At 51.5% G+C, this 115343-nt stretch carries 108 protein-coding genes, 1 rRNA gene, 1 other RNA gene, 2 pseudogenes and 1 other annotated feature (1 of these 113 running past the window's edge); of the genes and pseudogenes, 74 read left to right on the top strand and 38 right to left on the bottom strand.

The annotated features are described in order from the left end of the window. Positions 1-1181 carry the 5' portion of a Na+/H+ antiporter NhaC gene (nhaC, locus tag BZK41_RS19695; protein WP_079939260.1) on the bottom strand. It extends 280 nt beyond the left edge of the window, so only the first 1181 of its 1461 coding nucleotides appear in the window; its start codon is at positions 1179-1181; the stop codon falls past the left edge of the window. A 193-nt stretch (positions 1182-1374) separates the two neighbouring features. After that, a complete protein-coding gene (gene melR / locus BZK41_RS19690; RefSeq protein ID WP_003826064.1) occupies positions 1375-2313 on the bottom strand; it encodes a transcriptional regulator MelR in 939 nt (312 codons plus the stop codon). Between the two features lie 553 nt (positions 2314-2866). Here melR and BZK41_RS19685 point away from each other — a divergent pair. The 4 genes from BZK41_RS19685 (at position 2867) to BZK41_RS19670 (ending at position 7442) form a co-directional block, all read left to right on the top strand. Further along, positions 2867-4204, top strand: a complete 1338-nt coding sequence (locus tag BZK41_RS19685) for an MFS transporter (protein WP_079939259.1) — start codon at positions 2867-2869, stop codon at positions 4202-4204. A 43-nt stretch (positions 4205-4247) separates the two neighbouring features. Next, entirely contained in the window at positions 4248-4988 is a 741-nt protein-coding gene (locus tag BZK41_RS19680) for a glucosamine-6-phosphate deaminase (RefSeq protein ID WP_079939258.1), read from the top strand. Positions 4989-4998: 10 nt separating this feature from the next. Then, positions 4999-6027, top strand: coding sequence for an N-acetylglucosamine-6-phosphate deacetylase (locus tag BZK41_RS19675; RefSeq protein ID WP_079939257.1), 1029 nt, complete (start codon positions 4999-5001; stop codon positions 6025-6027). Between the two features lie 239 nt (positions 6028-6266). Next, complete coding sequence (locus tag BZK41_RS19670; protein ID WP_172313241.1) at positions 6267-7442, top strand: ROK family transcriptional regulator; 1176 nt, start codon at positions 6267-6269, stop codon at positions 7440-7442. 288 nt (positions 7443-7730) lie between these two features. On the opposite strand, the gene BZK41_RS19665 is transcribed toward BZK41_RS19670, so the two are convergent. Then, complete coding sequence (locus BZK41_RS19665) at positions 7731-8870, bottom strand: hypothetical protein (RefSeq protein WP_139762631.1); 1140 nt, start codon at positions 8868-8870, stop codon at positions 7731-7733. Positions 8871-9627: 757 nt separating this feature from the next. Between BZK41_RS19665 and evgA the strand changes: the two genes are divergently transcribed. Together evgA and BZK41_RS19655 are read left to right on the top strand one after the other, a co-directional pair. After that, positions 9628-10242, top strand: coding sequence for an acid-sensing system DNA-binding response regulator EvgA (gene evgA / locus BZK41_RS19660; protein ID WP_079939254.1), 615 nt, complete (start codon positions 9628-9630; stop codon positions 10240-10242). A gap of 4 nt (positions 10243-10246) precedes the next feature. Continuing rightward, positions 10247-13489 (top strand): transporter substrate-binding domain-containing protein, encoded by a 3243-nt coding sequence (locus BZK41_RS19655; protein WP_079939253.1) that lies wholly within the window; start codon positions 10247-10249, stop codon positions 13487-13489. A 75-nt stretch (positions 13490-13564) separates the two neighbouring features. On the opposite strand, the gene BZK41_RS19650 is transcribed toward BZK41_RS19655, so the two are convergent. After that, a complete protein-coding gene (locus tag BZK41_RS19650) occupies positions 13565-14197 on the bottom strand; it encodes a YfdX family protein (protein ID WP_079939252.1) in 633 nt (210 codons plus the stop codon). A gap of 281 nt (positions 14198-14478) precedes the next feature. Between BZK41_RS19650 and BZK41_RS19645 the strand changes: the two genes are divergently transcribed. After that, positions 14479-15075, top strand: coding sequence for a DUF308 domain-containing protein (locus BZK41_RS19645; RefSeq protein ID WP_079939251.1), 597 nt, complete (start codon positions 14479-14481; stop codon positions 15073-15075). Then, positions 15075-15422, top strand: coding sequence for an HdeA/HdeB family chaperone (locus BZK41_RS19640; protein WP_079939250.1), 348 nt, complete (start codon positions 15075-15077; stop codon positions 15420-15422). The genes BZK41_RS19645 and BZK41_RS19640 overlap by 1 nt, the downstream gene beginning before the upstream one ends. 206 nt (positions 15423-15628) lie before the next feature. Here the strand turns inward: BZK41_RS19640 and BZK41_RS19635 are convergent, their stop codons facing one another. From BZK41_RS19635 to BZK41_RS19620, 4 genes are all read right to left on the bottom strand, one after another. Continuing rightward, positions 15629-18745 (bottom strand): efflux RND transporter permease subunit, encoded by a 3117-nt coding sequence (locus BZK41_RS19635; RefSeq protein ID WP_079939249.1) that lies wholly within the window; start codon positions 18743-18745, stop codon positions 15629-15631. Positions 18746-18773: 28 nt separating this feature from the next. Beyond that, a complete protein-coding gene (locus BZK41_RS19630) occupies positions 18774-19928 on the bottom strand; it encodes an efflux RND transporter periplasmic adaptor subunit (protein ID WP_079939248.1) in 1155 nt (384 codons plus the stop codon). Positions 19929-20208: 280 nt separating this feature from the next. Then, positions 20209-20775 (bottom strand): Slp family lipoprotein, encoded by a 567-nt coding sequence (locus BZK41_RS19625; RefSeq protein ID WP_079939247.1) that lies wholly within the window; start codon positions 20773-20775, stop codon positions 20209-20211. Positions 20776-21020: 245 nt separating this feature from the next. Continuing rightward, positions 21021-21875: a MurR/RpiR family transcriptional regulator gene (locus tag BZK41_RS19620; RefSeq protein ID WP_070804362.1), complete on the bottom strand. Its 855-nt coding sequence runs from the start codon at positions 21873-21875 to the stop codon at positions 21021-21023. A 293-nt stretch (positions 21876-22168) separates the two neighbouring features. On the opposite strand from BZK41_RS19620, the gene BZK41_RS19615 reads away from it, so the two are divergent. The 10 genes from BZK41_RS19615 to iolB all read left to right on the top strand — a co-directional run bounded on the left by BZK41_RS19615 (position 22169) and on the right by iolB (position 35342). After that, on the top strand, positions 22169-23674 hold the full coding sequence (locus tag BZK41_RS19615; RefSeq protein ID WP_079939246.1) for a CoA-acylating methylmalonate-semialdehyde dehydrogenase: 1506 nt from the start codon (positions 22169-22171) through the stop codon (positions 23672-23674). Between the two features lie 11 nt (positions 23675-23685). Further along, positions 23686-25611: a 3D-(3,5/4)-trihydroxycyclohexane-1,2-dione acylhydrolase (decyclizing) gene (gene iolD, locus BZK41_RS19610; RefSeq protein WP_079939245.1), complete on the top strand. Its 1926-nt coding sequence runs from the start codon at positions 23686-23688 to the stop codon at positions 25609-25611. A 343-nt stretch (positions 25612-25954) separates the two neighbouring features. Beyond that, a complete protein-coding gene (gene iolG / locus BZK41_RS19605; RefSeq protein ID WP_079939244.1) occupies positions 25955-26941 on the top strand; it encodes an inositol 2-dehydrogenase in 987 nt (328 codons plus the stop codon). 38 nt (positions 26942-26979) lie between these two features. Next, positions 26980-27909 carry a sugar ABC transporter substrate-binding protein gene (locus BZK41_RS19600; RefSeq protein ID WP_079939243.1) on the top strand — a complete coding sequence of 310 codons (930 nt, stop codon included), beginning with the start codon at positions 26980-26982 and terminating at the stop codon, positions 27907-27909. Positions 27910-27962: 53 nt separating this feature from the next. Next, complete coding sequence (locus BZK41_RS19595) at positions 27963-29510, top strand: sugar ABC transporter ATP-binding protein (protein WP_079939242.1); 1548 nt, start codon at positions 27963-27965, stop codon at positions 29508-29510. Positions 29511-29521: 11 nt separating this feature from the next. Further along, the gene (locus BZK41_RS19590; protein WP_003826102.1) at positions 29522-30550 is read left to right on the top strand and encodes an ABC transporter permease; all 1029 of its coding nucleotides are present in this window, start codon (positions 29522-29524) and stop codon (positions 30548-30550) included. 8 nt (positions 30551-30558) lie between these two features. Then, positions 30559-31692 carry a Gfo/Idh/MocA family oxidoreductase gene (locus BZK41_RS19585; protein WP_079939241.1) on the top strand — a complete coding sequence of 378 codons (1134 nt, stop codon included), beginning with the start codon at positions 30559-30561 and terminating at the stop codon, positions 31690-31692. Positions 31693-31704: 12 nt separating this feature from the next. After that, positions 31705-33609, top strand: a complete 1905-nt coding sequence (gene iolC, locus BZK41_RS19580) for a 5-dehydro-2-deoxygluconokinase (protein WP_079939240.1) — start codon at positions 31705-31707, stop codon at positions 33607-33609. A 14-nt stretch (positions 33610-33623) separates the two neighbouring features. Beyond that, positions 33624-34514, top strand: coding sequence for a myo-inosose-2 dehydratase (iolE, locus tag BZK41_RS19575; protein WP_079939239.1), 891 nt, complete (start codon positions 33624-33626; stop codon positions 34512-34514). Between the two features lie 9 nt (positions 34515-34523). After that, positions 34524-35342, top strand: a complete 819-nt coding sequence (gene iolB, locus BZK41_RS19570; protein WP_079939238.1) for a 5-deoxy-glucuronate isomerase — start codon at positions 34524-34526, stop codon at positions 35340-35342. A gap of 194 nt (positions 35343-35536) precedes the next feature. Here iolB and BZK41_RS19565 read toward each other — a convergent pair whose 3' ends face one another. Then, entirely contained in the window at positions 35537-35893 is a 357-nt protein-coding gene (locus BZK41_RS19565) for a hypothetical protein (protein WP_079939237.1), read from the bottom strand. A gap of 647 nt (positions 35894-36540) precedes the next feature. Between BZK41_RS19565 and BZK41_RS27785 the strand changes: the two genes are divergently transcribed. Next, on the top strand, positions 36541-36696 hold the full coding sequence (locus tag BZK41_RS27785; RefSeq protein WP_139762630.1) for a DUF1272 domain-containing protein: 156 nt from the start codon (positions 36541-36543) through the stop codon (positions 36694-36696). Here BZK41_RS27785 and BZK41_RS19560 read toward each other — a convergent pair. The 6 genes and pseudogenes from BZK41_RS19560 to BZK41_RS19530 all read right to left on the bottom strand — a co-directional run bounded on the left by BZK41_RS19560 (position 36691) and on the right by BZK41_RS19530 (position 41049). Next, positions 36691-36891 carry a DUF4926 domain-containing protein gene (locus BZK41_RS19560; RefSeq protein ID WP_079939236.1) on the bottom strand — a complete coding sequence of 67 codons (201 nt, stop codon included), beginning with the start codon at positions 36889-36891 and terminating at the stop codon, positions 36691-36693. The two genes, BZK41_RS27785 and BZK41_RS19560, sit on opposite strands and share 6 nt — an antisense overlap. Before the next feature lie 10 nt (positions 36892-36901). Further along, a pseudogene (locus tag BZK41_RS27045) lies at positions 36902-37615 on the bottom strand (DUF6883 domain-containing protein); the annotation flags it as partial. A 13-nt stretch (positions 37616-37628) separates the two neighbouring features. Continuing rightward, a pseudogene (locus BZK41_RS19545) lies at positions 37629-37832 on the bottom strand (integrase arm-type DNA-binding domain-containing protein); the annotation flags it as partial. A gap of 371 nt (positions 37833-38203) precedes the next feature. Further along, a complete protein-coding gene (locus tag BZK41_RS19540) occupies positions 38204-39391 on the bottom strand; it encodes a hypothetical protein (RefSeq protein WP_079939235.1) in 1188 nt (395 codons plus the stop codon). 7 nt (positions 39392-39398) lie between these two features. Further along, a complete protein-coding gene (locus tag BZK41_RS19535; protein ID WP_079939234.1) occupies positions 39399-40415 on the bottom strand; it encodes a site-specific integrase in 1017 nt (338 codons plus the stop codon). Between the two features lies 1 nt (position 40416). Beyond that, entirely contained in the window at positions 40417-41049 is a 633-nt protein-coding gene (locus BZK41_RS19530) for a phage repressor protein CI (protein WP_061382282.1), read from the bottom strand. A gap of 116 nt (positions 41050-41165) precedes the next feature. Between BZK41_RS19530 and BZK41_RS19525 the strand changes: the two genes are divergently transcribed. The 16 genes from BZK41_RS19525 to BZK41_RS19455 all read left to right on the top strand — a co-directional run bounded on the left by BZK41_RS19525 (position 41166) and on the right by BZK41_RS19455 (position 51067). Continuing rightward, positions 41166-41420: a Rha family transcriptional regulator gene (locus tag BZK41_RS19525; protein ID WP_079939233.1), complete on the top strand. Its 255-nt coding sequence runs from the start codon at positions 41166-41168 to the stop codon at positions 41418-41420. 20 nt (positions 41421-41440) lie between these two features. Beyond that, positions 41441-41950, top strand: a complete 510-nt coding sequence (locus BZK41_RS19520) for a phage regulatory CII family protein (RefSeq protein WP_079939232.1) — start codon at positions 41441-41443, stop codon at positions 41948-41950. A 7-nt stretch (positions 41951-41957) separates the two neighbouring features. After that, the gene (locus BZK41_RS19515) at positions 41958-42158 is read left to right on the top strand and encodes a phage filamentation protein Fil family protein (RefSeq protein WP_079939231.1); all 201 of its coding nucleotides are present in this window, start codon (positions 41958-41960) and stop codon (positions 42156-42158) included. Then, complete coding sequence (locus BZK41_RS19510) at positions 42122-42463, top strand: DUF5347 family protein (protein WP_079939230.1); 342 nt, start codon at positions 42122-42124, stop codon at positions 42461-42463. The genes BZK41_RS19515 and BZK41_RS19510 overlap by 37 nt, the downstream gene beginning before the upstream one ends. 67 nt (positions 42464-42530) lie before the next feature. Beyond that, the gene (locus BZK41_RS19505) at positions 42531-42764 is read left to right on the top strand and encodes a DUF2732 family protein (protein ID WP_079939229.1); all 234 of its coding nucleotides are present in this window, start codon (positions 42531-42533) and stop codon (positions 42762-42764) included. Continuing rightward, positions 42764-42991: a TraR/DksA family transcriptional regulator gene (locus BZK41_RS19500; RefSeq protein WP_079939228.1), complete on the top strand. Its 228-nt coding sequence runs from the start codon at positions 42764-42766 to the stop codon at positions 42989-42991. Before BZK41_RS19505 ends, BZK41_RS19500 begins: the two co-directional genes overlap by 1 nt. After that, positions 42988-43836 carry a DNA adenine methylase gene (locus tag BZK41_RS19495; RefSeq protein WP_079939227.1) on the top strand — a complete coding sequence of 283 codons (849 nt, stop codon included), beginning with the start codon at positions 42988-42990 and terminating at the stop codon, positions 43834-43836. The genes BZK41_RS19500 and BZK41_RS19495 overlap by 4 nt, the downstream gene beginning before the upstream one ends. Next, the gene (locus BZK41_RS19490; protein ID WP_079939226.1) at positions 43833-45152 is read left to right on the top strand and encodes a phosphoadenosine phosphosulfate reductase family protein; all 1320 of its coding nucleotides are present in this window, start codon (positions 43833-43835) and stop codon (positions 45150-45152) included. The genes BZK41_RS19495 and BZK41_RS19490 overlap by 4 nt, the downstream gene beginning before the upstream one ends. Continuing rightward, entirely contained in the window at positions 45149-47497 is a 2349-nt protein-coding gene (locus BZK41_RS19485; RefSeq protein WP_079939225.1) for a replication endonuclease, read from the top strand. Before BZK41_RS19490 ends, BZK41_RS19485 begins: the two co-directional genes overlap by 4 nt. Positions 47498-47655: 158 nt before the next feature. After that, on the top strand, positions 47656-47844 hold the full coding sequence (locus BZK41_RS19480; protein WP_001154444.1) for a hypothetical protein: 189 nt from the start codon (positions 47656-47658) through the stop codon (positions 47842-47844). An 11-nt stretch (positions 47845-47855) separates the two neighbouring features. Further along, entirely contained in the window at positions 47856-48089 is a 234-nt protein-coding gene (locus tag BZK41_RS19475) for a DinI family protein (protein ID WP_019077494.1), read from the top strand. A 73-nt stretch (positions 48090-48162) separates the two neighbouring features. Then, positions 48163-48423, top strand: coding sequence for a hypothetical protein (locus BZK41_RS19470; RefSeq protein ID WP_019077493.1), 261 nt, complete (start codon positions 48163-48165; stop codon positions 48421-48423). Positions 48424-48450: 27 nt separating this feature from the next. Next, entirely contained in the window at positions 48451-48600 is a 150-nt protein-coding gene (locus tag BZK41_RS27300) for a hypothetical protein (RefSeq protein ID WP_172313238.1), read from the top strand. A gap of 117 nt (positions 48601-48717) precedes the next feature. Continuing rightward, the gene (locus tag BZK41_RS19465) at positions 48718-49527 is read left to right on the top strand and encodes a TIGR04255 family protein (RefSeq protein WP_079939224.1); all 810 of its coding nucleotides are present in this window, start codon (positions 48718-48720) and stop codon (positions 49525-49527) included. Between the two features lie 19 nt (positions 49528-49546). Then, the gene (locus tag BZK41_RS27040) at positions 49547-50209 is read left to right on the top strand and encodes an XRE family transcriptional regulator (protein ID WP_139762629.1); all 663 of its coding nucleotides are present in this window, start codon (positions 49547-49549) and stop codon (positions 50207-50209) included. Between the two features lie 9 nt (positions 50210-50218). Beyond that, entirely contained in the window at positions 50219-51067 is an 849-nt protein-coding gene (locus tag BZK41_RS19455; protein WP_079939222.1) for a hypothetical protein, read from the top strand. Between the two features lie 37 nt (positions 51068-51104). Here the strand turns inward: BZK41_RS19455 and BZK41_RS19450 are convergent, their stop codons facing one another. Beyond that, entirely contained in the window at positions 51105-52145 is a 1041-nt protein-coding gene (locus BZK41_RS19450; RefSeq protein WP_079939221.1) for a phage portal protein, read from the bottom strand. After that, the gene (locus tag BZK41_RS19445) at positions 52145-53911 is read right to left on the bottom strand and encodes a terminase ATPase subunit family protein (RefSeq protein WP_079939220.1); all 1767 of its coding nucleotides are present in this window, start codon (positions 53909-53911) and stop codon (positions 52145-52147) included. Before BZK41_RS19445 ends, BZK41_RS19450 begins: the two co-directional genes overlap by 1 nt. Positions 53912-54053: 142 nt before the next feature. Between BZK41_RS19445 and BZK41_RS19440 the strand changes: the two genes are divergently transcribed. The 11 genes from BZK41_RS19440 to BZK41_RS19390 all read left to right on the top strand — a co-directional run bounded on the left by BZK41_RS19440 (position 54054) and on the right by BZK41_RS19390 (position 59522). Continuing rightward, on the top strand, positions 54054-54887 hold the full coding sequence (locus BZK41_RS19440) for a GPO family capsid scaffolding protein (RefSeq protein WP_079939219.1): 834 nt from the start codon (positions 54054-54056) through the stop codon (positions 54885-54887). A gap of 16 nt (positions 54888-54903) precedes the next feature. Continuing rightward, the gene (locus tag BZK41_RS19435; protein ID WP_079939218.1) at positions 54904-56001 is read left to right on the top strand and encodes a phage major capsid protein, P2 family; all 1098 of its coding nucleotides are present in this window, start codon (positions 54904-54906) and stop codon (positions 55999-56001) included. A gap of 3 nt (positions 56002-56004) precedes the next feature. Next, the gene (gene gpM / locus BZK41_RS19430; protein WP_079939217.1) at positions 56005-56655 is read left to right on the top strand and encodes a phage terminase small subunit; all 651 of its coding nucleotides are present in this window, start codon (positions 56005-56007) and stop codon (positions 56653-56655) included. Positions 56656-56748: 93 nt separating this feature from the next. After that, positions 56749-57213 carry a head completion/stabilization protein gene (locus BZK41_RS19425; RefSeq protein WP_079939216.1) on the top strand — a complete coding sequence of 155 codons (465 nt, stop codon included), beginning with the start codon at positions 56749-56751 and terminating at the stop codon, positions 57211-57213. Next, a complete protein-coding gene (locus BZK41_RS19420) occupies positions 57213-57416 on the top strand; it encodes a tail protein X (RefSeq protein ID WP_079939215.1) in 204 nt (67 codons plus the stop codon). The genes BZK41_RS19425 and BZK41_RS19420 overlap by 1 nt, the downstream gene beginning before the upstream one ends. Positions 57417-57419: 3 nt before the next feature. Then, on the top strand, positions 57420-57635 hold the full coding sequence (locus BZK41_RS19415) for an HP1 family phage holin (protein WP_079939214.1): 216 nt from the start codon (positions 57420-57422) through the stop codon (positions 57633-57635). Beyond that, complete coding sequence (locus tag BZK41_RS19410; protein WP_079939213.1) at positions 57616-58131, top strand: lysozyme; 516 nt, start codon at positions 57616-57618, stop codon at positions 58129-58131. Before BZK41_RS19415 ends, BZK41_RS19410 begins: the two co-directional genes overlap by 20 nt. Continuing rightward, positions 58128-58556, top strand: coding sequence for an Rz-like lysis system protein LysB (lysB, locus tag BZK41_RS27580; RefSeq protein ID WP_079939212.1), 429 nt, complete (start codon positions 58128-58130; stop codon positions 58554-58556). Before BZK41_RS19410 ends, lysB begins: the two co-directional genes overlap by 4 nt. Beyond that, positions 58441-58689, top strand: coding sequence for an Rz1-like lysis system protein LysC (gene lysC / locus BZK41_RS27415; protein WP_253193778.1), 249 nt, complete (start codon positions 58441-58443; stop codon positions 58687-58689). The genes lysB and lysC overlap by 116 nt, the downstream gene beginning before the upstream one ends. Further along, a complete protein-coding gene (locus tag BZK41_RS19395) occupies positions 58652-59083 on the top strand; it encodes a phage tail protein (protein WP_079939210.1) in 432 nt (143 codons plus the stop codon). The genes lysC and BZK41_RS19395 overlap by 38 nt, the downstream gene beginning before the upstream one ends. Further along, positions 59076-59522: a phage virion morphogenesis protein gene (locus tag BZK41_RS19390; protein WP_079939209.1), complete on the top strand. Its 447-nt coding sequence runs from the start codon at positions 59076-59078 to the stop codon at positions 59520-59522. Before BZK41_RS19395 ends, BZK41_RS19390 begins: the two co-directional genes overlap by 8 nt. Before the next feature lie 73 nt (positions 59523-59595). Here the strand turns inward: BZK41_RS19390 and BZK41_RS19385 are convergent, their stop codons facing one another. Further along, a complete protein-coding gene (locus tag BZK41_RS19385; protein WP_139762628.1) occupies positions 59596-61257 on the bottom strand; it encodes a hypothetical protein in 1662 nt (553 codons plus the stop codon). A gap of 120 nt (positions 61258-61377) precedes the next feature. On the opposite strand from BZK41_RS19385, the gene BZK41_RS19380 reads away from it, so the two are divergent. From BZK41_RS19380 to BZK41_RS19315, 14 genes are all read left to right on the top strand, one after another. Continuing rightward, positions 61378-61956, top strand: a complete 579-nt coding sequence (locus BZK41_RS19380; protein WP_079939207.1) for a phage baseplate assembly protein V — start codon at positions 61378-61380, stop codon at positions 61954-61956. Beyond that, entirely contained in the window at positions 61953-62312 is a 360-nt protein-coding gene (locus tag BZK41_RS19375; protein WP_079939206.1) for a GPW/gp25 family protein, read from the top strand. Before BZK41_RS19380 ends, BZK41_RS19375 begins: the two co-directional genes overlap by 4 nt. Then, positions 62299-63207 carry a baseplate assembly protein gene (locus BZK41_RS19370; RefSeq protein WP_079939205.1) on the top strand — a complete coding sequence of 303 codons (909 nt, stop codon included), beginning with the start codon at positions 62299-62301 and terminating at the stop codon, positions 63205-63207. Before BZK41_RS19375 ends, BZK41_RS19370 begins: the two co-directional genes overlap by 14 nt. Further along, a complete protein-coding gene (locus BZK41_RS19365) occupies positions 63200-63805 on the top strand; it encodes a phage tail protein I (protein WP_001397640.1) in 606 nt (201 codons plus the stop codon). Before BZK41_RS19370 ends, BZK41_RS19365 begins: the two co-directional genes overlap by 8 nt. Then, positions 63802-65412, top strand: coding sequence for a phage tail protein (locus BZK41_RS19360; protein WP_079939204.1), 1611 nt, complete (start codon positions 63802-63804; stop codon positions 65410-65412). The genes BZK41_RS19365 and BZK41_RS19360 overlap by 4 nt, the downstream gene beginning before the upstream one ends. Before the next feature lie 2 nt (positions 65413-65414). Next, entirely contained in the window at positions 65415-65783 is a 369-nt protein-coding gene (locus tag BZK41_RS19355) for a tail fiber assembly protein (RefSeq protein WP_079939203.1), read from the top strand. 251 nt (positions 65784-66034) lie between these two features. After that, on the top strand, positions 66035-67207 hold the full coding sequence (locus BZK41_RS19350; protein WP_079939202.1) for a phage tail sheath protein: 1173 nt from the start codon (positions 66035-66037) through the stop codon (positions 67205-67207). 9 nt (positions 67208-67216) lie between these two features. Further along, a complete protein-coding gene (locus BZK41_RS19345) occupies positions 67217-67732 on the top strand; it encodes a phage major tail tube protein (RefSeq protein ID WP_079939201.1) in 516 nt (171 codons plus the stop codon). 54 nt (positions 67733-67786) lie between these two features. After that, a complete protein-coding gene (locus BZK41_RS19340) occupies positions 67787-68089 on the top strand; it encodes a phage tail assembly protein (protein ID WP_079939200.1) in 303 nt (100 codons plus the stop codon). A gap of 14 nt (positions 68090-68103) precedes the next feature. Beyond that, complete coding sequence (locus tag BZK41_RS19335) at positions 68104-68223, top strand: GpE family phage tail protein (protein ID WP_001397628.1); 120 nt, start codon at positions 68104-68106, stop codon at positions 68221-68223. Next, complete coding sequence (locus BZK41_RS19330) at positions 68216-71281, top strand: phage tail tape measure protein (protein ID WP_079939199.1); 3066 nt, start codon at positions 68216-68218, stop codon at positions 71279-71281. Before BZK41_RS19335 ends, BZK41_RS19330 begins: the two co-directional genes overlap by 8 nt. Continuing rightward, positions 71278-71763 (top strand): phage tail protein, encoded by a 486-nt coding sequence (locus BZK41_RS19325; RefSeq protein ID WP_000980407.1) that lies wholly within the window; start codon positions 71278-71280, stop codon positions 71761-71763. Before BZK41_RS19330 ends, BZK41_RS19325 begins: the two co-directional genes overlap by 4 nt. Next, positions 71760-72860, top strand: coding sequence for a phage late control D family protein (locus BZK41_RS19320; protein WP_079939198.1), 1101 nt, complete (start codon positions 71760-71762; stop codon positions 72858-72860). Before BZK41_RS19325 ends, BZK41_RS19320 begins: the two co-directional genes overlap by 4 nt. A 67-nt stretch (positions 72861-72927) precedes the next feature. After that, on the top strand, positions 72928-73146 hold the full coding sequence (locus BZK41_RS19315) for an ogr/Delta-like zinc finger family protein (RefSeq protein ID WP_075208030.1): 219 nt from the start codon (positions 72928-72930) through the stop codon (positions 73144-73146). 26 nt (positions 73147-73172) lie between these two features. On the opposite strand, the gene BZK41_RS19310 is transcribed toward BZK41_RS19315, so the two are convergent. The 7 genes from BZK41_RS19310 to smpB all read right to left on the bottom strand — a co-directional run bounded on the left by BZK41_RS19310 (position 73173) and on the right by smpB (position 91414). Beyond that, the gene (locus BZK41_RS19310; protein ID WP_079939278.1) at positions 73173-73655 is read right to left on the bottom strand and encodes a hypothetical protein; all 483 of its coding nucleotides are present in this window, start codon (positions 73653-73655) and stop codon (positions 73173-73175) included. Between the two features lie 124 nt (positions 73656-73779). Next, positions 73780-74143: a transfer-messenger RNA gene (gene ssrA / locus BZK41_RS19305) on the bottom strand. 72 nt (positions 74144-74215) lie between these two features. Continuing rightward, entirely contained in the window at positions 74216-75379 is a 1164-nt protein-coding gene (locus tag BZK41_RS19300) for an HlyD family efflux transporter periplasmic adaptor subunit (protein ID WP_139762632.1), read from the bottom strand. A 7-nt stretch (positions 75380-75386) separates the two neighbouring features. After that, positions 75387-77573: a type I secretion system permease/ATPase gene (locus BZK41_RS19295; protein WP_079939196.1), complete on the bottom strand. Its 2187-nt coding sequence runs from the start codon at positions 77571-77573 to the stop codon at positions 75387-75389. After that, complete coding sequence (locus BZK41_RS19290) at positions 77570-78979, bottom strand: TolC family outer membrane protein (RefSeq protein WP_079939195.1); 1410 nt, start codon at positions 78977-78979, stop codon at positions 77570-77572. Before BZK41_RS19290 ends, BZK41_RS19295 begins: the two co-directional genes overlap by 4 nt. Positions 78980-79079: 100 nt before the next feature. Continuing rightward, a complete protein-coding gene (locus BZK41_RS19285) occupies positions 79080-90350 on the bottom strand; it encodes a BapA/Bap/LapF family large adhesin (RefSeq protein WP_079939194.1) in 11271 nt (3756 codons plus the stop codon). Positions 90351-90931: 581 nt separating this feature from the next. Next, positions 90932-91414 carry an SsrA-binding protein SmpB gene (gene smpB / locus BZK41_RS19280; protein WP_003031211.1) on the bottom strand — a complete coding sequence of 161 codons (483 nt, stop codon included), beginning with the start codon at positions 91412-91414 and terminating at the stop codon, positions 90932-90934. A 154-nt stretch (positions 91415-91568) separates the two neighbouring features. On the opposite strand from smpB, the gene ratA reads away from it, so the two are divergent. Together ratA and BZK41_RS19270 are read left to right on the top strand one after the other, a co-directional pair. Next, entirely contained in the window at positions 91569-92012 is a 444-nt protein-coding gene (ratA, locus tag BZK41_RS19275) for a type II toxin-antitoxin system toxin RatA (RefSeq protein WP_003826396.1), read from the top strand. Further along, a complete protein-coding gene (locus tag BZK41_RS19270) occupies positions 91996-92292 on the top strand; it encodes an RnfH family protein (protein ID WP_008785525.1) in 297 nt (98 codons plus the stop codon). The genes ratA and BZK41_RS19270 overlap by 17 nt, the downstream gene beginning before the upstream one ends. Positions 92293-92341: 49 nt before the next feature. Here the strand turns inward: BZK41_RS19270 and bamE are convergent, their stop codons facing one another. The 3 genes from bamE to nadK all read right to left on the bottom strand — a co-directional run bounded on the left by bamE (position 92342) and on the right by nadK (position 95461). After that, positions 92342-92686: an outer membrane protein assembly factor BamE gene (gene bamE / locus BZK41_RS19265; protein ID WP_003826401.1), complete on the bottom strand. Its 345-nt coding sequence runs from the start codon at positions 92684-92686 to the stop codon at positions 92342-92344. 149 nt (positions 92687-92835) lie between these two features. Next, positions 92836-94497 (bottom strand): DNA repair protein RecN, encoded by a 1662-nt coding sequence (gene recN, locus BZK41_RS19260; protein ID WP_079939193.1) that lies wholly within the window; start codon positions 94495-94497, stop codon positions 92836-92838. An 85-nt stretch (positions 94498-94582) separates the two neighbouring features. Next, positions 94583-95461: an NAD(+) kinase gene (nadK, locus tag BZK41_RS19255; RefSeq protein ID WP_079939192.1), complete on the bottom strand. Its 879-nt coding sequence runs from the start codon at positions 95459-95461 to the stop codon at positions 94583-94585. A gap of 122 nt (positions 95462-95583) precedes the next feature. On the opposite strand from nadK, the gene grpE reads away from it, so the two are divergent. After that, positions 95584-96177: a nucleotide exchange factor GrpE gene (grpE, locus tag BZK41_RS19245; RefSeq protein ID WP_003826408.1), complete on the top strand. Its 594-nt coding sequence runs from the start codon at positions 95584-95586 to the stop codon at positions 96175-96177. A gap of 49 nt (positions 96178-96226) precedes the next feature. Here the strand turns inward: grpE and BZK41_RS19240 are convergent, their stop codons facing one another. After that, complete coding sequence (locus BZK41_RS19240; protein ID WP_003826409.1) at positions 96227-97516, bottom strand: HlyC/CorC family transporter; 1290 nt, start codon at positions 97514-97516, stop codon at positions 96227-96229. A gap of 18 nt (positions 97517-97534) precedes the next feature. Further along, the gene (locus tag BZK41_RS19235) at positions 97535-98326 is read right to left on the bottom strand and encodes an inner membrane protein YpjD (protein WP_003031224.1); all 792 of its coding nucleotides are present in this window, start codon (positions 98324-98326) and stop codon (positions 97535-97537) included. Between the two features lie 165 nt (positions 98327-98491). Here BZK41_RS19235 and ffh point away from each other — a divergent pair, with 165 nt between their 5' ends. From ffh to rplS, 5 genes are all read left to right on the top strand, one after another. After that, on the top strand, positions 98492-99853 hold the full coding sequence (gene ffh, locus BZK41_RS19230; RefSeq protein ID WP_003031226.1) for a signal recognition particle protein: 1362 nt from the start codon (positions 98492-98494) through the stop codon (positions 99851-99853). A 249-nt stretch (positions 99854-100102) separates the two neighbouring features. Next, positions 100103-100351: a 30S ribosomal protein S16 gene (rpsP, locus tag BZK41_RS19225; protein WP_003031228.1), complete on the top strand. Its 249-nt coding sequence runs from the start codon at positions 100103-100105 to the stop codon at positions 100349-100351. 18 nt (positions 100352-100369) lie between these two features. Beyond that, positions 100370-100918 carry a ribosome maturation factor RimM gene (gene rimM, locus BZK41_RS19220; RefSeq protein ID WP_003031230.1) on the top strand — a complete coding sequence of 183 codons (549 nt, stop codon included), beginning with the start codon at positions 100370-100372 and terminating at the stop codon, positions 100916-100918. A gap of 44 nt (positions 100919-100962) precedes the next feature. After that, entirely contained in the window at positions 100963-101730 is a 768-nt protein-coding gene (gene trmD / locus BZK41_RS19215; RefSeq protein ID WP_003826417.1) for a tRNA (guanosine(37)-N1)-methyltransferase TrmD, read from the top strand. A 39-nt stretch (positions 101731-101769) separates the two neighbouring features. Next, on the top strand, positions 101770-102117 hold the full coding sequence (gene rplS, locus BZK41_RS19210) for a 50S ribosomal protein L19 (RefSeq protein ID WP_002914145.1): 348 nt from the start codon (positions 101770-101772) through the stop codon (positions 102115-102117). A 131-nt stretch (positions 102118-102248) separates the two neighbouring features. Here rplS and BZK41_RS19205 read toward each other — a convergent pair whose 3' ends face one another. From BZK41_RS19205 to BZK41_RS19190, 4 genes are all read right to left on the bottom strand, one after another. Then, the gene (locus BZK41_RS19205; protein ID WP_079939191.1) at positions 102249-102731 is read right to left on the bottom strand and encodes an OmpA family protein; all 483 of its coding nucleotides are present in this window, start codon (positions 102729-102731) and stop codon (positions 102249-102251) included. Positions 102732-102743: 12 nt separating this feature from the next. Then, complete coding sequence (dgcN, locus tag BZK41_RS19200; protein WP_079939190.1) at positions 102744-103970, bottom strand: diguanylate cyclase DgcN; 1227 nt, start codon at positions 103968-103970, stop codon at positions 102744-102746. Then, positions 103963-104481, bottom strand: a complete 519-nt coding sequence (locus tag BZK41_RS19195) for a YfiR family protein (protein ID WP_079939189.1) — start codon at positions 104479-104481, stop codon at positions 103963-103965. Before BZK41_RS19195 ends, dgcN begins: the two co-directional genes overlap by 8 nt. Positions 104482-104639: 158 nt before the next feature. Further along, entirely contained in the window at positions 104640-105014 is a 375-nt protein-coding gene (locus tag BZK41_RS19190; protein ID WP_079939188.1) for a DUF2799 domain-containing protein, read from the bottom strand. Positions 105015-105229: 215 nt separating this feature from the next. Between BZK41_RS19190 and aroF the strand changes: the two genes are divergently transcribed. Beyond that, the gene (gene aroF, locus BZK41_RS19185; protein WP_003031241.1) at positions 105230-106300 is read left to right on the top strand and encodes a 3-deoxy-7-phosphoheptulonate synthase AroF; all 1071 of its coding nucleotides are present in this window, start codon (positions 105230-105232) and stop codon (positions 106298-106300) included. A 10-nt stretch (positions 106301-106310) separates the two neighbouring features. Next, complete coding sequence (gene tyrA / locus BZK41_RS19180) at positions 106311-107432, top strand: bifunctional chorismate mutase/prephenate dehydrogenase (RefSeq protein WP_079939187.1); 1122 nt, start codon at positions 106311-106313, stop codon at positions 107430-107432. A gap of 96 nt (positions 107433-107528) precedes the next feature. On the opposite strand, the gene pheA is transcribed toward tyrA, so the two are convergent. From pheA to bamD, 4 genes are all read right to left on the bottom strand, one after another. Further along, positions 107529-108689 carry a bifunctional chorismate mutase/prephenate dehydratase gene (gene pheA, locus BZK41_RS19175; RefSeq protein ID WP_003826458.1) on the bottom strand — a complete coding sequence of 387 codons (1161 nt, stop codon included), beginning with the start codon at positions 108687-108689 and terminating at the stop codon, positions 107529-107531. Between the two features lie 22 nt (positions 108690-108711). Next, positions 108712-108837 (bottom strand) — a sequence feature (Phe leader region). After that, on the bottom strand, positions 108789-108836 hold the full coding sequence (pheL, locus tag BZK41_RS27030) for a pheA operon leader peptide PheL (RefSeq protein ID WP_100250063.1): 48 nt from the start codon (positions 108834-108836) through the stop codon (positions 108789-108791). It overlaps the preceding feature by 48 nt. Positions 108838-108939: 102 nt before the next feature. Further along, the gene (gene raiA / locus BZK41_RS19170) at positions 108940-109278 is read right to left on the bottom strand and encodes a ribosome-associated translation inhibitor RaiA (RefSeq protein ID WP_003031244.1); all 339 of its coding nucleotides are present in this window, start codon (positions 109276-109278) and stop codon (positions 108940-108942) included. 269 nt (positions 109279-109547) lie between these two features. Beyond that, a complete protein-coding gene (bamD, locus tag BZK41_RS19165) occupies positions 109548-110285 on the bottom strand; it encodes an outer membrane protein assembly factor BamD (RefSeq protein WP_003826460.1) in 738 nt (245 codons plus the stop codon). A 131-nt stretch (positions 110286-110416) separates the two neighbouring features. On the opposite strand from bamD, the gene rluD reads away from it, so the two are divergent. The 4 genes from rluD to BZK41_RS19145 all read left to right on the top strand — a co-directional run. Further along, positions 110417-111397 carry a 23S rRNA pseudouridine(1911/1915/1917) synthase RluD gene (gene rluD, locus BZK41_RS19160; RefSeq protein ID WP_079939186.1) on the top strand — a complete coding sequence of 327 codons (981 nt, stop codon included), beginning with the start codon at positions 110417-110419 and terminating at the stop codon, positions 111395-111397. Further along, positions 111394-112125 carry a purine nucleoside phosphorylase YfiH gene (yfiH, locus tag BZK41_RS19155; RefSeq protein WP_079939185.1) on the top strand — a complete coding sequence of 244 codons (732 nt, stop codon included), beginning with the start codon at positions 111394-111396 and terminating at the stop codon, positions 112123-112125. The genes rluD and yfiH overlap by 4 nt, the downstream gene beginning before the upstream one ends. A 129-nt stretch (positions 112126-112254) precedes the next feature. Further along, positions 112255-114828, top strand: a complete 2574-nt coding sequence (gene clpB, locus BZK41_RS19150; RefSeq protein WP_079939184.1) for an ATP-dependent chaperone ClpB — start codon at positions 112255-112257, stop codon at positions 114826-114828. A gap of 440 nt (positions 114829-115268) precedes the next feature. Then, positions 115269-115343, top strand: a 16S ribosomal RNA gene (locus tag BZK41_RS19145); the annotation flags it as partial.

Genomic DNA, 115343 nt, shown 5'->3' with positions numbered 1-115343 from the left:
TCACCGCACAGCAGCAGCGGCAAGGTCCCATTTGCCGTGCAGGCACAGATGGTAAATGTTGTCACAATCGTGGTAGCCACCAGGCGGAATGTGGATTTAACGCCTTTTGTTAGCGCGTTTATCACGGTGTGCAGAGAGCCTGTCGCACTCATTGCCCCGGCAAAGCTGAAGGCGCTGAAGACGGTAACGAAGCTGCTAAACATTGAAATAGCGCCGCCTCGCTCCAGTAAACGGGAAACATCGGAAGACAGTGTCGGCAGATTATCTCCGGTAAGCATTGCGAGCTTAAAGCCGCTGACCACGGATTCGCCGACAGAGGATGCCGTGAATTGCTGAAAGACTAACGCCAAAATCATTGAGACTATCGTAGATAAAAAGAGCATCGGAATGGGCGGTCTTTTTGACAGTGAGCCATATAAAACGATGATCGGCGGGAGCAGTAGTAGAATATTAAAGTGATAAATCTGACCAATAGAATTCATCAAGTTGGTAATATTGTCTGGCGCGCTGGAGGAAGCATCAATGCCCATGCCCATATAGCTGTAAACGACGCAGCAAATAATAAAACCCGGGCCAGTAGTCCACAGCAGATGGCCGATATGCGAGTACAGGTTTACCCCGGCAGCCAGTGCAGCCATGTTGGTTGAATCAGAAACCGGTGAGAGCTTATCACCAAACCAGCAGCCTGAAACAATGGCACCAGCGGCAATGGGCAGCGAGACATTCAGACCAATCGCTACGCCAATCATAGCAATACCAACGGTCCCGATAGAACCCCAGGAGGTACCGGTGCATACTGAGATCAGTGCTCCCAGCATAAATGCCGAAATATAGAAATACTGCGGGTTAATCCACTTCAGACCATAATAAATCATCATTGGAATAGTGCCTGACACCATCCATGCGCCAATTAAGAAACCGATACTGGCGACGATTAATATGACCGGCAGCGCTTCAGATATTTTATTGCAAATAGATTGTAGAATGTCATCCCACGTGTAGCCGTGAGCGATGGCGATAAACGAGGCGGTTGCCGTTCCCATCAGGATCATGGGCTCAGCACGAATATTGAAGATAAAATATCCGACACTAATCCCGCCCAGCATGACTACCATGGGTAAAACTGACCAAAAGAAAGACAATGGCTTTCTGTTGTTGGCGGTGCAGTTATTTAATTCCATAATTCCATCCCAATCGTTAATGGTTGAACACGTCAAATAAATACCTGCTACAGGTTACTCATATCTGAGTAACATAGTTGCCAGAGCTCATGGCTGAACCCTATTTTATTAACTGCGGCAGATTGTTTTTTTTGACCTGCTATTTTGGTGCTTATATTTTATTAGTAAGGTAAGAGAACGTTTGGCGAATAAATTACCCCTCGGCATAAGGTGAATGATGTCGGCGTTGTTGACTCAATTTGCGATACTGCTGCGGCGGCATACCGACGTATTTATGGAACGAGCTGTAAAATCGACTGCTGGAGCGAAATCCTGCAATTGTAGCGATATCCAGAATTGTTTTATCCGTATCGCTGAGTAAAGCCCGCACATGGTTGATGCGCATCGCGGTAATATACTGTTTCATCGTCAGTTGCATCACCCGATGAAAAATACCCATCGCATAATTAGGATTGAGCTTAACGTGTTCGGCAATAGCATCAACCGTAAGCTGTTTGTCACAGTTGGCGGCAATAAACTCCAGCATCTGGCTGACGTAAAACTGTGAATGCCGTGAAATACTGTTTTTCTGGGTGCGCGACGTTTTATTACCCAGTACCGGCCGCCAGCCAGCGAGGCTAAAGCGCTTGAGCATTAGCGCGATTTCATCAATGGCTAACTGACGAATTTGTTCGTTATCGCTATTGAGTTCATTCTGCCAACGCTGCACTTCAAACGCGCTCAGCTGCTGTGAAGCCAACGAAGTAATCACCATCCCGTGGGTCACGTGATTAATCAGCTCCCTGTCCAGTGGCCAGGACAAAAACAGATGCATCGGTAAGTTGAAGATGGCCATCTGTTTACAGTGCCCGGCATCCGTGAGTTGATGGGGAGTACAGGCCCAGAACAAGGTGATAAAACCCTGTTTGCTCTTCACCACTTCGTCATTAAAAAGATATTCCACATCACCATCAAATGGCACGTTCACTTCAACCTGACCATGCCAGTGGCTGTAGGTCATAGCCAGCGGCGCCCGCAGTTCGACATCCATACGCTGATACTCTGAATAGAGCGCCAGCGGACTTCGCGACTTTTTCTCATAGCTGCGACACATATGTGGGTCGAGCGGCAGCTGCGGGGTACTTTTTGCCATTATGGTTGGGTTCCTGGATAGTGATTCCGGCCATGGGGTAACGCCAAAGCATGAACATAGCTTAACCGAAAAAAAACGTCGTTTTCTCTCCATTTTCGCGAAGTTATTCCCAAAAACTCAGATCCTGTGCCTGTCGCTTGCCGATCTGAGATATCGGGAATGGTGAGCTTTAATCTTAAAAGCGCTCAATCATAAGGGACTTTGTTGTACCTGACGGATGGCGGCGCGGGAAGCTTATCCGGCCTACTAAAGCCTTTAAGCCGTAGGCCTGATAAGCGAAGCGCCATCAGGCAGTGCTGATCCAATTCTGTTACGGCCTGTTTTTTGCTCTCATCCAGCCCCCGAATCAGACGTTTTCGTATCCGATTTTACCTCTTAAACCCTAATGTCATGACTGCTGTCACATTTACAATCTAATTTTGAACGATCATGTTCAAAATTAGATTTTAGAGTGATAACGTCAGGTTGTGCGAGGTTGATGTCCGCTTGTTACCCAGTCTATGAGATTTTTTATTGTATTAAAACAATTACTTAAAGAGAACTAGGGGGAGCAATGAGTGAAGCCAATTTAGACAGAGTAAGCCAACTGGATGTCCCGGAAGAACAGGGTGCCAGTAAGAAAACGATCCGCAAAGTTATGTTCGCCAGCATTTCGGGAACCGTTATTGAATGGTATGACTATTCGTTATATGGAGCTGCTGCTGGACTGGTTATTAATAAACTCTATTTTCCGAATCTTTCGCCAACCATTGCCACGCTGGCCGCTTTTTTAACCTTTGCGGTCGGCTTTGTCTCTCGTCCTTTAGGCGGGGTAATTATTGCCCATATTGGCGATCGTTATGGACGTAAACCGGCCTTGATTTTTGCTGTGGTATTAATGGGTATCGCCACATTGGCGTTGGGACTGTTACCCACGTATCATCATATTGGTATTTGGGCGACAATTGCTCTGGTGCTTATCCGCCTGATGCAGGGATTTGGTTCGGGTGCGGAGCTTGCGGGGGCGCAAACCTTTGTTGCTGAATACGTACCGGTTAAACAGCGTGGTTTTTATACTTCGTTGATTAATGCCTCTACCGGGGTCGCTATTCTTCTTTCATCGCTGGCATTTTTTCTTGTAACTCAATTGCCGGATGAGGCTTTTATGAGCTGGGGGTGGCGTGTTCCATTCTTGTTCTCCATTGTATTGTTTATTGTGGCTATTTATATCCGTAAACATCTGGACGAAACCCCTGAATATGTAAGGTCAATGGAAAAAGCTGAAAGTAATAAGAAAACCCAGTCTGTCCCTATTAAAGCATTGATCGTTAACAGCCCGAAAAACCTCATTTGCGGCTTCTTAAGCCTGGCAGGGCATCAGGCGAATGGGTATTTACTCAGTGTTTTTAGTATCAGTTATCTGACTAATACCCTGGGGATGGCGAAATCTGAAGGTTTGATGGCGCTGATGATTGCCGTGACGGTCAATACCATTATGACGCCGATAATGGGAAAAATGGCCGATAAATATGGTACTACTGTGGTCTTCTCTTTTGGCGCGATTTTCCTCGGCGCTTTCGCTTTCCCATTATTTTGGTTTCTTAATAGTGGCAATATCGTGCTGGCAACCATCGGAATGTGTATTGCTTACGGTATTGGGCATGGTGCGACGTCTGGGGCACAAGGCGCATTCCTTGCGAATCTCTTTCCGACCCAGTACCGCTACTCTGGTATTGCTTTATCACGGGAGCTTAACAGCGTTATTTTTGCCGGTTCGACCCCCGTTATTGCCGCAGCGCTTATTACCTTTGGCGATGGTGAGCCAACTCTTCTAATTTGCTATCTCATGTTTTGCAGCTTGTTGACTTTAGTGGCCGTGCAAATGGCGAGGGGATTAAAAGAACATCATTAATGGACGTTCAGGGAATAGCGTAAAATTCACTAATGAGGTAAAGATGAAAATTATTATTGCAGAGAATAAAGATATTTTAGGTCAGAAAGCCGCTGAATCAGGTATCCTTGCCATGCGACAAGCATTGGCTCAGAAAGAACACATTGCCATTATTCTTGCGACTGGTGCCAGCCAATTTCAAATGCTGGAAAATCTCATCCAGGCGGATATTGACTGGTCCCGAGTGACGATTTTCCATCTGGATGAATACATTGGTTTAAGTGACGATCATCCGGCAAGCTTTCGTCGCTATCTTCGTGAACGCGTAGTTGAAAAATTTCCGACACTGAAGCAGTTTGTCGGCGTTAATGGTTCTGCTGAAGATATCGATCTTGAGATTGACCGTCTGAACAGGTTGATCGGCACGCAGGCTATTGATGTTTGCTTCGCAGGTATTGGTGAAAATGGGCATCTGGCATTTAACGATCCGCCTGCTGATTTTACTACTACTGTTCCCTATTTACAGGTTGCACTGGATGATGCGTGCCGCCAGCAACAGTTAGGTGAAAAATGGTTTAGTTGTATAGAAGAGGTTCCGTCCAGGGCTATTTCAATGAGCATAAAGCAGATTATGCGCTCCCAAGTGCTGATCCTAAGTATCCCTGACAGCCGTAAAGCGCAGGCAGTAAAACAGGCCCTGCAAGGCCCCGTGGTAAACACTGTTCCTGCCTCTATTGTTCAGCGTCATCCTGCATGCCAGATATTTCTGGATAATGAATCCGCATCGCTAATGACTGAACGGTAAGGGATGAAAGATGAAAGTCACTCCAGGTTTGTTTGATATACAGGTAAATGGGTTTGCCGGCATTGATTTCAATGATGAAAATATTGATGCCGAGATGCTGGACTCTGCGCTAGAGGCTATGCTAAAAACCGGCGTGACCTGCTGTCTGCCAACGCTGATCACAGCATCTAAAGCGGTATTGATGAAACGCTTTCAGGCGCTCGATAAAGCGGTTGCTAACAGTGAGCTCGGTGCGTTAATGGTTCCGGGATATCATCTGGAAGGACCTTTTCTGAACCCGGCAGACGGATATGCCGGGTGTCACCCTGCGGAAGATATGACGCCACCTGACCTCCAGTTCATTGCTGACCTCGAACACGGCCTTTCAAGACCGATTCTACTGGTCACCTGTGCCCCTGAATTTGATGAAGGAGGGGAATTTGTGCGAGGGCTAACGGCAAGGGGAAAACGCGTTGCAGTCGGACACTCCAGTATTGGTCATGCTCAGCTTCAGATAGCGGTCAGTGCAGGTGTCAGTTTGTGCACGCATCTGGGAAACGGTATACCTCAGGTACTGGCAAAGCTGGATAACACATTACAGGCGCAATTGAGTTGCGATGCGTTACATGCCAGTTTTATTGCTGATGGATTACATATTCCAACATTTGCGCTCAAAAACCTGCTACGGGCAAAAACGGTGTCCCGTTCAATTCTGGTAACGGATGCGATGAGCGCTGCAGCTTGTGAACGCCCGGGGATGTACCCTTTTGCCGGGACAATGGTCGAACGCGCTGAAGACGGCACGGTTCGCCAGCCAGGGGCAAGCAATTTAGCGGGTTCTAGCCTGACGCTGGACAGGGCGGTGCGTAATCTTGTGATCTGGCAACTTGTCGGCTTTGATGAGGCCATCGCGATGGCGAGCGTTCACCCCATGCAATTTATGCAAAAAGCCATGGTGCACCACCAGTGTGCAAACCTGGAGAGCAGAGTCATTTGGGATGAAAACAATACCGTTATTGAATGCCGCATTGGCGCTACCTTAAGCAGATGCTTTCATTAAAAAATGGGGCAGCAATGCCCCTGTAACATTCTTACAGTCTTTCCCTTCTCTAATAATATTTCTCAACGTTATAACTCTTTGTTCCTGCTCATATGAAAAGTTAAATCAGGGTTGATCGATGCGTTGCCTTTCTGGATACTTCGTCAGGTAGCTCTGATGACAACATGCGCCTCTGCAGAGTTACTGTGGGGGAATGCGGCAAACTTCCCGGTCTGAACCCGAAACGTGTTAACAAGAGCATGAATAATAAACGTACAATAGACTTTCTTACCCATTTACCGATTACCCGTGGCTTGCTCAATGATAAGGAACGCGTGTTTCTTGCGGTTCTGAAGGGCGACGTTAAAACCCGAAGTGAAGCCACGAAACGGATGAAGATTCGTTCAACGACGATCTCTGAGCATGTAGCTGAACTTCTTGAGGCTCGCTTGCTAACGGAAGAACCCAGCGAGCATGTTGGGCGAGGGAGACCGTCGCTGACGCTTGGCGTCAATGCCAACAGAGTTGTGACGATTGTTTTTCAGGTGATTAGTCAGTCGGTGCATACGTTTATGGTTAACCTGGCCGCACAGATTATTGCGCATGAACATACTGAAGCGGCACCTGATAGCGACAATAAGGCTCTGGAAGCTATTTTTCGTAATCTTTATAACGACATCATTGCCAGGCGACCTGAAGACGCAGAAATAGCAGGCATTGTTTTTTCGCTGGGTGGGGTTTTTGATCGGACCACGAATAGCTGGATCCATACCTCTCGCTGGCCCAAGATGCACAATCTGGATATTAGCACCGTTTTTCCAAAAGAAAGCCACTCGATAACGCTCTCACGTACGTTGGATAATGAGCTGTTGATCCATCTGCTACAGCAGAATGAAAGTACATTGTTATTACACTGGGGATACGGTGTGGGTTTTGCATTTGGTCAGTCCGCAGACAACATTGTGGAAGGGGGTTACGCTTTTGGCGAAATCGGTCACTGGCATATCTCAGAACAAAATGCACTTTGCCACTGTGGACAAAAAGGTTGCCTGGAAACGGTTGCAGCGCTGTGGTCAATCGGACACGAAGTGCTGGGAGAAGAGTTTCAGGCGGGTGATGATGAAGAGAACATTGCTACTCTCCTTGCATCAAAGGATCTGGCAGATAACCCAGCAGTCCGGCAAGCGATTGATCATATAACAACAGCAGCTTCAAACGTTTGTCGCGTATTCTTTCCTAAAAAGCTGATTGTTTCTGGCCCTTTCGTTAAAAATGCCTGTATTTGGCAAGCGTTTTGCGCGGGATTTGAGCAGCAAAACAGCTTCTTTGGGCAGACGATCCAGCAATTGTCCGTTAGTCAGGTCAGCCGCGATCTCGGTGTCTACGGTGCGGCGATACCCATACTCGAACAGGGGCTCGCAAAGCTGTTACAGTGATGACGCGTCTCATTATGACGAGTCTGAATTTGGTCAAGAATCGCGCGGAGTAGCTGAATAGCGCGCCAGATGTCATCCTCTGTGTCACCATCCCACTCAGGAACGGTGACCAGTTCGGATTTATACTGTTTCATCAGGATGTGTGCATCAGCGATCTCATCCCGACCGCAGCCCGTTGCAATGTGCGATATTGATTCTGCAGGCAGGCAGGAGTATGGGTTGAACTCCTCACGTTCTGCGCTGATAAGTTTTTGTAGTTTTCGCATGATTCGTACGAGCTCAGAGTCTCTAAATCAATCGCTTAATTGAATTTTCCAGAGAAAATAACACAGGGTGTTTTAAACCGCAAAAATATGAAGGCTTATTGTTTTTCTTTTCTGGAACAGGAAAGGGGTAAAAAACCTTATTTTTAGGGAAGCATTCTGTATAAATGCTCATGTGGTTTAATACTTCGCTGTTCAATGGTTTGGCCTTGTTACATATCTCGTTGGCGAATGCGCTGCATTTGCTGCAATTACAACGGCACGCAGAATAGTCAGTCGAGATGAGGGAATCATTATTGCCAATGTTAAATCCTAGCTTTCCTCGCCGGATATAAGCATCCATTATTCCTCTGGCTTCATATTTTAGCAGTAATCCCTCCCGTTCACTCTGCGTTAAAGAGGGCGATAATATATAACTCAGCAACAAGATGGTTCTTTCATTTATGGATGGGTATAGATTTAAATCGTTGATCTGTTTTGTCTTGATGATGAAATAGGATGCGATGACAAAGCCAAGGCATCGAGCGGTACTCATCTGCAGATCCCAGTTGTCTTTTTGTACGGTATATTCGTAAGTTACAGGCATGAGTGAATGTTCGTACGCTAAAAAGTCGGCAATAAACTCCATGGTCCTGATATACGGAAGTTGGTTGCCATTCATCTTGATGTATTGATGTTGGCAACACATCAAATGAACCAATTCATGAAAGAAGACAAAGTTCATAAAAGAGCGAGCGGTGTTGAGGGATACCTCTACTGAATGTATGTCAACGCGATTGGCTATAATACATAGCGCTGTATCGGCTAAGGCTGTGTGTTTAAATATGGAGGCAAGATCGAGACTGATGTTTAAGTTGTATGCTCCCGCAACAATTATTACCCATGAATAGAATCTGTGATTAATTGCAATATATGCAATATCTTCGCGGATAGCTATCTGGATTAATGGTTCATTTTCGTTCACAAAACCCCATACGGTTTTGCTCACCGGGATGAGTGAGTCTTTACCCAGCCAGGCTTCAATCATCAAATCCAGCTCAGTAAATGAGTACCATGTAATATCGGTATCAATATCTTCAGGTGAACACCAGGATTGATAAGGCCATGCGTCAGGCATTGTGTCGGGGAATACAACATTGTTTAATGATTCTCGTATTTGATTCATTTTGCTATACGCCATCAATCAATTGCTTTGCTTACTACCAGAAGGGAATCGTAAGTTGCTGTTCTGGTAACCTATTTTCTCCTTAGAATGTGAAAGTGATGCTTTTAACGTTGGCCGGTTTTTCTTCCCGCCAGGTTATGCCAGTGTACGATCCCGCTGTGTTTACAGTTTCTCCAAAATTCAGGTTAGTAAAGTTGTTATCACCCGAAAGTATGAAAAACACATTTTTTTAATTAACACAGTCATTCACAGAGTAATTCATAAATACGCTACATCGGCTATATATGTACAAGGACAAGTGTAGAATAATTTTATGCAGAAACAAAATCCACCAAAAGCAAATGTGTGCAACTTATTGAAAAATAATATTTATTTGTTTTGCGAGTCTTATAACATATAAGAATATACGGCTGTGTAGCCATTATTGTAGGCGTGTTTACGCCTACTGCGGCGATCATATTAAATATCTCATTAAGAATAAACCATGATAAATGAAAGTGTTGTCCTACATGTGTAGGAATATTCCCTGGATATTGTGTTAATGATTTGATGTTTATAAAGGTTTAAAGTTTAATTTTTGTAAATCAAAATGTTATTTTTATGATTTATTCATTCGAATTATGAAAAAATAATAAAATATACGCGTAGCTATGCTAGAATTTTCCTCTTAAAGTCTTGCGTTTATAAAACATAATATTGAAGACTCACCTGCTCTATAGCCATCGCCTCTCTTTATTTATCGGGATTCTTATACGCAATGAACGCGATAATCGTTGACGATCACCCATTGGCACGCATTGCCATCCGCAACTTACTCGATACTAATGGTATCGCAGTGACCACCGAACTCGATAGCGGGGATCAAGTGGTTCAAACCGTTGAAAAAACTAAGCCCGAGCTGTTGATTATCGATGTAGATATTCCCGGTATCAGTGGCATCGAAGTGTTGGAGCAGCTGAGAAAGCGGCACTATGCTGGTGTAATCATTATCATTTCAGCCAAAAATGAATTTTTTTACGGCAAACGTAGCGCCGAATACGGTGCCAACGGATTTGTGAGTAAAAAAGAAGGCATGAATAATATTCTTGCCGCAATCGAAGCAGCAAAAAATGGCTATAGCTATTTTCCCTTTTCCCTTGAGCATTTTACTGGTACATCCGTCAGCGAGCAGGATAAGCTTGATACGTTGTCGAATCAGGAAATGAGAGTATTGCGTTATATCCTTAATGGCATGGATTACAGCACAATTGCCAGCAAAATGAATATCAGTAATAAAACGGTGAGTACTTATAAAAGCCGGTTGATGGAAAAATTAGATTGTTCATCATTAATGGAAATTTATGATTATGCGCAGAGAAATAAAATAGGATAGAGTAATGCTGGAACGCTTTTTTATTTTTTTGATGGTCATCTTGACCATCGGATTGTCTACGGGTGTAAGCTCAGCTCGGCAAGTTGAGCTAAAAAGTAACTATAATACCTCAGTACAAAATATCAGCTTGAACAGGGAAGAAACAAACTGGTTAGCGCATAAAAAAACCTTGGTTGTTGGTACCTGGTTACCTGAAGTCTCCCCCATTGTTTATCAAAATAGCGGCGAATATTATCGGGGAGTCAACGCAGATTACCTTGCGTTAATGCAAAAGAACCTCAATCTAAAAATCATTATAAAGCAGTATGATAATGAACAAGAGGCGCTGGCCGCGCTCGCCAATAACGATGTTGATACGCTGATAACCCAACTGTCCCGACGCCAGGATGTTGGCAGAAATTTGCTGCGCACTTCGGCATTGCTGACGACGTGGCCGACGCTTGTAACATCGCTAAAAAACACCATGCTGCCGCTGACCACCAACCATCAGGTTAGCGTCGCGTGTGTGCGGGATTGCCCTTTTCTCGATGTTATCCAGGGGGCTTTTCCTGAGGCTAAAGTCTCATTTTATGACGACGAGTATCAGGCCATGGCGTCGGTAGCGGATGGTGATAACCAATATTATATTGGTAACAATATCACCAGCAGCCATTGTATATCTCGATATTTCTCACAATCACTGGTTATTACGCACTACTTTGATAAGCAGGAACAATATAATTATTTTGTCGTTAACGAAGAACAGCCTGTATTAAGAAATATTCTTGATGGTTTCATTACGTCAATCAGTAATGAAATTCACATGCAGGTCATGCAGAACTGGCTGAACCGCGGCAATCTTGCCTATCTGAATGCGCCTATACCTTTCACCGTTCAGGAAAAAGCGTGGTTGAAGAAAAAGCATGTCATCCGCATTTTGATCAACCCAGATTACCCGCCCTATACGCTGGTCGATCGCAGCGGTGAATTACGCGGTATTCTTGGCGATTTGCTGAATATTATTCATCTACAAACAGGGCTTGATTTTGAACCCGTTTTAGCTAGCTCCAAAAGTGAGCAGACAAAACAATTAAGCGGCGAACGATGGGATATGTATCCCACGATCACCCTGACTAGTCAAAATCAGCACAATTCGGCCTTTAGCGATCCGCTGATGAATGTGGAATTTGTGATGATCACTTCGCGCCAGGAAACCGTCGATTCACTACTGGAGAAGCCGATACGTATTGCTCTGCCTGCCGGGCATGTGCTGGAAAGTGAGCTGAAACAACGTTATCCGCAAGCCACCTGGGTGAATGCTGATACTGGCAGCGTTGCGATGGCCATGGTCAAGGAGGGCAGCGTTGATGCGGCAATCGCTACCGAATTGTCGGCAAGATTTATGGTCGATCATTACTACCAGAAAAATATGCACTTTTTTAGACTCCCGGATATGCCTGGCGCCTCGGTAAGTTTTGCAATCTCTCCCCGCGAGCCGATGTTGAAGTCTGTTATGGATAAAGCGCTACAGGCCATACCGCCACGTGAAATTTTGCAGATGACGGAGAGGTGGTCGAAAATTTCCAATACGCAGGTCGATTTCTGGAGTCGATATAGCAAACAGTTCTATCAACTGGGGGTATTCGCCCTGCTGCTGATAGCGATCAGCCTGATCTGGGGGATCTCACTCTCCCGTGAAGTAAATAAAAGGAAACAATCGCAGCGGCTACTGGAAGAGCAGCTTCATCTCAAAGAAGCATTATCTCAAGAACTGGAAAACGAAAAGAATAAAGCGATTGAAGCAACCAAGGCCAAAAGTCGCTTTCTGGCGAGTATGAGCCATGAATTACGTACCCCGGTAAGTTCGATTGTTGGCTTTGTGGAATTACTGTCGAGTTCAGAACTCAGCCCGGCACAGCGAAAAGAGGCGATTGCCCTTACCGGGGCGACGGCCCAGTCATTGCTTGGGCTGATCGGTAAGATTCTGGATGTGGATAAGATAGAGTCTGGTAAATACCAGGTTGTTCCTCAATGGACGGATCTCTCGCAGCTCATTGAATTGCAGTGCCACTCTTTCGATGCTTTAGCCAGACAGAAAGGTATTACGCTGGCTTGCGTCAGCCAGTTGCTGGCAAACGAACGGGTATTTGTCGATCAGCAGGCTTTGCGGCAAATTCTCACCAACCTGGTGGGTAATGCGTTGAAGTTTACCGAGCAGGGCAGTATTCATGTGACGGCCCGCTTGACGCCTGACGGGGAGAATCACGGTACCCTGACTATTGCCATTAGCGACACCGGTTGCGGTATTAGTGAAGAGGAGCAGGCGGGGCTGTTTCATCGTTACGCGCAGGGGCGCTGCGGGCGTCAACAAACCGGTTCTGGTCTGGGGTTATTTATCTGTAAAGAACTGGTGATGCTGATGGGTGGGACGCTGGAGTTGATGAGCGTCCCGTTGCAAGGAACCACGTTTACCATAACACTGCCGGTTGAAACTGCTCGACAGTCGATTGTATCGGATGGCGATGCGCCGGGTACTCTGTTACCGCTGCCGTGTCTGTCTATTTTGATAGCAGACGATAATCCAACCAATCGCCTGCTGCTCAAGCGACAGTTGAATGCCATTGGCTACAGTGTGGATGAAGCGTGTGATGGGGAAGAAGCAGAAGCCAAACTGGCGAAGAAATCGTACGATCTGCTGATAACCGATGTAAACATGCCGAAAAAAGACGGGTTTGATCTCGCGGCTTCGCTACGTCGTCAACAGCCGAATTTACAAATATGGGGACTGACGGCCAGCGCACTTCCACAGTCACGCGATCGATGCCTGCAAAATGGTATGAATTTGTGCCTGTTCAAACCTGTGTCGATTCAGACACTGACCCATGAATTGAGTAAAATCGAAACCGGTTATTTGTCTCCTTGTACAATCCGGCATTTGAAATTCAATGTGTTGACGGAAAATACCGGCGGCGATCGCGCACTAATGAACGAGATCCTCGAGACATTTCGTGAGGCAACGCTGAATGATATACAAGCGGCTGAGAAAGCCGTTCTGCAAGATGAACCTCAGCTGTTTTTGCGAGCCCTTCACCGGTTGCATGGCTCGGCGCAAATTCTGGGTATCACTGCGCTACAAAACCTGTGCGAACCTTTCGAATCCAGACGACATGACGATCTTCCTCTGGCAGTCCGCGAGGAGGCATTGCAGAAGATTATTGCTGTTATGCGGGAAATTGAGATTGAGATAGACAGTCTGATTAGCCATTAATCCCCCTGATCGGGTAGCCGTAGCTGCCCGATCAGGAGAGAAAGTCCTGGTTTCAACACTCCGTAGTGCTGAGTACTACTGGCCTGCGCCGATCATCTCGCTATCGATCACAATGCCTTCTTCTGCACCTTTTAACACAAGGTTTGCTTCATAGTATTTACCGGTAGACAGCAGTTTTTGCGCGCTGGTAACGGCTTTACGAGTCTGATTCAGGGGCATCAGGTATTGGGTCTGAAGCACGCTGATACCAGCCAGTTGCAGGGTATCCACTGCACCTTTCCAGTCGCCTTTTGCCATTTTTCCATTCGCTGTTTTGATAGCGGATTCTTTGGCCGGAGTAGCAATATAGTCTTCTGACAGCGCGATCGTAGCGTTAATAACCACGTACTGATCGTCAATCATCTTGGCTTTAGGCGCAGCTTTTACAAATTTCGCCCAATCTTTGCTGTCGCCTGCCAGCAGGGAAGCAGCGTCATCGGTTAATTTTTTAGCGCTGTCAGGCTGTCCATGAAACAGGGCCAGACGAGCAAGCTGAATATCACGCATCGCATTTGCGCCTTGCACTGCGACCTGCATAACATCGGCAGCTTCTTTTTGTACATTTGCGGTAGCAGCTTGCGCCGGAGTGGTTGTGGTAGCAGTAGCAGCCATCACTGGTGCTGAACCCATCATGGTTGCAAGCACACCCGCAAGAATAATCTTTTTCATTACTTTCTCCTGAATAAATTTGGTATATGTCACCAAACGCAATAAGCATATTAAATAATGTTAAAGAGCGAAATCAGAGCCAGGACAGAATAATGACCGTTTAATCCTACACGTGTCAGATGTCTGACATGTGTAGGAATATACGCATAGCGACATTCTCTTGTTCTTATATACGCTTCCTTAGCGGAAGTCTTATCATTCCACTGTAAGTAACATATGTTGAGTGAGTAATAATTCTTGTGTCAACAGGTTACATTGCGTTTATGTATAACGGAGGATGTATGTTTGTTTTTAATCAGCGTAGCCTGAGAGCGTTTAATGAAAAAACACTCGTTCATTATAAAAAGCACGCGACGATTATGGCGGTATTGATGTTGATTTGTGGCATCTGCTGCTTGATTTATCCGATTGCTGCAGGTGTTTATTTAAGCTATGCAACCGGCTTTATGTTCCTGGTATGTGGTTTCTATTCTATTTATAGCCTGTTTAGCTCAGGTAAAAAGCAATTGAAAGCCAAATTTACCTATGCCTTTTTTGCTATCGCGTGGTTACTGCTGGGTTACTGTTTCCTCGTGAATCCTGTGATAGGCATGAATTCATTGGCAATGGTATTTTGCTGCCTGTTTATTCTGGGTGGTATTTTTCGTATCGCATCTGGGGTCAAACTGTTCCGTAGTCCGGGTTATGGATGGAACATTTTTATTGGTATTTTTGACCTGCTTATTGCCGGTGTGTGGCTGAATATGGATCCCGACAGATCGTATGTATTCACCTCAATCTTTATTGGTGTCGAGATGATCTTTAGTTCTTTAGCTTTTATCAGTCTACGTAGAAATGCGACGCTGGTAAAAACTGATAAGTTCGCCGATAAAAATTAATGCTACCTCTGGAGCACATAGTGAATATTAAGATGATGGTTTCTGCAGCTATTCTTGTGACCTCTGTTATGGTGCCAATGACCCGTGTTTTTGCTACTCAGGCAACGGAAGCTGCGCCGCAAGATATGACCTGTAAAGAATTCGTTGATATGAGTCAGCAATACAAGACGGCAATTGCCTTTGTGATTGTTAATAAAAATTCGGACTTTAAAGGCGATGATTATGTTCCCCTGCATGAGGTGGAAACGGAAGCTGTACCGAAAATGGTTAAAATGTGTCATCAGCATCCGAATACAAAACTGGGTGAACTGGCTGTAAATCTGAAAGGTTTCGGTCTGCACTATTGATTAACCGTTTTGATAGCCTGGCATTCGTTAGAACTGACAACCTCTGTACCTACCCCAGCCGTTCCCTACAAAAAATCCGCATAATGTTGACCCTGCTATCCACGAGAAATTCTCTGGATAGCCGTGCCCGCTAATAACCGTAGACCTGACAAACGAAGCCCCATCCCTGGGATTTAATAATCTAAACCCAGGGATAGGGCAGGGGATCAGCGTCGAGCTTTAAATCGCGCTAACATATTTTCAACGAGTACAAAGAACACTGGAACAAAATAGATTGCCAGTACCGTCGCAGCCAGCATCCCACCGATAACCCCCGTACCGACGGCATTTTGCGCACCTGAACCTGCACCGTTGCTTATTGCCAGCGGAATAACCCCCAGGATGAAGGCCAGTGAGGTCATCAGAATAGGGCGTAAGCGCATTTGCGCGGCTTCCACTGCGGCTTCAAGCGGTGTTTTCCCCTCTTTCTGCATAATCTCGACGGCAAACTCGACGATCAAAATAGCGTTTTTAGCCGACAGCCCCATCGTGGTGAGCAGGCCGACCTGGAAATAAACATCATTGCTCAGGCCGCGCAGATCGGTGGCCAGCAGAGCGCCGACCACCCCGATTGGCACAACCAGCATCACCGAGAATGGTATTGACCAGCTTTCATACAGTGCCGCCAGTGCCAGAAACACGACGATCAGCGAAATGCCGTACAGCATTGGCGCCTGGTTTGTGGACAATGCTTCCTGATAAGACAGACCGGTCCAGGCATAACCGACGCCCGCGGGCAGTTTGTTAATCAGCGATGCCATAAATTTCATCGCATCGCCGCTGCTTTTCCCTTCGACCGGCTGGCCCAGAATTTCCATTGCTGGTTGACCGTTGTAGCGTTCAAGGCGAGGAGAACCGTAAGTCCACTCGGTGGATGAGTAGGCGGAAAGCGGCGTCATTGCGCCGGAGGCATTACGTACGTACCAGTGATTGATATTGTCCGGCAACATACGAAACGGCGTATCGGCCTGGACATACACTTTTTTTACGCGCCCCTGGTTCAGGAAATCATTGACATAGCGACTACCAAACGCGGTGGAGATGGTCTGATTAATATCCGATAATGCGACGCCCATAGCTTCAGCCTTCCTGGCGTTGACGTGAATGCGGAACATCGGTGTATCTTCCAGGCCGTTCGGACGCACCCCGTCAACCTCACCGGATGACTGGTTGGCTAGCGCCAGAAGCTGGTTTCTGGCCTGCATCATTTTTTCATGCCCAAGATTGCCGTTATCCAGCAGCTCCATATCAAACCCTGATGCGGTACCCAATTCCGCGACCGCGGGTAAATTGAACGGATAAACGACGGCATTATTGATGGTGCTTAAGGCCATCATTGCCCGTCGAATAATGGCGGTAACCGAGTTTTCTTCGCCAACGCGTTCTGACCAGGGCTTCAGGCTGATAAACGCCAGACCGTTGTTTTGTCCCTGACCGCTGAAACCAAATCCGCCGACGGTGAAAACAGAAGCAACGTTTTTCTGTTCTTTCGTCAGGTAGTAGTCCGTTATTTCCCCGAGCACTTTGCTGGTGTTCACCATCGTTGAACCCGAAGGCAATTGTGCCGTGGTCATGAATACCCCCTGATCTTCTTCAGGCAGAAAGGAGGTCGGAGTGCGTGAAAACAGCACGATCATGCCTGCACCAATGACTAAATAGACGACCATATAACGGCCTGTGCGACGTAGCAGTGTACGGGTGCTGTCCGTGTAGTGCTGAGTGCATTTCTCCATGAAGTGATTGAAACGGGTAAACAGAAAATGTGTGTTTGCCTTTTCTCCCTCGTGAGATTTTAACAGCATGGCGCAAAGTGCAGGCGTCAGGCTCATTGCCACAAATACCGACAGCAGCATGGAGGAGATTAAGGTGATGGAAAACTGACGGAAAATTTCACCCGTTGCCCCGCTCATAAACGCCATCGGCATAAATACGGCGGATAACACGACGGCAATACCAACCAGCGCCCTCTGGAGCTGGCCCATTGCTTTATGCGTTGCCGCTTTTGGAGACAGGTGCTCTTCAGCAATAATACGTTCTACGTTCTCAACCACCACGATGGCATCATCGACTAACAACCCTATCGCCAGCACCATGCCAAACATCGTGAGCGTATTAATCGAAAAACCGGCGACGTCGAGTATTGCAAAGGTGCCGAGGATAACCACCGGAACGGCGATAGTGGGAATAAGCGTCGCACGAAAACTTTGCAAAAACAGGTACATGACGAGGAATACCAGAATGATTGCCTCGATCAAAGTATGAAAAACACCCTGAATCGAAATCTCGATAAACGGCGTGGTGTCATAGGGATAAACGGTTTTCATACTGGCCGGAAACCAGGCCGATAATCTGTTCAGCTCTTGTTTGACCGCCTGGGATGTTGCCAGGGCATTGGCACCAGCGGCAAGTTTAATCGCAATCCCGGCGGCGGGTTTGCCGTTGTAACGTGCAACCGTTGCATAATTTTCCGCCCCCAGCTCAATGCGTGCGACATCGCGCAGCAGAACCTGAGAACCATCTTGCTGAACTTTAAGGAAGATCTTGCCAAATTCATCGGTCGTTTGCAGACGCGTCTGGACGATTATCGACGCATTTAACTGCTGATCGGCTGACTGAGGCATGCCCCCCAACTGCCCGCCGGATATCTGATTATTCTGTACTTTAAGCTGGGTGATAACGTCCTCGGGAGTGAGGTTATACTTGTCGAGCTTTTGCGGATCCAACCAGATGCGCATGGCGTATTGCGAACCGAATAACTGCACGCTCCCCACCCCGGCAGTGCGGCTTAGCGGATCTTTAATGTTCGAGGCCACATAGTCGGCAATATCATATTGGCTCAGACTGTTATTATCAGAGATAAAACCGGCGACCATTAAGATATTGCTGCTGGATTTATCAACGCTGATCCCTTGCTGTTGTACTTCCTGTGGCAAGGAAGGCATCGCCAGCTGCAGTTTATTCTGTACCTGAACCTGCGCAATATCGGGTGACGTACCCGTTTTGAAGGTAAGGATAATCGAGGCATTACCTGCCGCATCGCTGGTGGATGACATATACATCAGGCCATCAAGACCATTCATATTCTGTTCAATCACCTGGGTGACGGAGTCTTCAACGGTCTTCGCGTCAGCCCCTGGGTAGGCAGCGCTGATGGTAATGGTTGGGGGTGCAATTTGTGGATATTGGGCGACAGGCAGGTTCATTATCGCGATACCGCCCGTAAACATCATGATAATGGCGAGCACCCAGGCGAAAACCGGGCGCTCAATAAAAAAGTTGGCCATGAAGAAAGAGTCCTTAATGCCTGAAATATTACTGTTCAGCTACCGTGTCAGGTGCGTTCAGTTTTGAAGGGAGGACCCGGGCTTTGATTCCCGGACGAATTCTTTGTAATCCGGACACAATGACCCGATCGCCAGGATGTAATCCCGCGGTCACTAACCATTGATTACCAACGGCTTTCACTGCGTTTATTTCACGCAGTTGCACTACGTTTTCCTGGTCAAGGATCAGCGCGGTGGCTTTTCCTTGCTCGTTATGCGTAATTCCTTGCTGGGGAACCATCAAAACGTTCTGCTGGCTACCTTCGTCCAGCAACGCCGTGACATACATGCCGGGTAAAATTTCACCTTCAGGATTGGGAAATACAGCGCGCAGGGTTACTGAACCGGTGGTTTCATCAACAGCGGGATCGGAAAACTCAAGCGTACCGGTATGGCGATAGGGTTTGCCGTTTTCCAGCATCAGCTCAACCGGAATTTTGCCTTGTTGCTGGGCAATTTTGCCGTTGGCCTTCTCTTCTTTCAGGCGTAAGAAGTCCTGTACTGACTGCGTTAAATCAACATAGATCGGATCTAACCGCTGAACGGTGACCAGCGCGTTTTCCTGATTGGCAGTAACCAGGGCACCCACGGTCACGGAAGATTTACCGCTGATGCCGTCAATGGGCGAGGTCACATTGGCGTATCGAAGATTGATGGTGGCTTGTTCAAGATCCGCTTTAGCGACGGCAACATTGGCTTGCGCTTCATTAAGCTGTGAACGCGTCGTGTCATAGTCCTGGCGGCTGACGTAATTAGATTTTATTAATGCTGCCTGCCGATTGAGTGTCAGACGAACATTATTGGCGGTAGCCTGTGCCTTTGCCAACGCACCTTTGGCTGAGTCCAGTCGTGCCTGAAGCGGGGCTGGATCAATTTGATACAGTGACTCTCCTTTGCTGACTTTATCACCTTCAATAAAGTTGCGTTTTATGATGATCCCACCAACCTGAGGGCGTATTTCGGCGATCTCGAACGCAAGCGCGCGACCCGGAAGTTCACTTTTAATATTTACTGAGGAGGGCGCTAAGGTAACAACGCCAACCTCGGGCTCCATGGCGGTTTTTACTGCAGGTTTATTATCGCAGGCGGTGATGATGACGCTACTAAAGAATAATGGTATCAACAGTAAGCATTTTCTGTTCATAGTAATCCCTGAATAATGTGTAAACACAAATGTTCTTTTATTGCATGCAGGGTGGGGGAGTTGTCGGTAAATAACAAAAGATGGTCAGGCATGAGAAGGGTAAAGCCCATTTCTTCGCTAAAGCATTAGCGGTTAAAAATTATATGTAACAGGAAGAATGCATGTTAAGCGAAGGATCTCATGAAGCAGGATGGCGCAATAAGATAAACGCGGGTTGATGAGAAGGGGTGTTTGCCAACACCTGACTCCGGAATATAGTCGCGCCATCTTACCTCTGGGATTATTTCACTAGCTCCGGAGTTACCTGAGTGACTGTATTAGCGTAGTAAGGTGCTCCCCACATCGGCTCAGGCCAGAACGCGCCATAGCCATAATCCCACATGTTATAGGTGGTGTTGACAGATTCAGTTAAATGCCAAACCTGGATACCTTGTAAATCAACTTTAACAAAGTTGTACGGGACTTTGTTGATGAATCCCGGCTCATCCCCCTGAATTGTCCCTAAAATAGTAACGAAGTGATTTCTGTAGTTTACCGGGTCGAGGAAACCTTTCTGCTGGGCAAGAATACGCCCCTGATAGCTCGCGTCTATTTGTGGTTTAGCATAGCTGTTCAGTGGCAGAACGGCGATTTCCAGTAACGTATCTTTTTTGGTGTTAATCACATTGATGACTTTACCGCCAAAGCGGGCCTGCTGACCGGTATATAAACCGGGCTGGTTATGCACGGAGATAAAGTTTTTTTGGATATCAGGTTGATTATTACCTTTGATATTCTCAGGAATGGAGGCACATGACGCCAGGGTGAAAGCAAGGGCAATAATCATCAACCCTTTTGTATTTTTCATTTTACTTTCCTGCTTAAAAAAAGACAGGCCTATAGTAAACCTTTGCGTATTATTGTCAGCACCCGCATTGTTGATTATCTAATATTAATATAATTGTAGCTTATGGTAATAACGGATTGTATTTTAGCTGGTCGCTGAATGAGGGCGATATTTTCAACGACCATAAAAGTAACAACAGAGATCACGCTTTCATGTCACGCTGGCGGGAATGTAATAAAGCGGATCATCAATTTTCGCGGCGCTCATCACCCGACAGAATGACCGCGTTCATTACTCCCGTCCCCCAGACGGTAGGCCAGCGCCACCACTAACGACTGCACCAGGCATAGCGTCGCAGACTGGGAGCGAAACGCGTCGACCTGCGCCTCTTTCACCACAAAGCAGAGATCGCTGAACGTGGCCAGCGGGCTTATCTGGCTGTCGGTAATTACGATCTGGCGTGCGCCTGCATTAGCCGCAGTTTCGCTGACCATCACCGTTTCTTCCGCGTAAGGTGAGAAGCTTATCGACACCACGATATCGCGCGCTTTGATGCGATTGATCTGCTCGCGCAGCATTCCGCCCATTCCGTCGAGCAAAATAGGGCGACATTCAAGATGGCTCAGGGCGTAGGTGAGATAGGTGGCTACGCTAAAAGAACGACGCAGCCCGGCGATGTAGATAGTGTCGGCTTCTGCCAGTAATTGTACGGCGCGTTCCAGCATTTCAGGTTCGGCACGGGCTGCCAGCTGCTGGAGCGCCTGAGTATTCGAACGGGCGAACTCCTGCAGGATATCGAGCGGGGTTTCCGGTACGGCTTCGCTTTCCATCTCACGGAACATGCGCGCGCGGTCGCTGTAGCTGGCGGTTTCCTCCACCAGGTTCATACGAAACAGCTGTTTCATTTCGTTGAAGCCGGTGAAGTCAAAGGCATTAGCGAAGCGGATCAGCGTTGAAGGTGGCACTCCGGCACGTTCAGCAATGACGGCAACCGTATCAAAAGCCACGCTATTGGTATTATCCAGCACATAGCGGGACACCTGCTGCAGCCTCTTACTCAGGCTATCGTAGCGATCGCGGATTTGCTGCTGCAGCTCGTTCAGGCTGGTTGCTGTTGTCATTTTACCTCCTGGTACATAGTTTTATGATTCTAAACGCAAAACCGCGTCTTTGAAATGTCACTCATTCATCTGGCTGTAAAAACGAAACAAAAACTTCAGGCTTGTCGTTCGCTGAAACGTTCTGCCAGTGCACGCTAATCATGCGATTCCGCTTGTTAACATAAAAACCCATCCTTGATCACATTAATCATTATTTATTTTATTTCAACTTAAAATGGAATGTTTGTTTCATATATAGTACACAGATAACAGTGTTCAGGTAACAGTCACGTATCAACAGCGAGAGGTTAAGGATGGAGACAGTAGCGAATTTTATCCACGGCGAATGTGTCACCGGTTCAGGCCAGCGCGTTCAGGCAATCTTCAACCCGGCCACCGGCGAGCAGATCCGCCAGGTGGTGATGAGTACGACACAGGAAACCGAGCAGGCCATTGCGGCAGCACACGACGCATTCCCCGGGTGGGCGCGCCAATCTCCGTTAAAACGAGCGCGAGTGATGTTCCGCTTTAAGGCGCTGTTGGAAGAAAACATGGAGAGGCTGGCTCGCATCATCAGCGAGGAGCATGGCAAGGTGTTCTCTGACGCAGTTGGTGAGCTGACCCGCGGCCTGGAAGTGGTGGAGTTTGCCTGCGGCATCCCACATCTACAAAAGGGCGAACACTCAGCCAACGTAGGTACCGGCGTCGATAGCCATTCGCTGATGCAACCGCTCGGGGTTTGCGTCGGGATCACGCCGTTTAACTTTCCGGCAATGGTACCGATGTGGATGTTCCCCATTGCGCTAGCAACCGGGAATACCTTCGTGCTGAAACCCTCAGAAAAAGACCCTTCTCTCGCCCTTGCACTGGCCAAACTGCTGCAAGAAGCCGGATTGCCGGACGGTGTGTTCAACGTCGTGCAGGGGGACAAAGAGTCCGTTGACGTGCTGTTAACTGACCCGCGCGTGCAGGCCGTGAGCTTTGTCGGTTCTACGCCGATTGCGGAATACATTTATCAGACAGCGTCAGCCCACGGTAAGCGTTGCCAGGCGTTAGGTGGCGCTAAAAATCACTGCATTTTAATGCCGGATGCCGACATGGATATGGCAACCAACGCCATTATGGGGGCCGCTTACGGCGCGGCGGGTGAACGCTGCATGGCGCTTTCGGTGGTGTTGGCGGTAGGGGACAAAACGGCAGATGAGCTGTGCTCGCGACTGGAAAAACAGATTGCGGCGCTGCGTGTCGGGCCGGGGCTTGATCAGACACCGGAAAACGAAATGGGACCGCTTATCTCCTCGGTACACCGTAATAAAGTGCTCGGTTATATCGACAGTGGGGAATCGCAGGGGGCCAGCCTGCGCGTGGATGGTCGGCGTTTTAGCGTTAAAGGCCATGAGCAGGGGTATTTTGTCGGGCCGACCCTGTTTGATAACGTCACGCCGGAAATGACCATTTATAAAGAGGAGATTTTTGGGCCGGTGCTTTCTGTGGTGCGCGTAGCAGATTACAGCAGCGCGGTGGAACTGATTAACCGTCATGAATATGGTAATGGCACGGCAATTTTCACGCGTGACGGCGGCTGTGCGCGTCGCTTCTGTGAAGAAGTGCAGGCGGGCATGGTGGGCGTAAACGTGCCTATTCCGGTGCCGATGGCGTTCCACAGTTTTGGCGGCTGGAAGCGGTCCATTTTTGGTGCGCTTAACGTTCATGGCAACGATGGCGTGCGCTTCTACACCCGGATGAAAACCGTCACCGCACGCTGGCCGGAGATGCTGCAGGACACAGGGGCCGCGTTCTCCATGCCAACGCTGGGCTGACAGGAGGGTTTATGCAAACCGAACGTATGACCATGGCTCAGGCGCTGGTCAAATTCCTTAATCAACAATATGTCTGTGTCGATGGCGAGGAAACGCCCTTTGTCGAGGGCGTCGCCACCATCTTTGGTCACGGTAACGTGCTTGGCATTGGCCAGGCGCTGGAGCAGGCACCCGGTCATTTGCAGGTGATGCAGGGATGTAATGAGCAGGGAATTGCGCACATGGCGACCGGATTCGCCAAACAGCATCGGCGCCAGCGTATTTTTGCCGTGACGTCATCGGTTGGGCCGGGAGCGGCAAACATGGTGACCGCCGCGGCAACCGCGACGGCGAACCGTATTCCGCTGTTGCTGTTGCCTGGCGATGTCTACGCCAGCCGTCAGCCGGACCCGGTATTGCAGCAAATTGAGCAATACCATGACCTTGGCATCAGCACCAACGACTGCTTCCGCCCGGTCTCGCGTTACTGGGATCGGATTAACCGCCCGGAGCAGTTAATGAGCGCGATGCTAAACGCGATGCGAACGCTTACTGACCCCGCAGACACTGGCGCAGTAACCATCTGCCTGCCCCAGGATGTGCAGGGAGAAGCCTGGGACTATCCGCAGAGTTTCTTTGCGCGCCGCGTTCATCTGATTGAACGTCGACCGCCCGACCCGCAGCGTCTGGCGATGGCGCGGGCACTGATTGCCCGCAAACGCCGCCCGCTGGTGGTATGCGGCGGCGGGGTACGCTACTCCGGCGCGCATGAGGCATTTCGTACGTTTGTTGAAACGCTGCAACTGCCGTTTGCCGAAACTCAGGCTGGAAAGGGGGCACTGGTTAGTGACCACCCACTTAACCTCGGAGGCATTGGGGTAACTGGCGGGATGGCCGCCAATCAGCTCGCGCCGCAAGCCGATCTGGTGATCGGCATCGGTACGCGCCTCACCGACTTTACCACCGGTTCGAAAACGCTGTTTTCTCATCCGGAGGTTGAGTTCCTGCTGCTGAACGTGGCGGAGTTTGACGCACTGAAGCTTGATGCCACCGCGCTTATCGCCGACGCCCGTAGCGGGCTTACGGCATTAACTGAAACGCTGAAAGACTACCGCAGCGATTGGGGGAAGGAGGTCACGCAGGCGCAAGAGGCCTGGCGCGATGAGTGCCAACGTTTATGGGATCGCGACTGGCGTCCCGACGACGAACCTGAAGTGGCTGGGCATCTTGACGCTCAGTTGGTGGAATATGGCGACGCGCTAAACACCCGGCTGACCCAGACGAAGGTGCTGGGACTTATCAATCAGCACATTGAAGATAACGCTATCGTCGTGGGGGCCGCCGGATCGCTGCCTGGCGATTTACAGCGTATCTGGCAGGTCAAAACCCCGGACAGCTATCACCTGGAATACGGTTACTCCTGTATGGGCTATGAGATTGCGGCTGCTATTGGGGCCAGGCTGGCGAAGCCGCAGCAGCCGGTATATGCCATGGTGGGGGATGGCTCGTACATGATGCTGCATTCCGAACTACAAACCGCCGTTCAGGAGGGGATAAAAGTCACTATCCTGCTGTTTGATAACGCCAGCTTCGGATGTATTAACAACCTGCAGATGGGGCATGGGATGGGGAGTTTCGGTACGGAAAACCGTCACCGTAACCCGCAAACCGGACGGTTGGATGGGCCGCTGGTGAAGGTTGATTTTGCCAAAAACGCGGAAAGCTACGGCTGCCGGGCATGGCGTGTACATGACGAGCAAAGCCTGCTGACGGCGCTGGAAGCCTCCCGTGCGCATTCGGGGCCTGTGCTGCTGGATATCAAAGTCCTGCCGAAAACCATGACCCACGACTATGCCGCCTGGTGGCGCACTGGCGATGCGCAGGTGGCAGAATCTCCGTCGGTGCGAAAAGCGGCTGAGCAGACGTTTGAGCAGGTGAAAAACGCACGTCAGTACTAAAAGCGATTAATGCCGGATGGCGCTGCGCTTATCTGGCCTACAGCGGATTCTACCCCCAGGCCGGATAAGGCGTTAGCGCCGTCATCCGGCAACCTGCGACAACGAAATTTTCATTTCATTTTTCCTTTTTCTTCATCCATCGCCTCCTTCCTGAACGGAAGGGGGCTAATTCCTTCATCTTTCCCGTCTTTATGTTGTGATATTGATAACAAATTTTATCTCGATCATCTCAAAAGTGTTAACTTGCACTCAAAAACATAATTTTCACTATTTATAAAAATGAAATAAATGTTTTATTTAAAGGGTCGTTAGTTCATCGCATTCACCAACACCGGGAGCCGTTATGTTTAACATTGCTTTACTGGGCGCTGGCCGAATTGGCCAGGTACATGCAGCTAACATTGCCAGTCACAGTGCTACTACCCTCTGGTCCGTTGTCGACCCGAATCAGGAATTTGCCACCCGTCTTGCCACACAGTACCAGGCTCGTTTGCAAAGCCTGGATGAGGCGATGACGGACCCTAACGTTCACGCCGTGCTGATTGCCTCCGTGACTGATACCCACGCGGATCTGATTGAAATGGCCGCACGCCACGGCAAAGCCATCTTCTGCGAAAAGCCGGTCCACCTGGATCTGGCCCGTGTACGCGACTGCCTGAAAGTGGTCAAAGAGTACGACGTACCGTTGTTTATCGGTTTCAACCGCCGCTTCGATCCACAGTTTCGCCGTGTGAAAACTGACGCACTGGCCGGACGTATCGGTAAGCCGGAATCGCTGCTGATAATCTCCCGTGACCCGTCGCCGCCGCCTGCGGAATATGTGCGTGTGTCCGGCGGTATGTTCCGCGATATGACCATCCACGATTTTGATATGGCGCGCTTTATCATGGGCGAAGAGCCGGTTTCGGTGTATGCCCAGGGCAGTAACCTGGTTGATCCAGCGATTGGCGAGGCGGGCGATATCGACACCGCGTTCATCGTACTGAAATATGCCTCCGGCGCGATGGCGACCATCGTCAACAGCCGCCGTTCTTCTTACGGATACGATCAGCGTCTTGAACTGCACGGCTCTGAAGGGCTGCTGTGCGCGGGCAACATTCTCGAAAACCAGGTGCAGCACTACGCGAAGACTGGCTGCACCAGCGCATTACCTGAACATTTCTTCTTGCAGCGTTATAAATCGGCCTATGCCGCGGAATGGGAACACTTTGTTGCGGTACTGCGCGGCGAAGCGGTCCCTGATTGCAGCGGGGACGATGGCGAGCGTGCACTGTATCTGGCGGATAAAGCGCTGGAGTCACTGCATAGCCAACGTGAAGTTCTCCTCTGATTGTCACCACAACCTACCCTACACAGAGAGACATAATAATGAAAAAACTGATCTTAGCTGTCCTCATCGCCATGACATCCGGGGCAGCCATTGCTGAAAATGAGCAAATTGTTTTCAGTACGCCAAACCTGGCGATGCCATTTGAAGTTCACATGCAGCGCACGGCGGTGAAAGCCGCAAAAGAGATGGGCGTGAGTTTACAGGTCCTGGACGGGCAGGGTAGCTCGCCAAAGCAGGTCGCTGACCTGGAAAACGCCATCACCCGTGGCGCACAGGGTTTTATTGTTTCGCCGAACGATGTCAACGCGGTGTCCAGCGCGGTAGATGAAATTCAGGATGCGAAACTGCCCGTAGTCACTCTTGACCGCTCCGTAGACAGCCAGAAAAAAGTGCCGCACTTCGGCGCGAACAACTACAAAGGCGGTCAGGCGATTGGCGACTTTGTCAAAACCAAATTCCCTGACGGGGCAGACATTATTCTGCTGACCGGCCAGCCAGGCTCCTCCTCCAACATTGAACGTACTAAAGGCATTCGTGACAGCCTGAAGGCGGGCGGTGAAAAGTACAAGATCGTTGCCGATCAGACCGGTAACTGGATGCGTTCTGAAGGGATGCGCATTGTCGAAAGCGTTCTGCCTTCGTTGCCGAAGCGTCCGCAGGTGATCCTCTCCGCTAACGACGATATGGCGCTGGGCGCGATTGAAGCGTTACAGGGACAAGGACTGAAACCGGGTGAAGTTCTGGTCACGGGCTTCGATGCTGTGCCAGAAGCACTGGCGCGTGTGCGCGACGGCTGGCTGGCTGTGACGGCGGATCAGCGTCCTGGCTTTGCGGTGAAAACGGCGATGAGCCAGTTGGTGAATAACGTCCGTGAGAAGACTGCGATCACCGGGGCTGACTACCCGCCAACGCTTATCACCAAAGAGAACCTGCAGCAGGCCGAGCGTATTAGTGAGGCCGGTAACTGATATGTCCGCAGCCGCCGCACAAGTGGCGGCTCTCTATGAGGAGGAGCAGACCGATGTCGCAACCCTTACTGAAAGTGACTGACCTGGCGAAAAGCTTTTCCGGTGTTTGGGCGCTGAGCAGCGCACAACTGACCGTCGGAGCAGGCGAAATTCATGCACTGTTAGGTGAGAACGGTGCCGGAAAATCGACCCTGCTGAAAGCGCTAGCGGGCGCACAGCCGCAAACACGCGGGGATATTTGGTTCAACGGCGAAACATTGCCGGTAGAAGACTCTCCGGTTGAGCGGCAGAACAAGGGCATTATCACGATTTATCAGGAATTTAATCTGCTGCCCAATATGACCGTTGCCGAGAATATGTTCCTCGGACGCGAACCGCGCAAACGCAATCTGATTGTCGATGAAAAGGCGGTAAATCAGGAGGCGCAGGTGATTCTGGATTACCTGCAACTGAACGTTGCGCCAACCACGGCCGTGGCCCGACTGAGCGTGGCGCAGCAGCAAATGGTGGAAATTGCGCGGGCGCTGACGCTGAACGCAAAGCTGATCATCATGGATGAACCTTCCGCCGCGCTGAGTGACAGCGAAGTGGAAAGCCTGCACCGGGTGGTGCGAGAACTTAAAGGGCGTGGCGTGAGCATTATCTACGTCACCCATCGCCTGCATGAAGTTTTTCAACTCTGTGACCAGTTCACCGTTTTCCAGGATGGACGTTTTACCGGAAACGGTGCGGTTGCACAGACCACCGTAGAACAGCTGATCCGCCTGATGGTGGGGCGCGATGTGGCCTTTAATCGCCGCCCGGCCAGCGAAACTCACCATGAAGATAAACCTGTGCGTCTGGCGGTGAAGGGGCTTAGCCGCGAAAAACCGCCGCTGGATCCGCATGGTATCGCGCTGCACGACATTAGCTTCCACGTGCATGCTGGAGAAGTGTTAGGCATTGCCGGACTGGTGGGGGCCGGGCGTACCGAAGTGGCCCGCTGCTTGTTTGGCGCCGACGGTTTTACTTCCGGCAGCGTTGAACTTGATGGCGTGCCATATCAGCCGCGCGATCCGCTGTTTGCGCTGGATCAGGGGCTGGCGCTGGTACCGGAAGATCGCAAAAAAGAGGGTGCGGTGCTTGGGCTGTCGATCCGCGACAACCTGTCGCTTTCCAGCCTCTCGTCACTACTGCAATGGCGCTGGTTTGTGAATACCCGCAAAGAAGATGCCCTGATTGAGTCATACCGCCAGGCGCTGCAGATCAAAATGGTCAACAGCGCGCAAGAGGTGCGCAAGCTCTCCGGCGGGAATCAGCAAAAAGTGATCCTCGCGCGCTGCATGGCGCTTAACCCTCGGGTGTTGATCGTGGATGAACCAACGCGCGGTATCGATGTTGGCACCAAATCAGAAGTCCATCAGGTGCTGTTTGATATGGCGAAAAAGGGCGTGGCGGTGATCGTGATCTCCTCCGATCTACCGGAAGTCATGGCGGTTTCCGATCGGATCATCACGTTGAGTGAAGGCCGGGTGACTGGCGAGATCCACGGCGATGACGCTAATGAAGAGCGGCTAATGACGATGATGGCCATCAACCACAACGCCCTGAATGCGGCATAACGGAGTGATTCATGACGCAGATTATTTCTAAAACGCAGGTTCCAGCCAAACGCGGCGGACGTCTTGATCCCATTGCCTTTTTTGAGCGCTTTGGGGTACTGATTTTCATGATCCTGCTGCTGATTTTCTTTCAGTTGCAGAACAGCAATTTTCTTTCTGAACGCAATATTTTCAACATTCTGACCGAAGTCTCCATCTACGGGATCATGGCTGTCGGGATGACATTTGTCATTCTGACCGCCGGGATCGATCTGTCGGTGGGCTCCATCCTGGCGGTCTGTGCCATGACCGCCGCGTATGTGATTAAGGGCGACAACTTCACCACCGTCGACCCAAACGCCTGGGGTGGCATGAGTTGGCTGATTGGCCTTGGTATCTGTATGGCGATGGGCACCGCGATTGGTTTTCTGCATGGCCTCGGCGTGACTCGTCTGCGTCTGCCGCCGTTTATCGTCACCCTCGGTGGGATGACCATCTGGCGTGGCCTGACGCTGGTGATTAACGACGGTGCACCGATTGCCGGTTTCGACGCGGGATACCGCTGGTGGGGACGCGGCGAACTGCTCGGTATCTCCATTCCAATCTGGATATTCGCGCTGGTAGCGGTAGGCGGTTATCTGGCGCTGCATAAAACCCGCTGGGGGCGCTTCGTGTACGCCATTGGCGGCAACCCGGAAGCGGCGCGTCTGGCAGGGGTCAACGTGAAGCGCGTGCTGGTGAGCGTCTACGTACTGATTGGCTGTCTGGCGGGACTGGCGGGCTTCATCCTCAGCGCGCGTCTGGGAAGTGCAGAAGCGGTCGCCGGGATCTCGTTTGAGCTGCGCGTCATCGCTTCGGTGGTCATTGGCGGCACCTCGCTGATGGGCGGCTACGGGCGTATTGGCGGCACCATTATCGGCTCGATCATCATGGGCATCCTGATTAACGGTCTGGTGCTGATGAACGTCTCGGCTTACTACCAACAAATTATTACCGGCTTAATTATCGTTCTGGCGGTGGCGTTTGACACCTACGCCAAGAGCCGTCGCGGCGCACTGTGAGGATCATGATGAAAGAGGTTCGTATTGGATTGATTGGCACCGGGTATATCGGCAAGGCGCATGCCATCGCCTATGCCCAGGCCCCGACGGTGTTTAACCTGCGCGGCAAACTGGTGCGTGAAATGGTGGCGGAAGTTTCACCGGAGCTGGCCGCCGAGCGGGCGCAGGCGTTTGGCTTCAATCGCTCAACCGGAGACTGGCGTGCGCTGGTGGCCGACCCGGCCATAGATGTCGTGGATATCTGTTCTCCTAATCATCTGCACAAAGAGATGGCGCTGGAAGCGATTCGCCACGGCAAGCATGTGTACTCGGAAAAGCCGTTGGCGCTGAACGCCCACGACGCGCGTGAAATGGTTGAGGCTGCACAACGGGCAGGAGTGAAAACCCTGGTGGGGTTCAACTATATGAAGAACCCAACGGCGCAGCTGGCGAAAGAGATCATTGCGCGCGGCGAAATTGGTGAGGTGATCCATTTCTACGGCACCCACAACGAAGACTACATGGCCGATCCGCTTGCGCCGATCCATTGGCACTGTTTTAAAGAGACCGCTGGGCTTGGGGCGCTGGGCGATCTGGCGGCGCATATCGTCAATATGGCGCAGTACCTGGTTGGGGATATTCATCAGGTCTGCGGCGACCTGAAGATCGTGGTGCCACAGCGTCCGGCGAAAGTCGGTTCCTCGCAAATGGTGACGGTAGAGAACGAAGATCAGGCCCACGCGATGGTGCGCTTTGCAGGCGGTGCGCAAGGGGTGATTGAAACCTCCCGCGTTGCCTGTGGCCGCAAGATGGGATTGTCGTATGTGATTACCGGGACCAAAGGAACTATCAGTTTTACCCAGGAGCGCATGGCCGAGCTGAAGCTCTATCTGCATGCCGATCCGGTCAACCGCCAGGGGTTTCGCACTTTACTGGTTGGTCCGGCGCACCCGGACTACGGCGCGTTTTGCATGGGAGCCGGGCATGGTATCGGCTTTAACGACCAGAAAACTGTGGAAGTACGCGACCTGGTGGACGGCATTGCCGCCGATGCGCCGATGTGGCCGGACTTTGAAGAGGGCTGGAAGGTGTCGCGCGTGCTTGACGCTATCGCACTCTCGCACCATGAAGGCCGCTGGCTGAACGTGAACAACATTGTTTGAAGAGGTATCAACGTGGAAAAGCAGTTTGATGTGATATGCATGGGCCGCGTGGCGGTTGACCTCTACAGTCAGCAAATTGGCGCACGCCTGGAAGATGTGTCGAGCTTTGCCAAATATCTTGGTGGTTCGTCCGGCAACGTGGCTTACGGCACGGCACGCCAGGGATTGCGTTCTTCAATGCTGGCGCGCGTTGGCGACGAACATATGGGACGTTTCCTGCGTGAAGAGTTAAACCAGGTAGGCTGCGATACCAGCCATCTGATCACTGATAAAGACCGCCTGACGGCGCTGGTGCTACTCGGCATTAAAGACCGGGACACCTTCCCACTGATTTTTTACCGTGATAACTGCGCGGATATGGCGATTACGGCCAGCGATGTTGATGAACAGTACATCGCTTCTGCTCGTTGTCTTGCCATCACCGGGACACATCTTTCTCATCCGCAAACCCGCGAGGCGGTGTTGACGGCGCTCGCTTACGCCCGACGTCACGGCGTGCGTACGGCGCTGGATATCGACTATCGCCCGGTACTGTGGGGGCTTACTTCTTTAGGCGACGGCGAAACGCGCTTTATCGCCGCCGAACAGGTCACCCGCCAGTTACAGGAGGTGCTGCATCTTTTTGATGTGATTGTCGGCACCGAGGAGGAGTTTCATATCGCGGGCGGCAGTACCGATACGCTGCAGGCGCTGTCGCAGGTTCGCGGCGTGAGTCACGCGACGCTGGTCTGCAAGCGCGGTGCGCTCGGCTGCTCGGTGTATACCGACGCCATCCCGGCCCGGCTGGACGATGGCCTGACGGTCACCGGCGTACGTGTAGAGGTGCTGAACGTGCTGGGAGCGGGGGATGCGTTTATGTCCGGTCTGCTGCGCGGCTATCTCAACGATGAGGGATGGGAGCAGGCATGCCGCTACGCCAATGCCTGCGGTGCGCTGGTGGTGTCGCGTCACGGCTGTGCACCGGCGATGCCGAGCAAAGTTGAGCTTGATGATTATCTTTCTCGCGCTGCAGAGGTTCCGCGTCCGGATCTCGATCCGCATCTCAATCATTTGCATCGCGTGACGACCCGTCGTCGCACATGGCCAGAGCTATGCGTAATGGCCTTCGATCACCGTAGCCAACTGGAAGAGATGGCGTTGCAGTGCGGCGCGTCTTTGAAGCGTATTCCGGCATTGAAACAGCTTATTTTGCAGGCCAGTCGTGAAGCGGCCAACAGTGCCGGGCTGGAGGGCAAGGCCGGGCTGCTGTGCGATGGCACGTTTGGTCAGGATGCGCTGAATTCGATAACCGGAGAGGGCTGGTGGATTGGTCGCCCTATCGAACTGCCGGGATCGCGCCCGCTGGAGATGGAACACGGCAATATCGGTTCGCAGCTCATCAGTTGGCCGCAGGAACACGTGGTGAAGTGCCTGGTCTTTTTCCATCCGGAAGATGCCCACGCGTTGCGTCTGGAACAAGAACAGAAAATCTCCGAGGTTTACCGCGCCTGTTGCCAGTCTGGTCATGAGCTGCTGCTGGAGGTGATTTTACCGGCCAGTATGCCGCGCAGTGATGAACTGTATTTACGCGCTATTTCCCGCTTCTACAACTTAGGGATCTACCCGGACTGGTGGAAACTCCCACCGCTGACTTCTGCTGGCTGGACGGCGTTGAGCGACATTATCGAACGGCGCGATCCGCACTGCCGTGGCGTGGTGATCCTGGGACTGGACGCACCGGCAGAGCAACTGCGTGCTGATTTCAAAGCGGCTGCCGGCCACGGGGTGGTGAAAGGATTTGCCGTGGGACGCACGCTGTTTGGCGACGCTTCCCGCGCGTGGTTGAAACACGATATTGACGATGCGCAACTGGTGGCGCGCATTAAAGATAACTACCTGCAGCTTATCGCCTGGTGGCGCGAGCGCGGACAAGCATAATTCAGGAGAAGATGATGACGGTACAATTAGGTATTAATCCACTGACATGGACGAATGACGATCTTCCTTCACTGGGCGCTGAGACGTCGCTTGATACGTGTCTGAGCGAGGGTAAAGAGGCCGGATTTGCTGGTTTCGAACTGGGCAACAAATTCCCGCGCGAGGCGCGACTGCTCGGCCCCATTTTGCAGCGTCACGGCCTGCAACTGGTTTCCGGCTGGTACTCCGGACGTCTACTGGAACGCAGCGTGGAGGAGGAGATTGCCGCCGTGCAGTCACATCTGACGTTACTGCGTGAACTGGGAGCGAAGGTGCTAGTCTTTGCCGAAGTCAGTGGCTGCATTCACGGCGAGCAGCATACGCCGGTACATCTGCGTCCGCGCTTCCCGCAAGAGCGCTGGCAAGAGTACGGTAAAAAGCTCACCGAGTTTGCGCGCTACACCCAGCAGCAGGGAGTACAGATTGCCTATCACCACCACATGGGAACGGTAATTGAATCTGCTGAAGATGTGGATAATCTGATGACGCATACCGGTGATGAGGTTGGCTTGTTGCTCGACACCGGGCATTTGACCTTTGCGGGTGCCGATCCGCTGGCTGTGGCGCAGCGCTGGGCATCACGTATCAACCATGTTCACTGCAAAGACGTGCGTGCCGACGTGCTGGCGGATGTCAAAAACCGCAAAACCAGCTTCCTCGATGCGGTACTGAGCGGCGTCTTTACCGTGCCGGGAGATGGTTGCGTTGACTATCCGCCGATCATGGCCTTACTGAAGGCGAACCAGTATCAGGGGTGGCTGGTGGTGGAGGCGGAGCAGGATCCGGCCATTGCGCATCCGCTGACGTATGCGCGTCTGGGCTATAACAACCTTAGCCGTCTGGCGCGGGATGCCGGGCTTATCTGAGGAGGTGATATGTCACGTTTATTATCTCGCTGGCAGCAGCCGGACGCGCAAGGGCGTACGCAGTCAGTGACGCCGGAAAGCGCCGGTTGGGGATATGTTGGCTTTAGAACGTATGAACTGGAGGAAGGGCAGCAGCTTACGCTGCCCGCCGTCAGCGAAGAACGTTGTCTGGTATTGGTTGCCGGACGTGCGACCGTCACCACGCCGGGCGCAACCTTTACGGATATCGGCGAGCGGATGAGCCCGTTCGAACGGATCAAACCGTGGGCGGTTTATGTCACCTCTGGTGAGACAATACAGGTTCAGGCGGTAACCAGACTGGAGCTGGCGGTCTGTGCTGCGCCGGGGAAAGGCACGCACCCAACACGGCTGATCGCACCTAAGGATATCGACGGGGAAACGCGCGGCAAAGGTCACAACCAGCGTTATGTGCATAACATTTTACCGGAAGATAAACCCGCTGATAGCCTGCTGGTGGTGGAAGTGTGGACCAACGAAGGCTGTACCAGTTCCTACCCAAGCCATAAGCATGACACCGATAATCCCCCTCAGGAGACCTATCTGGAGGAGACCTACTACCATCGCCTCAATCCGCCGCAGGGATTCTGTATGCAACGGGTGTACACCGATGACCGATCGCTTGACGAGTGTATGGCTGTTTATAACCGCGATGTGGTGATGGTGCCAAAAGGGTATCATCCGGTGGCAACCCTGGCAGGATATGACAGCTACTACCTCAACGTGATGGCGGGCCCGGTACGCAAATGGATGTTTACCTGGGAAGATGAACATGCGTGGATTAATCGCGAGTATCCGGTTGAGAAGTAAGGATGAAAGCGTTTGGCGAGAGTGAAACAGGATTTACTGTCGCCACACGTGGAGTTAGGGGCAGAGCGTTACAGTGGTCCTGATCTGGTTTAACTGTAGAAACAGATTGCGATGAGGCGCTGATGCTGGATTGCGGCTTATTCCTAATAATAAAAAACCGCTTTCGCGGTTTTTATTATTCAATGTTTGGAAGATTATTCGCTGACTTTTTTCTCAACGGAAGCAGCACCTTCTTTAGTCTTATTCCAGCCTTTCTCGGTACTTTCTTTTGTTGCATTCCAACCTTTTTCAGTACCTTCTTTGGTTGTATTCCAGGCTTTTTGTGAACCTTCACTCACCTTGCTGCTCAGGTCATCTTGTTTACCTTCAGCAGCATGTTTGGCTTTTAATTTTTGCTCTTCGCCCTGATTCTGCGCCTGATGCAGTTTTTCTTTTGCAGTATTGGCGTTTTCGTGTGCGGCGGCTACATCATTATCGGTTGCGTGTGTTGTTGCGGCAATAACCGGAGATGCCAGCAGAATTGCAGATAATGCGATAATTGTCTTTTTCATAATATCCTCGCTTAGCGTTATAAGTTATTAGCGTGGTTAAGCATGGCATACAAACGAAGCGCTGGCTTTAGGAAAAAACTGTAAGTGCTGATAACGGTATTTATCTATTTTGTGCAATTGTGAGTAATTAATACGGTTATTTTTTGTTGGTGGAATCCACATTTAATGCTGAGTTAAATAAAGAGTAATAATCATTATTCAGCATGGGATCGACATCATAATGCTGCCTGATGTTTATTTGGGGATGTATTTTTTTATTAGAAATGAGGTTGAATTTTAATCATGTTTCACCTGTGTTTGGGCTGGCGTCCTTGTAATTGGTGGGGGAGTTGGTTGAGTTTGTTGGAGATTTTTGTTTTTTTCGCGAAGGGGAAGGCGCAAAAAGAGTGGCGATGATGTTGATATGGAAGATTGTTGGGAGCAGGATTCTCCGTGCTAGTTTAGGCTCTGGTGGACGCTACAGGCTTGTCGTTCGTTTCCGGAAGTGAGCGTTTCTGTTGGAAAATTCACACTCTTGAATTTTCCAGACTGTAGACCATGCTCATCTAATACACGTGAAAACAATTACGTCATCTATCGCAGAAGGAGATACGGGTAGATGACCTTTGATATAGCCAATGATGTCCCTTTAACAATAAAAGAGCACCATGCTTGAATTCCGTCCTAATTGCGAATGCTGCGATAAAGATCTGCCACCTGAATCAAAAAAGGGTTTCCGGCGTTACTGGATTGTCTACCGTGAAGTTAACGGAAACCATCAGTATTTTGAATATGCCGATCATTTGATTTGCATCGTTTTATAAGCTGAAATCCGTTATTTGCTCAGGCAAAAGATCTGGCATCGCAATAGGTCGCCCTTCATCATTAATAAATTCAACCATGTAAGCCAAATGTGGCTTTTCATGAATGAATACGATGGTACCTAACATGCCTTTAGTTAACCCTTCATTTGGCAAATCTTCAGCTAAAACAACCACCTCACTTTCTTCTCTTCTCATGGCCTGTACCTCACTTAACAAAAATTGTGGTCATGCGCGGAACGACAGCATCAGGTTCATATATCCAACCGCTGCGCACTATCACGGTTTCACCGTTAGCGCCTAATATCGGCATGTCTACGGCCATTCGTTGCCCGTGCTGGTTCGCGTCCAAAATTTTAGCCGTGGCGGTTAATACGCCCTCCTGGACTCGTGCTCCTAAAACGTCAGCATTCGTTGGGTTATAACCCAGCGCTGACTGGAAAACCCTCGCTTTATGCCCTCCAGATAGATGGTTAGGGTCTAAAGAGTAAGTTGATAGCTTTTTGTAATCTACAACGGCGTGTTCCGCGTTCAGTAATGAACCTGACTCTGAGGTAAACCCCTTTAAAGCTGGTGATTCAAACGTTGGGATTTTGCTTAACGATGATAATTCTAGTAGTTCGCTAGTAACGCTAATTCTTCCCATCGTCAGCCCGGCAGCGACAGACGCACCGGTAATGAGTAATGCTTTGTTGTCCATGACCTGAGCGTAACTCGCTGGCGCATCACCACCGAGCTGTTCTGCAGTCTGATGGAATCCCTCAATATTACCATTATAGATACCGCCAGCCGCCAGAAGCCTCCCGGCTGCTTTACTGTTAATCGTTTTACCCGCCTGGGCATGCTGTATCGGGGCATCGGAATAATGATGTTTGATGGTCGGAGGCGGCTTTCTTCCCTGGTGCTCGTTGAGGCTATATGAAGTGGTCAACAAAAAGCGAGACAGCAGGGTAGGCACCGAAGCTCTGCTTGGTTCGCTGCTTGGTTAAAGGTCGATAGTAACGGAATTGCCAGAGCTTACTACCGCTGGACTTGATTAGTAGAGTTAGCCCGTCACCATCATACAGTTGGAAATCTGCATCTTTAGGTTTGGCGGCTTTGATTTCCGTATCGGTTAACGGCTTGGTTTTTCTTGCCATGGGTAGTCTCCATGCGTTTAGGCCCAACGAAAACAATAGAGCTTTTCGTTGGGACTATCAATGGGCCTAAAAGGTTCGGATTTAATTAGTTGAGTTCGGACTTCGCAGGACAAATTGAGGGCACAAAAAAGCCCGCAGGGCTTACGCCGTGCGGGCTCTTAGGACTTCATCGGATGACTCTGGTAATCACCGATGGAGAATTTTGGTGGGCTGGCGGGAGTTGAACCCGCGTCCGAAATTCCTACATACCATTTTTACTATAATGAAAACAGTGATTTACGTTTAAAAACAGAGTGTTAGTATTATTTGGTATTTGTCCGTTTTATACGTTTTTAATGCTCTGCCGCCAAAGTGTCGCCACTATTGCTGGCCTATCTGATAGGAGAATAATCGAATAAGCGATCCATGCAAACTTCCAGTTTATAGAAGTCAGTTAATGGGTAAAGTCTGATTATGTCACTATCAAAATCAGTAATGCCAGATAGCCTTTCTTTTCGATCAAGAAATCTGATAGCTCTCTCCTGCTCAGATGTTTTGGGGATCGCATTCTGATACTCTAATGTTTTTAAAACCTGCCATGAAACAGGTGGAGTGAAATCAAATAATGATGACAACCTTGGGCAAAAATCTTTTTGAGTCGTTTGTCTATATGTAGCTTTGGGTGGTAACACAACATTTATTGAAAGTTTTGAACCTCGACTTTTTTTCATTTTCGTTGATGAATAAGCTATGCCAGATATTGGAGATTGACCCCGTGTGCTAATCCACTGCATGAGTAAATTAGGTATTATATATTCTTGTGTAAAGCTTGAGTTTTCATGCGTTTTTATATAGCCACATGAAAAAATTAAAGGCCAGAGAACCAAATACGAACCTTTGATATAATTATTTGTTCTTAACTCTTCACTGCCCCATTCTTTAGTATTGATTGAGGTTTTCAGTTGTGGAACAAAGTTAAGAATTTTAGATTTAGTATCTTGTGATATGAATGAAGATATATATAGTTTATCAAAATCTGGTTTGTCCATTTCTTGCCAGCATACATATAGCGATGAGCCTAGATATAAACAGGGGAGTCCCGCTACTGAGTAACGTTGGGCACTTACAAGATGTCGGCAGGAAAATGGAATATGGAAAATATCTTCCCTGTTAAGTAATGGTCTGTCTGATTTACGTACTCTATAGAGTGGTTGATCATAATTACATATTTCCTTAAGAGGCATTGTGATTCTTTGAATATGCTTATTAATAAGATTATCTGAAAAAGTGTCATCGAATATATCATATGCCTCTTTGATGTCACCCGCTAAAAACTGTTGAAGACTCTCGGTTATTCCTAGTTGTATTTTTAATACTCGCTTTATTAGCAGATCAATCTTAAGTCTGGTTTTGTTTTTAATTTTAAATTCATTTAAAATTTTAAGATATTCATTGCAGCGAGAGTTAAAATCAGAAACGATGTCACCTTTGGGTTTAAAAGGGGGCATTAAATCCTCATTACCATACAACTCATCCAACATCATATTTAACTGAGTTTCAACATCTCTATCCTGTTGCATTCTGTTCTCACTTTAATAAATTTAGTGGATTTTTAGTCACAGCGTCTTCTAAGTGATCTGGAGAAAAATGGGCGTAAATCATCGTCATTTTTATATCGGCATGGCCCAGAATATCACGCAGTACCAGTATGTTTCCGCCATTCATCATAAAATGACTGGCGAATGTATGACGCAGCACGTGAGTGCATTGGCCCTCTGGTAGCTCGATGCCAGCTCGTTTTACTGCTCGCTCAAAGGCTTTTCTGCACGGGGTGAATAGCTTCCCTCTGTTCTTGGGGAGTTCGTCATACAGATCCTGAGATATCGGCACGGTACGGTTTTTCTTGCCCTTGGTCTTGGTATAGGTGATTCGGTATTTCGATAACTGATGGCCCTGCAGGTTTTCGGCTTCACTCCATCGTGCACCGGTGGCTAGGCATATTTTTGCAATCATCAGTAAGCTGGGGCTTTGAGAATCTGCGCAGGCATCTAATAGGCGCTTAATTTCTTCTGGTGTCAGAAACGCTAGTTCGCCCTCTGCGATTTTAAATGTTGGCAGTCCGGCGAGCGGATTGGGCGCTGACCAGTGGCCCAGCTTTTTCAGGGTGCCAAAAACTGATGATAGGTTGCGCTGTTCAAGGTTTACCGTGCGGGGCTTAACAGGTGACATAAGCGTGCCATCTTCATTTCGCACTTCACCTTTTAGCCGCGCTTCGCGGTATTTCGTAAAGTCACCGGCTGTCAGTTCTGAGGCAATGGGATCACCCAGACCATTACAGATAATTCTAAGTTTCGCCATCAGGCGTTTGGGGTCTGCAAGCGTCTGCCCGTAGAGTGAATGCCATTGCTCTATCACCTCTGACAGATGTCGCCGATCCTCTTTTTCTCCTAGCCATGGTTTTTTGTTCACTTCATCCATGGTGAAGTTTTCGAATGCTATGGCCTCGCCTTTCGTCGCAAATTGCTTGCGCACGCGTTTGCCGTCGCGCCCGTTCGGGTAGCACTCACACAACCATTTTCCGTTCGGCTGCTTTCTGATCGTCATATCACAGACTCTTAATTACTTTTATAGCACGTCCTACTACCTCGATATCATCAAGGCTGCACTCAAAAGATGACTCACCCTGCTGGACAATTAAGCGATTGCCGGGGATGCGTGCAAGTTTAGCTATCGTTTTTATTCCATCAATATCAACGAGCCATACGCCATTTACTGGTGGAGTGCCGCTACGGTCAACGAGGTAAGAGCCATCGTCTGTATGGATGAGCCACGGATTAGTCATGTTGTGGGGGATTAGACTGTTATCCAATATCACCTTGCCTTGGTCCACTAAAGCGCCACCATCTAATGTGGCCTTATCAATTTCAGGCGCTACAACCTCGGATAACGGTTTGATGTGGGTCTGGTTCACAAAACCAAAACTATTTTCCTGCGCGTTATTATCATTTTTATCACCTTGCCCAGTCGTTAACCAAAGCAGCGAAACCCCAGTTTCAAGAGCGCACTGTATAACCCATTCAGCAGGGAAGCTGTCTCTTAAGTATCTGTTTGCCATAGTGCTTTTTGAAACGGAAAGATGGTCACACAACTGCTGTCGAGAGTTGAAGTTATAAGCCTTAATCAGCCTATTGATAGCTTCACGCCCTCCGCTGTCATTACCTACCTTGATAGATCTCATAAGCAAAACCCTTGACGTATATAAAATGTGATCTTAGTATTCACTTAAGGTTTGAAAAACAAACCCCAACCCTATAAAACGAGATAAATCGAAACCAAACTAAGAGATACTGCACTATGAGCACTGATATTTCAATTCGTGTACCAAAAGAGATGGCTACACCTGCAGAGTTCGCTGAATGGGAAGGTATCTCCCGTGGCTCTGTTTACCAGAAAATTCACCATGGTCAGCTTGCTAAGTACATGGTCAAGAAAGAAAAAAACAAAGGTCGCGTAAGTCTGCGTTACCTGATGTACAAAACAGACCAGGTTCGTGAATCCCTCGGTCATTCCAACTTTCGCGTCATTGTTGGTCAGCAAGTTCAATTATGAGAACTTTTTGAGAGGGGCACATGTTTGATTATAAGATTTCCAAACATCCACATTTTGACGAAGCCTGCCGGGCTTTCGCGCTGCGTCACAACATGGCGAAGCTGGCAGAATGCGCAGGAATGAATGTCCAGACGCTGCGCAATAAGCTGAACCCGGAGCAACCGCATCAACTTACGCCGCCGGAGATCTGGCTGCTGACTGATATCACAGAAGACTCAACGCTGGTTGACGGTTTTCTGGCTCAAATCCATTGCCTGCCGTGCGTGCCATTGAATGAAGTGGCAAAAGAGAACCTGCCACATTACGTCATGAGTGCAACTGCGGAGATTGGGCGTGTAGCTGCAGGCGCAGTATCCGGTGATGTGAAAACCAGTGCAGGCCGCCGCGATGTGATCAATAGCATCAACTCAGTTACGCGCCTTATGGCACTCACTGCAGTTTCATTGCATGCGCGTTTGCAGGCGAATCCGGCGATGGCAAGCGCGGTAGATACCGTGACGGGCCTGGGCGCTTCGTTCGGTCTGATCTGAGGTGGCTATGCTGACTAAAGAACCATCTTTTGCATCACTGCTCGTTAAGCAAAGTCCTGCAATGCACGGCGGTCATGGCTGGATTATGGGGAAGGATGGCAAGCGCTGGCATCCATGCCGCTCTCAGGATGCGCTGCTGGCTGAATTGTCCACTAAAAAGCAGGGGAAACCATGGCTATTGAAGGGGATGCTGCGACTGTTCCGCTAAGCGCTGGCCTCCGCCTTAATGGGTTAAACCACATCGCGGAATTAAGGGCGAAAGTGTTTGGCTTAAATATTGATTCAGAACTGGAGCGCTTTATTAGCGATATGTGGGACCAACGGGATATTAACCATGAACAGAATAAACGCGCACTAGCCGCAATATTCTTTATGGCAAAGATTCCGGCGGAACGTCATAGCGTCAATGTTAGTGAGCTGACGACTGACGAAAAGCGGGAGCTGATTAAAGCAATGAACCATTTCCGTACAGTGGTGAGTTTATTTCCAAATCGGCTAGCCATGCCGAATTAACCAACAACCGAAATTAAAGGCGTAAACCCGCCGGGCTTCTTATTGCCCAAATTCAGGAGAAACAACAATGCGAAATATTGAAACCCGAATCACCAAAACAGGACCAGATGATGCTGGCCTTAATCAGTTGCTGACTGATGCGCGTATGGAAGAACGCCGGGGACGTGCTGATGTATTTGCTGCTCATCTGGAAAAGCTGGCGGTGCATATCACGCTCGGAAAACTCAACGGCACCCAAGCTGCAGAGCTGCTGCGTAATGCTGCGGAAACTATCCAGAGCGAAGCGCAGGAGATCCACTGATGGCTGATTCAATGGACCTCGTGCAGCAGCGCGTGGAAGAAGACCTCCAGCGCCACATCCACAACGCCCGCGCCAAAGTGCCGGGCGTTTCCCGTGTGCTTTGCATAGATTGTGATGCGCCGATCCCGTCAGCTCGTCGTCGCGCCATTCCGGGCGTTCAGTGCTGCGTCACTTGTCAGGAAATCGCAGAGCTGAAAGGTAAGCATTACGTGGGAGGTGCTGTATGAGCACCATCCTGAAATGGGCGGGAAATAAAACCGCCATCATGCCGGAACTGATTAAGCACCTTCCTGCTGGTCCGCGACTGGTTGAACCTTTCGCGGGTTCATGCGCTGTAATGATGGCGACAGACTATCCTCATTATCTTGTCGCGGATATTAATCCCGATCTTATCAATCTCTATAAAAAAATTGCCCTTGATTGTGAAGCTTTCATATCACGGGCAAAAAAAATTTTTGCGATCGCGAATAGAGAAGTTGCTTATTACAACATTAGACATGAATTTAATAATTCATCCGAAATAACTGATTTAATGAAAGCAGTATATTTCCTTTATCTCAATCGCCATGGTTATCGTGGGCTGTGCCGCTATAACCTGAGCGGGCATTTTAATGTCCCTTACGGTAATTATAAAAATCCGTACTTCCCTGAAAATGAAATACGTGATTTTGCAAAAAAGGCACAGCGCGCAACGTTTATATGCGCCAGCTATGACGAAACACTGGCGATGCTGAAAACTGGTGATGTGGTTTATTGCGATCCGCCATATGACGGAACGTTTACCGGTTATCACACTGCCGGTTTTACAGAGGACGACCAGTATCATCTGGCGTCTATTCTTGAGCGCCGGTCATCAGAAGGTCATCCGGTTATCGTATCCAACAGCGACACATCCCTGACACGCTCCCTTTATCGTAATTTTACCCGCCACCGTATCACCGCAAAGCGCAGCATGGGTGTGGCTGCGGGTGATGGTAAATCTGCAGCCGAAATCATCGCCACGAAACTAGTGTGCTGGTTCGGTGTTGATTTTGCCAGAGGTCCAGACCGTACTGTTGAGGTGCGCGTATGAACCATTCTGCAGCAGTAATTGTGCCAACTGATATCAGTGTGATGGTTCGGGAAATAGAGGTTTCGTACAACCGCTTTCTGAATGAATTTCGGATTCCAACTGATCACATAATTGTCGTTAACTTCTCTGCCGGAAAAGACAGCACGACAACAGCGACAATCGCACATCATCTTTTCGGTGATCGCGTACAAAACGTAATGGCTGATACCGACAATGAACATGAATTAACCGTTGATTTTGCGCGAAATATTCATCATCAAATTGGTTGTAAGCCTGTGCAGATAGTTAAGCGTACTTATTCCGAAGTTGAATTTGAACGCCGCCGTAAATCGCTCAATGAGCGCTGGTCAAAGCGTCAGGCGATCCGCATGGGCGCTTATCGTGGCGTAATTATGCCATCACTGGCGAGGTCAGATACCAAATTTGGTCAGGCATGGCTACGTACTGCTGAACGCTGGGGCATTCAGTTTGAAACAGCCCTGGAGGCGGCTCTTTCAGTCATGCACCCAACTGGTAATAGCTTTCTCGATGCTGCTCTGTTGCACGGCAAATTCCCGATGATGCGTGACCGTTTTTGTACTGATGAACTCAAGATTCAGATCGCGTTCGATGCGGCAATAAAACCACTTCTTGATGATGGTGAGGTGGTCGTTCAGTGGTCTGGCGTGCGTGCAGATGAGTCCGACAAGCGCGCTGGGTACGCAAGATTTGCACGCGATGAACGTGATCCTGACTTTCTCTATAACTTCCTGCCCATCCATAAATGGACGGCGGCTAATGTTTTCGCCTTACATAAATATTTCGGCATTAAACCAAACCCTTTGTACCTGCAGGGCGCTGACCGTGTTGGCTGCATGAACTGTGTTTTATGCACGAAAGAAGAAATTGCGCAGACTGCAGCACGCTGGCCTGAGCATATCGAAAAACATCACGAGTGGGAGAAAAAAGTACGACTGGCATCGCGCTGGGTTCATTGGATGAGTGTAGGCACAGTTAGCCAGTCATGGATGCGCGCTCAGTTGGGCGTCCGTGATGTTATCCGGTTTGAACTGGATAAGGTTACCGGAGAGGAGGTTGCGTTGCGTAAACGCTATCCGGTGAATCTCTGTCAGGAAGTCAAATTGTACGGACTTGAACCAGATGTTCAGCACATTGACTGGTCAGGATTCTACGGGCCGCGTGGAAATATGGGGGCACCGTCAGCGCTTGATGTTGTCGAGTGGGCCAAGACTGGTCGTGGCGGCAAGGTCTACGATTTAGTCAAAGCCAGCATGGACACTTCACTGTGCTCATCACGATATGGTCTTTGTGAATGAGCGTTTATTTATGGAACGCGCCAAAAAAGGCGATAAATCCATACTCAGACCCGGCGGAAGTTGCGCCGGAGTCTGCGCTTTCAAACCTGATCGCTCTTTACGCTGCGGATAATAAGCAGGAGCAACTGCGCCGTGAGGCGCTGAGCAATGAGGTCTGGGAACGCTATTTCTTCAATGAATCCCGTGATCCTGTCCAGCGTGAAATGGAGCAGGATCGGCTGATTAGCCATGCCAAAACGGCGCGCGAGCAGCAGCGTTTTAATCCCGATCTGGTCATTATTGCCGACGTGGGCGCCCAACCGGCGCATATCAGCAAGCCGCTACTTGAACGGATTAAATATTTCCATAGCCTGGGCAGAGCAAAAGCTTATTCCCGCTACCTGCGCGAAACAATCAGGCCGTGTCTTGAGCGGCTGGAGCGCGTGCGTGACAGCCAGGTGTCTGCGTCTTTCCGGTTCATGGCGAGCCACGACGGGCTGGAGGGGCTGCTGGTACTCCCTGAAATGAATCAGGATCAGGTCAAACGCCTATCCACGCTGGTTGCGGCACATATGAGCATGTGTCTTGATGCAGCCTGCGGTGATTTGTTTGTCAGTGATGATGTTAAACCAGAAGAAATTCGTCAGGCATGGGAAAGGGTTGCTGCAGAGGCCATGCGCCTTGAGGTCATCCCGCCAGCGTTTGAGCAGTTACGCCGCAAAAAGCGCCGCCGCAAGCCGGTGCCTTATGAACTGATCCCACCGTCGCTGGCGCGTATGCTGTGTGCGGACTGGTGGTATCGCAAACTGTGGCAGATGCGTTGCGAGTGGCGGGAGGAACAGTTGCGCGCCGTCTGCCTGGTCAACAAAAAAGCGTCCCCGTATGTCAGCTATGAAGCCGTGATCCACAAACGCGAGCAGCGCCGCAAATCACTGGAGTTCTTCCGCTCGCATGAGCTGGTCAACGAAGACGGTGACACGCTGGACATGGAAGACGTGGTGAACGCCAGCAACAGCAACCCGGCACATCGCCGTAATGAAATGATGACCTGTGTTAAGGGACTGGAGCTGATCGCGGAAATGCGCGGAGACTGCGCGGTATTCTATACCATCACCTGCCCGTCACGCTTCCACGCAACCCTCAACAACGGCAGACCTAATCCGAAGTGGACCAGTGCCACGGTCCGGCAGAGCAGTGACTATCTGGTTTATACGTTCGCCGCTTTCCGCAAGGCCATGCACAAGGCCGGGCTGCGCTGGTATGGCGTCCGCGTGGCAGAGCCGCATCATGACGGCACCGTGCACTGGCATCTTCTGTGCTTCATGCGCAAAAAAGACCGCCGTTCCATCACCGCGTTGCTGCGTAAGTTTGCCATCCGTGAAGACCGCGAGGAGCTGGGCACCAATACCGGGCCTCGCTTCAAGTCCGAGCTTATCAACCCGCGCAAGGGCACGCCGACCAGCTATATCGCCAAATACATCAGCAAGAACATCGACGGGCGCGGGTTGGCTAAAGAAATCAGCAAAGAAACCGGCAGATCGCTGCGTGACAGCGCCGAGCATGTCAGCGCCTGGGCGTCATTGCATCGTGTCCAGCAGTTCCGTTTCTTTGGTATTCCTGGGCGTCAGGCATACCGAGAGCTGCGCTTGCTGGCTGGTCAGGCGGCGAGAGTGCAGGGCGAACGCAAAGCGGGCGCACCGCTACTGGATAACCCGCGTCTGGATGCGGTACTGGCGGCGGCTGATGCGGGCTGTTTTGCCACCTACATCATGAAGCAGGGCGGTGTGCTGGTTCCCCGAAAACATCACCTTGTCCGCACGGCTTATGAGCTTAACGACGAGCCGAGCGCTTACGGCGATCACGGTATCCGTATCTATGGAATATGGTCCCCGATTGCAGAGGGTAAGATTTGCACGCACGCGGTGAAGTGGAAAAAGGTTCGTAAGGTCGTTGACGTTCAGGAGGCGGCAGCCGACCAGGGCGCTTGCGCCCCTTGGACTCGTGGCAATAACTGTCCCCCTGTTGAAAATGTGAACAAATCAGGGGGTGATTTACCCGATATTAAAACCATGGATGAGAAGGAGCTGCAGGAATATCTCCACAACATGGGCCAGAAGGAACGGCGGGAGCTGACAGCCAGGTTGAGACTGGTAAAACCGAAGCGGAAAAAAGCATACATACAGAGTATTTCCGAGCAGCAGCGCCTGCAGCTTGAGGCAGAACTGACTACCAGGGGGTTTGAAGGTAGTGCATCTGAGATTGATTTGCTTCTGCGTGGCGGCAGCATTCCATCCGGTGCCGGTTTACGTATTTTTTACCGTAACCAGAGGCTGCAGGAAGATGACAAATGGCGTCAATGGTACTAAGGTTGCTGTTTAACATTTCGTGCTTTATTGACCGACATCAGTACATCCAATTAACTGACAAAAAAGAGTTTTACATTTTTTCTTTCCTACTATACTGTTTATATAAACAGTGGATATATATACAGTATTTGTGTATCCGTGTAATGATAGGAGGGAAGATGCAGGACTATCTTTTGGAGTCATTGAAGCTCCAGCGTATTGATTTTTTTATCAAGCTTGTAGCGGCTAGTGAGTGCAGCGACGAAGAAAAGCGGCTGGCTATCCAGTGGGTGTCCGAACTGACAGACGAGTTGATGGCGAAAATTCGCAGCCATGAATACAGCCGGTCAATGGACGTTACCAGTTAAAGGGAATCTGTATGCGCATTGAAATAATGATCGATAAAGAGCAGAAGATTAGCCAGGCCACACTGGAAGCCCTTGAATCCGAGCTTTACCGTAATTTGCGCCCTCTGTATCCCAAAACAGCAATTCGTATCCGTAAGGGCAGTGCCAATGGTGTTGAACTGAGCGGGTTAAAACTGGATGAAGACAAAAAGCGAGTGATGGAAATTATGCAGCAGGTCTGGGAGGACGACAGCTGGTTACATTAGATAACGTTGTGAGAGGCAGAACGTAGTTCTGGCGCTCGCAAGGTTGAACAACGAGCTATGCGAGGCGTTAGCTATGGGGTCTAAAGACAACAAGTATCAAATTGTATATCGCGGTCAAACGCTGGAAACAATCATTCCCGGTCAGTGGGTTTTCTTTCAACGCCCAAAAGAGTGCGGCGGCGGATACTGGATGGGAAGAACTTATGATGACTGTTTCTGGCTTGAGCTGGAGTATCCGGTGTCTTTATCTGATGGACTTGGTTACTTGATAGTTATTACGAAAGTCGAAGCCACAAGTCATGAATTTGATGCAAATTATTCTCTGTTTGACTGATTTCGTCGTAGTGCATGACTATGCCGCATGAAAACGCATGATCGTTTAAGGATCGTTTATGCTGAGGCCCGCCAGAACTGGCGGGCTTTTGCCTGTTTCATGCAGGTGCATGAAAACCACTACATAAAGCGGGCAGGCGTGGCGGGGATACGAGCGCGCGCCGAAGCGATTATGTAACAGTTTTGGCTATTGATGTCATAGTGAACTTAATGATGGAGAAAGTGTCAACCTATGTGTAAACTACAGTTAGTGAGATAGAGAGATATGAGATGAAACAACTTCAAGGAGGGCGGCATGAGTACTAACAGCGAACGTATGTCCAATGCGCCCGTTTACTACGCATTGGTGCAAGTAAAGTTTACTCCAGTAGCTGCAATGAGTAAGTATGTTCCAGACATACAAGATGCGCTAAGAGTTGAAGGATTTCCTTTATTTGAAGTTTCCAATACAACTCAGCTGAAATTTGAAATTAAAAACCCCAATGAGCCACCGGTACATTCATTTGAACCTGTGACAAGTTGGTTGATGATTGATGCGGATAGAAAGTCTGGTTTTGTTTTAGGCAACGATTTCATTACGTTCCATACAACAGATTATGATAACCATGTACCTTTCATTTCATCATTGATACTTGGTCTGAGCAAAGTTCTTGAATTTGCTAAGCCATCGTTGGTAAGCCGGATTGGGCTTCGATATTTGGATGCTGTGTTTCCTGAGAAAAGCGAAACAATTGAGCAGTATCTTGTAAAGGAACTTCATGGTGTTGATTTCGGATGGACGCCAATACAGTCCATACAAGAGTCTGTATATCAGACATGTGTTGAGCCATTGATTTCTAATGGATTTATGGTTTCACGCATACATAAGATGAATGGTCAGCTAGGTTTTCCGCCAGATATGATTCCTAATGGTTTACTGCCGCTGCCGAGATTTAGTAACACAGAGTTTCGTATGCACGCAATAATTGATACAGATCATTATGTTGAAGGCAACATGTCAACTGATTTGCAGTTAATTGAAAAACAGATTCTTTCGTTGCATAGTAAAGTTAAAGAAGCATTTGAAGGCATGGTTTCAGATTTTGCCCGTGCTAAATGGCACTGAAACAACGGAGGTGACTAAAATGTATGCAATTCCTACCGGAAGCATAGGCTCTGTAGATCGGTATACTCCAGATTCGCAGTCAAGCTCATGTGTATCAGGTGTTGTTGCTGTCGCCGCATCTTTACTATTAGTTGGTACGGGGGCTTCATACCCTGTAAATGCTTATAAGCAATGGCGTCAGTATGTTCAGCCAAGGGTTCAGTTTGCATTTGATTCTATAGAGTCAACGTACACGCCTGCAATTTCTCCTGAGGTTGATGTCAGGAATGTTGCCCAACATTTGGCTAATATTCGAGAAGTGCTGTCTCCATCAATGTCAGAACTGGCTAAGGATTTGGGGATAACTCGGCAGGCTCTCTATAAATGGTTGTCAGGGGAGAACCAGCCTGATGATGCTTCAAAAGTGCAATTCATTACCAACCTCAGTAATGTTGCTGACTCTTTTTCCAAAGCTGGACTCAATGATGCGAAGCTATTGGTGAAAATGAAAGCATTCAATGGTAAGTCGTTGATGGACTTAGTAAAAGAAGGTGAGTCTTGGAACAAGCCAGTTCAGGTATTGATTGATGAAGCTAAAGCGATGAATGCAGCAGCTGAATCGGCCAATTACTTAGCAAGCAAGGCGAAACCGACAGATGATTGGAAGTCATCTATTTCAATTCCTGGAACAGTAGAGGAATAAATCACATTTATGTTGGTACGAGGAACATCATGGCGTCAGGGGCATGTTCTTAAACATGATGATGCCGTTTCACTTGGACTTCTGAAGCCTGATGAAACGAACCATAAAGTTGTAGTTATAACGCATGATTGTGATTTACAGAGTAATTCAGAAAAAAACGTGGAACTTATGTTTGGCCCCTTGAAAAAGGGGTCAAGCAAGATGAAAAGGGCTAAGCATCCGAGAATCCTCGATCTATGTTTTGAAAACCCAGAAAGTGCTAAGAAGAACGCAGTAGAGCTTCGGCATGAAAGAAAAGCCATCATTCCTAAAGAAGCTTTCCATTGTGAGGAAAACGATCCGGCATTCACCATTAGTACAGAAGAGAAACAAGCTCTTAAGCAATGGTTAGCAGCTAAGTATGGTCGTCCTGCGTTTCCTAACTCGTTTGAAGAGCGCTTGCGGGCTTACGACGAGGATAAAAAATTTATTTTCGAAAAAGAAGTTGCGGACATTATCGCCACAAACGCAGAGCATTTGATCGGAGTTTTTTTCGATTTGGGCGAAGAAAGATTTAACGATCTTGAGGAAGGCATACCATATGAGCTTTCTATCAATGTTGTTTATGATGCAACTGAAGGTGGCCCCGATGCCAGAGTGGCGGCTGAACAAACCTGTTCTGATCTAAAGGCATTGTTTTATAAGTTTTATGGTGATCCAATCTTGGGACATTCAGAGCTTATAGAATTGAATACGTGCATTGCTGTTGCCGATACTCATTTCTCCCTGTATGCATTGAGGCGGATGGATCAATGGAGGGTGGAATACATCAGCCTTGAAGAAGATTCATATGGCGATTTCATTGGTGCCGGTGTTTAAACTGACTGTTTCGACAGCCAGTTTAAACAGGCTTTAATCAAGCATCGCCTAATTTATATTCGTCAAAACGAATAATTTCGTCATTAAGCCATTCATTTAATTCCATTAATCTTTTTTGAAGTGGAATCAATTCATTACGAACGAATACTCGACTAGCTTTTTCCACGTCTCCAAACCCACCAACGTTGCTCGGCATAATTCCCATCATCTGCGGTGGCACGCGGTGCGCTGCCATCATGTCATCGCGGCTAACGTTCTTGATGTTCAGAAACTCATCTTTTGCTGCGACCTCTGACAGCGGGATGATCTGGATGCCGTCCTTTTTTCCGTTGGGCGAATACATAAACAGGTTGCGGAAATTGCCTGGGCCTTTGGCGCTTTTCATTGCCTGGCGGATATTGTTCACGTCCTCCTGATTCTGCGCGGCGTCGGTCATGTACATGATGAACCCTGCATGGCTGCCGTTGATGTAATACTTGCGGCGAAACAGCGTGGCAGACTCGTTTAGCAGGGCTGAGGGGATGGCTGATAGATATTCCGGCAGGCCGTAAATCTCCTGGTTTAAATCAGGTTCCATCAGGTGAAAGATACTACCTTTGGTGAACTCATACGGTTGTGTTGCCATGCCGTACTGCACAAACCAGTAGGTATCCAGATCCACGCCACGCCGGGTGTATTTCGCCAGCGACGGCTCCAGCGACAGAATACCGCCAAGGCGGTTGGTGCGCTTCTCCAGATAAGCGTTACCAAAAACAAGATAATCCTGCACGAAGCGGCTGAATGCTTGCTGGCTCAGGAGTGGATGCGGGATAAAGGTGCTGGTCAGAATATTGCGTTTAACGGCAATCGGTGAGCTGTGGTGCACGGCGGCACGGTAGGTGCGAGCCAGCCCATCAAAACTGACTGGCGGCTCATACCATCTGTCCATCTGCACGCACTCCACGTAATCCAGTAGCTCGCGGCGGTCCAGCACCGGAATCGGATCGCCAAAGCTGAATGCCTCAGCAGTTACGCCTGCATTTTTAGGCGCCATACCTTCTGTTGGCGTTGTGCTGGTTAAGGCTTCGGGTTCACTCATCAAAAAATCTCCACAATATTGCTGGTATTGGCGGATTCGCCCTGCAGCGGTTCGTTAAACAGTGCGTGCATCGTTGCCCAGGCCAAATCTGCGTGGCTGGCTTCTTCGCTGCGGCTGGCTTCATAAGTGGGGCGGTTGCCGCTGGCGGTGGTGGCGCGGCGGATAGCCATAAAGGACTGCGCAATGTCGGTGTGCCCGGCGTCAAACTCCAGACGGCGGTGGCTGATAATGTCGTACGCCTTGAGCACCAGGGCGTTTTTAACGTTGGGGTTGTAGACAAACTCCCGCACGGCAGGAAAGAACGCTTTTACGTTCTCATAAACACCGTGACCGACGCCGGTCGAGTCGATGCCGATATAGGTCACGTTGTACTGCTGCGTCAGTTTTTTGATGGCGTCCGCCTGGGCGCGGAAGTCCATTCCGCGCCACTGATGACGCTCCAGAATGCGGAACTTCCCGCCCGGTACAGTGGGCGGGGCCATAACCACGCAGCCTGCGCTGTCACCGTTCTGCGTACCTTTCGCCGGGTCGTATCCGATCCAGACATCTCTCCAGCCAAACGGGCGCAGCGCCAGCGCCTGAAAATCGGTCCAGACTTCCCAGCTGTCCACCATGCACGCCTGCAGCTCGCTGAGCGGGAATACTGACGCCAGATCGTCAATAAATTCGCACATCAGCAGGTTCTGGTATTCGTCCGGGCTGTACTCCATGCGCAGCTGGTCGAGATCGAACAGGTTACAGCCGCCGCGCACCGCATCCTCTACGGTGACGATCTGGCGATACTGCCCGTCAGGGCAGAGCAGGCCGTGCGCAAGGTTGCTGTGGGTCAGGTCAATATCCACCTTGTCCGCTTTGGCACGGCCCCGGTTAAACAGCGCGCCGGACCAGAACGGATAGGCGCTGTGGGTCAGGCTGGACGGCGTGGAAAAGTAGGTTTGTCGCCATTTCTTGTGAATGGCCATGCCGGAGGCAACCTTGCGCAGCTCCTGGAATTTCGGTATCCAGAAATATTCATCAAGATACAGGTTGCCGTGGTAGCTCTGCGCCGTGCGGGCGTTGGTGCCGAGAAAGTACAGGCACGCGCCATTGCTGAGCGTCATCGGGTCGCCTTTCAGCTCAACATCCACCTCTTTTGCAAAGTCGATGATGTACTGCTTAAAGACGTGCGCCTGCGCCTTACTGGCTGAAAGGAAAATCTGGTTGCGCCCGGTGGTGATGGCATCAATCAGCGCTTCGCGGGCAAAAAAGTATGTTGCCCCAATCTGGCGTGACTTGAGCAGATTGCGAATGCGGTGTTTTACGCCTGCCTGCCACCAGTGGCGCTGATATTCAAACATGCCGTTGCGGAAGATTTCTTCCAGCTTTTCGGCCTGTTCATCAGTGAAAACATTCTTTTCGGGCTGGCGGCGTGGCCCTTTGTTACGGTTGGCAACTTTCGGGTTTAAATCAGCTTCATTCCCGCCATCGTTAAATTTTCCGATCCGGGCATGGCGCTCTGACTGGCGCGCCAGCAGGTCAATTTCCTTGAAGTCTTTCCCTTCTTTCTGCTCCTTCATGATGAGCTGGCAGTAACGTGCGGCGGTGGTGAGCTGCATCTGATCAAGCGGCCCATAGTCGCCCCACTTGTCGCGCTTCTTCCAGCTGTGAACGGTTGCAACTTTTTCGCCCAGCATTTCAGCAATGCGGGCTACGCGGTATCCCTGAAAGTACAGCAGCATGGCCTGCCGACGGGGATCGAGGTCTGCGGGGGTCAGTGTCGTGTTCATGACCCAAACATACGGCCTTGGATGGCGGCTTTCCCCGGCTGCGGTTTGTGTGGTTTACCGTACAAATACAGCGCGTTGTCTCACTCCCCCCATCACCGCAAACATAAGGCTCCAGTAAGTTATTTCTAACGGAGCATGGCTCATGACAGTGAAAGCAAAGCGTTTCCGTATTGGGGTGGAAGGTGCCACCACTGACGGGCGCGAGATCCAGCGTGAATGGCTGGTACAGATGGCTGCCAGCTATAACCCGACGGTCTATACCGCGCTGATTAACCTGGAGCACATCAAGTCTTATCTGCCGGACAGCACGTTTAACCGCTATGGCAGGGTGACGGGGCTGGTTGCAGAAGAAATCCAGGACGGCCCACTGGCGGGCAAGATGGCACTTTATGCCGATATCGAACCCACTGACGCCCTGGTGGAACTGGTGAAAAAAGGCCAGAAGCTTTTCACCTCCATGGAGGTCAGCACGAAGTTTGCCGACACCGGCAAAGCCTACCTTGTGGGGCTGGGTGCGACGGACGATCCTGCGAGCCTTGGCACCGAAATGCTGGCTTTCAGCGCCAGTGCCGCACATAACCCGCTGGCAAACCGTAAGCAGAATCCTGAAAACCTGTTTTCGGAAGCGGTTGAAACGCTGATCGAACTGGAAGAAGCCCAGGACGAAAAGCCGTCCCTCTTTGCCCGCGTCACCGCGCTGTTCACCAAAAAAGAGCAGACCGACGATGCGCGATTCTCTGATGTGCATAAAGCCGTGGAGCTGGTCGCTACTGAGCAGCAGATCCTGAGCGAGCGCACTGACAAATCCCTGTCCGAACAGGACCAGCGCCTTTCTGAGCTGGAGTCCTCCCTGCAAGAACAGCAGACCGCCTTTGCCGAGTTACAGCAGCAGCTGAGCCGCGAAGACAGCCGCAAGGATTACCGCCAGCGCGCGCCGGGCGGTGACGCACCGGCAGGCACCCTGACCAATTGCTGATGGAGCATAAAACCCGATGAAAAAGAATACCAAATTTGCCTTTAACGCTTACCTGCAGCAACTGGCGCGCCTGAACGGTGTTGAAGTTGAGGAACTGTCCAGCAAGTTTACCGTGGAGCCGTCCGTGCAACAGACGCTGGAAGATGAGATCCAGCAGTCCGCCGCATTCCTGACGCTCATTAACATTTCCCCCGTCGATGAGCAGTCAGGTCAGTTGCTGGGGCTGGGCGTGGGCAGCACTGTTGCCGGGACAACGGATACGACCAAGCAGGATCGTGAGCCGACCGATCCAATGGTGATGGAGGACGTGGAATACAAATGCGAGCAGACCAACTTTGATACGGTGCTGACCTACGCAAAACTGGACTTGTGGGCGAAATTCCAGGACTTCCAGGTGCGTATCCGTAACGCCATCATCAAGCGTCAGGCGCTGGACCGTATCATGATCGGCTTTAACGGGCTGGCCCGCGCCAAAACGTCTAACCGTACTGAAAATCCACTTCTGCAGGACGTCAATAAGGGCTGGCTACAGAAAATCCGTGAAGATGCACCGGATAGCGTCATGGGCAGTACCACCAAAGATGGCGTAACCACCAAAGGCGCGGTGAAAGTGGGTAAAGGAGCCTCAAAACTGGATGAGGGAGGCTACGAAAATCTGGACGCGCTGGTGATGGATGCGGTCAATGAACTGATCGACGTGGTTTATCAGGATGATGACGATCTGGTGGTGGTCTGCGGACGTGAACTGCTGTCTGACAAGTATTTCCCGCTGGTTAACAAAGACCAGGACAACAGCGAAAAAATTGCCGCCGATCTGATCATCAGCCAGAAGCGCATGGGCGGTCTGCAGGCGGTTCGTGCGCCTTACTTCCCGGCAAATGCGCTGCTGATCACCCGACTGGATAACCTGTCCATCTACTGGCAGGTAGACACCCGCCGCCGTTCTGTCATCGACAACCCGAAACGTGACCGGATTGAAAACTTTGAATCCGTCAACGAGGCGTATGTGGTCGAGGACTACCGCTGCGCTGCACTGGTGGAAAACATCGTAATAGGTGACTTCACCCCGCCAGCCGCACCTGCAGCAGCCGCAGAATCAGGAAACGGAGAGTAACGCATGAGCCTGAGTCCCGCACGGCAGCACCGCCTGCGCATTCAGGCCGAACAGGCCGCCCGTGAAGGCGGCAGTGTTCGCCATGCGTCGGGTTATGACCTGATGCTGCTGCAACTGGCAGAAGATCGCCGCCGGCTTAAAGGCATCCAGTCCACGGTGAAAAAGGCGGAAATCAAGGTGGAGCTGCTGCCGAAATATTCCGCCTGGGCGGAGGGGGTGCTGGCTGCCGGAGGTGCGCAGCAGGATGACGTGCTGATGTACGTGATGCTGTGGCGTATCGACGCCGGTGATTATGCCGGTGCGATCGAAATCGGGCGTCATGCGCTGCGCCATGGCTGGGTGATGCCGCTGGGCAATCGTAACGTGCAGACCGTGCTGGCAGAAGAAATGGCAGACGCGGCGCAAAGCGCTCTGCTTGCCGCTGCCGGTTTTGATGCCGATCTGCTTCTGCAGACGCTGGACCTGACCACTGATCTGGATATGCCGGACCAGTCGCGGGCGCGCCTGCATAAAGCCATCGGCGCTGTTCTGAGCGAAAGCAACCCGGCGTCTGCCCTGAATCACCTTACCCATGCGCTGCAGCTTGATCCCCGCTGCGGTGTGAAAAAAGAAAAGCAGCAGCTGGAGCGCAGACTGCGCAATGACAGCCGCTAACGAACGTGCCCCGCGCACGGGCGGCACGGGATGGCGAAAGGCACTACCATATCAAAATTCCGTCCACCGCCCACTTATTCAGGAGAAAGCCGCATGAAGTTTGTTGCGCCCGAACAGGCACCGGAACAGGCGGAGGTCATCAAAAATACGCCGTTCTGGCCTGATGTGGACCTGTCGGAATTTCGCAGTGTGATGCGTACTGACGGCACGGTGACGCAGCCGCGTTTAAAGCAGGTTGTGCTGACGGCTATTTCTGAGGTTAACGCTGAGCTGTACGACTTCCGTAACCGCCAGCAACTGCTGGGCTACCGGGCACTGGCTGAGGTTCCGACGGACATGCTGGACGGTAAAAGCGAGCGTATCCGGCACTACCATAACGCCGTTTTTTGCTGGACGCGTGCCGTACTCAATGAACGTTATCAGGATTTTGACGCCACGGCGTCAGGTGTGAAACGGGGGGAGGAGCTGGCGGAGGCCAGCGGTGATCTGTGGCGTGATGCCCGCTGGGCCATCAGCCGGGTGCAGGATGCGCCGCACTGTACGGTGGAGCTTATCTGATGAAAGTGCGTGCGCATCAGTATGACACGGTGGACGCGCTTTGCTGGCGTCATTACGGGCGCACGCAGGGGGTCACTGAGCAGGTTCTGAAGGCAAATCCGGGGCTGGCAGAGTACGGCCCATTTTTACCGCACGGGCTGCAGGTGGAACTGCCGGACATTACGGCGTCAACCACGGTGCAGACCGTCCAGCTATGGGACTGAATTATGACGCTTGAACGAATCAGCGCCTTTATTACTTACTGCATCGCCGTGCTGCTGGCATTGCTTGGCGATCTGTCGCTCAAGGATGCATCAACGGTTGGCGGCGTGCTGATTGGTGTGCTGATGCTGGCTATCAACTGGTACTACAAACACCAGTCTTTCAGGTTGCTGCGCGATGGCAAAATTTCACGGGGGGAGTATGAATCCTTCAATCGTTAAGCGCTGCCTTGTCGGGGCTGTGCTGGCTATCGCCGCCACGCTGCCCGGTTTTCAGTCGCTCAAAACTTCCGTTGAAGGACTGAAACTGATTGCCGATTACGAAGGATGCCGCCTGCAGCCGTATCAGTGCAGCGCAGGTGTCTGGACTGACGGGATTGGCAATACATCCGGGGTGGTGCCGGGGAAAGCTATCACGGAACGACAGGCGGCACAGGGGTTAATAAACAATGTGCTGCTGACTGAGAAAAAGCTGGATGCCTGCCTGACGGTTAAGCCCCCGCAGCATGTCTACGATGCGCTGGTGAGTATTGGTTTCAATGTGGGGACCGGCGCGATCTGCAGGTCAACCATGGTGTCATATATCAATAGTCAGCAGTGGTGGCAGGCATGCAACCAGCTACCGCGCTGGATTTACGTTAACGGTGTGAAAAATAAAGGTCTGGAGAACCGCCGCGCGCGGGAACTGGCCTGGTGTCTGAAAGGAACTGGAGCGTGACGCGCGCACTGGTGGTAGGGCTGGCGCTGGCTATTGCTGCGCTGGGCTGGCAGTCGTGGCGGCTTAACAATGCCAGTCATACTATCGAGACACAGAGACGTGAGCTGGAAACGAAAGGGCAGGAGCTGGCGAAGAAAAACAGTCAGCTGATCGGCCTGTCTATTCTGACCGAAACCAACAGCCGGGAGCAGACGCGGCTTTATGCGGCAGCAGAAAAGACCACCACACTATTGCGAAATCGCCAGCACCGGATCGAGGAACTGAAACGTGAAAACGAGAGTTTGCGCCGCTGGGTTGACGCTCCTTTGCCTGCTGACATTATCAGGCTGCGCGAACGTCCGGCCCTTGCCGGAGGTGCAGCTTACCGTGAATGGCTGTCCCAGAGTGACGCAGTGCCGCCTGGAAAGTTCATCGCCGCGCAGTAACGGTGATCTGAATGCGGTGCTGGATGAAACAGAGGCCGCCTGGGCGGCCTGTGCTGACAAAGTCGACATGATAGTTGCGTGTCAGGAGCGAAACAGTGAACAAACCACAGTCCCTGCGCAGCGCCCTGAATAAATCGGTGGCGTATGTCCGCAACAACCCGGATAAGCTGCACCTTTTCGTTGATAACGGCTCACTGGTGGCAACCGGTGCCAGCTCTATGTCATGGGAATACCGCTACACTCTGAACGTGGTGATCGAGGATTTCAGCGGCGACCAGAATCTACTGATGGCTCCCGTGTTGCTGTGGCTCAGAGAAAACCAGCCGGACGCCATCAACAACCCGGAGCTGCGCGAAAAACTGTTCACCTTTGAGGTGGATATTCTGCGCAACGACGTGTGCGATATCAGTCTGAACCTACAACTGACGGAGCGCGTACTGGTCAGCACTGACGGCGGTATATCAACGGTCGAGGCTGAGCCGGAACCCGACGAGCCAGAAGAAATGTGGACGGTGAAACGTGGATAATCTGCATAAAGTGGATGAGTGGCTGACAGCGCTGCTGGCAAATCTGGAGCCTGCAGCACGCAGCCGTATGATGCGGCAACTGGCGCAACAGCTGCGCCGGACGCAGCAGCAGAACATCAGGCTGCAGCGTAACCCTGACGGCAGCGGCTATGAGCCGCGCCGGGTAACAGCCCGAACAAAGAAGGGCCGCATCAAGCGGCAGATGTTCGCCAAACTCCGCACCACAAAATACCTGAAAACCTCAGCCAGTGCGGACTCCGCCAGCGTGCAGTTTGAGGGCAAGGTGCAGCGAATTGCACGGGTGCATCATTACGGCCTGCGTGATCGCGTCAGCCGAAAAGGCCCGGAGGTCCGCTACGCAGAGCGCCACCTGCTGGGTATCAGCGATGAAGTGGAAGTGTCGACCCGAGATTTAATACTAAGATGGCTTACCAAGTAAGTAGGTCAGGCAATTCTAAGATGTGCTGATTTGATGAAAGAGTGTGTTTTAGCACACTCTTTCGTACCTCTGACTAGGAGTCGTCTTTTTTATTCATTTTTAAATAGCTTGGTATGTCAAACTTCCTGCACTGGCTTCGATCAAGATCATGTGTTTTTATAGGCGAGTTCGGAGTGTTAAAATCTATGTAATTTAAAAGTTCCTGCTCTGCATCAGAGTTGCCACTTTCAATAAAGTGATTGATTAAGTTAGCGCAAATTAGAGACTCAAAGAACTCTGATAGCCTAAGCTTTCCCTTTTGATATTTTGTCTCAATGTATCTTTTAAATGATGTGTGGTATTCGCTAATATTATCAAGTTTATTTAGGTAAAGGGTATTTATAAGTAACATTATAATTCCTTTGTCACTATAAATGTGTTCGTGTTTTTTTATTGTCTTTTCATGCTTTTTATCTAATGAAAAACCATAAAAAAATGATAGTAAAAATAACATTGCCATCAATAATATTATGTTGTCTCTGTTGTTTTCACTTGAAAGTTTTTTCCCGATTTCATTAACCATCGGTTGCATATCTGGTATTTCATGCTTTTGTGCGATAATTCCATGCTCAATGCGAGACAACACTGCATCGAAAAGCGACAGGTAATTATCTTTCCTTAAAACTCTAATATCATGCATCCAATATATTTCTGACATCTGCGCGTAGACCACACCCGGAGTGAATCTCATGGTATCTAAGGATTCTTTATCACAATGAGGCATGTCATCTATATACTTAAGAATAACCTTCCTATTAACTGCTGATAATCCATTGAAGGTTAGGTGAGGCTTGTTGTCAACGTCAATACAATAGCTAAGAGTATGTGGTGTTGATATTTCAGATGGTAGGGGTTTTAATGCGTGGACATATTTAGACCGAAGGTTGTAAGCGTTTTTTATTGCAATTCTAATCTCATTTTCACCAGCCAATCTAAAACTTTTACTTTTGTTGTTGTAAAAGTCTCTATCCAGAGAATTCATTGCTGTTGTAAGAAATTTGCGACTTAGAGCTAAGTGTTCGTGACTTATGATTTCGGTTCTAATTAAGTGAGCTGTATGCTCATCTAAAGTTCTTAAAATTTTATCTAACCCTTGCCTTTTCCTTAGATCTACGTCTCCCCAGCCTACTTCGCTATCATTTTGATCCTGTGCTAACGATTCAATTGATGCAACAAATAGAGTATAAGCAGCATCCAAATCATCGGATATTCTGATCGATGCAGTAACAAAACGCCGAATTGCTTGTATTGCTTTTTCGTAATGTTTTCTAGGTGAGTTTACTAGTTTGCTAAAAAATGATTGAAACTCAGAAATCTGCTCCTTTCTGACTAAAACCCTATCATCAAAGAAACGATAAATAAAATCACGATTTGCATTTCCTGATACCTTCTTGTCATTTAAAAGTTGTGATGCAAATGAGTGAGATGTTGTGCAGAGTCCGCCGAAATAAAAAGATAATACGTGAGATAAGTCATTCATCAAGTCTTGTCCTGTTGTTGCTATGAACATAGCTTGGCTACCGTCGGGATTCTCGGCAGGTTGACTCTCCTCAATTTCGCAGATTAAAACTTTAGGAGATAGAAACATTGAGGTTGGAGATATTTTGCCAATGCAAAAATCAATTCCCTCTGGTGGTATTACTAAATTTGTGTAGAGAGGGGTTCGGTGCAGAGTCTTATAGAGTTTATCTGTCAACAAAAAATTCCCATTACAGATTTGTAGCATAACATTCACCAAATAAAGTATCGAATTGTATCGTTAACCATACAATACATTTGTAAAGAAAATCTATTTAGTGCGATTCAAAATCGAACTATGAACGCACAACTAACAGAAATCATGCGCCTTATCACCAACCTGATCCGCACCGGCACTGTGACCGAAGTGGACCGGGAAAAGTGGCTGTGTCGGGTGAAAGTGGGCGAGCTTGAAACTAACTGGATTAACTGGCTGACGCTGCGCGCCGGTGGTGCCCGTACATGGTGGTGTCCGTCGCCGGATGAGCAGGTGGTGGTGCTGAGCATGGGCGGTAATCTGGAAACCGCCTTTGTGCTGCCCGCCATCTACTCCAATCAGTTTCCTCCGCCGTCGGATTCCGTGGGCGGTTGCGTGACGGAGTACCCGGACGGGGGATGGTTTGAGTATGAACCCGCCACCGGACGATGGCATGTCAGGGGCATCAAATCCATGGTGATCGAGGCAGCAGACAGCGTCACTTACAAAACCGGTGAGTTTGTGGTGGAGGCTGACACCACGCGCATTAACAGCGAGGTGGTGATCAATGGCGGCGTCACCCAGGGCGGCGGCGCAATGAGTTCTAACGGGATCGTAGTTGATGACCATGAGCATACTGGCGTTCTGAAAGGCGGTGCTAACACGGGAGGTCCGGTATGACGTTGTATATCGGTATGAGCAGGAACGACGGGCAGGCCATTGAAGATACAGACCATCTGCGCCAGTCGGTGCGGGATATTCTGCTGACGCCGCAGGGCAGTCGTCTTGCTCGTCGGGAATATGGCTCCCTGCTTTCTGCCCTGATTGACCAGCCGCAGAACCCGGCGCTGCGCCTGCAGATTATGTCTGCGGTCTATGTGGCGCTGAACCGCTGGGAGCCGCGCCTTACGCTGGACTCCATCACCATCAACGGCAATTTTGACGGCTCTATGGTGGTTGAGCTTACCGGGTACAGCAATAACGGCGCGACAGTTTCCCTTTCCGTATCAACAGGAGCAGACAATGGCAGTCATTGACCTTTCCCGGCTACCGCCGCCGCAGATTGTGGACGTGCCGGACTTTGAGGCATTCCTGGCAGAACGCAAGGCCGCCTTTGTGGCCCTCCATCCGGCTGATGAACAGGAGGCCGTTATGCGTACGTTAGCGCTGGAGTCAGAACCCGTCACCAAACTACTGCAGGAAAATACTTACCGAGAAATCCTGCTGCGCCAGCGTATTAATGAGGCTGCGCAGGCGGTCATGGTGGCCTATTCCATGGGAAATGACCTTGAGCAACTGGCAGGTAACTGCAACGTGAAACGTCTGACGGTAGTACCTGCCGATAATGACGCGGAGCCACCAGTCGCCGCAGTGATGGAAAGTGATGAAGCATTACGCCAGCGCATTCCTGCAGCATTTGAGGGGCTGTCCGTTGCAGGGCCGACGGGAGCCTATGAGTTCCATGCCAGAAGTGCCGACGGGCGCGTGGCGGATGCCAGCGCAATCAGTCCGGCACCGGCTGAGGTGGTGCTTACGGTACTGAGCCGCGAGGGTGACGGTACGGCAGGGGCTGACCTGCTGGCGGTGGTTGAGCAGGCGCTTAACAGTGAAAAGGTTCGCCCGGTGGCAGACCGCCTGACGGTGCGCAGCGCTGAAATTATTCCGTACAGCGTGGATGCGACGATCTTCCTGTATCCGGGGCCGGAGGCTGAGCCGGTGATGGCAGAAGCAAAAGCCAGTCTGCAGAAATATATCGCCAGTCAGACGCGGCTGGGACGTGATATCCGCCGCAGCGCTATTTATGCCGCGTTGCACGTGGAGGGCGTCCAGCGTGTTGAACTGTTGTCCCCGCTGGAGGATGTGGTGCTGGATAAGACGCAGGCGGCATCCTGTACCGAATGGCGCGTTACCAACGGGGGCACGGATGAATAGTCTGCTGCCGCCGGGTTCGTCGCCGCTTGAACGCCGACTGGCGCAGACCTGCAGCGGGATTTCCGATCTGCAGGTATCGCTGCGTGATTTGTGGAACCCGGCAACCTGTCCGATCAGATTCCTGCCTTATCTGGCCTGGGCGTTTTCTGTTGACCGATGGGATGAGAGCTGGACAGAAAGCGTCAAGCGCCGTGTTGTGCAGGACGCTTTTTATATCCATCAGCACAAGGGGACAACCAGCGCCGTGCGGCGCGTGGTGGAGCCGTTCGGCTTCCTGATCCGCATCATTGAGTGGTGGCAGACCGGCGAAACACCGGGGACGTTCCGTCTGGATATTGGCGTGCAGGACCAGGGCATAACAGAAGAAACCTATCTGGAACTGGAGCGCCTGATCGGTGACGCCAAACCATGCAGCCGTCATCTGGTTGGTATGTCCATCAACCTGCAGACAGGCGGCCCGTATTTTGTGGGTGCAGCCACCTACACCGGCGAAGAAATCACGATCTACCCGTATATCAACGAAACCATTATTTCCGGCGGCACCGCTTATGAGGGCGGGGCGGTCCATGTTATTGACACGATGAGAGTGAACCCATGAGCGCAAAATTTTACACCCTGCTGACGGATATCGGCGCGGCGAAACTGGCAAGCGCCGCCGCGCTCGGTGTCCCGTTGAAAATTACCCATATGGCGGTGGGGAGCGGTGGCGGTGTGCTGCCAACACCCAACGCGCAACAGACCGCGTTAGTGGCTGAGGAACGCCGCGCAGCGCTGAATATGCTGTATATCGACCCGCAGAATAGCAGCCAGATTATTGCTGAGCAGGTGATTCCGGAAAATGAGGGCGGGTGGTGGATCCGTGAAGTCGGCCTGTTTGATGAAACCGGCGCGCTGATTGCTGTGGGAAACTGCCCGGAGAGCTACAAGCCGAAACTGGCGGAGGGCAGCGGACGCACGCAGACCGTGCGTATGGTACTGATTACCAGCAGCACCGATAACATCACCCTGAAAATTGACCCTGCTGTGGTTCTGGCAACCCGCAAATATGTGGATGACAAGGTGCTGGAGCTTAAGGTGTATGTGGATGACCTGATGGCAAAGCATCTTGCTGCTGTTGATCCTCATTCGCAATATGCACCAAAAGACAGTCCGACTCTGACTGGTATGCCTAAAACGCCAACGCCACCGGCAGGAAACAACAGCACCCTGATTGCCAGCACCGCATTTGTACAGGCTGCTATTCTTACCCTGATTGGTGGCGCACCGGCAACGCTGGATACGCTGAAAGAAATTGCAGCAGCTATCAATAATGATCCGAATTTCAGTACCACAATTAATAATGCGCTGGCACTGAAAGCACCGTTGGCAAGTCCGGCCCTGACCGGAGCGCCAACGGCTCCCACTGCTGTTCAGTCAACGAATAATACGCAGATTGCCACTACCGCGTTTGTGAAATCTGCTGTTGCGGGGCTGGTTGGTTCGTCGCCGGAGGCGCTGGACACACTGAATGAACTGGCGGCTGCGCTGGGGAATGATCCTAACTTTGCGACAACAGTGATGAACGCGCTGGCGGGAAAACAGCCACTTGATGCCACGCTGACGAATCTCAGCGGGAAAAGCATTTCAGGGCTTCTCGAATACCTTCGTATTGTAGATGCCACAACATCACAGAAAGGACTTGTACGTTTAAACGGTGGTGTGACGGACGAAAGTAACAAGGAAGCAGCAACACCAGGCGCAGTAAAAATAGCTTATGACGCTGCAATGAACGCCTTCAATCTGGCTAAAACAAAGTACACCGCAGAAGGGGCCACAACAGCAATAGCCGGTCTTGTTCAGCTTGTTAATTCAATGGGGGGATCGAATGCTTTGGTCATGCCACAGGCAGCTGTAACCACCGCAATACAGACTTACCCATCTCTTGGCAAAGGACAGACGCTACAGGATTTAAGAACTTCACGAGGTGTAGGAGTCACTTATACCAATTCCACAGGCTTTCCGATTGCAGTGTATGTCCGAATTACTGGCGGTACGTCAGCTAATTTATATGCCTATGTCGACGGAAAAGAATATGGCGGTGGAGGGGCAACGGCTTCGCAGACATCTATAGCAACAGCATTTTTCATTGTTCCTAATAACACAAATTATCGTGTGGATGCTGCCGGTGTTTCCACTGTATTACAAGCCTGGACGGAGTTGAGATAAAAATGCGAGAGATGATGAAGTATTACAAAGACGAAAATAACATGATATATGCTTATGATGCTTACGGCTCGCAGGACTCATTTATCAAAGAAGGGCTTATATTAATCACCAGAAGTGAAGCAATGGCAATTCTTAATCCTCCTCCGACTCATGAAGAACTTATTCAGGCTGCGGAATTTGAGTGCGAGCGACTTCTTAAACATGCTGATGAAGTGATGCTGGACTGGCGCACGGAACTTATGCTCGGTGAAATCAGCGACGCCAACAGGGCTAAACTGTCGGCGTGGTTGGCTTATAAAAACGATGTTAAATCGGTTGATGTGACAACCGACCCCGAGCATGTTAACTGGCCTGTTCCCCCGGAGGCTTGAGGCATACGGGTTTTGCTGGTCAACGCACGCAGCAAGACCCGGTATTTTCCCAACAGAGCAACATCACCATTCATAGCCCACAGCCATCCCTCCAGTTCGAAACGAACCTTTCAAAGAATTTAAATGCGCTGCTAACGATCATTTTTCGTCAATATCAATTGTGCTATTTCCCACACATAGCCCGGCGCGTGCGCCGCGCGCATATCAACCAGAACATAGGCACACCCCCTGTAAACCGGAGAGACTGCCTTATGGCTCAGGATTACCACCACGGGGTGCGCGTTGTTGAAGTCAACGAGGGCACCCGATCTATCACCACGGTGAGCACCGCTATCGTGGGCATGGTCTGCACCGGCGATGATGCTGATGCGTCCGTATTCCCTCTCAATAAGCCGGTTCTGCTGACGGATGTGCTGGAGGCCAGCGGTAAAGCAGGCGAGTCCGGCACGCTGGCCTGTTCGCTGGATGCGATTGCCGACCAGTCAAAACCCGTGACGGTTGTTGTGCGCGTGGCGCAGGGCGAAACCGAAGCGGAAACCACCTCCAATATTATCGGTGGCGTCACGTCCGACGGTAAAAAAACGGGAATGAAAGCGCTGCTTTCTGCGCAGTCGCAACTGAAAGTTAAGCCGCGTATTCTCGGTGTGCCGGGGCATGACACGCAGGCGGTAGCCACTGAGCTGATGAGTGTTGCGCAGAGCCTGCGCGGGTTTGCCTACCTGTCTGCCTATGGCTGCAAGACGGTGGAGGAAGCCATTGCTTACCGGGACAATTTCAGCCAGCGAGAAGGGATGCTGATCTGGCCTGATTTCATCAACTTTGACACCGTGCTAAAAGCCGATGCGACGGCTTACGCCTCTGCACGTGCGCTCGGTTTGCGCGCCAAAATCGACGAACAGACCGGATGGCACAAAACCCTGTCCAACGTGGGTGTGAATGGCGTCACCGGTATTTCCGCTGATGTGTTCTGGGATCTGCAGGACCCGGCAACGGACGCGGGACTGCTGAACCAGAACGACGTCACCACGCTGATCTGTAAAGACGGGTTCCGCTTCTGGGGTTCCCGCTGCCTCAGTGACGATCCATTGTTTGCGTTTGAGAACTACACCCGCACGGCGCAGGTGCTGGCTGACACGATTGCTGAGGGGCACATGTGGGCGGTGGATAAGCCACTGAATCCGTCACTGGCCCGCGACATTATCGAAGGTATTCGCGCCAAATTACGCAGCCTGGTGAATCAGGGATACCTCATCGGGGCTGACTGCTGGCTGGATGAGTCAGTGAACGATAAAGACTCCCTGAAAGCCGGGAAACTCACCATCGACTACGACTACACGCCTGTGCCGCCGCTTGAGAATCTGATGCTGCGCCAGCGCATCACCGATCGCTACCTGGTCGATTTTTCCAGCCGTGTCAGTGCATAAGGGGGATACATGGCATTACCACGCAAGTTAAAACACCTGAACCTGTTCAACGACGGGAACAACTGGCAGGGGATCGTTGAGTCCCTGACTCTGCCGAAATTCACCCGCAAGTTTGAGAAGTATCGCGGCGGCGGTATGCCTGGCTCGGTGGATGTGGATATGGGGCTGGATGACGGCGCACTGGACACGGAATTTTCAATCGGCGGCACCGAACTGTTGTTATTCAAGCAGATGGGCAAGGCAACCGTTGACGGCATCCAGCTGCGTTTCACCGGCTCTATTCAGCGTGACGATACCGGCGAAGTTCAGGCCATTGAGCTGGTTGTGCGCGGGCGTCATAAAGAAGTGGATTCCGGCGAGTGGAAAACCGGCGAGAGCAGCACCACCAAAGTCAGCAGCACCAACAGCTACGCGAAGCTGACCATTAACGGCGAAGTGCTCTATGAGGTTGATCTGGTCAACATGATTGAAATCGTTGACGGCGTGGACCTGATGGAAGCACACCGTAACGCCCTTGGCCTCTGATTTAACTTAACGGCGCGGTGATCCGCGCCAGTATCTGATTAACAGGAAACGAACATGAGCGACAAGCTGACTGAAAAAACCGTACAACTGGATACGCCAATCATGCGAGGTAAAACCCAAATCACCGAAATTGTGCTGCGTAAGCCGCAGTCCGGTGCGCTGCGCGGCACCTGCCTGCAGGCCATTATGGATATGGACGTGGGGGCCATGATGACAGTGATCCCGCGTATTTCCACCCCAACGCTGACCGCACAGGAAATGGCTGAACTGGACCCCGCCGATCTCACCGCGTTGTCGGTCGAGGTGGTGACTTTTTTGTTGAAGAAGTCGGTGCTTGCCGGTTTACCGACAGCCTGACGATTGATGACCTGGTGGCGGATATCGCCACCATCTTTCACTGGTCGCCGTCCATCACTGACGTTATGCCGCTGACAGAGGTGCTGGAGTGGCGGCACAAAGCGATTCAGAGAAGCGGGGCCAGCGATGAGTGACAATAACCTGCGTCTGCAGGTGATCCTGAATGCGGTTGACAAGCTCACCCGCCCATTTCGATCCGCGCAGGCCAGCTCGAGGGAGCTGGCTGCTGTGCTTCAAACCACCCGGAACAGCCTGAAAGAACTGAATAAACAGGCCGGGCGTATTGATGAATTCCGTAAAACCAGGTCACAGCTTGCTATTACTGCAAAAAATCTCAACGCCGCACGCGAAGAAGCCGCAAAACTTGCCACTCAGTTTGCTGCAACAAACCGCCCAACCGCTGCGCAGGCCAAGTTATTTAGCCATGCGAAAACCCGCGTACAGGAACTGCAGCAGACATACAACGGTCTGTTGGGTTCGGTACAAAGACAGCGGCAGGCGCTGAAAGAATCCGGGATCGATACTAAACAGCTAAGTAGCGCACAGCGGGAACTGCGGAAAAATGCAGATGAAACAAGGCAGGCTCTGGAACGTCAGCAGAAATCCCTGAAACGTCTGGGCGAACAGCAGGCGAAAATGAATGCTGCCCGTGAGCAATATTCCCGACGCCTTGAGGTGCGGGATCGCATCGCCGGGGCAGGTGCTACTACCACGGCGGTAGGGGTGGCGATGGGGGTACCTGTTGTGGCGGCAGTTAAGAGCTATAGCAGCATGGAAGATGCCATGAAAGGCGTGGCAAAGCAGATGAATGGCCTGCGGGACGATAACGGGAATCGCACGAAACAATATTATGACATGCAGGACTCTATCAAGGCCGCCAGTGAACAGCTGCCGATGGAGAATGGCGCTATAGATTATGCCGCGCTGGTTGAGGGGGGCGCGCGCATGGGCGTGACCAACCAGGACGATCCTTACGAAGACCAGAAACGTGACCTGCTGGCCTTTGCATCCACGGCGGCAAAAGCTGCAACGGCCTTTGAGCTGCCTGCCGATGAGCTGGCGGAAGGGCTGGGGAAAATCGCGCAGCTCTATAAAGTTCCGACACGTAATATTGAACAACTGGGCGATGCGCTGAATTACCTGGACGATAACGCCATGTCAAAGGGTGGGGACATTATCAATGTCCTGCAGCGCATGGGGGGCGTGGCTGACCGCCTTGACTTCCGAAAGGCCGCGGCGCTGGGTTCAACATTTCTTTCTTTGGGGGCTGCCCCGGAAATCGCCGCCAGCGCTTCTAATGCCATGGTGCGTGAGCTGTCCATTGCCACCATGCAAAGTAAACGCTTCTTTGAAGGTATGGATCTGCTGAAACTCAATCCGGAGGAGATTGAAAAGCAGATGACCACCGATGCCATGGGCACCATTCAGCGTGTTCTGGAGACGGTCAACAATCTGCCGCAGGACAAGCGCCTGTCTGCAATGACGATGCTTTTTGGCAAAGAGTTTGGTGATGATGCGGCGAAACTGGCTAACAACCTGCCTGAGCTGCAGCGCCAGTTGAAACTCACCTCGGGTAGTGGTGCTGATGGCTCCATGCAGAAAGAATCCGACATTAACAAGGATTCATTGTCTGCGCAGTGGTTGCTGGTTAAGACGGGCGCGCAGAACGCTTTCAGCAGCCTGGGGGAAACGTTGCGCCAGCCGCTGATGGATATTATGGGCATGGTTAAGGGCGTGACCGGGGCGCTGCGTCGCTGGGTGGAGCAGAATCCCGTGCTGGCTGGCACGCTGATGAAAGTGGCGGCGGCTACGGCGGCTATCACTGTCGGGCTGGGTACACTTGCCGTGGCGGTGGCTGCTGTGCTGGGGCCGATTGCGGTGATTCGGTTTGGCCTGTCTGTGCTGGGTTTAAAAACATTACCTTCCGTTGCTGCAGCAGTAACACGTACTGGCAGTGCCCTGTCATGGCTGGCAGGTGCGCCACTTTCCCTGTTGCGTCGGGGTATGGCGTCATCCGGTGGCAGTGTCGGGTTGCTGAGTGCCCCGCTTAATTCCCTGCGTCGCTCAGCCGGAATTGCGGGTAATGCACTGAAAACGGTGGCAGGTGCGCCGCTTGCCGTGTTCCGTGCCGGTATGTCAGGCATCCGTAATGTTATCGGTATGGTGATGAACCCGCTGGCGGCGTTGCGGGGTGGGCTGACAGCTGCCGGTGGCGTGTTGCGTTTTCTTGTTTCTGGTCCGCTGGCATTACTTCGCGGCGCGCTGTTTGGCATTTCTGGCCTGCTGGGCGCGCTGCTAAGTCCGATAGGGCTGGTTGTGGCTGCGCTGGCTGGTGTGGCGCTGGTTGTGTGGAAATACTGGCAGCCCATCGGTGCATTTCTGGGGGGCGTGGTGGAAGGGTTCAAAGCCGCTGCTGCGCCCATCAGCGCCGCCTTTGAGCCGCTCAGACCCGTGTTTCAGTGGATTGGTGACAGGGTGCAGGCCTTGTGGGGCTGGTTCAATGATTTACTTACGCCGGTTAAATCCACTTCCGAAGAACTGAACAGCGCAGCTGCAATGGGGCGCCGGTTTGGTGAGGCGCTGGCGGAAGGTCTGAATATGGTGATGCACCCGCTGGAATCACTTAAATCCGGTGTGTCGTGGCTGCTGGAAAAGCTCGGTATTGTCAGTAAGGAGGCGGCAAAGGCGAAACTGCCTGCGCAGGTCACGCAGCAGCAATCCGCCACAGTGAACAGTGACGGCAAAGTGGTGCTGCCGCCCGGCGGGTTCCCGGCTTACGCAGGGATGTACGACACGGGCGGGATCATTCCACGCGGGCAGTTTGGCATTGTTGGAGAAAATGGCCCTGAAATTGTGAACGGACCGGCAAATGTCACCAGCAGGCGGCGTACTGCTGCGCTGGCCTCTGTCGTTGCAGGCGTAATGGGGGTAGCTGCGACACCTGCAGAAGCGGCTCCGCTTCATCCGTTCAGTCTGCCTGCGAGGGCATACCAGACGCAGCCAGTTAAGGCTGACAGCCCGCCGTCAGTTATTCGTTATGAGATAAATGCGCCCATTCATATCGTCGCGCAGCCGGGACAGAGTGCGCAGGATATTGCCCGTGAAGTGGCACGCCAGCTTGAGGAGCGGGAACGCAGGGCTAGGGCAAAAGCGCGCAGCAATTTCAGCGATCAGGGGGGGTATGAATCATGATGATGGTGCTGGGTTTATATGTATTTATGTTGCGCACTGTCCCTTATCAGGAGCTGCAGTATCAGCGCAGCTGGCGACATGCAGCCAACAGCCGGGTGAACCGCCGCCCGTCAACGCAGTTTCTTGGCCCGGATAACGATTCACTGACACTGTCCGGGGTTCTGCTGCCGGAAGTGACCGGAGGCAGGCTGTCATTGCTGGCGCTGGAGTTGATGGCAGAGCAGGGCAAAGCCTGGCCTTTGATTGAAGGCAGCGGAACCATTTATGGCATGTTTGTTATTGAAAGTCTGAGCCAGACAAAGACGGAGTTTTTTGCCAGTGGAATGCCCAGGCGCATTGAGTTTACGATTACCCTCAAACGGGTTGATGAATCGCTGTCTGACATGTTCGGGAGCCTAAGTGACCAGCTCAGCAATCTGCAGGACTCTGCTGCCTCTGCGATTGGGGGGATTAAGAACACGGTAGGAGGATTGCTGCAGTGAACGTTAATTCTGATCTTCTGAATCTGAACAGCAAAAGCCCGGCTTTCAGTATCGTCATTGAAGGTAAGGACGTGACGACCGTGCTGGATACCCGCCTGATGAGTCTGACGCTAACGGATAACCGGGGCTTTGAAGCGGACCAGCTTGATCTGGAGCTGGACGACGCCGACGGGCTGATCGCCCTGCCGCGACGTGGGGCAGTGATTCAGCTGGCGCTGGGCTGGAAAGGCCAGCCGCTTTTCCCTAAAGGGGCTTTTACTGTGGATGAAATTGAACACAGCGGTGCCCCTGACCGGTTGACCATCCGGGCGCGTAGCGCAGATTTCCGTGAAACCCTCAATACACGGCGCGAAAAATCATGGCATCAGACAACGGTGGGGGAGGTGGTAAAGGAAATCGCCGCCCGGCATAAGCTCAAAATGACGCTGGGTAAAGACCTGACGGATAAGGCGCTGGATCATCTGGACCAGACCAATGAAAGCGATGCAAGTTTTCTGATGAAACTGGCGAGACAGTATGGGGCGATTGCTTCCGTTAAGGACGGGAATCTGCTGTTTATCCGGCAGGGACAGGGAAGAACAGCGAGCGGCAAGCCGCTGCCGGTTATCACCATCACGCGCAAAGCCGGTGACGGTCATCGATTCACCCTTGCTGATCGTGGTGCCTATACCGGTGTTATTGCCAGCTGGTTGCATACGCGTGAACCCAGGAAAAAAGAGACAACCAGTGTTAAGCGTCGTCGAAAGAAAACCACCACACCCAAAGAGCCGGAAGCAAAACAGGGCGATTATCTGGTGGGAACGGATGAAAACGTGCTGGTTCTTAATCGTACCTACGCCAACCGGAGCAATGCAGAGCGCGCGGCAAAAATGCAGTGGGAACGTCTGCAGCGTGGGGTTGCTTCATTTTCCCTGCAGCTCGCTGAGGGGCGGGCTGATCTCTATACGGAAATGCCGGTGAAGGTGACGGGGTTTAAGCAGCCGATCGATGATGCAGAATGGACCATTACCACCCTGACGCATTCTGTCAGCCCGGATAATGGATTTACGACCAGCATGGAGCTTGAAGTAAAGATTGATGATTTAGAAATGGAATAAATAAGTTCTCAATATTGATTCTTTGTGTATCATTATTGAGATTTTAATGGTGGCGGAGAGTAAAAAAATGATGAATTGCCCAAAGTGTGGACATGCGGCGCACACCCGGAGCAGCTTTCAGGTTACTGACAGCACGAAGGAGCGTTACTGCCAGTGCCAGAACATTAATTGCGGCAGCACATTTGTCACCCATGAAACGGTTGTACGATTTATCGTTACCACGACAATAATCAATAATGCCCCGCCGCACCCTACGCCGGGTGGTCAAGGGCACATGAATTTTTAAAATAAGAACCTGCTGCGGCAGGTTTTTTACGCGTCAGGAATTTCACCCGTTTCTATAAAATGCACAAAACTTTCTTCATCAATGATGATCGTACCCTTCATGCGTGCAGCATTTACTTTGGAAGGACCGGCATTGTATCCGCAACAAAGCATCTGCAGATTTTGAGTAACGGAACTTCTCACTGTCATGCTGTGCGCCTCGGCAACTTCAATCAAACGCTCTTTATCTGCCTTTTTGAAACCTGTAAAACAGACGTCAAAAGTTAGGGTTTTGGGCTTGGTCGACTTGGTTAGATGGATGTAATTTTCTGGTAGGAAGGACTGACAGGCTTGCTGTGCTTCATCAGCAGATGTGCATTCTTGAAGTATTCTATCTTTACGAAACGTTCTTATTGAATGGGCTGATTGGCATATACCCTGAATGTGGTTATCGCTGTGGCTAACACTGCTTATTGAATGGGCACCAATGCGCGCATTCGCATTGATGTAAACAAAGTGCATTTCTTCCATGTGAATCACCTTTATTACACAAACGGCTAAGACGTTTTGAACGGTGGGCAAATTGGCTGCCGCCATTTTGCCGCCACAGCCAAACAAAAAGGGGTTACGTTTTCACGTAACCCCTTGTTTTATTTGGTGGAGCTGGCGGGAGTTGAACCCGCGTCCGAAATTCCTACATCCTCGGTACTACATGCTTAGTCAGTCTTTACATTCGCCTGGCACCTGCGGACAGACACGCCACTACCAGACTAGCCTGATTAGATTTAACGCTTCAACCCCAGGCAGGGCCTCCACGCGATCTCTTTTGGGTTTGACCTCTCTTTGATCCCCGTCTTAAGAGCGGAAGCTAGGGAGAGAGGGCTCAGAGCAGGTTATTAAGCTGCTAAAGCGTAGTTTTCGTCGTTTGCGACTATTTTTTTGCGGCTTTTTACGAGGCCAACCGCCCCTCGGCATGCACCTTGGGTTTCGCGAATCCCGTCGAATCCAGAATCAGCCCCAATGTGTTAGAGCAAGTATAACAGACTTGTGACACGCGTGACCAGCCCCCGCAACCCCTAATCCTCAAGGATTTATCGCTCACGCAGCGCTTCTTTTGCGCGATTAAACGGTTTGATTAAATAGTCGACGATGGTTTTTTCACCTGTTTTTATATCCACTGTGGCAATCATGCCCGGTACGATGGAGAAATGGCGTCCCAGTTTATTCTGTAAGAAGTCCTGATGGGTGCGGATAAACACGCGGTAATAGAAGATTTCCGGTTTCACTTTGTCCTGAATGGTGTCCGGGGAGATGGTTTCGACTACGCCTTCCAGGCCGCCGTAAATGGCATAGTCATAGGCGGTTATCTTCACCAGCGCCCGCTGGCCGGGATGGATGAACGCGATATCACGCGGCGACAGGCGGGTTTCTATCAGCAGATGATCGTCCAGCGGCACAATCTCCATCATCTCGCCGTTGGGCGGGATAACGCCGCCAATGGTGGTGACCTGGATGTTTTTCACAATACCGCGCATCGGCGCGCGTACGGTCAGGCGGGTGACGGAATCCTCGCGTCCTTTTAAAATAGCCGCCAGCATATCCACTTCGGCGTTGGCCTTTGACAGTGCTTCCCGCGCCTGCACGAAATATTGTGAGCGCAGGTCGGTGATTTTTAATCCCAGATCGCTTTTTTGTCGTTGCAGGCGCAGCACTTCTACGTGGCTGGCGGCACCGCTTTTCTCCAGCCGTTGGGTGATAGCCAGCTCTTTATTTACCGAAACCAGCGCATCCTGCAGTTCTGCCATTGAATCCGCAAGCTGCGCGCGGCGGCTTTTATACAGGCGAGTTTCGGAGGCGATGAGATCCGGCCAGGCACGCAGTGAATCGGGAAAGACCAGTTGCAGATCGTTAACTTCGGCATTGAGCCTTGCGCTGGAAGCCAGTGAGGCGCGATAACGGGCGGCGCTCTCCCCAACGTTGGACTCAGAACGGGTGGGGTCGAGGCGCGCCACAATTTGGTTGGCCCGCACTTTATCGCCCTCGCGTACCGTAAGCTCGGCGAGAATGCCGCCATCCAGTGACTGCAAGACTTGCTCTCGCGAGCTGGGGATCACTTTCCCGCTGCCGGTTGAGACTTCATCCAGCTTGCCGAAATACGCCCAGATGCCCAGGACGGCAAACAGCAGCGTGCTGAGCAGAATAATGCGGCTGGCCCCGGAAAAACGGTGTTCGCGGCGGATATCGAGGTCGTCCATGGCGGCATCATGCGGATTGGTTTTCATTTTTCCACTCCCGACCGTGAGTTGGGGCAGGTGCCCGGCTCGCATTCAACGCTTGCGCTTTCGGGGCATCCATGACCAGTTGACCTTCTTTCAACACCACCACGCGCTCGACAAGTTCCAGAACCGGTACGCGGTGGGTGGCGACAATCAATGTGCGGTTACCCAACCACTGGTTGAGGCGCTGAATAAACTCCCGCTCGGTATGTTCATCCAGCGAGGCGCTGGGTTCGTCGAGCAGCACGATATTGGGCGAGCGCAGCAGCATTCTTGCCAGCAGGATTGACTGCCGTTGCCCACCGGACAAACCGTTGCCGCCCTCCATAATGGGATGCGCCAGCCCTTTGGCGAGCTGTTTAACGAAAGCTGCCGCGCCGCTGACCTCCAGCGCCTCGAAGATCTGCGCATCGCTGGCGTGCGGTGCGCCGAGGGTCAGGTTCTCGCGCAGGGTGCCGAAAAACAGCCGCGCATTCTGGCTAAGAAAACCGATGTTGCGGCGTAAATCAGCCATATCGATCTGCGCCAGACTCAGGTTGTCGAGCCGGACATCGCCCTGGATAATCTCCACACCACCCGCCATGGCCTGCAGCAGGGTTGATTTCCCGGCACCGTTACGCCCGAGGATCGCCACCCGTTCGCCGGGCATGACCTCCAGGCGCGAGATGCGCAGCGGAACGCGCTGATCGTCGCTGTGGTAGCGAAAGTGTGCATTCTCAAACAGATAATGACCGTGAAAAATCTCCTGATGCACCCGGTCTTCGTCGTACTGCGTTTCGGTGGGGAGCTGCATGATGCTATCCAACCCCATCTTCGCCGCCTTGACCTGTTGCCAGCGGGCCAGCACGCCACACAGGTTAGCCATTGGGGCAATCATTCTGGAACCGAGCATCGAAGCGGCCACCACGGCCCCGGTGGTCATCGTGCCTTCAATGACCATCGGCGCGCCAAACATAATGATGGCGGCGTAGACCAGACTTTGTACCGACATGCCCCAGCCAATCAGCCCCTGAGTCAGCCTGCGCGTGCGCAGCCCGGACTCTCCGGTAATGCGGATGTAGCTGTTCCACTGCTGTAAAAAGCGGTTTTCAGCCTGCATCAGCTTGATGTCTTCCAGCCCCTGAACGCTTTCGACCAGCACCGCGTTGCGCAGGGTGGATTCATGGGCAGCCTGGTTGGCGAGCACCGCCAGCTTCTTCTGTAACAGCAAACCGGGCAGTATCATCAGCAGGGCCGCGACGGGAGCTATCCATGCCAGCGGCGGGGCGATAAATGCCAGCACCACGATAAACAAAAAGAAAAACGGCAGATCGACAATGGTCGACATGGTCGAGGAGGTGATCATCTCGCGAACCTGTTCCAGCTCGCGTAGTTGAGAAATAAAGCTCCCCGTCGAGCGCGGTACGGCGCTGTTGCGCAGGCGTAATGCATGACTGAACACGCGATCAGAAATGCGCATATCGGCGCGTTTGCCGAGCAGGTCCATTATGTGGGTACGTGCTTCGCGCAGCAAAAAGCCAAACAGCACCGCCACCAGAACGCCAGTGGAGAGAACATACAGCGTTGGATAAGACTGGGCGGGGATCACCCGGTCATACACCTGCATGGAAAAGATAATCCCGGCGAGCGACAGAACGTTAATCAGAAAGGCGGCAATCATGACCGGCAGGTAAGGGCGGATGTCCTTTAACACCAGTTCGCGCATCCAGTCGGGCTTGAAGCGCGAAATATAGCGGTCTACCCGACTGTCCTTCAGCGCTGACAGCGGGCGCAGCGCGGTAATGCTCACGATCTCCGGCAGAAGTTCTGCAATCGTTAACCGGTTACGCTGGCCCTCTTCGGCGATGATAAACACATCTAACGTATCTTCGCCGTTGAAATGTTCTATCACCATCAGCTGGCCGTCGCGCAGCTCCGCCACTACCGGTAAACGCCACTGACCGAATGCCTGCGTGGCGGTATTCAGCGAATGAAATGACAGTCCCGCCTGACGCGCCAGCTGTGTCAGGGCCGTAGCCCGGCTTTTTCCCGCAAACCACGGGGCGTTGGCCTGGATTGCTCCGGGAGAACAGGCCACGCGATAGTGATTGGCAATATGCGTCATCGCCTGCGCCCACTGGCTCAGGGCGTGTTCCCCAATTGCATCTTCCGCATGTGAATCGAGGTCGCTCATAGCTTGATCTCCACCGATTGAATACTGCGGTTATTTAAGGCGAACGCCTGGCGAAGCGAGCCGGTGTTATAGAGGCAGTTCAACTGGAGCTGGCGCAGCTGGTTTTGGGTCTGGAGTTCCGCAAAACGGGCCTGATACACCTCTTGCTCGGCGTTAAGTACGTCGAGCAGCGGGCGCGAACCGAGGTCCAGATACTGCTGTTGATAAAGCTCGCGCGTTTGTTCACTCAGTCGCTGCTGGCGACGCAGAATCTGCAGGGCGGTGGCGAGGCTCATCGCCTGGCTGCGGGACTCGAGTAATTTTTGCCGTACTTCGAGTCGGGTGCGCTGGATGGAGTACTGTGCAGACTCTACCGCGTGGCTGGCGGCGTTGCGCCTAGCGGTGAGTCCGCCCCCCTGATACAGCGGCATCTCAACTTTTACCCACGTGGAGTATTGGGTTTTGTCGAGCACCTCATGGCTGGGATATTTGTCGTTGAGATAATGCTGAACCGACGGTTCCAGAGAGATGGTGGGCGTCATCTGCGCGTTGGCGTAATCGAGATTTGCCTGCGCCACATTCGCTTGTGCCCAGGCAGCCAGCACCGCAGGAACCAGTTTATCTTCCGGTTTGACCACATCACAGCTGCTGTCCAGCTTGGCCGGGAATTCGTTGCTGATGCCGTTAAGTGAACTCCAGCCGAGGTAACTCATCAATGTGGCCTTGCTGCTGTCGAGATTGGCCTGATACTGCGCCAGCTGAGAACGTGCAGACTCGATACGCGCATCGGTTTGCACCACGTCGGACAGCGAGGTTGCCCCTTCATCATTGCGCTGTCGGGTCAGTCGACCAATGCCGTTTAAGGCAGTGAGCTGCTCTTCGGCGGCATCCACCATTTGCTGCCACGTCTGCACCTGGACTATCGCGTTGGCGGTTGCGTGGGCGATGGTATCAATACTGAGTAATACATTCGCCTGCTGTTGCGCAGCTCCAGCGGTTTCGGCGCGAACCTGGCTTGCCACTTTGCCGAAGTCGTACAGCATTTGTGACACCGAAATAACCAGCGCCGGGCTAAAGCCGTGGTCGGTGTAGGTATTGCTGTAACCGTTGTTCATTCCGGCAGAAACTTGCGGGTAATATTTCGATTTCGCCACGTCGATCTGCTCGTTTTGTGAGAGCAGTTTGCCGATTGATTCACGAATAGAAGGATGCCAGTTGACGGCACGACTTACCGCGTCGTTGAGCGTCAGACTGCCGGGGGCGGCAGCGCTCAGCGGCAGATCGGCAACCGCGCCGTCCAGCGAGGGAAGCATCTGGCTGGTGGCCAGTCCTTCCGGCGTAATAATTTGCGGTTCATCTTCGGCATTCACCCGCAGGGTACAGAGCGTTAATGCCAGCAGCAGGGCAACAGGCGCGACATTTCTCATAGTTTATCCCTTACAAAATACGGCAGCGACGACTGTTATTGCCCCGGACGTCATGGCATCCGGGGCTGTAGTTATGGCGCTTTAACGCATAGCGTTAACGTCAGGTCACAATGTGATTTTGTTGCACCAGCTCATCGAGCGTGGTGTGTACGTTCTCCAGCGTTATGAGATTGGTTGAGTGATAAGTGTTGCCCGTACCGTCGCGGTCGATAGCAATCACCGTATTGTTACCGCTGGTGGTCACGGTGAGGTAGTTGCCGAGCGTAGCATTTTGCCCGTTCCAGCCTACCAGCAGGTCGCCAATATCGATTTTGTCGCCCTGGGCCAGCGAGAAGTTGGTCCAGTTGTCGGTAGCGCCATTACTAATGTTGCCACCGGTAGCGTCGTTGGCGTTGAGCAGGTGATAAATCAGCGTATCGCCGTAGACCGATCCGGTTATCACGTCATGCTGTGCGCTGCTTGCCATCTGCGGATTCATATTGATGGTCAGCGTAGCGGTGTCCGTATGCCCGTTTTGGTCGTTAAGGGTATAGGTAAAGGTCTCTTTGCTGGTGATCGATGCTACGGTTGTACCCGGCTTCAGCGTGTAGATGTATGAGCCATCCAGGTTCATGGTTAGTGAACCATAATGACCCTGAATTATTGCGCTGCTGGTGCTGCCGGCCGGATTAAGGGTGGCAGTACTGCCGTTAAAGCCAGTGACGGTGAGCTGGGTATGGACAGTTGAGAGCTGATCGTGCGCGCCTGCGGCATCACTGCCATCAAAAATATTGCCATTCACCGTGGTGGCGTTAACGTCATAGGTATTGAGGTGCCATGTCGTGCCTGTGACGTTTGGCGTAATGCTGACGTTGCCAACTGCCAGCCCTCCCATCGTTCCTGTAAAGCTGATGTTGTAATGGCCTGCGGTTAGCTCGGCATTGCCCAGCGAGACGGCAATTGAACTGCCTAACAGGCTGATGGAACTGGCGGGTATCGAGCCTGAAAGCGAGAATCCGTCAGGACCGGTTATGGTCCAGGTCACGCCCAGCGTACCAACGGTGATAAGCGTGCCGATGCTGAAGTTGAGCGTGGCGCCTTTCAGAACGTCATTTGTTGCGATATCAAACGAACCTGTACCGGTTGCTTTGCTCCCCAGCGTCGGAATTGTCGCAGTTCCCAGCGCGCCGCTTCCGTACGCAGCAGAATCCTGAACGGTACTCACCGCCATCGTGCTGCTGACGTCATTTATTGCGTCCAGCGGCTGCGGTGTTGGTTTGATATTCAGTGATGCGCTGCCGGTATCGCCGTTTGGTGCTTTGACCTTATACACGAAGCTGTCCGGCGTATTGATACCGTCTGCGCCCAGTCCGCTTTTCAGCGTGTAGGTGTAGTTCCCTTTCGCATCAATAATCAGCGTGCCGTACTGTCCGTTAATAGTGGTGGTGCCCGTTGCGTTAACGGTGACACCGTTCACTTCGGTGATAACGGTATTGGCCGGAGCCGAGTCGTTGACCAGCAGGTTTCCATTGGTTGTCGCACTCAGGCTGTCGACGGCGTAGGTATGATCAGCCTTAATATCCAGGGTGTAGCCGGTCAGCAGCGTCAGGCCGCCGGAGGCGTTAAGCAGGAACAGATAGTCACCGCCCGGCAGGGTGATGGTGTAGTCCGTTGAGCTACCTCCTAACAGCGCCGTGACCCAGTTAGGTTTCACGCGGAACTGTTCATACTGCTGAATGGACTCGTTGAAGCGATAAACATAGAGATCAAAACCGCCAACCGTGACGCCAAGAACGCTTGCCTTGACGGTCAGCGTGCGGGTTGCGCCGTCATCTACATTAAACTTGATCGGGTTGGTTAAACCGTTAACCAGGCTGACGTCCAGCACATTACCCAGTCCGACGTTGGCGAGGGTGAAGCCGGTTTGCTGTGATGTGCCATGATCAACCGCGATGACCTGCGTCCCGTAAGTCAGCGCAGCCACATCATCTGCCGCGGTTACCGTACTGGTGGTTGGGGCCTGACCCAGCGTTACCACCAGTTTTGCTGAGGAGTGATCGCTGCCATGTGTCAGCGTGTAGGTGAAGCTTTCGGAGCGTCCATATACCGAGATTGACGTATTGGTCAGGGTATAGGTGTAGCTACCGTTCTGATTGATATGCAGGATGCCGTATTTCCCCTGCACATCAATGCCGCCCGCCGGGATGTTCACGAGGTTGCCGTTACCGTCGGTGATGGAGGTGACCAGCGTGCCGGAAGGGGCGTTATCCTGTCCGTTGGTGGGATCGGTATCGGTGATGATATTTCCGGATTCCGTGGTACCGCCGGTGATGGTCCCTGCGCTGGCTTTTACCACCGAGACATCAAGGCTGGTGTATGCGCCGGTCGCCAGCAGGTTGGTGTTGTAGCTGACTACGCGGTAATCCCCGCCAGTCAGTCCGCTGTAATTGAGCGTTACGCCTGAGGCACCCAGGGTGAGCAGACTGGCAAAGTCTGGTTTTCCGGTATCCACCACCGTTACCCAGGCATTCAGTGCGGTGTCAAAGCGCTGGATGACGACTTCAAGCGTGTTTAAAAGCGACAGCACCACGCCGGTCGCAGCGGCATTGATCGTAATGGATCCGCTGCCGCCAGAAGCGATGCTGAAATTGACGCTTGCCGTATCGTTCCCCAGTACGTTGGCGACATTTCCAAGCGCATTGACCAACAGGAAACCATAATCGCTCTGATGCTCGGTGCTGACGGTGACATCGGTTTGTAGCGGTAGACTGGTGACATTGTCTTCAGCCAGCAGCGGCAATACCGGTGCGAGAGCGCTTGTCGGCGATGAGGTATTTCCCGCCGCATCGGTCGCCGTGGCGGACAGAGACTGCCCTTCAATCTGGCGAACTGGCAGGTTTACGCTGTAGACACCGCTGCTGTTGGCGATTGCTGTCACGCTGGTGCCGCCGGGCAGAGAAATGGTGACCGTGCTTCCCGCTTCGGCGACGCCGCTGACGGTACCGCCATCGGCGCTGATCAGTATTGTTGGTGCTGTTGGTGGTGTGGTATCCACAATCACGCTGAACGAACCGGATAACCCGCTTGCGCCGTTGGCGTTGGTTGCCGTGGCGGTAAACGCGTGGTTACCTTCGCTGAGTGCGCCGGATGGGGTATAGCTCCAGATCCCGTTACCGTCTGCAGTCGTGGTGCCCATTAGTACGCCGTTGTTGTACAGACTAACCACCGCGTTTGCCTGGGCCGTTCCGCTGAGCGTTGGCAGGGTGTCATTGGTGGTTTTGCCTGCCGCGACAGGCCCCGTGATTGTGCCGACGTCATCGAAAACGCTGGCAATAACGGGCGCAGGCGGTACGCCGGTAAACGGTGCCAGCACGTTACCCGGCGTACCGATGTTGCCTGCGGCATCCTGCGCGCTGACCTGCAGCGTTTGCCCACTGATTTGCGGTGGATTCAGCGTAAAGGTGAAATTACCGGAGGCGTTGGCCGTTGCGGTCCCGAGCACCGTTCCGCCGCTGGAGGTAATAATGACCGTGCTGTTTGGCTCGGCAACGCCGGTGAGCGCGGTGCCGTTGGCGTTTACCGCCAGCCCGGTTGGGATGCCCGGGGCAACGGTATCGACCACGATCGCTGCCGCAGACGATATGCCGCTGGTATTACCCGCGCTGTCCGTTGCGGTGATGGTAAACGAGTGGGTGCCTTGTGCCAGCGCGGTAGCTGGGGTATAGCTCCAGTTGCCGCTGCCATCCGCCGTCACGCTGGTAACAAAGCTGCCGTTATCATAAATATCAACCCGCGCGTTGGCTTCCGTGATGCCGTTTAACGTTGGGCGCGCGTCATTGGTCGGCTGATTATTGCCAATCGCCCCGGTGTTTGGCCCGACATCATCAATAATGCTGCTGATTGAAGGCTGCGTCGGCGCCGTGGTGTCAACCACCACGCTGAAGCCTGCGGTTGCGCCGCTGGTGTTGCCCGCCGCATCGGTGGCTGTGACGGTGAAGGTGTGCGATCCATTCGCCAGCGGTGTGGTTGGGGTAAACGACCAACTGTTATTGCTTTGCACCAGCGCGGTACCCAACAGGGTGCTTCCGTCATAGATGCTAACGGTGCTGCCAGCCTCAGCGGTGCCGTTCAGCGTTGGGCGTGCATCGTTGGTCAACTGTCCGTTGCCAAGCGCCGCATTGAACACGCCGCCTGCGATATCATCCACCACAGAGACCAGCAGCGGGACGGATGGCGCAATGGTGTCGACATTAATAGTAAACCCGCCAGAGACAGGACTCACGTTCCCGGCGGCGTCTGCGGCGGTTGCGGTAAACACATGTTGACCGTTACCCAGTGCGGCAGGCAGATATTCCCAGGTGCCGTCTATCGCCGCAGTCACCGTTGCCAGCAGCGTGCCATTATCGTAGATGGCTACCCGGGCACCAGCTTCCGCCGAGCCGTTGAGTACGGGACGGGTATCGTTGGTAAAGGCTCCGTTCGATAGCGTTCCGGTTCCCGGCAACACGTCATCAAAAGCCTGAATAATCGTTGGCGCAAGCGGGGCAACGGTATCAACGACGATGTTAAATCCTGCAGACGTCGGGCTGATGTTTCCGGCCGCGTCGGTGGCTGTTACCGTCAGCGCGTGGTTACCATTGCCAAGTGGGGTTCCCGGCGTGAAGCTCCATGCGCCCGTACCATCCGCTGTGGTAAAGCCGATAAACGATCCGTTATCGTAAATTCTCACCGTGGAATTGGCTTCAGCCGTACCGCTAAGCGTCGGGAGTGGATCGTTCGTGGCCTGACCGTTATTCAGATTACCGATCAGCGGGCCGACATCATCTGCAACCTGAGTAATCACTGGTGCTGTCGGTGCCAGAGTATCGACGGTGTAGGTAAAGCCACCAGAAGGCAGGCTGGTATTGCCTGCGCTATCTGTAGCCGTGACGGTCAGAGTATGCTGGCCGTTACCCAACGCCGCGGAGGGCGTAAAACTCCAGCTTCCGCCTGCGCCGACGATGGTGGTGCCAATGGGCTGACCATCGCTCAGGACGGTAATCGTCGCGCCAACTTCACCGGTACCGCTGAGCGCCGGGCGACTTTCGTTGCTGATTTGCCCGTTGGAGATTGGCCCGGTTGTCGGCGCGGTATTGTCCTGAACGGTCAGAATTACCGGTGCAGACGGGGCAATTGAATCGACCAAAATGGTGAATGATGTGGAGGCTCCGCTGGTATTGCCAGCTGCATCCGTCGCCGTCACGGTAAAGATATTTTCCCCCTGCGCCAGCGCGCTTGTAGGGGTGAAGCTCCAGTTACCGGATCCATCGGCATTTGCGGTGCCAATGATCGTACCATTGCTGCGAATAGTGACAATGGCATTGGGTTCGGTAATGCCATTCAGTGTGGGTTGGGCATCATTGGTCAGTTGACCGTTGGTCAACTGAGTGCTTCCTGGCTGATCGTCGATGACGGACACAATAGTTGGCACTACTGGTGGAAGTGTGTCGACCAACAAAGAGAATGGCGCTGTTGCCGGGCTGACGTTACCCGCGGCGTCCGTGACCGTGGCGGTCAACGCGTGATTGCCCTCGCCGAGTGCCGGAGAAGGCGTAAAGCTCCAGTTGCCGCTTCCGTCGCTGGTGGTTGTGCCAATCACCGTGCCGTTATCGCGGATGGTGACCACGCTATTCGCTTCGGTAGTACCTGCCAGGGTTGGCGTATTATCGTTGGTTGTCTGCCCGGAAATGAGCGTGGTTGTTCCACCTACATCGTCGGTTACTGACACAATAACTGGTGCACCAGGCAGACCTGTGTCCACCGTTATTGGGTACGATGCGGATGGGGCCCCCTGATTGCCAGCCGCGTCAGTGGCGCGCACAGTAAACGTGTGAGGACCGTCATTCAGGGCATTTTGCGGGGTAAAGCTCCAGTTTCCGCTGTTGTTAACGGTAGTGGTGCCGATGGACACGCCGCCGTCATAAACCGTAATGGTCGCCCCAATCTCGCCAGTACCACTCAGTGTTGGGCGCGTGTCGTTAGTGCTTTGTCCACTGCCGACATTGCCCGTCACCGGATCCACGTCATCAGTAACGGCGGTGATGCTTGGCGCGAGCGGCGCGGTGGTATCGATGGTAATGGCATAGTTTGGCGACTGGCCGCTGGTGTCGCCATTCACCGTTTGAGAGACTGCGTAGTTCCAGGTCGTGCCGTCCGCCAGCGCGCTGGGGATGGTGTAGCTCCAGGCTCCGGTGCTCGCGTCAGCCTGGACGGTGATCAGCAGGATCCCGTTTTGGTAGATATGTACATCAGCTCCGGCTGTTGCCACGCCTTGTAAGGTTGGCTGCGTGTCATTGGTGGTTTTTCCGTTACCAATTTCAGTTAAACCGGAAGGAACATCGTCGATAATTTGCAGAGTCGGTGGGTGCGGAAGGCCCGAGTTTGAGGCGGTAAACGGCGTTTCTCCGCTTTGGTTGCCCGCCGGATCCTGGGCGATCGCGTTCAATGCTTCACCTGTCGTCTGAGCCGGTGAAATCGTGACGGTGTAAGCGCCGGTAATGCTATCAGCAACGGCCTGGCCGAGGACCGTGGTTCCATTTCTGATGATGACGGTGCTGCCTGGTTCGGCGGTCCCACTCACCAGCGTACCGTTATTATCTATGATGGTTACGATGGGGGCAGGCGGCGCTTGCGTATCGGTTGTTATAATTACCGGGTTGCCTGCCGGGAGGCTATTGCCTGCCGCATCCTGCGCGCCAAAGGTCAGCGTATGCTGTGCATTGGGCGAAAGCGGAACGTCCACGCTCCATTTGCCATCGGCTCCCACCGTTGTGGTTATTACTGGGCTTGAGCCTCCATTATCAAAAATTTGGATCGTACTGCCCGGTGTTCCTGTTCCGCTGACGGTGGGGGAGAGATCATCCGTGACGCTTCCATTGCTGAGCGTGCCGGTAATCACGCCGACGTTATCTTCGATATCCGTTACCTGCGGGGCGGTAAGCGGTGTCGAATTCACCGTAAACGAGATGCTATTTGAGGTACCGCTGGGGTTGCCTGCGGCATCGGTGGCGACTGCCGTCAGCGTGTAGGTGCCATTGGGCAGCGCCGTCGTCGGCGTGATGACCCACAAACCATTCACTACGGTAGTAGTGCCGATGACGGTAGTGCCGTTATACAGCGTAATGATCGAGCCACTTTCCCCGGTTCCGCGCACGGTTGGCGTGCTGTCATCGGTTGTGCCGTTCGCTGCGATATCTCCCTGAACTGTGCCTGCGTTGTCATTTGCAGCAGTGATTGTAGGCGTTGCGGGAGGCGTAATATCAATGTTCAGGGTGATGGCTGTCGACGGTTGGCTGACGTTGCCTGCCGGATCGGTTGCGGTGAGGGTAACCTGGTAACTATCCGGGTTAATAGGCGTGGTTGGCGTAAAGCTCCAGGTGCCGTCTGCGCCAACCGTTGCGGTACCCAGCGGTGTGGTATTGCCGTCGAGATACACCGAAATAACATCACCCGCCGTACCGGTGCCGCTAAAGGTTGGCGTGGTGTCATTGGTGTTGCCATTCGTGACCACGCCCGTTACCGGAGCCACATCGTCGGTAATGACAGGCGCGCCAGGCTGCACGGGGGGCGTATTGTCAACCGTCAGGGTAAAGCTCGCCGACGGGATCCCCGTATTGCCTGCTGCGTCAGTCGCTGTGGCGGTGAATTTATGCGGTCCTTCAGGCAGCGCATTCGGTGGCGTAAATGTCCATGTACCGTCAGGCTGGACGGTGGTGCGACCCAACGTTGTGCCGTTATCAGCAACGGTGATGGTTGCTCCCGGCTCGCCAGTACCTGAAAGAACAGGGGTGGTACTTTTCGTACTGCCACCGTTTGCCAGAGGGAGAGTGGCGCTGCCTATCAGTCCCTCTCCGGCGACAATAATCGGTGCAGCTGGTGGCGTGGTATCGATGGTTAACGTAAAGCTTGCGGGTGCGCTGGCATTACCTGCGGCATCTGTCGCCACGGCGGTCAGCGTATGCGGCCCTTCGCTTAGCGGTTGAGTCACCTGGATGCTCCAGTTGCCGTCAGCCGGAACCAGCACGCTGCCAATAGGCGTCGTGCCGTCATACAGCGTGACGGTTGAACCGGCAACACCCGTGCCGTTAAGTTTTGGTAGCGTATCGTCCGTACTCTGGTTGGTAAGTAGATCGCTTTTAATGCTGCCGACATCATCCGTCATGCTGAGAATGACTGGCGAGGCAGGCGCTTGTGTATCAACCGTGATAGTCACAACCGTTGGCGAGGTGGTGACGTTACCTGCCATATCTGTAGCCAATACCGTGAAATTATGCACCCGGTCGGTGAGCGGAGCGCCATTTGGCACTGTATAGCTCCAGGAACCTGAGCTAGTGACGAGGATGGTGTCCAGTAAAAGGCCATTGTCAAAGAGGCTAACTAACGAACCCGGCTCACCGGTGCCTGAAATCGTCGGCGTGTTGTCGTTGGTGATGCCGCCGTTGTTAGCAACGTCGCCGGTTATCGTACCGACGTTATCGTTCACCAGCGTGATTGCGGGAACTGTGGGCGCAATGGTATCGACAATGATTTTCCAGCTTGCCGCGCTACTGGTGTTACTCGCGGCGTCTGTGGCGGTCACCGTGAAGATATGAGCGCCCTCGCTCAGCGCCGAGGCTGGCGTATAGTTCCAGTTACCGTTGATATCAGCGGTAACGGTCGTCAGCAGGGTGCCGTTATCGTAAATTTTGACCTGAGAACCTGCTTCGGCGGTACCTTCCAGTTTAGGTTTGCTATCGTTGGTGACGTCGCCGTTATTGAGAGGGCCCTGGTACATGGGCTGGTCATCCGTTACAGCGGTGATGATGGGCGTTCCGGGGGCGGTAATATCCGGTGCCAATGCGGAAGTCGGCTGACTCTCGTTGCTGCTGTTGTCCGTTGCGGTAACGTTTACCGTTTCGCCGTTCTTTTGCGGTGGCGTAATCGACACTGCGAAGTTGCCGCCGCTGTCAGCCTGACCTGTGCCAATCGGGTTACCGTTGCTGTCTTTGACTGTGATGGTGCTTCCCGCTTCAGCATGCCCACTCACAGAACCGCCGTCTCCGGCGACGATAACGCCGGTAGGCGCATCAGGTGCCGTGGTATCCGGTGCGGTAATCGCGCTGTTGCCGCTGGTATTGCCAGCCGCATCCGTCGCGTTGGCGACAAGATGTTCTCCGTTGGTCTGCGGCGGAAGCAGCGTGGCGGTGAAACTTCCGCTCGGGCCGGCGGTTGCCGTTCCAATAATCGCGCCACCTGGATCCAGAATATGTACCGTACTGTTGGGTTCTGCGGTACCGGTAACTTGATCGCCCGCGGAGTTAATCACCAGGTTAGCAGGCGGCTGCGGGGCCGTGATGTCTGGCGCGAGCGCAGTTTCTGGTGGGCTTGGGTTTCCGGCTGGATCGGTGGCGATAGCGGTAATGGTCTCACCATTGGTCTGAGGTGGGCTAATGGTGATGGTAAATGAGCCATCTGTTCCGGTCACGCCGCTGCCGATCTGATGACCATTATTATCATTGATGGTCACGGTACTTCCTGGTTCGGCCGTACCGGTGACGACAGAGCCATCGGCAGATACGTTCAGATCGTCCGGCGCTGACGGTGGCTGAGTATCGATAGTGATATTGAATGCCGCTGATGTTCCTCCCGTGCCCAGGTGGTTGGTCGCCGTGGCGGTGAAGGAGTATGAGTTGTCCTGCAAGTTGGTGCTGGAAGTCCAGGTCCAGTTGCCGCTGGGATCGGCTTGTACGCTTATAACTAACACCCCGTTGTTATAAATGTTAACCGTGCTGTTGGCGTCAGCGGTACCTGATAGCGTCGGCGTTTGGTCGTTGGTGGCCTGATTATTGCTCAACAGACCGGTTGAGGGAGCAAAATCATCCATTATGCTGACGATAACGGGTACGCCCGGGTAGCCAGAGTTAGTGGCATTGAAGGAAGTATCTGGCCCGATGTTGCCTGCCAGGTCCTGAATTTTCGCGATCAGTGCTTCACCGTGCGTTTGCGAGGGAGAAATCGCGATGGAAAAATTGCCGGTTTGGTCGACCCTGATTGAACCTAAAACCTGATTATTACTACCGATGATAGTGACCAGGCTTCCCGCTTCCGCTCTCCCGGTAACAGTTGTACCTTCCGGATTAACGGAGGAAATGACCGCGGCGGCAGGTGGAATCGTATCAACGGTGAATGTCGGTACTTTCGTTTCCGCACTCACGTTACCCGCGGCGTCAGTTTGCGTCAGCGTCAGATTGTGAACACCGTCGCTGAGCGGTGTGTCCGGTGTAAACGTCCAGTTACCATTGTCATCCACCTGAACCATGCCAATCAGAATGCCGTTATCAGAAATACTGATGTAAGAACCCGCTTCGCCTGTGCCAGTGAGCGTTGGTGTAGCATCATCGGTTACGCCGTTATTGGCGATAAGACCGGTAATGGAACCGACATTGTCGATTTCCTGAGTGACTACAGGGGCGTCGGGGGCAAGCGTATCGACAATAATGACCCAACTGTCCGACATTCCGCTGCTGCCCGCACCGTTCGACGCGCTGACGGTAAACTGGTGGGTACCGTCTGTGAGAGGAGAGGATGGCGTAAACGACCAGTTGCCGTTGGCATCGATAGTGACCTGACCTATTTCGACACCGTTATCAAAAATATGTAATGTGGCATTCGCGGGGCCAGTACCCTGGAGTGTAGGCGTATTATCGTTGGTGGATTCCTGCTGATTAACAGGGCCAGTAATCAGTTCCTGGTTATCGATTACGCTGGTGATGACGGGCTCGTCAGGTTTGTTAGGGGTTGTCGTTGGCGGTGTGCCGCCATCGCCGTCACCATTACCACCGTTACCGTTACCGTTACCGTTACCATTGCCATTGCCATTGCCATTGCCATTGCCATTGCCATTGCCATTGCCATTGCCGCCGTTACCGTTTCCGGCATTATTATCACTTCCGCCACCGCCACCGCCACCCGCCGCGAGGCCAATTCCACCTGCAACCGCTATCCCACCAAGAACCCACGGCCAGACGGCGCCGCCTTCATGGCTTCCCTCGGCAGTCATTAGCGGAGTGAGATCGTCCAGATGCTGGAAGTGGAATGCCCCATCAGTATCCTGAACCCACCACAGCGCGCCATTACTGTCTTCCAGAACAAGCTGGTTTTGTGCATCACCTTTTCCGACGTAGAAGTTTTTAATGGTGATGATTTCACCTGAGCGGAGTGTGACAACCAGATCCTGATTCATGCGTGTCAGTTGGCTCACCTCCTCACGCGACACCGACAGTTTCACGATAGAAGGTGAACTGAGTGTAACTTCAGAGGTTTCAACATTTGTGGAAACGCCAGTTAATTTTGATACAACGGCGAGTAGACGCATATGTTCACTCCTGATGGCATGCCGGGAGTATTAATCCGCAACAGCGCGCTGGGAAAATGAGCAGACAGGGGCCCGTTCATCATAAAGATGAATTTACACATGTAATTACATTGATTAGGTCATACAGATGTTCGTTTACTTATCAAATACGTTCGCGCCCTGTCGGCTGAATAGTTCTTTCGTATTAGATGATATAGTCAGAAAGAAAGTATTCTGCAACTTATCTATATTAAAAATATATTTAGCTAATTGAAAAGGATACTTTCCGGTACATATTTAACAATTGATTTTATGTTAACTTGTTGTATTTTATTGGTTTTTATTTTAATCAAAATGAGGGGTAATATAATAAACAACAGTAATAATAGTGTTATTAAATAAGTTTCAATGTAGGCGATATGGTCTTGAAGTTTTATTTTATTAGACTATGGAGCGCTACGGTAATGCCAGGGGAGTTTATTTCATACCTGAACGATTCAGCACAAATAAACTATAAACCAGGTGAATGTATTGGGTGGATTTCAATAACTAAAAATACGAACCAGTCTCAGGATAAGAGACTGGTCACAGGAGAGTAGCGTTTAGCGGCCAGCATTTTTCATAATACGCGCTTTATCTAACTGCCATTCGCGTTCTTTCACATCGGAGCGCTTGTCGTGCTGTTTCTTACCTTTCGCGACGCCAATTTTTACTTTGCACCAGGCATTTTTCCAGTACAGTGAAAGCGCAACGACGGTGTAACCGTCACGATTCATACGACCATACAGGGAGTCGAGCTCTCGTTGGTTTAACAACAGCTTACGGGTACGGGTGGGATCACATACCACATGCGTTGAGGCAACAGCCATTGGTGTGAAGTTGGCGCCAAACAGGAACGCTTCGCCGTCTTTAAGGATGACGTAGCTATCGCCGATGTTAGCTTTACCCGCGCGCAGGGATTTGACTTCCCAACCTTGCAGAGCGAGTCCTGCTTCGAACTCTTCTTCAATAAAGTATTCGTGTCGTGCGCGCTTGTTCAGCGCGATTGTGGCTGAGCCAGGTTTGTGTGCTTTTTTCTTCGTCATAATGCCGCTCAGTATAGGTAATCTGGAATCGAAAAACACCCCATTTCATCCAGCGGGGCGCAAGGCGCTATCTTAGCACGAGTTAGGCTATAGCGTTTTTTTTAGCGGGGGATAAATGGTATTATTTGTGTGATTGATATTGATGGAAATTGTTATGCCTCAGATTAGCCGGACCGCTTTAGTACCTTACAGTGCGGAACAGATGTATCAGCTAGTGAACGATGTTAAATCCTATCCCCAGTTTTTACCGGGGTGCACCGGTAGCCGTGTGCTGGAGTCGACTCCGGGACAGATGACCGCTGCGGTGGATGTCTCGAAAGCAGGGATTAGCAAAACGTTCACCACGCGCAATCAACTGACCAGTAACCAGAGTATCCTGATGCATCTGGTCGACGGACCGTTCAAGAAACTCATTGGCGGATGGAAGTTTACGCCACTGAGTCATGAAGCGTGCCGCATTGAATTTCATCTCGATTTTGAGTTTACCAATAAGTTAATCGAGCTGGCGTTTGGTCGTATCTTTAAAGAGCTGGCTTCAAACATGGTGCAGGCCTTCACGGTCCGCGCGAAAGAGGTTTACAGTGTCAGCGTCAGCTAAAATTGTCGTTGAAGTGGCGTATGCGCTGCCCGAGAAACAGTATCTACAGCGTGTAACGTTGCAACAAGGCGCTACGGTGGAAGAGGCTATCCGCGCCTCCGGGTTGCTGGAATTACGTACCGATATCGATCTCAGCAAAAATAAAGTCGGCATTTACAGCCGTCCGGTAAAGCTTGCTGATGTTCTGCAGGACGGGGATAGGGTGGAAATCTACCGGCCACTGATTGCCGATCCGAAAGAGCTGCGCAGACAGCGAGCAGAGAAATCCGCTAAAAAATAGCAGACAATAAAAAAGGTGCTCATTGAGCACCTTTTTTGATCTCTCAAACCTACTTGTTGTCGGTCAAAGCAGGTTTGTTATCAATGTTGGTCAAAACGCCGCTGCTGTTAAAGGTCAGCGTCAGTGTTTGCTGGGTTACGCCTTCATGACCAGGTTGCTGACGGAACACATAAAACCAGGTGTTAGTGCCAAAAGGATCGGACATCATTGGTGTACCCAGAGCATAAGCAACCTGCTGTTGCGTCATACCCGTGCGCACTTTGGCGACATCGGTAGGTGTCAGATAATTTCCCTGGTTGATGTCAGGGCGGTAAACCACTCGCTCCAGAGTGGAACAGCCTGCAGTCAACATCAGTAGTACTGCTGCAGCAGCAGTCAGCGTTTTACAGCGCATAGTGATTTGATTCCTTTTCGGGCCCGAGCAGTACGCGGCTCATATGTAATATGCCGATGATAATAGACCTTTCACCACTTTAAAACCTTTTGCTGTCGGGTCGGTCGGCGATTTTATGTTGAACTCAGACCTTAACAAGGTAAAAAAGTTTATGCCGCCAGCAGTTCTTTTGCATTTGCGAGGGTATTGCGCGTCACTTCGCTACCGCCAAGCAGGCGGGCTAACTCCTGCAGACGAGCGCGTTTATCAAGCGGCTGCATGTGTGTTTCGGTCATCGCGCCATCTGTTTCTTTGCTGACATAGAAATGTTGATGGCCACAGCCAGCAACCTGCGGCAGGTGAGTAACACACATTACCTGAGTTGACTCGCCCAACTGACGCAGCATTTTTCCCACTACCGCAGCAGTCGGGCCGCTGATACCGACATCCACTTCATCGAAAATCAGCGCCGGTGTTTCCATTTTACGTGCGGTAATAACCTGAATAGCCAGCGCAATGCGCGACAGTTCCCCACCGGAAGCGACTTTCGCAATCGGCTGCAACGGCTGGCCTGGGTTAGTGGTCACTTTAAACTCTACGCGATCGGCACCGTCTGAGCTCAAATGATGTTCCTCAAATTTCACATCAATGCAAAAGACGCCGTGCGGCATTGAGAGAGTATGCATGCTCTCGGTAATCAGTTGTCCCAGTTCCTGAGCATAATGCTGGCGCTGTTGGTGCAGCATTTTTGCCGTTTCCAGTGCCTGCTGGTGGTGATTGTTCACAGCCAGGGTTAAGGTTTCGAGCGAGTCGGCCTGATCGTCTAACTGCTGTTGTTCATCCAGCAATGACTGATAAAACTGTGGCAGCGCTTCAGGGGCAACATGATGCTTGCGGGCCAATGAGATTTGTTTGGAAATACGCTGCTCAAGTTCGAACAAACGATTAGGGTCTAAATCCAGACGATCGCAATAGTGGCGCAGCTCGTCGCTGGCTTCGCTGAGCTGGATAGTGGCCTCTTCCAGCATATCCAGAATACCGGAAAGTTTGCCGTCCATGCCTGCCAGTTCAGTGACCAGCTGTTTTGCGGTGTACAGCTGGCTTTGCAGGTTGATGTCTTCACCATCTGCCAGGATAGCCAGCGCCTGTTGGCTGGTGGTCAGCAATTGCCCGCTGTTAGCCAGACGTTTGTACTCTTCATCAATTTGCTCAAACTCACCCGGCTGCGGGTTGAATTCGTTCAGCTCTTTTAACTGGTATTGCAACAGTTCCGCCCGGGCTGCGCGTTCCTGACTCTGTTGTTGATGATGTGCCAGGTCACGGCAGCTTTGGTGCCACAACTGGTAGCGCACAGCCATTTCCTGAGTCAGGGACGCTTCATTGGCGTAGCCATCCAGCAGAGACTTTTGGTGTTCTGATTTTGTCAGGAGTTGATGCGCATGCTGACCGTGGATTTGAATAAGCAACTGGCCCAGCTCGCGCAGCTGTGACAGCGGTACGGCAGTGCCGTTAATGAAGCCACGTGAACGTCCGTCGCTGCTGATAACGCGACGCAGCAAACACTCACGGCCTTCCTCAAGCTGGTTTTCTTCCAGCCAGCGCAGGGCCGCGGGGGTGTCTTTTAAGGCGAAGCGGGCGCAGAGGTCGGCTCGCGTGGCGCCTGCACGTACCATGTCGGCGTCTGCGCGTCCGCCCAGGCACAAACCGAGAGCATCAATGGCAATGGACTTACCCGCACCGGTTTCACCGGTAATAACGGTCATTCCGTTCTGGAAATCGATCTCAAGTTCACGAACGATAGCAAAATTGCTGATGGTCAGTTGTGCCAACATAGCTGTTTTCCTGTATGAAAAACCATAACTGTAATTACATACAGTATAAACTGGTTTTTTATACAGTAAAGAGGTTGGCGTTAAATTAGAATAATTTTTTTGACCAGCCTAGCTTAGTGCTTAATGTGTTGAAATAACTGTAATCTTTTGGGTGTATCAGGTTCAGGTGATAATCACAGCGGCGAATTAATACGTCTTCACCTTCCTGTATAGGCAGGGCGATCTGGCTGTCGCAGCTGATTTCCAGATCGTTACTGCGATGTGAGAAGCGCAGGCGGATGGTGCTGCTACTGTTGATCACCAGCGGTCGCGCGGAAAGCGTATGCGGGAACATTGGGACCAGCGTAATAGCATCCAGTGAAGGCGTCAGGATCGGGCCTCCGGCAGAGAGCGAATAGGCGGTAGAGCCAGTCGGTGTGGAAATAATCAAGCCGTCCGAACGCTGGGAGAAGGCAAAAATTTCATCGATATAGACTTCAAATTCAATCATGTGCGCCACTTTTCCGGGGTGCAACACAACTTCATTGATCGCCGTGCTAATACGCTTCTGGCAATCCTGTTGGCACACCTGAGCTTCGAGTAAAAAGCGCTTTTCGCTGATGTAGTGGCCTTCCAGCACGTCAGCTAACTGTTGTTGTGCATTGTCTGGGTCAAGGTCGGTCAGAAAACCGAGATTACCGCGGTTAATGCCAATAACCTTGATGTCATAACGTGCCAGGGTGCGTGCGGCGCCCAACATATTGCCGTCGCCGCCGACTACTACGGCGAGGTCTGCCTGCTGGCCAATCTCTGCGAGCGTACCGGTTTTCACATTTTTCAGCTGCAGCTCGTGGGCGATTTGTTGCTCCACGATAACCTCATAACCTTTGGCGCACAGCCAACGGTAGAGCATTTCATGTGTGGTCAGTGCAGTGGGGTGACGTGGATGCCCCACAATGCCAATACACTTGAAATGTTTGTTCATTTTCTCGAGGTCCTTGTAACGAAGATTAGTGACAATGTGAGTACTTCCCTTGAATCCCTGAATCTGATCCCCATAATAAGCCAAGTTAGCGAGATGAATGCGAAAAAAACGCGGAGAAATTCATGAGTAGTAAAGAACAGAAAACGCCTGAGGGGCAAGCCCCGGAAGAAATTATCATGGATCAGCACGAAGAAGTTGAGGCGGTTGAACCAGACGCTTCTGCTGAGCAGGTGGATCCGCGCGATGAAAAAATTGCGAATCTGGAAGCTCAGCTTGCTGAAGCCGAAACTCGCGAGCGCGACAGCGTGTTGCGTATCAAAGCGGAAATGGAAAACCTGCGTCGTCGTACCGAACTGGACGTAGAAAAAGCGCATAAGTTTGCGCTGGAAAAATTCGTCAACGAACTGCTGCCGGTGCTGGATAGCCTGGACCGTGCGCTGGAAGTGGCGGATAAAGATAATGACGCTATGGCGGCGATGGTTGAAGGTATTGAGCTGACCCGTAAGTCAATGCTGGATGTTGTGGCGAAGTTTGGCGTACAAGTGGTTGCGGATATCGACGTGCCGATGGACCCGAACGTGCACCAGGCGATTGCAATGGTAGAGTCTGACGACGTTGCTGCCGGTAATGTGCTGATGGTTATGCAGAAAGGCTATACCCTGAACGGACGTACCATCCGTGCGGCGATGGTCTCTGTGGCGAAAGCCAAAGGCTAATCAGCCTCAGACCGGGTAATGCTGATGCGCTACCCGGTCTGGATTACTCTCACTGGTCCGATACGCTTTCTCGCAGCGGTTTGACGGGCAACACCTGCACCTGTTTAATCATATTGTCCTGCACGTCGAGAATATCGATATCGTACTGCCCGATACGCACACGCGTGCCAGCAATCGGGATCTCCTCCAGCGCTTCAAGAATAATACCGTTCACAGTACGAGCATCATCTTCCGGCAGGTGCCAGTTAAACGCCTTATTGATTTCACGAACGTTGGCGCTACCATCAATGATCACCGAACCGTCATTCTGCGGCGTGACTTCTTCGGCAAGCGTCGGAGACATTGAGGTCGTGAAGTCACCAACAATCTCTTCCAGGATATCCTCGACCGTAACCAGTCCCTGAATATCGCCATATTCATTGACGACCAGTCCCACTTTCTTCTTGTTGCGTTGAAATTTAATGAGCTGAGTGCTGAGTGGCGTGCCTTCCGGAACGTAATAAATTTCGTCGGCGGCGCGTAACATGGTCTCTTTGGTGAACTCTTTTTTCTCGGCCATCAATCGCCAGGCTTCACGTACGCGCAGCATGCTGATGGCGTCGTCGAGCGAATCGCGATACAGCACAATACGACCGTGCGGGGAGTGCGAAAGCTGACGCACGATTGATTTCCAGTCATCGTTAATATCAATGCCGATGATTTCATTACGCGGGATCATGATGTCATCGACGCTGACTTTTTCCAGATCCAGCACTGACAGCAGCATATCCTGGTTACGGCGTGAGATTTGCGAGCGCGATTCATTCACCAGTGTGCGTAGCTCATCTTTACTCAACGAACCGCTCACCACGATATCCGTTTTGATGCCCATCATGCGCATCAGAAGCCGCGTGATGGTGTTGAGTAGCCATACCAACGGCATCATCAGAATCTGTAGGGGAGCCAGCAGGACGCTGCTTGGATAGGCAACTTTTTCCGGGTATAGCGCGGCAATCGTCTTTGGCAGCACTTCAGCAAAAACCAGCACCACAAACGTCAGTACCCCAGTGGCAATGGCGACGCCTGCATCGCCATACAGACGCATACCGACAATAGTACCGAGCGCGGAGGCCAGAATATTCACCAGATTATTGCCGATGAGCACCAGGCTTATCAGGCGATCCGGCTTGCGAAGTAACTTTTCAACGCGTTTTGCCTGTCGATTTCCCTGCTTGGCCCGATGACGTAGACGATAGCGATTCAGGGTCATCATTCCGGTTTCAGAACCGGAAAAATAGGCGGAAATGACCACCATGATGAGGAGCGTGACAATGAGCGTGGTGGTGGAGATGTGTTCCACGTAGGATTCCTTAAAGATTTAACTCACGAACTGCTGCAGGATACGACTGCCGAAATAGGCCAGCGTCAGAATGCCTGCGCCTGCGACGTTAAACCATACGACGCGACGTCCGCGCCAACCTTCATGGTAATGCCCCCACAACAGAACGATATAGACAAACCATGCCACGATAGAGAGAACGGCTTTATCAATGTTCTCGGTACTGAACAGGTTATGCATGTAAAACAGGCCAGTGCACAGGGTGAGTGTTAGCAGAACCACGCCAATTTGGGTGATATGAAACATTTTCCGCTCAATACTCATCAGTGGCGGCATCTCATTGCTGAAGGCCAGTTTTTTGTTTTTCAGCTGGTAGTCAATCCATGCAAGCTGTAGCGCGTAGAGCGCGGCGATAATCAGCGTGGCGTAAGCGAAAAGCGAAAGCCCGATATGGATCATCATGCCTGGCGTAGCTTCGAGATGGGTGATGAACTCGTTAGGCATAAACGTGGCGAAGGCCAGGTTTATCAGCGCAAAGGCGTAGACAATAGGCAGCAATAGCCAGCCACGATTGCGGGAAGCGACGATGGTCATTACCGTACAGATCATCAGGCTTACCAGCGAGCCGACGTTCAACAGACTCAGGTTTTGTCCGCTTTCACCGCCGGGTAGGATACGCGCTTCCAGGGCGATAGCATGGCTTACCAGCGCAACGACCGCAGAGAGAATAGCCATACGCCGCCAGCCGCTGTTTTTTTGCAGCAGAGCGGGAATAATCAGCGCGAGGCTGACTGAGTAGGCGACAAGGGCGAGCAGAGCAAAAACGGGCATATAGGTGTCGACAGTTGGCCAGTGATAAAGAAAAGCAGTATAGCGTTACGTGACCGCTGCTCCAACCGTTGCATAACAACAAAGGCGGCTTCATGTTATACTGCGACAAATTTCTGTTGATGTGTCGCTGTCGCGACCGACCGTTTCCACCCCAGGCGAGAGACAATGTTTGATAATTTAACCGATCGTTTGTCGCGCACGCTGCGCAATATCAGTGGCCGTGGACGCCTTACTGAAGACAACGTTAAAGAGACGCTGCGCGAAGTGCGCATGGCGCTGCTGGAGGCTGACGTAGCGCTGCCGGTAGTGCGTGAGTTTATCAATCGCGTAAAAGAGAAAGCGGTTGGTCATGAAGTTAACAAAAGCCTGACGCCGGGTCAGGAGTTCGTCAAGATTGTTCGTAACGAACTGGTTGCGGCAATGGGCGAAGAAAACCAGACCCTGAATCTGGCTGCACAGCCACCAGCCGTGGTGCTGATGGCGGGCCTGCAGGGTGCGGGTAAAACGACCAGCGTCGGTAAGCTGGGTAAATTCCTGCGTGAGAAGCACAAGAAGAAGGTGCTGGTGGTCTCCGCGGACGTTTATCGCCCGGCGGCGATTAAACAGCTGGAAACGCTGGCCGAGCAGGTTGGTGTGGACTTCTTCCCGTCGGATGTTGGCCAGAAGCCGGTCGATATTGTTAACGCCGCGTTGAAAGAAGCCAAACTCAAATTCTACGACGTGCTGCTGGTGGATACCGCCGGTCGTCTGCACGTTGATGAAGCGATGATGGACGAAATCAAACAGGTCCACGCTTCTATCAAACCGGTAGAAACGCTGTTTGTGGTCGACGCCATGACCGGTCAGGATGCCGCGAATACCGCAAAAGCCTTTAACGAAGCGCTGCCGTTAACCGGCGTAGTGCTGACAAAAGTTGATGGTGATGCGCGTGGCGGCGCGGCGCTTTCTATTCGTCATATTACCGGTAAGCCGATTAAATTCCTCGGTGTCGGCGAGAAAACCGAAGCACTGGAGCCGTTCCACCCGGACAGGATTGCCTCGCGTATTCTCGGCATGGGCGACGTGCTGTCGCTGATCGAAGATATCGAAAGCAAGGTTGACCGCGCGCAGGCAGAAAAATTAGCCAGCAAGTTGAAAAAAGGCGATGGCTTCGATCTCAACGATTTCCTTGAGCAGCTCAACCAGATGAAAAACATGGGCGGTATGGCAAGCCTGATGGGCAAGCTGCCGGGCATGGGGCAGATCCCTGACAATGTAAAATCGCAGATGGACGATAAAGTGCTGGTGCGTATGGAAGCCATCATCAACTCGATGACGATGAAAGAACGCGCTAAGCCGGAAATTATCAAAGGTTCCCGTAAACGCCGTATCGCTGCCGGTTGCGGTATGCAGGTACAGGATGTAAACCGCCTTCTGAAACAGTTCGACGACATGCAGCGCATGATGAAGAAAATGAAGAAGGGCGGAATGGCGAAGATGATGCGTGGTATGAAGGGGATGATGCCCCCAGGATTCCCAGGCCGCTAATCGGCCTGGCTTGTTTGCTATTTCGGCACCGGGGTGTGCTCGCCATCCTCACGTACTGCGTGTACGCTCCGGTGGCTGCGCGCACGCCGGCACCGAACTGACGGCACCGCCAACGGCCTTTTATAGCAGAGTTATCAACTGCTGATTGCATTTTCCCCAGAAATCAGTAAAATTTTCGGGCTTTTAATATGACACCCGGGCTCCGTTCCTCGATGGGGCCTGGGTGTTTTATTCACACAAGAGGATGTTATGGTTACTATTCGTTTAGCTCGTCACGGCGCTAAAAAGCGTCCGTTCTACCAGGTTGTTGTTACCGACAGCCGTAATGCACGCAACGGTCGCTTCATCGAGCGCGTTGGCTTCTTTAACCCAATCGCTAGCGAAAAAGAAGAAGGCACTCGCCTGGATCTGGATCGCATCGCTCACTGGGTTGGCCAGGGCGCGACTATTTCTGATCGCGTAGCTACGCTGATCAAAGCAGCAAACAAAGCAGCTTAATCTGTCACGGTGGTCATGATGAGCAAGCAACTCGCCGCACAGGCTCCTGTAGAACCCATCGTTTTGGGGAAAATGGGGTCTTCTTACGGTATCCGTGGTTGGCTCAGAGTGTTTTCTTCCACTGAAGACGCCGAAAGCATTTTTGACTATCAGCCCTGGTTTATCCAGAAGGCGGGTCAGTGGCAGCAAGTACAGCTGGAAAGCTGGAAGCACCACAATCAGGATCTGATCATCAAGCTGAAAGGCGTTGACGATCGTGATTCGGCGAATCTACTGACTAATTGCGAAATTGTCGTGGATTCCTCGCAGTTGCCAGCGCTGGAAGATGGTTCCTATTACTGGAAAGACCTTATGGGCTGCCAGGTGGTGACCACAGAAGGCTACGATCTCGGTAAAGTCGTCGATATGATGGAAACCGGTTCGAATGACGTCATCGTCATCAAGGCAAACCTGAAAGATGCGTTTGGTATCAAGGAACGTCTTGTACCGTTCCTCGATGGGCAGGTTATCAAGAAAGTCGATCTCGCTACTCGTACTATCGAAGTAGATTGGGATCCTGGTTTTTAAACCACCGGATAAACGGTAAAAGTCGGCGTTATGGGGATTGGCTTGTGTTTATAGGTATCGTTAGCCTGTTTCCAGAAATGTTCCGCGCAATTACCGATTACGGGGTAACTGGCCGGGCAGTAAAAAATGGCCTGCTGAACATCCAGAGCTGGAGTCCTCGTGACTTTACTCATGACCGGCACCGTACCGTGGACGATCGTCCTTACGGCGGCGGACCGGGGATGTTAATGATGGTGCAACCTTTACGGGACGCCATTCATGCAGCAAAAGCTGCGGCTGGTGAAGGCGCAAAGGTGATTTATCTGTCACCTCAGGGACGCAAGCTTGATCAAGCGGGCGTTAGCGAACTGGCCACGAATCAAAAGCTGATTCTGGTGTGTGGTCGCTACGAAGGAATAGATGAGCGCGTGATTCAAACCGAAATTGACGAAGAATGGTCAATCGGCGATTACGTACTCAGCGGTGGTGAGTTACCGGCAATGACGCTGATCGACTCCGTTTCCCGGTTTATTCCGGGAGTTCTGGGTCATGAAGCTTCAGCAATCGAAGATTCGTTTGCTGATGGATTGCTGGATTGCCCGCACTATACCCGACCTGAAGTGTTAGAGCAGATGGAAGTACCGGCAGTGTTACTGTCGGGGAACCACGCTGAGATACGTCGCTGGCGTTTGAAACAGTCGCTGGGCCGGACCTGGCTTAGAAGACCTGAACTTCTGGAAAACCTGGCTCTGACTGAAGAGCAAGCAAGGTTGCTGGCGGAGTTCAAAACGGAACACGCACAACAGCAACATAAACATGATGGGCAGGCGTAAGCCCCCAATATCAGTTTACCCAGGATAAGAGATTAAATTATGAGCAACATTATTAAGCAACTTGAACAAGAACAGATGAAGCAGGACGTACCTTCCTTCCGTCCGGGTGATACCGTGGAAGTGAAAGTATGGGTTGTTGAAGGTTCCAAAAAACGTCTGCAGGCATTCGAGGGCGTGGTTATCGCTATTCGTAACCGCGGTCTGCACTCTGCATTCACTGTTCGTAAAATTTCCAACGGCGAAGGCGTTGAGCGTGTCTTCCAGACTCACTCTCCGGTAGTTGACAGCATTGCTGTTAAACGTCGTGGTGCTGTTCGTAAAGCTAAACTGTACTACCTGCGTGAGCGCACTGGTAAGTCTGCTCGTATCAAAGAGCGTCTTAACTAAGATTCGCGCAAGCGACATCCTGTTAGAAAAGGGCTGGCCGAAAGGCTGGCCCTTTTTTTATCCCGACGTTTACTCTTTTATTCTTTATGGCAATGGAATGACTGCGCGGCGAGCAGCCAGTTGGGGGATGATTATGGCGTCGTGATCACTACCGCCACGCGGCGGTTTTCAGCGCGACCTTTTGATGTCTGGTTGCTGGCAATGGGATATTTCTTTCCGAGTCCCTGAGTCGTCAGGTTGGTGCGGGGGATATTAGCTCCCTGCGCCCAGGCATCGGCAACGACATTAGCGCGTTTGAGCGACAGAGCCTCGTTGTAGCTGTCTTCGCCGTAGTTATCGGTATGACCATCCAGTCGCGCATGGTTTAGCCCGGTAGCAGCCAGTTTAGATGCCATTTCCTGGATTTGCTTTTCGCTTTCTGGACGGAGCTTATAGTCGTTTTTGTCAAACAGGATGTTGTCAGACAGGCCAAGAGACCAGTCTCCTGATACTTCAGTAAATCCATACGATTTCATGGCTGCAATTTGCTCTGGGGTAAATTTTCCCTGAGGTGCCTGACAGCCAGCCAGAATCAGTAAAAGCAGAAGAAACGGGGATAATAAACGTTTTAGCATGTGTGTAATTCCTTATTTTTTAATAATGCGTTCAGAACGCAAATGTTTGGCCTGATACATATTTTGATCGGCCAGTTCTTGTAATTTCTCGGCAGAGGCATGTTCCCACGTCAGCGCAAACCCAATGCTGAGTGTCATGCTTGCTAAATGACCATTATGCAGGTCAAAAGGTCGGTTAAACTCTTGTGACAGTGCCGCGCAGATCCGCTGAACCTCATATTCAGAGTGAACGCTATACAGCACCATAGCGAACTCATCGCCGCCAAGTCTGTAGGGGTAATGGCGACTCCCCCCAAACTCGGACAGCCTTTTTGCGACTTCAATCAGGACCCGATCCCCCGCTGCGTGGCCCCAGGTATCATTAATGAATTTAAAATTATCGCCATCAAGGAATAACAATGCCGAGCTGCTGTGCGCTGCATCATCATTCATTAGGGCATTTATGCTGCTGCGAAATGCGGCGCGATTAGCCAGACCCGTCAGAGGATCATGTAGTGCAGTACGCAAAAGCTGAGCGTTTTTTGCCTGCAGTTTAAGTTGCCATTCCTCCATCTCGTCCAGCAGACTATTAAAGTCCAGGGCAAAGAGATGAAACTCTTCAATACGTTCCTCTGATACGCGCCGTGAAAAGTTACGATTGGTACGAACATCATGTACCACCTCGGTAATATTTTGCAGGGCTTCCACGACGCCATTGTGTAAATAGCGAGTGAGCATTAATGCAATACCGGATGCCAACAGGATGCACCCGGTAAGGACGGCCAGCGACAAATAGATGAAATGACTGATAACGCTATCGCGCGCAGTCAATCGTACTTCGCCGATGACGTTGCCATTATGCAAAATTGGTTGAGTGACCGGTTGTGGGAACAGCCAGTGGCTGATCATCCCGCTGATCTTTTCAGTGGTATCCTGCGCGTTATAGCGCCAGGTGGCGATTACCTTCTGGTTTTTATTACGAACTTCTGCAACGGAAAATTGCCCCTGCTGGCCCAGTGCCGCCAGCGTTTCAGTTGCTGCAACATTATCAGAAAAGACTAATGCAGCTTCGAGCGTACGGGTCATGGTAGCGGCAGTCAGATCCAGATTCTTTTGCGCATACTGTCTTAATGCCAGCACGGAAGAAATGCTGAGCAGCAGCCAGATCAGCATCATGGTTACCAGAACGCTGATTATGCTGATACGCCGTAATGTCCGCTTAAACGTCGGGCGTGTTATGGGAGAATGACCCTTATCCATGCTTATTATTCCGTGCAAGCATCAATACGTCTGGACTGACCCTTACGCCGCTGCGTGAAAGGGAATCCATATTTACGGAAAATCTCACATCTTCATCTTTAATTATGAGGCAAAAGGCGCTGCCAATAACGCATTCGGAATTCTGTTCGGCAATTAATAGCAATGCCTTAGTCGGATATTTATTCTTTAATTCCACCTGATAAGTAGGGGATTCTTTTCCAAAATAAAAACCGTCACATTGCGAAACTAATATTTCTTGTTCCGTACGGATGATGACGGGAAGATAGGGTAATGCACCAGCACTGGTATCTTCCAGGACACTGGAAAAACGCGATGAAGAGAAAATACACAGTTTTGGGGGCCCGGAAAGTGCAGGCCAACGTGTATAACTGACGATGCCGGAAACCATAGCGCGTACAGATTTTGCTTCTTCCGTAACGCTTTGGGCATACAGCGGTAATCCGGTCAGGAGCAGTGCCAGTAGAAGTATGAGTCGGTAAGAATAGCTCATGAATAGTTACCTACCAGCGTTTGCTGTAAAACGTCGAAATACATTCAAGATTGTTTGCAGCAAAATAACATTATTTTCCTAAGCCGTCATTATTCCTGGAATAATGCTACTGGTGATTTAAGTTAAATCTTAATGGTTTGTAAAATATAACCCATTGTTTAATTTAACCTTATCGAGGCAGCGCCCTCGTTTGCCCCTTGTTGCCAGGCACTGTGTAACTGGTCAACATTTTCGACCGTATCACAACTTGAGGGAAAGGTTTTCCCGGTCAAACCTTTGACGTAAACAAAATCCGGCTGGCAGGTTTTACGTTGTCCCTCGGCGTAACCCTTAAGATATTCCGTACGATCGACTTCGGGATCATTGTAGTTGTCGGCAAGTGTTTCATTATCTTTAACGGCATACCCCGAAATGGCATCTTGTATCCCGGCGTCATACCAGTCGGTACCAGTCCAGGTTGGGGCATGGGTGTAGGGATCTATCTGACATCCGCTAAGAAGTAATAGAAACAAGATGCTGATGAGTTGCTTCATTGCCTGTGCTCCTTCGTTTTTTAAAGCATAGTGGATCTGATAATTCGGTAGTGTAAATTTAAATGTACATCTACAGGGGCTGTTTTTGCCTTGAAATAACATCATGTAAATTAAAATTTACGGATTGTGGATTGAAATCTTTACCTATTGTGATATCGTTATTTCCTCCTCGCTGAGGATCAACTATCGCAAACGAGCTAAACAGGATCACCATCATGCAAAAAGACGCGCTGAACAACGTACATATTACCGACGAACAGGTTCTGATGACTCCGGAACAGCTGAAAGCTGAATTTCCGCTGAGCCAGGAGCAAGAGGCGCAAATCGCCCAGTCGCGTAAAACCATCTCAGATATTATCTCCGGTCGCGATCCGCGCCTGCTGGTCGTATGTGGCCCATGCTCCATTCACGATCCTGAAATGGCTATTGAGTATGCTCGTCGATTTAAAGCCCTTGCCGCAGAGGTCAGCGATAGCCTCTACCTGGTGATGCGCGTCTATTTTGAAAAACCCCGTACCACCGTCGGCTGGAAAGGGTTAATTAACGATCCTCATATGGATGGCTCTTTTGATGTTGAAGCAGGTCTGAAAATTGCGCGTCAGCTGCTGCTTGAATTGGTAAATATGGGACTGCCGCTGGCAACTGAAGCGCTGGATCCAAATAGCCCGCAATACCTGGGCGATCTGTTTAGCTGGTCCGCAATCGGTGCCCGTACCACGGAATCGCAGACTCACCGCGAAATGGCTTCCGGTCTTTCGATGCCGGTTGGCTTTAAGAATGGTACCGACGGTAGCCTGGCGACCGCCATTAACGCCATGCGTGCGGCTGCGCAGTCGCACCGCTTTGTCGGTATTAACCAGGCCGGGCAGGTTGCACTGCTGCAAACACAGGGGAATCCGGACGGTCATGTGATCCTGCGCGGGGGTAAAGCGCCGAACTACAGCCCGGCAGATGTCGCCCAGTGCGAAAAAGAGATGGAGCAGGCGGGACTACGACCTTCTCTGATGGTAGATTGCAGTCATGGTAATTCCAATAAAGATTACCGCCGTCAGCCTGCCGTGGCTGAATCCGTGATTGCACAAATCAAAGATGGCAATCGCTCGATCATTGGCTTGATGATTGAAAGTAATATTCACGAAGGCAACCAGTCTTCTGAACAGCCGCGCAGCGAAATGAAATACGGCGTGTCCGTAACCGATGCCTGCATTAGCTGGGAAATGACGGATGCGCTGCTGCGTGAAATTAGTCAAGATTTAAACGGCCAGCTGTCGGCGCGTGTAGCATAAGAGGTTGGTTATGGTTGCTGAATTGACCGCATTACGCGATCAAATTGATGAAGTTGACAAGGCGCTGCTGGATTTACTGGCACGCCGCCTGGAGCTGGTTGCCGAAGTTGGCGAAGTAAAAAGCCGCTTTGGGCTGCCGATCTACGTGCCGGAACGGGAAGCCTCTATGCTTGCCTCTCGTCGCGCGGAAGCGGAAGCCCTTGGCGTGCCGCCGGACCTGATTGAAGATGTGCTACGTCGCGTTATGCGTGAGTCCTACTCCAGTGAGAACGACAAAGGGTTTAAAACGCTTTGTCCATCTCTGCGGCCGGTGGTGATCGTCGGTGGCGGTGGTCAGATGGGGCGTCTGTTCGAGAAAATGCTCACCCTGTCAGGTTACCAGGTGCGGATCCTGGAACAGCAGGACTGGGATCGCGCGCCGGAGATCGTCTCTGATGCCGGCATGGTGATCGTCAGCGTGCCGATCCACGTCACCGAGCAGGTGATCGCCAAACTACCGAGTCTGCCGTCTGACTGCATTCTGGTGGATCTGGCTTCAGTGAAAAATGGTCCTTTGCAGGCGATGCTGGCTGCACATGATGGCCCGGTGGTGGGGTTACACCCAATGTTTGGTCCGGACAGCGGCAGTCTGGCCAAGCAGGTCGTCGTCTGGTGTGACGGACGTCAGCCGGAAGCTTATCAGTGGTTTCTGGAACAGATTCAGGTATGGGGTGCGCGACTGCATCGGATTAGCGCCGTTGAACATGACCAGAACATGGCGTTTATTCAGGCATTGCGTCACTTTGCGACTTTTGCTTACGGTCTGCATTTAGCGGAAGAAAACGTTCAACTGGAGCAGCTGCTGGCGCTCTCTTCGCCGATTTACCGTCTTGAACTGGCGATGGTTGGCCGTCTGTTTGCTCAGGATCCGCAGCTCTATGCTGATATTATTATGTCGTCTGAGAGCAACCTTGCGCTGATTAAACGCTACTACCAACGTTTTGGCGAGGCGATCGGTTTACTGGAGCAGGGCGATAAGCAGGCGTTTATCGACAGCTTCCGTAAGGTGGAACATTGGTTTGGCGATTATGCGAAACGCTTCCAGAGTGAAAGCCGTACCTTGTTACGCCAGGCGAATGACAGCCGTCCTTAAGTAAGATGCCGGATGGCGGCTTCGCCTTATCCGGCCTACAAAAATCGTATGAATCGTAGGCCGGATAAGCGTAGCGCCATCCGGCATTGTCAAACGTTAGCTCGGATCGACTGGCACGACGTTCTCACTTGGATAGCAACCCAGTACTTTCATCGAACGCGTAATCTCACCCAGCTCTTTCAATGCTTTTTGCATCTGGGGCGATTCCAGGTTGGCCTGGATATCAAGATAAAACATCTCTTCCCACGGATTGCCGTGAATCGGGCGTGACTCCAGTTTAGTCATAATCAGATTATGGTTACGCAGCACCAGCAATGCTTCTACCAGCGCACCGGCCTGTTGTCCTGTTGCCATCAGCAGCGTGGTTTTCGCCGGAACCTGATCGGAAACATTGATTGCTTTGCGTGCCAGCACCACGAAGCGGGTGATGTTTTGCGACTGGTTAGCCTCAATATGCTCGAGAACCTGCAATCCATAAAGCACGCCTCCGGCTTCGCTCCCCAGGGCCGCCACGCGCGGTGAGTTAGCCTGCGCAACTTTTTCCATCGCCGCAGAGGTGCTTTCGGTGTATTCAATCTTCCAGTGTGGGTAGCGATTCAGGAACTTGCTGCACTGCTGGAACGGCTGCGGATGGCTATATACCGTTTCAATGGTCTCAAGATCCGTCGTGCCGGACACCAGTACACAGTGGTCTATCGTAATGGTCATCTCGCCAACGATAGACAGGCTGGTGTGCTGCAGCAGGTCGTAAACGTCGTTAATCCCACCGGAGCTGGTGTTTTCAATCGGAACCACAGCATAGTCAGCCTGTCCGGTTTCGACCTGATTAAAGATATCGGCAAATTTTGCGCAGCCGCTTTCAATAAATTGTTCAAAATGGCGGGCGGCGTACTGACGTGCTGCGAGATGGGAATATGACCCTTTTGGCCCAAGGAAGGCCACGCGCGCGGAGTGCGGGTTAATTTTGTTCAGGTGCTGCTGGAGCAGTGCCTGTTGAGTCAGGACGGAGTCTTCGATGATGAGTTGGAACAGGCGAGTAATGTAGTGAGCATCAAGATGATGTGCTTTGCCAAGCTGAATGAGCCGGTCCAAAAGGTCACGTTCACGGTCGATATCACGAACCGGACGATGCGAAAGCAGTTTGGCTTTACCAACTTCTACGGCCAGTCCACGTCGCTCAGCCAGCAGGGCCAGTAATTTTTCATCCAGCGTACTGATCTTATCGCGCAGCGCCAGCAATGGGTTTTCCGATGTCATAGTGTTGCCTTTCTTGTTATCAATAAAAAAGGCCCCCCGTTGTGGGAGGCCTTATTGTTCGTCTTCGCATTCTTTATCACACGACGAAACGCCTCCCATTCAGGGGAAGGTAAAAAAGAATGCGAAGAAGAACGGGACAAGTTTCATGTGATTTTCCTTTGGCTACATCAGTAAAGTACCCGTACTGTTTTCACCCTGTCAACAAAAAACGCGCCCGAAGGCGCGTTGGCGATACACTCAATGTAAGGGACTACTCTTCTTCTGCTTCGACGAAGTTGGCGTCTTTGACTGAAGTTGTTGCACGACGGGCTTCGCCTTTGTGCTGCACTTTATTGAGCTGCCGTTCCAGCTTGTTGATCAAATCGTTAATTGCGGTGTACATATCCTCGTGTTTTGCGCTGGCGACCAGATGTCCGTTCGGTGTATTGATGGTGGCATCAGCAATGAAACCCTGTGGCTCCTTAGACAGAATGATATGTGGATTAATCAGATGAGTTTGCCATTTTTCTAGTTTGGCGAGACGGTCTGCGACATGCTGGCGAATTGCCGGAGTAATTTCCATTTGTTTACTGGTAATGTTCATTGTCATAAATTTTACCTCTTGTCTTTCCCGTCTTGGTGATTCCAGCATACCGTTCCTAATGTCAAAATGTGTGATCTGAATCACATTATTTTGTCGCTTTTTGTCAAGAAAACCTTTTTGTGAGGCACCGCAGGAACAAGCGATTTTTTACTTGAGGAATACCTGAAAGCAGGCCATATTTGATGAGATGCGTCGGAGCTAAACCGCTTCAGTTATGGCGTTAATGGATAAAAAAACGGCAGCCCTTGGGCTGCCGTTTTGCATTCTGAGGTAAATCAGGTGTTGCTGCTGTTGGCGGCAATAATTTTTGCTACTTTTTCGGCCTGCGCATTCATCTGCATCTGGCGATAAGCGTTTTCCATCAACGGCAGAGCATTACGTGTTGCCTGGGTATCCGGGTAGTCACGCAGCATGCCTTCCACACGGTTTACCACGGCAACCCATGCACCGCGGGCAGTGTAATACTCCGCAACGGAATATTCATACTTCGCCAGACGATCTTTCAGGAACACCAGACGTTTAGTGGCGTCAGTGGTGTACTGGCTGTTCGGATAGCCACGTACCAGCTTGGAAAAGTCATTAAACGCAGCTCGGGCATGTTGCGGATCGCGATCGCTGCGATCAACACCAAAGAAACCTTGCAGTGCGCTATCATCCAACGCCATATTGGTCAGGCCACGCATATACATGACATAATCAATGTTAGGGTGTGTCGGGTTAAGACGGATAAAACGATCGATGGCAGCCTGAGCAAGCGGCAGATCGGCGTTTTTGTAGTAGGCGTAGATGAGATCTAATTGCACCTGCTGAGAATACGGTCCAAATGGATAACGGTTATCCAACGCTTCCAATTGCGTTATTGCCTGTTTCCAGTTACCGTCCTGCAGCTTTTGCTGAGCAGTCGCGTAGATTTCATTTGGCGGATTATCGGGCACCTCTTCCTTTGAACCAGAGCAACCCGCCAAAAACAGGCTCAACGTGGCTGCTGCCACCAGATATTTCATGCGCGTCATGACGTTTTGACTTTCCTCAAAATGTAATACGGGAGATTCTCTGTTCCTGCTCCCGGTTAAGACCAGCTACAATAGCACACTATATTAAACGGCAAAGCCGTAAAACCCAACGTTAAACGAAGAAGCAGTTTATGGCACAACGAGTAGAACTCACCGCAACAGTCTCCGAAAATCAGCTCGGTCAACGCTTAGATCAGGCTTTGGCCGAATTGTTCCCTGATTATTCGCGATCGCGCATAAAAGAATGGATCCTCGACCAGCGCGTGCTGGTAAATGGCAATCTTTGCGATAAACCGAAAGAAAAAGTGTTGGGTGGAGAGCGTGTCTCCATCAATGCAGAAATTGATGAAGAGGTTCGTTTTGAAGCTCAGGATATCCCACTGGATATCGTTTATGAAGATGATGATATTCTTGTCATCAACAAACCCCGTGACCTCGTAGTGCATCCGGGCGCCGGGAATCCTGATGGTACGGTATTGAATGCGTTGCTGCATTACTACCCGCCAATCGCGGATGTTCCTCGTGCCGGTATCGTACACCGTCTGGATAAAGACACGACCGGATTAATGGTGGTGGCAAAAACGGTTCCGGCGCAAACTCGTCTGGTGGAGTCGTTGCAGCTGCGCGAAATTACCCGTGAGTACGAAGCCGTGGCAATTGGTCACATGACTGCTGGCGGAACCGTTGAGGAACCGATTAGCCGTCACCCGACCAAGCGTACGCACATGGCGGTACACCCAATGGGGAAACCGGCGGTAACGCACTATCGCATTATGGAACACTTCCGTGTGCACACGCGTCTGCGGTTGCGTCTGGAAACCGGACGTACGCACCAGATCCGCGTGCACATGGCACACATCACTCATCCGCTGGTGGGCGATCAGGTCTACGGCGGTCGTCCACGTCCACCGAAAGGCGCTTCTGACGAATTTATCTCCGTACTGCGTAAGTTCGACCGTCAGGCGCTGCACGCGACCATGCTGCGTTTATATCACCCGATTTCCGGTATCGAAATGGAATGGCACGCGCCGATTCCACAAGATATGGTGCAGTTGATTGAAGTTATGCGCGCTGATTTCGAAGAACATAAGGATGATATTGCCTGGCTATGAATAAGCTAATTGTCCCGCAGTGGCCGATACCGCAAGGTGTCGCGGCGTGTAGTTCTACCCGTATTGGCGGAGTCAGTATGCCGCCTTACGATTCGCTGAATCTGGGCGCCCATTGCGGCGATAACCCGGAGCATGTTGAAGAGAACCGCAAACGACTATTTGCTGCGGGCAATCTGCCGTCAAAGCCGGTCTGGCTGGAGCAGGTCCACGGTAAGGATGTTCTGAAACTGACCGGCGAGCCTTACGCCTCCAAACGCGCAGATGCGTCGTATAGCAACACGCCGGGCACCGTGTGTGCGGTAATGACCGCTGATTGTTTGCCGGTGTTGTTTTGCAATCGTTCCGGAACGGAAGTGGCTGCGGCCCATGCGGGTTGGCGCGGATTATGCGCCGGCGTGCTGGAAGAGACGGTGGCGTGTTTTGCCGATAAACCTGAAAACATTATTGCCTGGCTAGGCCCGGCGATAGGTCCAAACGCGTTTGAAGTTGGGCCTGAAGTCCGCGAGGCATTCATGGCGAAAGATCCGCAAGCGGACCTCGCTTTTGTACCACGTGGTGACAAATATCTGGCGGATATCTACCAGCTTGCGCGCCAGCGTCTGGCCAATGTCGGGGTAGAGAACATCCACGGTGGTGACCGTTGCACCTTTTGTGAAAGTGAGACGTTCTTCTCTTATCGTCGCGACAATACCACGGGTCGTATGGCAAGTTTTATTTGGCTGATATAACCTAAAGAATCAAGACGATCCGGTACGTGTAATTTTCTTTTCACATAATTCAGGTCATTCACCTTGAATAATTGAGGGATGACCTCATTTAATCTCCAGTAGCAATTTTGACCTGTTATGGGAGGAGTTATGCGTCTGGATCGTCTTACTAATAAATTCCAGCTTGCTCTTGCCGATGCCCAATCACTCGCATTGGGGCACGACAATCAATTCATCGAACCACTGCATCTAATGAGCGCCTTGCTGAATCAGGAAGGGGGATCGGTACGTCCTTTATTAACGTCTGCTGGCATTAATGCTGGCCAGTTACGTACAGCCATTGACCAGGCGTTGAGCCGTTTGCCGCAGGTAGAAGGTACCGGCGGTGATGTGCAGCCTTCTCAGGAACTGGTGCGTGTACTGAATCTTTGCGACAAGCTGGCGCAAAAACGTGGGGACAACTTTATTTCGTCAGAACTGTTCGTTCTGGCGGCGCTTGAGTCACGCGGTACGCTGACCGACTTATTAAAATCAGCAGGCGCGACGACCGCAAATATCACTCAGGCAATTGAACAAATGCGTGGAGGTGAAAGCGTGAATGACCAGGGGGCTGAAGACCAACGTCAGGCCTTGAAAAAATATACCGTCGATCTGACCGAACGTGCCGAGCAGGGCAAACTCGATCCGGTCATCGGCCGTGATGAAGAAATTCGCCGTACTATTCAGGTGCTGCAACGTCGTACTAAAAATAACCCGGTGTTAATCGGTGAACCTGGCGTCGGTAAAACAGCCATTGTTGAAGGGCTGGCCCAACGCATCATCAATGGTGAAGTGCCGGAAGGCTTAAAAGGCCGTCGTGTGCTGGCGCTGGATATGGGCGCGCTGGTGGCTGGGGCCAAATATCGTGGTGAGTTTGAAGAACGCTTAAAAGGTGTGCTGAACGATCTCTCGAAACAGGAAGGCAATGTCATTCTGTTTATCGACGAATTGCATACCATGGTTGGGGCGGGTAAAGCCGATGGCGCAATGGACGCCGGGAACATGCTGAAACCAGCACTGGCTCGCGGGGAACTGCACTGCGTAGGCGCAACAACGCTTGATGAATATCGCCAGTACATCGAAAAAGATGCGGCGCTGGAACGTCGTTTCCAGAAAGTGTTTGTGGCTGAACCTTCAGTGGAAGACACCATCGCAATCTTGCGTGGCCTGAAAGAACGTTATGAGCTGCACCATCATGTGCAGATTACTGACCCGGCGATTGTTGCGGCAGCTACGCTGTCTCACCGCTATATTGCCGATCGTCAGTTGCCGGATAAAGCTATCGACCTCATTGACGAAGCGGCATCCAGCATTCGTATGCAGATTGACTCCAAGCCGGAGGAACTCGACAGACTCGACCGCCGTATTATCCAGCTCAAACTGGAACAGCAGGCATTAATGAAAGAGTCTGATGAGGCGAGTAAAAAACGTCTCGATATGCTCAACGAAGAGCTGGACGACAAAGAGCGCCAGTATTCTGAGTTAGAGGAAGAGTGGAAAGCTGAAAAAGCCTCCCTCTCGGGAACGCAAACTATCAAGGCTGAGCTGGAGCAGGCGAAAATCGCCATCGAACAGGCGCGCCGCGTTGGCGACCTGGCGCGGATGTCTGAACTGCAGTACGGCAAAATTCCTGAACTGGAAAAACAGCTGGAAGCAGCCACCCAGTCTGAAGGCAAAACCATGCGTCTGCTGCGTAATAAAGTCACGGATGCAGAAATTGCTGAGGTGCTGGCGCGCTGGACCGGGATCCCGGTTGCTCGCATGCTGGAGGGCGAACGGGAAAAACTGTTGCGTATGGAGCAGGAGCTGCACAGCCGCGTGATTGGCCAGAACGAAGCGGTGGAAGCCGTTTCTAATGCTATTCGTCGTAGCCGCGCGGGCTTGTCCGATCCGAATCGTCCGATTGGTTCATTCCTGTTCCTTGGTCCAACCGGTGTCGGTAAAACCGAACTGTGCAAAGCGCTGGCAAACTTTATGTTCGACAGTGACGATGCAATGGTGCGTATCGATATGTCCGAGTTTATGGAGAAACACTCGGTGTCTCGTTTGGTTGGGGCACCTCCGGGATATGTCGGTTATGAAGAAGGTGGGTATCTGACGGAAGCAGTACGCCGTCGTCCTTACTCTGTCATCTTGTTGGATGAAGTGGAGAAAGCGCATCCGGATGTGTTCAACATTCTGCTGCAGGTGCTTGATGATGGTCGTCTGACTGACGGACAGGGGAGAACGGTCGATTTCCGTAATACGGTTGTCATCATGACCTCGAACCTGGGTTCCGATCTGATCCAGGAACGCTTCGGTGAGTTGGATTACGGTCACATGAAGGATATGGTGCTGGGCGTCGTGAGCCAAAACTTCCGCCCGGAATTCATCAACCGTATAGATGAAGTTGTTGTGTTCCATCCGCTGGGTGAGCAGCATATTGCTTCTATTGCTCAGATCCAGCTGCAGCGTCTGTACAAACGTCTGGAAGAGCGTGGCTATGAAATCCATATTTCTGACGAGGCGCTTAAACTGCTGAGTGCGAATGGTTACGATCCGGTGTATGGCGCGCGTCCATTGAAACGTGCCATCCAGCAGCAGATCGAAAACCCGTTAGCGCAGCAAATTCTGTCTGGTGAACTGATTCCGGGCAAAACGATTCGTCTGGAAGTGAATGACGATCGCATCGTGGCAGTGCAGTAAGTCACAAAATAACAATAAACGGGCCTGCAGGGCCCGTTTTTGTTTAAAATCCAGGCAAAAATAGGCGCATTGATTGAAAAGTAATCGCTTGATAAGTTTTTTATATTTTTAACTTGTCAGCCTGAAATAACTCCCTATAATGCGCCTCCACTGACACGGAACAACGGATTACAAGCCGCCGGGTCAGCGAGGTTCCACTGAGAACTTCGGCGAAGAAAGCGAAATCAAATGCTTGACTTCGTAGCGGGATGGCGTAATATGCACACCCCGCGCCGCTGAGAAAAAGCGAAGCGGCACTGCTCTTTAACAATTTATCAGACAATCTGTGTGGGCACTCGAAGATACGGATTCTTAACGTCGCAAGACGAAAAATGAATACCAAGTCTCTTGAGTGAACATACGTAATTCATTACGAAGTTTAATTCACGAGCATCAAACTTAAATTGAAGAGTTTGATCATGGCTCAGATTGAACGCTGGCGGCAGGCCTAACACATGCAAGTCGAACGGTAGCAC

It is taken from the genome of Citrobacter sp. A316 (assembly GCF_002042945.1).
Lineage (GTDB): Bacteria > Pseudomonadota > Gammaproteobacteria > Enterobacterales > Enterobacteriaceae > Citrobacter > Citrobacter portucalensis.
The sequence above is the reverse complement of the archived record's forward strand: the minus strand, read 5'-3'. Positions and strand labels throughout refer to the sequence as shown.

Excerpts from the sequence above, each read along its gene's own strand:
- BZK41_RS19560 (WP_079939236.1), bottom strand. The coding sequence starts at position 36,891 with ATGAGAAGAGAAGAAAGTGAGGTGGTTGTTTTAGCTGAAGATTTGCCA.
- BZK41_RS19625 (WP_079939247.1), bottom strand. The coding sequence starts at position 20,775 with ATGAAAAATACAAAAGGGTTGATGATTATTGCCCTTGCTTTCACCCTG.
- BZK41_RS19315 (WP_075208030.1), top strand. The coding sequence starts at position 72,928 with ATGATGAATTGCCCAAAGTGTGGACATGCGGCGCACACCCGGAGCAGC.
- BZK41_RS19640 (WP_079939250.1), top strand. The coding sequence starts at position 15,075 with ATGCTACCTCTGGAGCACATAGTGAATATTAAGATGATGGTTTCTGCA.
- BZK41_RS19490 (WP_079939226.1), top strand. The coding sequence starts at position 43,833 with ATGAACCATTCTGCAGCAGTAATTGTGCCAACTGATATCAGTGTGATG.
- BZK41_RS19470 (WP_019077493.1), top strand. The coding sequence starts at position 48,163 with ATGGGGTCTAAAGACAACAAGTATCAAATTGTATATCGCGGTCAAACG.
- BZK41_RS19190 (WP_079939188.1), bottom strand. The coding sequence starts at position 105,014 with ATGAAGCAACTCATCAGCATCTTGTTTCTATTACTTCTTAGCGGATGT.
- pheA (WP_003826458.1), bottom strand. The coding sequence starts at position 108,689 with ATGACATCGGAAAACCCATTGCTGGCGCTGCGCGATAAGATCAGTACG.
- BZK41_RS19540 (WP_079939235.1), bottom strand. The coding sequence starts at position 39,391 with ATGCAACAGGATAGAGATGTTGAAACTCAGTTAAATATGATGTTGGAT.
- BZK41_RS19630 (WP_079939248.1), bottom strand. The coding sequence starts at position 19,928 with ATGAACAGAAAATGCTTACTGTTGATACCATTATTCTTTAGTAGCGTC.
- BZK41_RS19530 (WP_061382282.1), bottom strand. The coding sequence starts at position 41,049 with ATGAGATCTATCAAGGTAGGTAATGACAGCGGAGGGCGTGAAGCTATC.
- BZK41_RS19360 (WP_079939204.1), top strand. The coding sequence starts at position 63,802 with ATGAGCGCAAAATTTTACACCCTGCTGACGGATATCGGCGCGGCGAAA.
- melR (WP_003826064.1), bottom strand. The coding sequence starts at position 2,313 with ATGGCAAAAAGTACCCCGCAGCTGCCGCTCGACCCACATATGTGTCGC.
- BZK41_RS19370 (WP_079939205.1), top strand. The coding sequence starts at position 62,299 with ATGGCAGTCATTGACCTTTCCCGGCTACCGCCGCCGCAGATTGTGGAC.
- BZK41_RS19310 (WP_079939278.1), bottom strand. The coding sequence starts at position 73,655 with ATGGAAGAAATGCACTTTGTTTACATCAATGCGAATGCGCGCATTGGT.
- BZK41_RS19565 (WP_079939237.1), bottom strand. The coding sequence starts at position 35,893 with ATGAAAAAGACAATTATCGCATTATCTGCAATTCTGCTGGCATCTCCG.
- BZK41_RS19495 (WP_079939227.1), top strand. The coding sequence starts at position 42,988 with ATGAGCACCATCCTGAAATGGGCGGGAAATAAAACCGCCATCATGCCG.
- BZK41_RS19475 (WP_019077494.1), top strand. The coding sequence starts at position 47,856 with ATGCGCATTGAAATAATGATCGATAAAGAGCAGAAGATTAGCCAGGCC.
- BZK41_RS19445 (WP_079939220.1), bottom strand. The coding sequence starts at position 53,911 with ATGAACACGACACTGACCCCCGCAGACCTCGATCCCCGTCGGCAGGCC.
- BZK41_RS27040 (WP_139762629.1), top strand. The coding sequence starts at position 49,547 with ATGTATGCAATTCCTACCGGAAGCATAGGCTCTGTAGATCGGTATACT.
- BZK41_RS19650 (WP_079939252.1), bottom strand. The coding sequence starts at position 14,197 with ATGAAAAAGATTATTCTTGCGGGTGTGCTTGCAACCATGATGGGTTCA.
- BZK41_RS19590 (WP_003826102.1), top strand. The coding sequence starts at position 29,522 with ATGACGCAGATTATTTCTAAAACGCAGGTTCCAGCCAAACGCGGCGGA.
- BZK41_RS19465 (WP_079939224.1), top strand. The coding sequence starts at position 48,718 with ATGAGTACTAACAGCGAACGTATGTCCAATGCGCCCGTTTACTACGCA.
- BZK41_RS19685 (WP_079939259.1), top strand. The coding sequence starts at position 2,867 with ATGAGTGAAGCCAATTTAGACAGAGTAAGCCAACTGGATGTCCCGGAA.
- BZK41_RS19525 (WP_079939233.1), top strand. The coding sequence starts at position 41,166 with ATGAGCACTGATATTTCAATTCGTGTACCAAAAGAGATGGCTACACCT.
- BZK41_RS19340 (WP_079939200.1), top strand. The coding sequence starts at position 67,787 with ATGAGCGACAAGCTGACTGAAAAAACCGTACAACTGGATACGCCAATC.
- BZK41_RS19645 (WP_079939251.1), top strand. The coding sequence starts at position 14,479 with ATGTTTGTTTTTAATCAGCGTAGCCTGAGAGCGTTTAATGAAAAAACA.
- clpB (WP_079939184.1), top strand. The coding sequence starts at position 112,255 with ATGCGTCTGGATCGTCTTACTAATAAATTCCAGCTTGCTCTTGCCGAT.
- BZK41_RS19505 (WP_079939229.1), top strand. The coding sequence starts at position 42,531 with ATGCGAAATATTGAAACCCGAATCACCAAAACAGGACCAGATGATGCT.
- rimM (WP_003031230.1), top strand. The coding sequence starts at position 100,370 with ATGAGCAAGCAACTCGCCGCACAGGCTCCTGTAGAACCCATCGTTTTG.
- BZK41_RS19375 (WP_079939206.1), top strand. The coding sequence starts at position 61,953 with ATGACGTTGTATATCGGTATGAGCAGGAACGACGGGCAGGCCATTGAA.
- BZK41_RS19680 (WP_079939258.1), top strand. The coding sequence starts at position 4,248 with ATGAAAATTATTATTGCAGAGAATAAAGATATTTTAGGTCAGAAAGCC.
- smpB (WP_003031211.1), bottom strand. The coding sequence starts at position 91,414 with ATGACGAAGAAAAAAGCACACAAACCTGGCTCAGCCACAATCGCGCTG.
- ratA (WP_003826396.1), top strand. The coding sequence starts at position 91,569 with ATGCCTCAGATTAGCCGGACCGCTTTAGTACCTTACAGTGCGGAACAG.
- raiA (WP_003031244.1), bottom strand. The coding sequence starts at position 109,278 with ATGACAATGAACATTACCAGTAAACAAATGGAAATTACTCCGGCAATT.
- rplS (WP_002914145.1), top strand. The coding sequence starts at position 101,770 with ATGAGCAACATTATTAAGCAACTTGAACAAGAACAGATGAAGCAGGAC.
- gpM (WP_079939217.1), top strand. The coding sequence starts at position 56,005 with ATGAGCCTGAGTCCCGCACGGCAGCACCGCCTGCGCATTCAGGCCGAA.
- BZK41_RS19380 (WP_079939207.1), top strand. The coding sequence starts at position 61,378 with ATGAACGCACAACTAACAGAAATCATGCGCCTTATCACCAACCTGATC.
- BZK41_RS19585 (WP_079939241.1), top strand. The coding sequence starts at position 30,559 with ATGAAAGAGGTTCGTATTGGATTGATTGGCACCGGGTATATCGGCAAG.
- BZK41_RS27785 (WP_139762630.1), top strand. The coding sequence starts at position 36,541 with ATGCTTGAATTCCGTCCTAATTGCGAATGCTGCGATAAAGATCTGCCA.
- BZK41_RS19520 (WP_079939232.1), top strand. The coding sequence starts at position 41,441 with ATGTTTGATTATAAGATTTCCAAACATCCACATTTTGACGAAGCCTGC.
- BZK41_RS19535 (WP_079939234.1), bottom strand. The coding sequence starts at position 40,415 with ATGACGATCAGAAAGCAGCCGAACGGAAAATGGTTGTGTGAGTGCTAC.
- dgcN (WP_079939190.1), bottom strand. The coding sequence starts at position 103,970 with ATGGATAAGGGTCATTCTCCCATAACACGCCCGACGTTTAAGCGGACA.
- BZK41_RS19300 (WP_139762632.1), bottom strand. The coding sequence starts at position 75,379 with ATGGACGACCTCGATATCCGCCGCGAACACCGTTTTTCCGGGGCCAGC.
- recN (WP_079939193.1), bottom strand. The coding sequence starts at position 94,497 with ATGTTGGCACAACTGACCATCAGCAATTTTGCTATCGTTCGTGAACTT.
- BZK41_RS19420 (WP_079939215.1), top strand. The coding sequence starts at position 57,213 with ATGAAAGTGCGTGCGCATCAGTATGACACGGTGGACGCGCTTTGCTGG.
- BZK41_RS19655 (WP_079939253.1), top strand. The coding sequence starts at position 10,247 with ATGCTGGAACGCTTTTTTATTTTTTTGATGGTCATCTTGACCATCGGA.
- grpE (WP_003826408.1), top strand. The coding sequence starts at position 95,584 with ATGAGTAGTAAAGAACAGAAAACGCCTGAGGGGCAAGCCCCGGAAGAA.
- BZK41_RS19595 (WP_079939242.1), top strand. The coding sequence starts at position 27,963 with ATGTCGCAACCCTTACTGAAAGTGACTGACCTGGCGAAAAGCTTTTCC.
- BZK41_RS19410 (WP_079939213.1), top strand. The coding sequence starts at position 57,616 with ATGAATCCTTCAATCGTTAAGCGCTGCCTTGTCGGGGCTGTGCTGGCT.
- BZK41_RS19450 (WP_079939221.1), bottom strand. The coding sequence starts at position 52,145 with ATGAGTGAACCCGAAGCCTTAACCAGCACAACGCCAACAGAAGGTATG.
- BZK41_RS19480 (WP_001154444.1), top strand. The coding sequence starts at position 47,656 with ATGCAGGACTATCTTTTGGAGTCATTGAAGCTCCAGCGTATTGATTTT.
- evgA (WP_079939254.1), top strand. The coding sequence starts at position 9,628 with ATGAACGCGATAATCGTTGACGATCACCCATTGGCACGCATTGCCATC.
- tyrA (WP_079939187.1), top strand. The coding sequence starts at position 106,311 with ATGGTTGCTGAATTGACCGCATTACGCGATCAAATTGATGAAGTTGAC.
- rluD (WP_079939186.1), top strand. The coding sequence starts at position 110,417 with ATGGCACAACGAGTAGAACTCACCGCAACAGTCTCCGAAAATCAGCTC.
- BZK41_RS19350 (WP_079939202.1), top strand. The coding sequence starts at position 66,035 with ATGGCTCAGGATTACCACCACGGGGTGCGCGTTGTTGAAGTCAACGAG.
- BZK41_RS19195 (WP_079939189.1), bottom strand. The coding sequence starts at position 104,481 with ATGAGCTATTCTTACCGACTCATACTTCTACTGGCACTGCTCCTGACC.
- iolB (WP_079939238.1), top strand. The coding sequence starts at position 34,524 with ATGTCACGTTTATTATCTCGCTGGCAGCAGCCGGACGCGCAAGGGCGT.
- BZK41_RS19435 (WP_079939218.1), top strand. The coding sequence starts at position 54,904 with ATGAAAAAGAATACCAAATTTGCCTTTAACGCTTACCTGCAGCAACTG.
- yfiH (WP_079939185.1), top strand. The coding sequence starts at position 111,394 with ATGAATAAGCTAATTGTCCCGCAGTGGCCGATACCGCAAGGTGTCGCG.
- BZK41_RS19500 (WP_079939228.1), top strand. The coding sequence starts at position 42,764 with ATGGCTGATTCAATGGACCTCGTGCAGCAGCGCGTGGAAGAAGACCTC.
- BZK41_RS19675 (WP_079939257.1), top strand. The coding sequence starts at position 4,999 with ATGAAAGTCACTCCAGGTTTGTTTGATATACAGGTAAATGGGTTTGCC.
- BZK41_RS19415 (WP_079939214.1), top strand. The coding sequence starts at position 57,420 with ATGACGCTTGAACGAATCAGCGCCTTTATTACTTACTGCATCGCCGTG.
- BZK41_RS19325 (WP_000980407.1), top strand. The coding sequence starts at position 71,278 with ATGATGATGGTGCTGGGTTTATATGTATTTATGTTGCGCACTGTCCCT.
- nadK (WP_079939192.1), bottom strand. The coding sequence starts at position 95,461 with ATGAACAAACATTTCAAGTGTATTGGCATTGTGGGGCATCCACGTCAC.
- ffh (WP_003031226.1), top strand. The coding sequence starts at position 98,492 with ATGTTTGATAATTTAACCGATCGTTTGTCGCGCACGCTGCGCAATATC.
- BZK41_RS19205 (WP_079939191.1), bottom strand. The coding sequence starts at position 102,731 with ATGCTAAAACGTTTATTATCCCCGTTTCTTCTGCTTTTACTGATTCTG.
- BZK41_RS19600 (WP_079939243.1), top strand. The coding sequence starts at position 26,980 with ATGAAAAAACTGATCTTAGCTGTCCTCATCGCCATGACATCCGGGGCA.
- BZK41_RS19285 (WP_079939194.1), bottom strand. The coding sequence starts at position 90,350 with ATGCGTCTACTCGCCGTTGTATCAAAATTAACTGGCGTTTCCACAAAT.
- BZK41_RS19290 (WP_079939195.1), bottom strand. The coding sequence starts at position 78,979 with ATGAGAAATGTCGCGCCTGTTGCCCTGCTGCTGGCATTAACGCTCTGT.
- BZK41_RS19355 (WP_079939203.1), top strand. The coding sequence starts at position 65,415 with ATGCGAGAGATGATGAAGTATTACAAAGACGAAAATAACATGATATAT.
- BZK41_RS19295 (WP_079939196.1), bottom strand. The coding sequence starts at position 77,573 with ATGAGCGACCTCGATTCACATGCGGAAGATGCAATTGGGGAACACGCC.
- bamE (WP_003826401.1), bottom strand. The coding sequence starts at position 92,686 with ATGCGCTGTAAAACGCTGACTGCTGCTGCAGCAGTACTACTGATGTTG.
- BZK41_RS19345 (WP_079939201.1), top strand. The coding sequence starts at position 67,217 with ATGGCATTACCACGCAAGTTAAAACACCTGAACCTGTTCAACGACGGG.
- BZK41_RS19515 (WP_079939231.1), top strand. The coding sequence starts at position 41,958 with ATGCTGACTAAAGAACCATCTTTTGCATCACTGCTCGTTAAGCAAAGT.
- rpsP (WP_003031228.1), top strand. The coding sequence starts at position 100,103 with ATGGTTACTATTCGTTTAGCTCGTCACGGCGCTAAAAAGCGTCCGTTC.
- iolG (WP_079939244.1), top strand. The coding sequence starts at position 25,955 with ATGTTTAACATTGCTTTACTGGGCGCTGGCCGAATTGGCCAGGTACAT.
- BZK41_RS19455 (WP_079939222.1), top strand. The coding sequence starts at position 50,219 with ATGTTGGTACGAGGAACATCATGGCGTCAGGGGCATGTTCTTAAACAT.
- BZK41_RS19635 (WP_079939249.1), bottom strand. The coding sequence starts at position 18,745 with ATGGCCAACTTTTTTATTGAGCGCCCGGTTTTCGCCTGGGTGCTCGCC.
- BZK41_RS19235 (WP_003031224.1), bottom strand. The coding sequence starts at position 98,326 with ATGCCCGTTTTTGCTCTGCTCGCCCTTGTCGCCTACTCAGTCAGCCTC.
- iolE (WP_079939239.1), top strand. The coding sequence starts at position 33,624 with ATGACGGTACAATTAGGTATTAATCCACTGACATGGACGAATGACGAT.
- BZK41_RS19485 (WP_079939225.1), top strand. The coding sequence starts at position 45,149 with ATGAGCGTTTATTTATGGAACGCGCCAAAAAAGGCGATAAATCCATAC.
- BZK41_RS19665 (WP_139762631.1), bottom strand. The coding sequence starts at position 8,870 with ATGAATCAAATACGAGAATCATTAAACAATGTTGTATTCCCCGACACA.
- bamD (WP_003826460.1), bottom strand. The coding sequence starts at position 110,285 with ATGACGCGCATGAAATATCTGGTGGCAGCAGCCACGTTGAGCCTGTTT.
- BZK41_RS27300 (WP_172313238.1), top strand. The coding sequence starts at position 48,451 with ATGAAAACGCATGATCGTTTAAGGATCGTTTATGCTGAGGCCCGCCAG.
- BZK41_RS19620 (WP_070804362.1), bottom strand. The coding sequence starts at position 21,875 with ATGACAACAGCAACCAGCCTGAACGAGCTGCAGCAGCAAATCCGCGAT.
- BZK41_RS19365 (WP_001397640.1), top strand. The coding sequence starts at position 63,200 with ATGAATAGTCTGCTGCCGCCGGGTTCGTCGCCGCTTGAACGCCGACTG.
- BZK41_RS19670 (WP_172313241.1), top strand. The coding sequence starts at position 6,267 with ATGAATAATAAACGTACAATAGACTTTCTTACCCATTTACCGATTACC.
- iolD (WP_079939245.1), top strand. The coding sequence starts at position 23,686 with ATGCAAACCGAACGTATGACCATGGCTCAGGCGCTGGTCAAATTCCTT.
- BZK41_RS19510 (WP_079939230.1), top strand. The coding sequence starts at position 42,122 with ATGGCTATTGAAGGGGATGCTGCGACTGTTCCGCTAAGCGCTGGCCTC.
- BZK41_RS19425 (WP_079939216.1), top strand. The coding sequence starts at position 56,749 with ATGAAGTTTGTTGCGCCCGAACAGGCACCGGAACAGGCGGAGGTCATC.
- BZK41_RS19440 (WP_079939219.1), top strand. The coding sequence starts at position 54,054 with ATGACAGTGAAAGCAAAGCGTTTCCGTATTGGGGTGGAAGGTGCCACC.
- aroF (WP_003031241.1), top strand. The coding sequence starts at position 105,230 with ATGCAAAAAGACGCGCTGAACAACGTACATATTACCGACGAACAGGTT.
- BZK41_RS19330 (WP_079939199.1), top strand. The coding sequence starts at position 68,216 with ATGAGTGACAATAACCTGCGTCTGCAGGTGATCCTGAATGCGGTTGAC.
- BZK41_RS19615 (WP_079939246.1), top strand. The coding sequence starts at position 22,169 with ATGGAGACAGTAGCGAATTTTATCCACGGCGAATGTGTCACCGGTTCA.